The sequence below is a fragment of the Rathayibacter sp. Leaf299 genome (genome assembly GCF_001423055.1).
In the GTDB taxonomy this organism is placed as follows: Bacteria; Actinomycetota; Actinomycetes; order Actinomycetales; family Microbacteriaceae; genus Rathayibacter; species Rathayibacter caricis.
In genome coordinates this window covers 340,318-455,660 of record NZ_LMNT01000002.1, presented here as the reverse complement: position 1 = coordinate 455,660, position 115,343 = coordinate 340,318, and the positions used below count along the sequence as shown (strand labels likewise).

Here is a 115,343-nt window from a genome sequence, read left to right as displayed (position 1 = left end):
CGCAGTGGAACTTCGTCGAGAACCTGCAGGAGGTCGTCTCGGCGCGGAACTTCGTACTGCTGCGGGCGTTCGTGAACAGCGCGGTCCTGACGATCGTGTCGGTCGCGATCATGGTGGTCCTGGCCGCGATGGTCGGCTACGTCCTCCAGCGCCGCCGGTCGAGGTGGAACCCGCTCGTCAACGGGTTCGTGCTCGCCGGCCTGATCATCCCGCCGGCGGTCGTGCCGACGATCTGGGTGCTGCAGGGCCTCGAGCTCTTCAAGACACTGCCCGGCCTGATCGCCGTGCACGTGGCCTTCGGCCTCTCGTTCTGCATCCTCCTGTTCCGCGCCTTCGTCTCGACGATCCCGCGCGAGCTCGACGAGGCCGCGACGATCGACGGAGCCGGACCGTTCCGCCTGTTCTTCACGGTGGTGCTGCCGCTGCTGAAGCCCGTGATCGTGACGGTGATCGTGGTGCAGGCGGTGACCGTGTTCAACGACTTCACCTACGCCCTGTACTTCCTGCCGGGCGACGAGAACGCCACCGTGCAGCTGACGCTGTACAACTTCTCGTCGCAGTCGGTGTCGTCGTGGAACCTCCTCTTCATGGACGTGCTACTCATCACGATCCCGCCGCTGATGATGTACATCTTCTTCAACCGCCAGATCGTGGCCGGCATGACCTCCGGAGCCGTGAAGGGCTGATCCGAAACGGGCCCGCCCTCCTGCGCGCCCCGTCACGAGCGCGGCAGCCTGTTCGGGGAGACCGACTCGCGCGGGCCGGCCTGCGGGGTGACGCGCACGGTCGACACGACCTCGATCTCCGACTCCGGGAGGTCGAGGAGCAGGGCGGCCGCCGCGCGGGCCACGGTGTCCACCTCGCTGACGGTGGACACCCGCACCGCGGTGCCGAGCTCGGGGATGCTCACGAGCCACGTGCGCCGGTCGCGCTCCGCGACGGCGGCGAGGGTGCGGACCGTCAAGGTCCGATCCCCTCCGCCCGCTCCGTCCGGCGGCCGAGGGATCGAGGGGATCCCGGGTCCGGCAGGTCCGCGGGCCCGACGAGTCGGCGGAGCCACGCGGGTCGGCGCGAGCGGCGGAGCGCCCGCGCCCAGCGGACGTCGGTGCGCGCCTCCTGCCGCGGGTCGAGGCGGTGGAGCACACCGCCGCGCGACTCCTCGATCAGGACGAGGGAGGCGGGGACGAGGTGGAGCCGCCGGGGCGGCTCGCGGTCGGGGTGCGGGTGGCCGGCGCGGGTGCGCAGCAGCTGCTCCAGGCGCTCGGGGTCCGGAGCCGACCAGGTGCTGACACCGGTGAGTCCGCCGGGCAGGGCGAAGCGCTCCGTGACGTGGAGCGGGAGATCGGAGGGGGACGTCATGGACAGCGCCTTCTGGGTCGGGGCCCGCTGGAGACGGGGCGGTCTGAGAGGAAGAGGGTGCGGGTCCCCGCGCCGGTCGGCAGCGGGGACCCACGGTCGCATCACGCGCGGCCGGACCTCGGACGGAGGCGTCGGACCAGCAGCAGGCCGCCGCCGGCCAGCAGCAGCGTCCCCGCGCCGAGCACGCCCGCTCCACCGGCGACCCCGGTCGACGCGAGGGTCGCGGTGGTCGCGATCACCGTCGGGACCACTCCGACCGGCGGCACGACCACCTCTGCGCAGGACGCCGCGGTGTCATCGGCGCACGGGTTGCCCACGACGGTCGGCGCGAAGCCCTCGGGCAGGTCGTCGATCGAGGCGCGGTTCGGGATCGTCCACGCGTCGACGCCGTCCGCGACGGTGCCGGTGACGCGGAACACGGTCGACGCTCCCGGAGCGAGGTTCAGGCCCTCGACCGACAGGTCCCCCGACTCCGGGCCGCCGTCGCGCGAGATCGTCACGTCGGAGAGGTGCGCGAGCGTCGGCAGGTCGACGACCGTGAATCCTCCGGCCGGTCGATCGCCCGTGTTGCGGACCGCGATCTCGAAGCCGGCCCGACCACCGTGCGCGACCGTCCCGGTCAGGGCGGTCTTGACGATCTCGAGCCGGCCCTCGAGGGGCGGCACCGGGATCTCGGCGCAGGAGGCGGTGGGCTCGTCGGCGCAGGCGTTCTCGACGAGGGGAGGCTCGAAGCCGGTCGGCTGCTCGGTGATCGTCGCGCGGTTGCGCACCGTGAGCGCGTCGTAGCCGTCGGCCACCCGGCCGCTGACGTGCAGGGCGACCTGCCCGCCCGCCGGGATGCCGAGTCCCGTGACCGGCTCGGTCGCGGGCTGCACTCCTCCGGCGCCGTCCTCGATCGTCGCGTCCAGGAGGTGCTCGAGTGCAGGCACGTCGGTGACCGTCACTCCGGACGCGTCGACGGTGCCGGAGTTGCCCACGACGACGTCGAAGCCCGCCGCGCCGCCGTGCGCGGCCGACGGCTGCGAGGCCGTCTTGCGGAGCCACAGCCGCGCCTCGCCGACGGTGTGCGGCACCGTCGCGCAGGGGTTCGCATCGGTGCCGACGGTCGACTCGGAGGGCTGGAAGGGCGCCGACGCGAGGCAGGCCGTGTTGACCAGTGAGCGGTCCCCGTCGCCGCCCACATGCAGGACGACGTCGAAGAGGAGCTCCGCGACCGTGCCCACCGGCAGGGTCCCCGCCGCCCAGGTGATCCGCCCGGTCGCGGGATCGACCGCCGCCGAGCCGTGCGAGGTGCGGATCGAGGCCTCGTCCAGATCGGCGTCGTCGAACACCCCCTCGTCGAGGAAGTCCACGGCCGAGGCGTCCACCGCGTCGCCGGTGCCGTCGGAGGTCAGGGTCACCCGGTAGGGCACCCGGGCTCCGGGGGTCAGCGGCGCGTCCGAGGCGACCGACGAGGTCTTGCCGATCGTGACGTGCGGGGCCAGCGCCCCGAGGCCCGCCTCGGCGGACGCCCCGTCGGCTCCGTAGGCCCAGTCGTCGATGGCGCGCAGGTCGCCGTAGGAGCCGTGCACGGAGTCGTTCGCGTTGGGCGTCCGGTCCTGGTCGGTGTCGTCGCTGCGCCAGCGGTGCACCCCTGCGCTCGAGTCGACCCCCTCGGCACCGGAGGAGACACGCGAGGTGACGGAGTAGCGCTCGGAGTTCGACTCCTCGAGCAGCGAGTCGTCCCAGTGGATCGCCGCGGGATCGCCGCCGCCGCCGGTGGAGCGCACGATCGAGACGCCGCCGACCGAGGTCTCGGCGTCGACCCGGGTGAAGTGGAACTCGTTGGTACGGCCGATCGCGGCCCGGAACCGGACGTCGGGGTCGGTCGTGTCGACGGCGTCGCCGCGGCCGTCCAGGCCGTCCCATGCGACGGCGAAGGGCCCGGGCGCGGCGACGATCTCGGTCAGGCGGACGTCGCGCTCGCCGTCCCAGCGGCCGTCGCCGTCGGCGTCGATGTCGACTCCGACCGTGCCGGGCTGGGTGCCGAGCACTCCGGTCAGCGAGCCGGCGTTCGAACCCGAGCCGGAGCGCCGGTAGGCGAGGTCGGCGATGGTGGGCGCGGCGTAGGCGGGCGCGATCGAGGCGGGCAGATCGGCCGAGGGAGGATCGAGGAACAGCTTGTACGTCTGCAGTCCGTCGACTCCCGTGCGGCCCGACGGCTGGAGGAACTGCGCTCCGACGCCTCCCGCCTCGGTCGACTGCGGCATCGGCACCGAGAGGTAGGAGGGATCGGAGGAGCCGACCCGCACGTTGCCCTTGTTCGTCGCCTGGAGCGTGGACGCGACTCCGTCGTAGTCGCGCAGCGTCATGTCGTAGCGCGCCCCCGTCTCGGTGACGGCGTGCAGCGTGAAAGTGGAGCGCCGGTCCTCGGCGCGGGGATAGCTCTCGCGCGCTCCGGACTGGATCCCGTAGGACGTCGACCAGACCCGGCCCGCGATCGCCTCCCCCTCGGCCGACGAGACGCCGATGCTCCAGACGAGGTTGACCGGCGCGGCCACGTCGTCGTCGGTGACGCTCACCCGGAAGACGCCGGTCGCGTCGGCGACGAAGGATCCGCCCGCGGCGGTGCTCGGCGGCGCCCCGCGCGGGAACACCTGCGTGTCGAGCACGGTGCCGTCGGGCGCGGTGACCGCCGCGGTCCCTCCTCCACTCTCCCCTTCGCCCGACCCCGAGCCGCCCTTCAGCGGATGCAGGTCGACCTGCAGCACCTCGCCCGCGCGCAGCCAGGCCGAGACGGTCGTGACGCCCCCGTTGGTCGCTCCGCCGTGCAGCAGGGTGTTGTCGAGCGTGGTCCGCGGAGGGTCGCCCGCCGCCGCCGCGGGCAGCGCCAGGGCTCCCCCGCCGAGCAGCCCGCCGACGAGCGCGCAGCCCGTCGCCGCGGTGACCGCCGCCCGGAGGCCGCCCCTCCGACGATCAGCCGGCCCCGATCGTTCCGTTCGACTCATCCGTAGTCCTCTCCTCAGCCGCTCGTGCGCATCCGCGCCGGCGACGGTCCGCTTCAGCCCCGTGCGAGGAGAGTAGTGACCATCTGCATGTGGGCGGAGGGCAGGCGCGGAGCACTGTGGAGAACTCACCGGACGAGGTCGTGGGGAGGAGGGGTAGCGGTCGGAGGATCGTCCAGGTCACCGCGCCATTCCCCCGCGCACCCCTCCTCCCTACCCTCGGGGCATGGGATCCACCGCCGCCTCCTCTTCCCTCCTCGCCGCGCCCGCCGAGGCCGCCGCCGTGCTCGCCGAGGGCGGTGCCGCTGTCTGGGAGACCGCGCTGATCCTGCCCACCTACGCGCCGGAGGAGCCCAGCCGCCTGCCGATGTTCCTCGACCGCCGCGTCTACCAGGGCTCCAGCGGCCGGGTGTACCCGCTGCCGTTCATCGACCGGATCGCGCCCGAGCCGGTCGACCGCGAATGGCGGGCCGTCGTGCTCGAGAACGAGTTCGTGCAGGTCGTGGTCCTCCCGGATCTCGGCGGACGCATCCATTCGGGCCGCGACAAGACCATCGGCTACGACTTCTTCTACCGCAACTCCGTCATCAAGCCGGCCCTCGTGGGCCTCGCCGGACCCTGGGTCAGCGGCGGCGTCGAGTTCAACTGGCCGCAGCACCACCGCCCCGGCACCTTCCTGCCCACCGACCACGAGATCGGGCGCGACGAGGACGGCTCCGTGGTCGTCTGGTGCTGCGACCACGACCCACTCAGCCGCATGAAGGGGCTGCACGGCGTGCGCCTGCGACCCGGCTCGAGCCTCGTCGAGCTCGACGTGCGGCTGCACAACCGCACCCGCGAGCGCCGCACCTTCCTCTGGTGGGCGAACGTCGCCGCCCGGGTCCACGACGACTACCAGTCCTTCTTCCCGCGCGACGTGCAGCACGTCGCCGATCACGCGCGGCGCGCCATCACCGCGTTCCCCGCGGCCGACCGCCCGTACTACGGAGTCGACTACCCCGCCCGGGCCGAGCAGGATCCGGGCGCGGAACGCCTCGACTTCTACCGCAGCATCCCGGTCCCCACCTCCTACATGGTCGTCCGCACCGAGGACTCCTTCTTCGGCGGCTACGACCACCGCGCCGGCGCGGGCTTCGTGCACTGGGCCGACCGCCGCGTCGCGCCCGGCAAGAAGCAGTGGACCTGGGGGGACGCGCCGTTCGGGCACGCCTGGGACGCGCAGCTGACCAACTCCGACGGCCCCTACGTCGAACTCATGGCCGGAGTCTTCACCGACAACCAGCCCGACTTCTCGTGGCTGATGCCGGGCGAGACGAAGACGTTCACGCAGTACTGGTACCCGATCCGCGGCATCGGAGTCGCGCACCAGGCGACCCGCGAGACGGCGGTGCACCTCGACGTCGAGGGCGGCCGCATCCGGATCGGAGTCGCGACGACGCGTCGGCACCCGGCCGCGACCGTGCAGCTCCTCGACGACGGCGCCGTCCTGCGCGAGTGGACCGTCGACCTCGGACCGGGCGCTCCGCTGGTCGCGGACGTCCCCACCTCCCGGACCGATCCGGCGGGGCTGGCGGTCGTCGTCCGCTCCGGCGGAGCGACCCTGCTCGCCTACGAGGTGCCCGCGAGGGTGCAGCAGGAGGAGCCGGAGACGGCCACCGAGCCGCCGTCGCCGCGGGAGACCGCCTCCGTCGACGAGCTGTACCTCACCGGCGTGCACCTCGCGCAGTACCGGCACCCCACCCGCTCGCCGCTGCCCTACTGGCGCGAGGCCCTGCGGCGCGATCCCGGGGACGCGCGCGTCCACCTCGCGCTCGCCGAGCACGCGTACGGCCGCGGCGAGTACGACGAGGCGCTCGAGCACTGCGACGCGTCGCTCCGCCGCCTCACCGCGCACAACGCCAACCCCGCCGACACCGAGGCGCTGCACCTGCGCGGGCTGATCCTCGTGCGCCTGGGCCGCCGGCGCGAGGCCGCCGCCGCGTTCGGCAAGGCCGCGTGGGACGGCAAGTGGGCGCACGCCGCGCTCGTCGAGAGCGCGTGCCTCCTCGCGGCCGACGGCGACCACTCCGCAGCCCTCGACGACGTGCGGACCGCGCTGCGCCTGGACACCGACGACCTCCGCGCCCGCGCGCTCGCCGTCGTCTGCCTCCGCGCCCTCGGGCGTGCGGAGGAGGCGGCGCGGCTGCTCGGCGAGACCCTCGCGCTCGATCCGCTCGACCAGCTCGCCCGGACCCTGGACGGACGCGACCCCGCCGATCCGTTCGCGCGGATCGACGCGGCCCTCGACCTCGCCTCGTTCGGCGAGACGGCCGAGGCGGAGCGACTGCTCGCGTCGGTGCTGCACGGGGCGCCCGCTCCGGAGGGGGCCGGCAGCGCCGCCGCGCCCGCCGGCTACCTGCTCGCCCACCTCCTCGAGCGGCAGGGCCGACGCGATGACGCCGCCGCCGTCCGTCGCGACGCCGCCTCGGTCGACGCCGTCCGGGCGTTCCCCGCGGGCCTCGACGCGCACGACGCGCTCGTCGCGGCCGTCGCCGCCGATCCAGCCGACACCCGCGCGCACGCGCTCCTCGGGATGCTGCTCTACGACGCCGGACGCCGCGGGGAGGCCGCCGAGCACTGGCGACGCGCGATCGCCGGCGGCAGCACCGACGCGGTCACCCACCGCAACGCCGGCCTCGCCGCCTACAACGACTCCGGCGACGACGACGCGGCGTGGTCGGCCTACCTGCGCGCCCGCGAGCTCGCTCCCGACGACGCCCGGATCCTCTACGAGCTCGACCAGCTCGCCGCGCGCCTCGGCCACGACGACCGGCTCGCCCGCCTCGAGAGCGAGCTGCCGCTCGTGCTCTCGCGCGACGACCTCACCGTCGGGTACGCCGAGCTGCTCACCGCCGCGGGACGGGCCGCGGAGGCGCTCGACCTGCTCGAATCGCGCCCGTTCCAGCCCTGGGAGGGAGGCGAGGGACGCGCGCTCGCGGCCTGGGACGCGGCACGCGCGGCCCTCGGACTGCCGCTCGGCACCCCTCCCGCATCGCTCGGCGAGGCGCGCCCCGCCTTCACCGCACCGGCGGCCGTGCGCGAGGACGGATCGACCGACTACTTCGCGACAAGCCTGCCCGAGCTGCTGCTGTTCCACCGGGAGTGAGGGACGCCCGCTCCCGGTGCGAGCTCACTCCCCCGTGAAGAGCGCGTTGCACTCGAGCTGCAGCGCGACGTCGTCCCACATCGGGTGCTGCGGAGCCGCGTTCGAGCAGACGATCGAGCCCCAGGCGCCGACGCGCCGCGACTCCGTCATCGCGAGGCGGCAGTACTCGGCGCCGATCGCGCCCTCCTCGAAGCGGCCCTCGAGCGGCGTGTAGCCGACCCAGCCCTCGCCGAAGACGAGCGGGACGCCCCGCAGCGCCGCGTGATCGGCCGCGACGGCGATCCACTGCCGCAGCGTCGAGCGCATCTCGAGGTGGTGCCGGGCGTAGTGCTCCTCGAGCCAGCGGTCGATGGCGGAGGCGTCGCCCCAGTCGTGCGCGTAGATCTCGCCGCGGCCCACGATCGTGGCCGTCAGCTTCCACTGCGACTCGGGCGGCAGGGTCCACTCGGCGATCGGAGGGGCGCCCTCGAGCAGGAACGCCCGCTCGGCGCGCTCCTGCTCGAACCCCTCGAGGGGTCCGCGCAGGCCGAACTCGCTGATCATCTCGTTCAGCACGCCGTAGATGTAGGGATGGAGGGCCAGCACGTCCGAGTTCCACGGGATCCCGCGCATCCCGCCGACGGGCACGTGCGCGTAGTTCACGGCGCACGGCACCCCGGGCGAGAGCTCGTGGAACCGGTCGATCCCCCGGGTCAGGCGCGGAGTGAGGGCGACGGTCGCCGCGTCGATGTCCGTCAGGTCGACGTCCAGCCCGTCGGTGAGGTGCCCCGCCTGCACCTCGTTGTGCAGCTCGACGTAGGCGATCCGGTCGTCGAGACCGTGCTCGGCGACGAACGCCACCAGCGCGGCCTGCGCCTCGGCGAGCCGCTCGGCCCGCTCCTCCGGCGCCACGGCCGTCAGGGCGTCGAACCAGTCGCGCTCGAAGGCGAAGGACGAGGACTGCTGGTACTCCCACGACGAGACGATCACGAACACGCCGTGCCGTCGCGCGGCCTCGAACAGCGCGAGCAGGTGCGCGCGGCCGTCGATCACCGTCTCCTGCTTGACGTCGTACCAGCGCACGCGCTGCCCGTAGGCGCCGCCCAGCGGGCCGAGCCGGAGCTCGCGCGTGTCGAGTCCCGAGCCGAAGAGGAGGAACGGCATCGCGCAGATGCGGATCGTGTTGTACCCGCGCTCGACGGCGCCCGCGAAGGCCGCGTCGAGGTCCTCGAACGGCTCGCCGGGGCCGGTGCGGACGTACCAGGAGAAGTCCCAGAGGGTGATCGTCAGCGTCTCGGGCAGATGGGCGGGCAGCGGGACCGGGACGTAGCGGGAGTCGGGGTAGAGGGGTGCGCGGTTCCGGACTGCGGGGTTCTGGGCTGCGGAGTTCTGGGCCGTCATCGCGCCAGCCTAGGCAGCGCGCCGCGCCGTTCCCATGGCGGATCCGACGGACCGGCTGGACGATCCTCCGTTCCTCGTACACTCGACGACGTGGCGATGACGGACGGCTTCCTCGGGCAGAGACTGCGAGTGCTCCCGGCTCCGCTGGTGCAGCGGGCCCTCGCCGAGCCGATCACCGACCGGCTCCTCGTGACCGATGCTGGACACTTCCCGCATGCGGCGTCCCACAGCCGGAGTCGCCCCCACGGCGCGGACGAGGCGATCGTGATCCTGTGCACGGCCGGCCGTGGCGCGGTCCACGCGGGCGGAGCGACGACGGTGGTGTCGTCCGGGCAGGCCGTCGTGCTGCCCGCCGGCACCCCGCACCGCTACGGCGCCGACCCCGCCGAGCCGTGGTCGGTCTGGTGGCTGCACGTGCGCGGCGCCGACGTGCCCGCGCTGGTCTCGGCCGCTCTCGGCGACGCCACCGGCCCGGTCGTGCCGGTCGGCGACGCCTTCGCCGCCAAGGCCCTGATCGAGCAGGCCGTCCTCGCGCTCGAGCGCGACGAGACCGCCGCGAGCCTCTACTCGGCGAGCGGAGCGGCGTTCCACCTCCTCGCGCAGCTCGCCGCCGACCGCTCCCGCGGCCCCGTCGAGTCCGGCGACCGCATCCGCCTGGCGCAGGAGCACCTCCGCGAGCACTTCGCGTCGCCGACCAGCATCACCGAGCTCGCCGCCCTCGCCGGCCTCAGCCCCTCGCACTTCTCGGCCCTGTTCACCCGCGCGACGGGCCTCGGAGCCGTGGAGTACGTGAAGCGGCTGCGCAGCGCCCGCGCCCGCGAGCTGCTGATCACCACCGACGACACCGTCGCCGAGATCGCGCAGGCGGTCGGCTACTCCGACGCCTTCTACTTCTCGCGCCAGTTCCGCGCCGTGAACGGCACGAGCCCGTCGCAGTACCGGGCGGACCACCGCGCTCAGGCCTGAGCACTCCGCGGCGCGGCGGCCGACCCGTCACGAACGGCAGTCCCATGACCTGGACACCGGGCCGGGGTCGGCCTACTCTGCCCCCGTCGGCGAATCCCCGCCGTCGCGGTCGGAGAAGCGGACCGCATGATCCGCCTGTCGCTCCGCCCGCACCCCGAGTGCAAAGGAGCATCTCGTGAACAAACGCCTCCTCGTCGCAGCGACAGCAGCCGTCGCCGTCACCACCCTCGGCCTCGCGCCCACCGCGCAGGCCGCTCCCTCCCCCCTCTCCTTCGTCTCCGTCACCGACCGGGCCACCGGTCTGTTCTCTCCGCTGAGCTTCGCCGTCGACGCCCGCGGCACCGCCTTCGTCGCGCAGAACTTCGCCGGCCTCCTCACCCGCGTCGCCCCCGACGGCACCACCTCGGTCGCCGCGTCCGCCCCGGGCTCCGAGATCGGGGCCGTCTCGGTCAGGGGCTCCACCGTCTACTACACCGAGGGGATACAGGAGGAGGGGACGGCGCTCCTGCGCTCCGCGCCGACCGGAGGCGGCTCGCCGACGACCCTCGCCGACCTCGGCGAGTACGAGGCCACCGCGAATCCCGACGCCGGCAACACCTACGGTTTCGTGGACCTGCCGGCCGAGTGCGCCGCCCAGGTCGATCCGTCGGTCGCGGGCCCCGCCTCCTACTCCGGAGTCGTGGACGTGCATCCGTACGCCTCCACCGCGACGAGCGCGGGCGTGTACGTCGCCGACGCCGCCGGCAACGCGATCGTGAAGGTCGCGCCCGGAGGGGACGTCTCGACCGTGGCCGTCCTGCCTCCGACCGCACCGGTCACGATCACCGCCGAGACCGCCGCCGCCTTCGGCTTCCCCGCCTGCAGCGCCGGCTACGGCTACTCCTTCGAGCCCGTCCCGACCGACATCGAGGTCGGCCCCGGAGGCTGGCTGTACGTCACCTCGCTGCCCGGCGGCCCCGAGGACCCGAGCCTCGGCGCCCGCGGCTCGGTCCTGAAGATCCACCCCGGCACCGGTGAGGTCCGCACGGTGGCGAAGGGCCTGATCAGCGCGACCGGCCTGGCCGTCGACCGCTTCACGGGCACCATCGCGGTGACCGAGCTGTTCGGAGGACCGCAGGGCACCGGCCGCGTCGCCCTGATCCTGCCGCGCACGTCGACGCCGGTCACGGGACTCGCCGTGACGTCGCCGGCCGCGATCGAGCTGCGCGACGGCGCTCTGTACGTCGCCCGCAACGCCTTCGTGCTCTCGCCGGAGGGCGCTCCGCAGGCGGTCGGCACCCTGACCGTCGCGAGACTCAAGGGCCTGGGCGCGCGCATGACCGCGGTCGACTGAGCGCCGACCGGGCGGAGGAGCAGCACCCCCCTCCGCCCGGACGCCGATTCGCGGAGGGACCCGCCGGCGTGTATAGTCGTACCTCGTTGCGTGCGCCCCCCGGGGTCACGCGATGGACTGCGCCCGTAGCTCAACGGATAGAGCATCTGACTACGGATCAGAAGGTTGGGGGTTCGAATCCCTCCGGGCGCACTCGGAATCCAGACCACTCGGTGGTTCGGAGCCACCGAGTACTGGTTGAGACAGTGCCACTCGCGAGAGTGCTGGAAGGCCCGCTTCGGCGGGCCTTTCTTCGTTGCGGGCGTACATTTCGCGCCAATCGCAGAACGCCCGGTACTCCTCGGATGGGACGAAGACGCCGCCGGTCATGCGCTCCGGGTCGTCGGTCTCGCCGGTCAGGAACGCGATGGTCGTGTCGAGCGCGGCTGCGATTGCCTCCACATCCTTGAGGTACCACCGCGTCTTCCCGTGCATCTTCTGGCTCAGGTAGGTGCGCTGGATACCTGACGCCCGCGCGAGAGATGCCATCGTCATGCGTCGTCGGAACGCCAGGAGCGTGATGCGCTCCGGGGTCGCGGCGTGGTCACCGCCCGGGATGCTGAAAACGTTGCTCATGCGCCAACTCTCGCCGAGAAAGTGAGGATTGTCCACCTTGGCGCTACCGTCTGGCTCATGCGTAACGAATGCTTACACCTACGTCAGAAGCAGAACGGTCAGCAGCCATCCGCCGATCGACCCCGAGCTCACCATGGCCGCTGAGTCCGAGTTCGTCCGACCGGAGCTGACCTTCGAGCGCGAGTTCGGCCAGTACCGCAACTGGTGGACCCGCGACCGGCGAGTCGTCGGCAATGCCCTGAGCATCTATCTGTACCTCCTGAGCCACCGCCGCGACTACGCGATCACACAAGCTCGCGCGCAGCAGGACCTCGGGCTTGGCAAGGACGCGTTCCTGGCAGCGCGACGGCGGCTTGAGAGTGCTGGATACCTCCGCGCAGAGACCGTTCGCTGGCCGGCCGGGTCCGTCGATGAGGCCGGCAAGAAGATCGGCGGCCAGCCCCGGAAGCTCGTCTTCCACGTGCTGGACCCTGAACCAGCCGCCGACCACGACGCGGACCGAGCCAGGGAGGGAAACCCGTCAACGGGGCGGACTTCGATTCTCTCGGCGGACCAGCCGGACGAGTCGGGGTCGGTTGGGCCGAGCGCACGATCCACGGACGACGATCTTCCGAAAGCTGTTAGCCGAGGAGGAATACCCGCACCCGGATCGACCGAAGTCCGGTCACCCGCCGCGGTGCACCCGACAACGGGCTATCCCGCCCTTAAGAAAGACCATTCCCAAGAACACCCCTCGAGGAGAACATCATCACCTCGACAATCGAATGCGCCTGCGCCCACTTTGGAGTACACCGACGAGACGGCCGAACTGCTGCGTCAGTTGCATCCCAGGCTGAATCGATCGCGACTCGAGAAGAAACTGCTCGAGCTGCGTTCCGCTGGTCTCCTTCACAACAGCGTTCAAATGATTGATCTTCTTCAGGCTTCCAGCGCCATCCTCGGCAGAGCACGAGCGACCGTGGTCGACCCAGTCGCGTTCGTGGCTGCGGGAATCGAAGCAAGCCCGTACGAGTGGCTTCGAGCGACCGACGACCGCGAGCACTCGGCCCCTCGCGAGACGATGAACACGCTCTGTGGCACGACAGGACACCTCTGGGAAAGGCACGGCTGGTGCCGACGATGCAGCGCCCAGTCCCCCTGGTGCGGCGGATGCGACTCGACGACGCGACTAGTGCGTTCGGGTGACGTCTGGGTTTCCTGCCCTGCTTGCGAGAGCACCCTCCAAGGCCTTCAGGCGCAGGCCCACGCTGTCAACGACCGCTGACGAAGCGGGGGCCGCCCATAGGCGGCTCGAGGACCGGACCGAAGGCGGCATGCAGTAGCTACCGCACTACTTGATGAAGGACCTACTGAAGTGAGTACTTGCACATGAGCCACAAGACGCTGGCATTCGTCAACCTGAAAGGCGGAACGGGGAAGACGACGTCGACTGCTTTCGTCTCTCATCAACTCGCCAGCACCGATCGCGCCGTCCTGATGGTAGATGCGGACCCTCAGGGCTCTCTTCTTCGATGGAGCGAGAGTGCGGCATGGGCGATCCCGACGATTGCACTGCCGGTCCGGAACTTGGACTCTCGCCTCGGCGGCATCGTGCCGCCCGGTGTAGAGATAGTCGTCGTGGACACTCCACCGACCGATGACCAGCGAGGTATCACCGCGGCAGCGATCCGGAGTGCCGATGTCCTGGTCGTCCCCATGGCGCCCACGCTGCTCGATTTTGAAAGATTCAAAGACGTCTCAGCACTCATCGAACTCGAGCGTGCTGACCGACCTGCAGCCGCGAGGACAGTCGTGCTACTGAACCGAACAGTCACGAACGCTCGATCGACGCGGATGTACCGTGAAATCATCACCGAGCTCGGACATCAAGTTCTCGAGTCGGAAGTAGCTCGAAGAGAAGTGGTCGCACAATCCTTCGGGTCTCGAGTCGCATTCGGTTCTGTATTCGAGGCCGTTGCGCGCGAGGTCGCTGAACTACTGGAGTCGCCGTGAACTCGGCCGCGCAGCAACTGGCAGAGCGACTTCGCGACGCCGCTCGCACACCTTCCGCGACCGCCGAGCCGACGCGCGCACAACCAGCAGGGCCCCCGATCCGGACAAAACCGATCAGGGTGACGGCGGATCTGCCGCCGAGTACCTATCGAACCCTGAACGCGCTGACGCAAGACCTGGCGGCCGCGCTAGCACGACCCCGAGTGCATCAAGTAGAGGTCATCCGGGCTCTCATCGAGCTCGCCGGGGACGGATCACCATTAGCTCAGCAGATACGTGATGCAGTAGTGCAGCGAGTCCGTAGATGAACGACTGACACCATTTACCGTCCTCGTGGGCAGCGACGTCACGACTGCGGTGGCGCGGACCACTCCTGCAGGGCGAGCACCAGGACGTCGAGTCGAGCGCGATCCAGGACGTACTCCTGCCGGTGCCAATCACCCGTCGAGGCTTGAAGCGCGCGTACGCGAAGGATGCCGAGGCTTCTGAGCCCGGCCAGGTGGAACTGGAGGGTCTTCAAATTGACGCTGAGCGCGCTTGCGATCGCTCCCCTGGTCGACGGCCCGCTCTGCACCAGGAAGTCGATGATCGCCAACCGGACCCGGTTGCCGAACGCATCCGACGCCGCAAGGACGTCGTCGGGGAGTTCGAAGGAATCTCGGGTTGTCACACGCCAAGTTTCCCGGAACCGCTGCAGCCAGCGACGAGCGACTCTAGGATATTATTATGATCCTTAAATTCGGCACGCGGTTCGACCTGGACGCTCCCGCGTCAGACATCCTGATCCGGGCGGTGATCCTCGCACCTCCTCTTCGCCTCGAATCTGGAGACTGGGCCTTCCCTATCGCAGCCGGTCACTCTCGAGACGTCGTCCTTGGTGAGGTGCGAGTCGACGCACGTCTAATGAGTCCGAGCCAGTTCGCCGAGCACGGGGAGTGGTGAATCGAAGGTGTTGTCGAGTTCGTCCGCGACCGGAACTCGGCGGTCGACGAGGACATCGCGCCCGGCTTGCTCACGATCTTCGCCGTTGAGGCAGAACGCGTCGGGCTGGAGCCCGACCTGTCAGGCTGACATTGAATTCGACGGACTCGGCGATCTCGACACCTGGAGCTGGATGAACGCGATGAGGATGGAGCTGCCGCGGATCGCTCCGCGACCCTTGCCATGGATCCTTCTGCCGCAGCCGGATCCGTCGCGGCAGATCCTCCTGTAAAAAAACGAGGCGCCTTCCGCGGCGCCACCGAAGACACGCACGGTCACGGTCGCGCTAGTCCCCCCTCCGACGAAGCACTCAACCGCGACCCGTTCCGCACCACTGACCGGCTCGGAGCAGACGCCCGATACCGTCACAAAGAGCCGCAGCTGGTGCAGCCGCGGGCGGTCGGGACGAGCAGGAAGGACGGAACTCGGAGGACCGTGGCCGGTGACCGCGCGCCGATCTCGAAAGTTGGAGTGGGGCACGTGGACTCGAGCTGAACACACGGAACTCGAGGACGACCACGACGAATGAGGCTTCGCCCGAGCGGCCGGAGGTCAGTCGGAGCCGTCCTGGCTTCTCCAGGCGGCCGATTCGGGCATACGCCTCCTCATCGTCACCGAGTGTGCAGGAAACGGTTCTTACGAGCGAACGACACCGATCTTGATACCGATTTCAACAGAAAGCAAGCCCGAGAACTCAGACTTGTCCACACATTCCTCCGCGCCAGATGTCGGGTAACGCCGGACTCTGATAACGGTTTCTTGAAAACCTTCTCATCGCTCCGAATCGGCGTTACAGTCGCCCTGTTCGCCTGGCACCGTCCGCGACCTGCGCTGTCGAGCGCCGGTCGCAGGACCCGCCGACGACGAGACGCTCGTCCGGTCATCCCGGCACGAGGGCAGCCACTGTTCGATGAGGAGCAACCATGATCACAGTTTTCAGAGCGCGCGGGTCCCGAGAGGGGCAGCGAGAGCCAGGATCGGGGGCGGTGTCTCCACTGGCCGCGACTTCCCCAGGAGCATCGTTCCGCAGAGCCCTCGCCCGCCTGGTCACAGCCGCCCTCGTGGCGCCGATGCTCGTCACCCTGGGCGCCGGAGCCGCACAGGCAGCGGACGTGACCGTGCCCCAGCCCGCGGTCAAGTACGACTTCAACGACGTGAGCACTTCCGTGATCGCGAACAGCGGCACCGCGGGATCCGCGCTGAACGCGCGACTGAAGAACGCCACCACCCTGGCCCGCGGCACCGGCGCGACCCCGGCCAGCGGCGCCTCCGGAGTCCTGCCGGGAGCTCCGCAGGGGCAGACCACCGCCCCCTACCTCGAGGTGCCGAACGGCGTCTTCACCGGCGCGAACGCCCTGTCTGTCTCGACCTGGATCAAGTGGGACGGGCAGTACGCGAACCAGAACCCGTGGGCCTACATCATCGGCAGCGACGCACTGCCCGCCGACAACTGGGGCACCTACCTCACGCCGAGCGAGGACGGGAAGTCCCGTGCCACTGCGAACTCCGGCACCGAGGTCAAGGCCGACGACCAGGTCCCGCTCCCCGCGAACAAGTGGACCCTCATCACGACGACGCTCAACGGCACGAGCATGTCGTACTACCTCAACGGCGCACTCGTGCGCACCGAGGCCGTGAACATCGACTTCAGCCGCCTGACCAGCGGCGGCAGCACCCGATCGGGCCTGATCGGCAGGGTCCCGTGGTCGGGCCCGTTCGCCGCGACCTTCCCGGGCGCGTTCGACGACTTCTCGATCTACCGCGAGGCGCTGAGCGCCGACCAGGTCGGGCAGCTCTACCGCAGCTACACCGGAGACGTGACCTCGGTCTCCCAGTCGACCTGGGCCGTCACGACCCCGGTCGGAGTGCAGCCGGCCCTGCCCGCGAACCTGCAGGCCACGTACTCCTCGGGGATGACAGCGCAGCTGCCCATCACGTGGGACCCGATCCCCGCGGCGCAGTACCAGACAGCGGGAACGAGCTTCGACGTCAAGGGCGCCGTCCCCGGATGGACCGGCCCGCTCACGACACGGGTGACCGTGCAGGAGCGCCAGACCGAGTCGATCGTCGCCGACTTCGCCCAGCCCACCGGGCAGTTCCGCGGAGGCGCCTCCGGGACCCTCTACGGATTCGGTGACGAGCAGTCGCCCACCCAGGCACTCGTCAACGGCGCGGCGATCACCAACACGTCGCAGAAGCCGCCGCTGGGCACGCAGCACCCGGGCGGTGACGTCTTCGACATCGAGGACACCTTCTTCGCCAAGAACGGCAAGGAGCTGTACGTCTACACGCAGGACTACTACCCCGACTGGCCGTACTTCGGCGGACAGCGGCCCGGCGACGATCTGACCTTCACCCGCGGAGCCGACGGCGTGCTGACCGGCGCGAAGACGCAGGGCGGCAACGGCGTCTGGGACTACCTCGAGATCCTCGAGGTCGTCACCGAGCGCATCGCGGCGAACGCCGACGACCCCGACAAGTACGTCCTGATCCCTTTCAACGAGCCCGACTGGATCTGGTACTCCGGCGACAAGCGCAACAAGTACCTCATCGACGGCAAGCAGCCCGACAGCTTCACCCCGGGCGGCATCGGCGACTGGGAGGCGGCGCACGACGTCATCACCGCGGTCTACGCGAAGCACGGACTGCAGAAGCCCCGCATCGCGGGTCCCGGCGACTCGATCTGGATGGGCTCCGAGCGCAACCGGTACTTCTTGAAGGCCGCCGTCGCCCAAGGCACCGTTCCGGACGTCTTCGTCTGGCACGAACTCAACGGCTACGTCTGGCTCCCCCAGCGCGCGGCCGAGGCCCGTCAGGACTTCCTCGCCGCCGGCATCCCCGCCGAGAAGGCGCCGTCCATCAACATCACCGAGTACGGCGCCAGCACCGACATGAGCTCGCCGTACAACCTGCTGCGCTGGTTCTCGGGTTTCGAGGCCGCCAAGGTCGACGCCCAGACGGCGTACTGGACCGCCTCGGGCACCCTGTCCGACAACCAGGCGAAGGTCAACGACGCCAACGGAGGCTGGTGGCTGTTCAAGTGGTACGGCGACATGACCGGATCCACCACCGCCAAGGTCACCACCGGTGAGCAGAAGGTCATCGCGGCCTTCGACAAGGTCCAGAAGCGCGGACAGGTCCTCTTCGGCGGCACCACTGCAGGAAAGGACGCCTCCGTCACGATCAACGGCATCGACCCGGCCGTCTTCGGCACCTCGGTCGACGTTGAGGTCCGCGAGGCGAACGTGAACGGCGTCGACGGCGTCTCGGGCACTCCCCCGGTCGTCACAGCGATCGAGAACGCCGCCATCACCGACGGCACCCTCGCCGTCCGCGTCCCGTCCTCCGCCGCGAGCAGCGTCTACCAGCTGGTCTTCACTCCCAGCCAGGCGCGCGACGTGACCGCGCAGAAGTCGGCGCAGGCCGACCACTACGTCATGGAGGCCGAGAACTCGGCCCTCACCTCCGCCGAGATCCGCACGCCCTCGGGCTACCGCGCCTCGAACGAGAAGGACGTCCGCGGATTCGACAAGGTCGGCTCGAAGGCGGAGTGGACCGTCGCGGTCGCGAAGCCGGGTCTGTACCGGCTGCAGGTCCTCGGCGCCTCGCCCGGAGTCCCCGTGCAGCACGCCCTGTTCATCGACGGCGCCTTCAACCAGAAGGTCCAGTGGGGCGCCAGCGCCATGAAGCCGTTCAACGTCCAGTCCGTCGCCCGAGGCAGCGCGGAGGTGCTCGTGCAGCTCAGCGCCGGCACGCACGTCCTCGGACTGCGCACCAGCCAGGACGGCACGACCCTGCTGCCCAACGCGGGCTACAGCCGGGACAACGCGAGCGGGGTCACCCTCGACCGCTTCGACCTGACCCGCGTCGGCGACACGGTCAACACCGAGAGCCAGGACTACCCCGCCTCGAGCCTGCGCCTCTTCGGCGGCGCCGCCCTCGACTTCGCCGCCCCCGCCACCGCGGGCTGGGCGAAGATCGGCAGCACCGGTCGCGTCGACGCCTACCCGGCGGCGTACGAGTCCGGCTACTACGACGTCGCCGTCTCCTGGAAGGGCGCCGCAGCCGCGAAACTCGAGCTCACGGTGAACGGCCGCGTCGCCGCCTCCTTCACCGCGAAGGACGCGAACGCGACCACCTCGACCGTCCGGGTGCACCTGCCCGAGGGCATCTCCGAGCTCGAGCTGCGCAGCTCGACCGGGGCCCTGGTCGACAGCATCCGCACCACCCGCGCGGTCGATGGTGACGCGGCCATCACCCGCATCGAAGCCGAGAGCAGCACGATCACCCGGGGAGGCACGGCCGCCGTCAAGACATTCGGCACCGGCCCCACCGACGGACTCGCGACCAACGGGTCCGGCACCGGGTACGTCACCGGTCTGGGCATCACGGACGCCGTGAAGGCGAACCAGGGCACCCTGACCGTGCCGCGCTCCGGCAGCTTCGCGAAGGCGGGCGAGTACGACGTCACGGTGCACTACTCCAACGACGACATCGAGGGCACCCACTCCTACAACCCGCAGGTCGTCGATGCCGGCCTGCAGGCGACAGAGCAGGGCAGCAGCGCACTCGTCGGCCGTTCGACGTTCCGGTACACGTACCTGGCGACGAACTTCTGGGAGGCGCGCATGTCGATGGCACTCGGGACGGACTCGGCCCCGATCACCTTCGGCAACACTCGCGAGACGCTCTACATCGACGAGGGCCCCACCGGCAGCACCGACGACGACCGGGTCCTGCCCGGCTACGCCATCGCACCCGACGTGGACTGGATCGAGTTCGCTCCGTTCGTGATCGACGCCACCGCGCCGACGCCCACCGTCGAGACGGTCGCGACGACGTCCAGCCGATGCGTCTCGGCGAAGTCGGTCCTCACCGTGAAGGTGCAGAACGAGCACGCGGCTCCGATCACCGTGAAGGTCACCACCCCCTACGGAGTGAAGACCCACACCGATGTCGCCCCCGGCGCCTTCGGTACCACGGCCTACACCACGCGCCTGAAGTCGATGCCCGCGGGCACCGTGACGGTCGAGGCCACGGCCGTGATCGGCGGGAAGAACGTCACCACGACGACGACCACGCCGTACACAGCGCGAGTGTGCTGATCCCGGTGCGGGGCCGGTCACGGCCCCGCACCCACCGAAGCCTCAGCCGCGGTCGTCGATACAGCGACGGTCGACAGAACTCCCATCACGGGCGCGGCGCCCGCGCCGACCTCCGCACGGTCCTGCCTGACCAGGAACAGGGGGCGATCACGCGAAACTCCGCTCTGCTACCCCGGGCCGACGACCGGCCGACGCAGCAGCGCTCCCACCATCCGGCCGGTGACGACGCCGACCATGCAGACCGAAGGACGAATCATGAAGACGAACCACGTGCTCACCCGAACCGCCGCCGCCGCGATCGGTGCGCTCCTCCTGCTCGGCACGGCCGCCACCGCAGCAGCCGCCGAGACCGAGCTCGGCAACGACTCCGTCGACGTCTCGGTCGACATCGCCCCGCTCCCGACCCAGGGCGCACTCTCGATGACCGTCGGCGGATCCGGCACCGTCCTGACGGAGGACGGCTCGACCGCGTTGGTGAGGGAATTCACGGGCGAGCTCCCGACTGTCACCGTCACGGACACCCGTGCTCCCGAGGACGTCCCGGAAGGAGCCGGCTGGTACGTCGTCGGATCTGCGACCGCGTTCGTCGGCTCGGACGGCCAGCCCGAGATCGGAGCCGATCACCTCGGCTGGACTCCACGACTGCTCGACGGCGGCGAGAGCGGACTCGTGGCCGAGGGCGAGCAGGTGAACACCGTGCTCGACACCGGAGACGACTCGCTCGGACTCGTCGACCAGGAGTTCCTGGCGATCACGGACGACTCGGCCGCCGTGATCACCGAAGGGCAGTGGACGGCCACCGCGGACCTCGTCCTCAAGACCGAGCCCACCGTGGCCGCCGGCGACTACTCCGCGACGCTGACTCTCTCGCTCTTCGAATAGCTCAGAGCAGCCGGGAGGGGTGGGGCGGTCATCGGGTCGCCCCACCCCTCCCGTCGTCAGCGGAGCGCTGAGCGGGCACGAGTGATCGCGCGGACGGTGGAGGTGACGTGCTGCGATCGCGGGCACGAGCTCCCGGCGGTTGCGGACGTGGAGTCAGTCGGGCCGGCGCCATCTGCCACGACTCCCCCCGGCGGGAGGAAGCGGTTGTCCGTGTACTCACAGGGCATCCCGGGATCGACGGCGGCGACCCAGCGTGGACGTCATGGAGATAAGGCGGTTTCGGCCCGCCATCGGACGTGGATGCCGGAGCGGCAGATGCCGGCGTAGGTGATGTCGATCATGACGTCTGTGAGCCGACGTCGCGGCGCTCGATCATGGTCGTGATCAGCGGCTCGGTGGCCGACGGTGCCGCGTAGGCGGTGACAGTGCGCATGGTGTCCTTCGTGATGTGGTGGAAGGGTCGGTGAGGATCGGTCGGTGGGAACGGGGTCAGGTGTAGGCGAGGAAGCGCCCGGCGAAGACGACTCCAGTCCAGGCGGTCAACGAGACGATCGCGGCGAGGCGCGCCGCGAGCGGAGTCGCGGCGGCGTCCGCCCACTTCTCGACGTTCCGGTACACCCCGCGGTGGAACACGAGGATGTTCGCCGCGGCGACGAGAAGCAGTCCAAGCTTCCACGGCGCCGCGCCCGAGGAGACGACCACCGGAGCCTGCGCGGTCAGCAGCACGGCTCCGGTGGCGAGAGCGACGACCAGACCGACGTGGGAGATCGGCAGCAGGACGCGCGCGGCGGTGGTGACGGCGGCGATCCGGTGCCCGATCCCGAGTAGGCGGAGGTCGAAGGCGAAGGCGGGACCGATCAGGGCGGCGATCCCCAGGATGTGGACGCTCTCGAGGGTGGGGTACAGGAACGGGGTGCCCCGCACGGCCGCGCCCAGCGTTGAGTCCTGCAGCCAGCTCGAGACCAGGAGGATCCACTCGGGCATCGGGGCTCAGCTCCGCCGGGTCGCGCGTCGCAGGTAGAGGAAGCCCCCAGCCAGAGCGGCGAGCACGACGAACCCGAACACCGTCCAGACGCCCGCGGTGCTGCCCGGGTCGCCCTCGGCACCGGCCGTCGGGGAGGTGCTCTCGCCCGTCGTCGGAGAAGGGGTCTCCAGGGGATCCGCTGCGGTCTCGGCAGGCGTCTGCTCCGCGCTGCTCCCGGCGGAGGGAGCGGCGGCGGCGGGCAGCGGGGCGCGGACGGGCAGGGTGCTTCCGAGCACCTGGTTGACGGGCACGTCGTCGTCGCCGTACCAGAACACCACCGGGCGGAAGAGGCCGTCATCGTCCCGATTGATGTACCCCACTCCTTGGAAGCGCTCTCCGACCTCGAGCGCCCGGCCCAGACCCCACCTCCCGGACCAAGCCGGAGGAGCGATGATCACCTCGAGTTCCTCGTGAGGACCGCTGTACGCGAGCGCTGCCTCGACCCGGGTGCTGTCCTCCGGATCCTGCAGGTCCTCCGGGATTTCGAGCTCGGGGGTGTCAGCGGGAAGAGTGCGGTCGAGCGTCGTCTCGAAGAGGGAGTGCGGCTCGCCCCACGTGCCCTCGGTGGAGACGGTGCCCGCGAGGTAGACGAGCCGGTCGGTCTCGAAACCGTCCCAGCCGTGGTGAGCGGATGCCGGCGCCGCCGGGAGCACGATCAGAAGCGTCGTCGCCGCAGCAGCCAACGCGGAGATCGGTCCGCGTCGGGACCGGTGCGGCGATGTCGTCGGGGTGGTCGTCATGGTCGTGAGCCTCTCGAGTGTTCCGGTGCAGCGCGGTCAACGCTAAATCGGCGGTTCCCGCGTCTGAGAGGGTCTGCTCGAACCCCCCTTGCCGCCTCGTCGTCGCGAGCAGGGCCGCTGCGAGCAGCGGTCCCGCTCACCACGTCGTCCTCCGACGACTCAGCCGGCGGAGGCGACGTCGAAGCCGATGATGCGGTCGTCGTCGTCTCCGGGGTCGCCGCGGCCGTCGGTGTTGCTCGTAGCGACCCACAGGCTCCCGTCGGGCGCCTCGGCCGCATCGCGCAGGCGGCCGAACTCTCCCACCGCGTGGTCCGTCCACGTGGTCGGGTCGGCGACGGGCACGGCGCGCAGCACCTGACCTCGGAGATTCGCGAGGAACAGCGTTCCGTCGACCTCCGCCATGCCGCTCGGGCTCGCCTCGTCCGGGGTCCACTGCTGCACCGGGTCGACGAAGCGGTCGTCGCCGGCGGCGCCCTCGACCGTGGGCCAGCCGTAGTCCTCGCCGGGCCGGATGATGTTCAGCTCGTCCCAGGTGTCCTGACCGAACTCGGTCGCGAAGAGGGTGCCGTCCTCGGCCCAGGCGAGGCCCTGCGGATTGCGGTGGCCCGAGCTGTAGACGAGGGAGCCGGGGTACGGGTTGTCCTCCGGGACAGCGCCGTCGGGCGTCATGCGGAGGATCTTGCCGCCGAGGGAGTCGAGGTCCTGCGCCCGCTCGGTGCGGCCCGCGTCGCCGACGGTCGCGTAGAGCATCCCGTCCGGGCCGAACGCGATCCGCCCGCCGTCGTGGTAGCTCGCGGAGGGGAGGCCGTCGAGGATCGTCTCGGATCCGCCGAGCGCGAGCGCACCCGGCTCCCCCGTCACGTCGAAGCGCTGGATGCGGTTGCCGTCCGACCCGGTCGAGTAGGCGTACAGGCGTCCCTCGTCGTCGACCGCGAGACCGAGCAGTCCGCTCTCGCCGCGGGACACGACTCCGTCGACGGTGCCGATCGGACGGGTCGATCCGTCGGAGGCGAGCTCGAGGATCCGTCCGCTGTCGCGCTCGCTCACGAGCGGAGTGCCGCCCCGGAACACGATCGACCAGGGAGCCTCGAGGCCCGCGGTGACGACGGAGCTCCCGTCGAGCACCGCGGTGGCGGCACCGGTGCCGGCAGGAGTCGTCGGCGAGGACAGGACGCTCTCGCGCGGCTCGGCCGCCGGTGCCGTGCACGACGAGAGGACGGCCGCAAGAGCGAGGGAGGTGAGGACGACGGCGGAACGGGTGATCGGAGGAGTCATGGAACTGCTCGATTCTGCTGAGGAGGGGAAGAGGGAGAGGGAGGCGCGGTTCACCGCGCGTCTCACTCCCTCCGGACCGTCACCGGCCCCTCCGCCGCGTCTCGCAGCGCCTCGACATCGCCGAACGTGCCCAGCGGCACGATCCCCGGATACGAGCCGACATCGTCGTAGTAGAGGACGAGGCCCTGATCGGGCGCGTAGTAGCCGAGCGTTCCCGCCGGTGCGGCGGCTCTCTCCGGAGCGCCGTCGAGGTCGAGCGGAGCGGGGAGCGTCGCGATCTTCTCCTGCCCGCCGTACTCGCGGAAGTCGAGTTCGATCGGGAGCTGGGCGAGGAGCGAGCGGCCCGCGGCCGTGTCCTCCACGGTCCCGGTGATGACGACATCGCCGAACTGCAGCGCGATCGACGCAGGGCCTGCATGGTCCTCCGCCGCCGGAGAGGACCTCTCGGGAGTGACGGGTGCTGTCGTCTCGGGAGTCGCGGGTGCTGTCGCCGCGGGAGCCGCCTCCGTCGGCGACAGGGTGCTCGTGCGGGAGGGCGACTCGGCGCCCTGCCCCGCGACGCTGCACCCGGAGACAGACAGCAGCAGAGAAGCAGCGCAGGCGAGGACGGCTGAGCCTCGTCCGGGGCCGGAGGCGGAGACGCTCATCAGCCGACCGTCTGCCCGCCGTCGACCACGAGGACGTGGCCCACCGTGAAGGCGGCCTCGGGCGACAGCAGCCACAGCACCGCGGAGGCGATCTCCTCGACCGTGCCCAGACGCCCGATCGGCTCCTGCGAGATCATCGCGTCGTAGCCCTCCTCGGTGCCGCCGGTGGCACGCTCGATCATCTTCGTGTCGATCACCCCGGGAGCCACCGCGTTGATGCGGATCCGGTCGCCGATGGCCTCGAGGGCGGCCGACTTGGTGAGTCCGATGACCGCGTGCTTCGCCGCGGCGTACCCGGCCTGCCCGGCGATGCCGATGACTCCGGCACCCGAGGACGTGTTGACGATCGCGCCTCCGCCCGACGCTGTCATGAGGCGGATCTCCTGCGTCATGCAGTGGTACACCCCGTGCAGATCGGTGTCGACGATGCGGGTCCACTCGTCGTCGTCCAGGTCGACAAGGGTCGTCTGGGACTGCTCGACGCCCGCGTTGTTGAACGCGACGTCGACGCGACCGTAGGCCTCGACTGCGAGATCGAAGGCGCGGGCGACCTCGGCCCTGCTGCGCACGTCGCAGTCGACGGCGATCGCCTCCCCGCCCGCCTCGGTGATGGCCCGGACGGTCTCGGCCTGACCCGCGCCGGGCAGGTCGACGACGACGACTCGGGCGCCTTCTGCGGCGAGAGCGGTCGCCACGGCCTTGCCGATGCCGGTACCGGCTCCGGTGACGAATGCGGACGAGTGTTCGAAACGGCTGACGTCTGTCATGGTCTTCTTCTCCTTCGGATGGGCGAGCGGCGATGGCGTTCCCGCGGTCGCGGGAGCGGGATCGACACCCGCGAGCTGGATCCGCAACGACGATCGTGTCGTCCCTGCGGCCCGGGCATCCGGTTCACCCTCCCCGCTCGAGGCGGTGCGAGTGCCCCGGAGGTGCTGCCCGTGTCGCGCTCCTTCCAGGCAAGAGCATCCGACGCGGGTGAGCCAGGGGTCTGGCGTGACGGGTTCCAGCAGGACCCCCTGGATGCGCGTCAGTCCGAGGCGGGTGCCGCCGCATTGACCTGCGCGAGCGCGTTCAAGGTCCGGGGGTAGCCGATGAGGGCGACCAGCACCGTGAGGACGGCGAGGAGGTCGGCCCGAGTGTTCCCGACGGCGAGATTGGCGGTGACATGGCTCTTGACCTGGAGGTCGGCGCCCCCGAGGGCGGCGAGCAGGGCGAACGTGATGAGCTCGCGCTGCCTGAGGTCGAGACCGGAGCGGGTGTAGTAGTCGCCGAAGCAGTTGCCGGCGAGGAACTCCGAGAACTGACGCGCATCGGCCGGGCCCGAGAAGAGCCCGTCGACCACCCCTGCCCCGAAGATCTCCGTCTGCACGGCGAGGCCGGTGTCGCGCCGCGTCTCGGGAGTCGTGGTCGACTGCCCCTCGAGGGGCAGGGCGATCCCGTGAGCGGTGAAGACCTCGTTGCTCAGGACGATGAACTCGATCGCCCGCGCACTGCCGACGTAGGCGACGGCCTGGTAGGTCACCTCCTTCACCTCGATCGGGCGGACGCCGACCTCGAGTGCGGCGCCCAGCAGCGCGCGGAACTCGCTCGCCGCCCCGACGGCGATGCTGGCCGCGAGCTGATAGAGCAACCGCTCGCGACGATCGAGGTCGACGTGCCCGAGCGTCTCTCCGAACGCGAAGTCCCGGTAGAGCGCGAGGAAATCCGGGTCGGTCGCGCCGAGCGACATGCCGTCCGGGTCGGGTCGTGCGGGGAACAAGGTCGCGAATTCGGCGAGAGCGTCCTCGTGGGTGGTCATGACGGTGTCCTTCCGGTGAGCGGGTCCACGACGCTCACGCATCGGTGCCAGAGCACTCGGCATCGGTCACGTGCTCGAGCCACGTCGTGGTCGTGGCGGGATCGTCCCCGTTCTCGGTCATGGCGACGTGCTCCATGAAGCGGTCGGCGGGCGCTGCGTGCCAGTGCTCCTGGCCCGGAGGCGTGTAGACCGTCTGACCGGGAAGGGCCTCGATCACGACACCGTCGCGGGTGCCGAAGCGGCCGACGCCCTCCGTCACGCGGAGGTACTGCCCGCGGGCGTGCGAGTGCCAGGCGGTCCGGGCGCCGGGGGCGAAGCGGACGGTGGCGACGGTCATGTGCTGGCCGTCCTCGTGCGGGACGGCGATCATGTCGAGCCAGACGTCGCCGGCGAACTGCTCGGGAGGGTTCTTCGTCGTGGGCCGGGAGGGCTCGATGTTCACGGTGTGCTCCTTCTTCCTCGGGTTCTTCCTCAGGTTTTTCCTCAGGGAATGCGCCGCGGGATCCGGTCCGCGCGGTGCGGCGTGGCGGGGCGGATCAGAAGGTGATCATCGCCTTGAGCACCTGACGGTCGTCCATCGCGCGGTAGGCCTCGGGGACGTCGTCGAGCGCCACGGTCCGATCGAACACCTTGCCGGGGTCGATGCTCCCGTCGAGGATCGCCGGCATGAGCTGCTCGATGTAGCCGCGAACGGGCGCGGGCCCGCCGGTCAGGGTGATGTTGCCTCCGAAAAGGCTGCCGAAGCCGACGGGAGCGTCCTCGTACTGCGGGACGCCGACGCGGCTGATGACGCCGCCGGGGCGGACGATCCGGTACGCCTGCTCGTAGGCGGGCATGTGGCCGACTGCTTCGAGCACCTTCCGCACTCCGACGCCGCCGGTGAGTTCCTTCACCTTCGCGATGCCCTCCTCACCGCGCTCGGCGACGACATCGGTGGCTCCGAACTCGATGCCGAGGTCGGTGCGAGCCGTGTGGCGGCCCATCAGGATGATGCGCTCGGCGCCCTTCTGCTTGGCCGAGAGCACGGCCATAAGCCCGACGGCACCGTCGCCGATCACTGCGACGGAGTCGCCCGGCGAGACGTGCGCGCTGGTGGCGGCGTGCCATCCCGTGCCGTACACGTCCGACAGGGTCAGAAGCGAGGTGAGTAGCGGCGACGACTCGTCGACGCCGGGGATCTTCACCAGGGTGCCGTCGGCGAGAGGCACTCGGATGGCCTCTGCCTGACCGCCTCCCATGCCGGGCATGTCCCAGAACCCGCCGTGCACGCAGGAGGTGTAGAGCCCCTCCTGGCAGAACTCGCAGGTGCCGTCCGAGAAGGAGAACGGCGAGACGACGAGGTCGCCGACCGCGAGGGTGCGGACGTCGGCTCCGATGTCCTCGACGACGCCGATGAACTCGTGGCCCATCGAGACTCCGTCGGAGCTCTTCTCCATGCCGTGGTATGGGTGCAGGTCGGACCCGCAGACGCAGGCGCGGACGATGCGCACGACCGCATCGGCCGCCTCCTGCAGGACGGGATCGGGGACGTCGATGATGCGGACATCGCCGGCGCCGAACATGTATGCAGCCTTCATGAGGATTTCCTGTTCTGTGCGGGTGACGGGCGGACGGGGTCAGTCCGCGCGTCGGAGGGTGACGGGGATGCCGTCGGCGAGGTCTTCGACCGGGCCGACGTCGTCGAAGGAACCGAGAGGGACGATCCCCGAGAACGTGCCCACGTACTCGTAATAGAGCACGAGGTTGCGGGTGGGGCCGTAGTAGCCGATCGTCCGCGGCTGCGCATCGCTGCGCGTGGGCGCTCCGGTGAGGTCCAGCGCCTCGCCGAGATCCGCCAGCTTCTCCTGCCCGCCCATGTCGCGGAACGGAAGGGTCAGCGGCAGGCGGGCGAGGAGGGATGCGCTCGTCGCACCGCCCTCGAGCCGGCCCGGGATCTCGACGCCGTCGATCTCGAGGACGATCGCGGTCGGCGGTTCTGAGGTGGCGGTCATCCGGAACTCCTGTGGTCGGGCGCTCAGTGCGCGTCGAGGTGGTCGACGGTGTAGGCCGTGCGGCGGCCGTAGAAGGTGATCACGAGGGCGATCGCGCCGAGCACCGCCATGAGGCCGGCGAGAACGAGGGTGTCGAACCTCTCGAGCAGCACCGCGCCCAGGACGCCCGCCGAGAAGATCGCGAGGTTGAACGCGACGGGGAGGAAGGAGTTGGCCACGTCGGAGTTCTCGCGACCCGATCTGCTGAGCGCCGACTGGAGCTGAGGCGCGGCGCCACCGAAGGTGATGCCCCACAGGATGCTCGCCACCACCACGGCCGCGGGAGCACCGCGACCCACCATCAGGATCAGGCCGGCGAGGACGAACACCGCGAGACTCAGGTGCAGCAGAGCACGGGGGTAGCGGTCGATGACGGCCGCGGTGATCGCGACGCCGACGATCGAGGACACGCCGTAGACGAGCAGCACGAGGTCGGGGCCGAGGCCTGAGCCTCCCTCGCGGAGGAACGGAGCGATGTAGGTGTAGATCGTGTTGTGCGCGAGCATCCAGACGAAGATCGTCAGGCACACGATCGCGACGCCCGGCATCGCGAAGACCTTGATCAGCGGCAGGCTCCCCTTCGCCGACGCCGACTGGCCGGGAGCGTCCGGGACGAAGAGGGCGATCAGCACCAGGGTGAGGAGCGCGATCAGGCTCAGCCCGCCGAACGACCAGCGCCAGTCGAAGGTGGTTCCGAGCCACGCCCCCAGCGGAGTGCCGAGCGCGAAGCCGACCGGGGCGCCGACCGACACGATCGACAGTGCCAGACCGGCGCGGCGGCGAGGGCTGATCCGGCGTCCGTAGGCGGCGAGCATGCCCCAGATGACACCGGTGAACGCTCCCGCGAAGAAGCGCGAGACGAGCGACACGACGACATCGCTCGACAGCGCGGTGACGGTGTTCGCGACGACCAGGAGTGCGATCGTGACCAGGATCAGCGGCTTTCGGCGGAAGCCCCGGGTCAGGCTGATCGCCGGGATCGTCACGATGACGGTTCCGAGCGCCCAGACGCTGATGAACTGGCCGACAGTCCCCTCGGTGGTCCCCATCCCTTCGGCGATCACCGGCAGCAGACCCGCCGGCATCGTCTCGGCGGCGACGAGGATGAACCCCATCGTGGCGAGCAGGGCGAGGGCCAGCCACGGCATCCGCCGCGGCTCGGCTCGATCGCTCGCGTCGGGGAGGAACACGGGCATGGTGGAGGTCATGGCATCCTTCGAGGCTCAGGGCGGCGCCGCGGGATGCAGGAGCCGCGCCGTCATCGGCCGTAGTAGAGGGGAGGAGGGGTCAGCTCGCGGAGCTGGTGGTGGTGAGGCGCGCGATCTCCTCGGTCGCGGCCCAGGTGGCGAGTTGGCGGAGCTTCTCGTCCGTCGGGCTGCCGGGCACCGCCGGGTAGACGGTCATCGAGTACCCCGGGTCGTCCTGCAGGTCGATCGCTTGGAAGGTCAGCTCCATCAGGCCGACGGCCGGGTGGTTGAACTGCTTCAGACCCGTGTAGTGGCGCCGCACGTTGTGCTCGGCCCACCGGGTCCGGAAGTCGTCACTACGCATCGACAGCTCTCCGATGAGCTCGGCGAGCTGCTTGTCGTGGGGGTTCCGGCCCGCGTCGCGGCGGAGGATCGCGACGTTGACGTCGGCGGCTCGCTCCCAGTCGGGGTAGAAGACGTACGCGCGCGGGTCGAAGAAGATGAAGCGGGAGTGGTTGGCCGGTCTCGCCGGGCTCTTGTACATCTCGGAGTAGAGCGCGAATCCGAGGGTGTTCGCGGCGACGATGTCCATCCGGGTGTTCGACACGAAAGCCGGAGCCTCCGTGATCGCGTCGAGGAGGAACTGCAGCTCGGGTCGGATCGTCTTCGCGACCCTGGGTCGCGGGCGCGAGCGCACGCCCGCTTCGTTCGCCGTGCGGGCGAGGTCGTACAGGTGGTCGTGCTCGGCACGGTCGAGGGCGAGGGCCCGAGCGATCGCGTCCAGAACCGAGTCGGACACCCCGGCGAGGTTGCCCCGCTCGAGACGGGTGTAGTAGTCGATGCTCACCCCGGCGAGACGAGCCGCCTCATCGCGGCGGAGGCCCGTGACCCGGCGACGTCCACCGCCCGGCTCGATGCCGGCCTGCTCCGGAGTCCTGCGTCCACGGCGTGACGCCAGGAACTCGCGTACCTCTGCTCGGTGATCCATGTCGGCAACGGTATGGCGAGGCGACAAGCACGTGAAGGGTTCTGCTGGAACCTGTTTAGGCAAGGCACCGCTCGACCGGACCGGCGGGAATCACGTCAGGCGACGAGTCCCCTCGGGCAGCACTCCCCCTCGGTAGAGGACGGCGGCGGTGTCCTGGAGAGCCGTCAGAGCGACGCGCTGCGTCCACGGCCCGTACGAGATCCGCGCGACGCCGAGCTCCTCGAAGCGGGTCGCCGACTGCGTTCCGATCAGTCCGATCACGCTGATCCGCTGCCGGCCGAGTCCCTGGACCAGGCGGACGACCGTGTCGTCCGAGAGGCGTCCGGCGACGAAGACCGAGGTGGCTCCGGCCTCGAGGTACGCCCGACCGCGCTCGATCGCGTCGGCGACGACCTCGTCGCCCAGGTCGTCGCCGGCGTGCGCGATCACATCGGTGCGGGCGTTGAGCGCGAACGGGACACCCTCCGCCTCGGCGGCGCGCACGGCGGCCTCGACCGCTCGGAGGGAGTCCGCGAGCGGCTTCGCCTGATCCTCGAGGTTGGCGCCCACCACCCCGACGCCGATCGCCTTCCGCACGGTCTCGCCCGCCGCGCCGTAGCCCGCCTCTAGATCGGCCGACACGGGGAGGTCGACGGCCGCGCAGATCCGGCCGATCATGTCGAGGTGCAGGTCGAGCGGGATCCGCTCGCCGTCCTCGTAGCCGAAGGTCGCCGCGATCGAGTGGCTCGCGGTCGCCAGCGCCCTCGTCTCGGGCAGGGCGGCGACGGTGGTCGCCGAGATCACGTCCCAGACGTTCACGACGCTGAGGATCTCGGGGGCGCGGTGCAGGGCAATGAGCTCGCGGCCGCGACTCTCAACGGCGGTCGTCACGACTGTGCTCCGTGCGCGGTCAATGGAAGGTCCGGCCGCCGTCGGCCGCGAGCGTCGAGGCGGTGATGTACGAGGAGTCCCAGCTCGAGAGGAAGAGAAGGGAGTGGGCGATCTCGACCGGGTCCGCCAGCCGCCCGAGAGCGTAGTTCACGGCGTTCTCGCGGAACCCATCGGCCATGGCCGTGTCGACCATGCCGGGGCAGACGGTGTTCACCCGCACGGTCGGCGCGAGCTCGGCGGCGAACGCCTTCGACAGGGCGATGACTCCGCCCTTGGACGCCGCGTAGGCGGTGTAGCCGGGGCTGTTGGGCAGCAGGCCCGCCGCTGAGGCGATCGTGACGACCGTCGCCGCCGGCTCACGGGTCAGGAACGGCACGCACGCTCGGATCACCGTGTAGGTCCCCGTGAGATTCACGTCGATCACGCGCTGCCAGTCCCGCGGCGCGACATCGACGGCCCGACCGCGGAACATGATCCCGGCGGCGTGGACGACACCGTCGATCCCGCCGAGCGCTTCCGCGGCCTCGGCGACCGAGAGGACGACCGCGGCGTCGTCGGTGACGTCCACTGCGAACGCCCGGCCGCCGATCTCCTCGGCGGCACGGAGGACGAGGTCGCGGTCACGGTCCAGGAGTGCGACCGAGGCCCCTTCCCGAGCGAAGAGCGCCGCCGTGCTCCGTCCGATCCCGGAGGCGGCGCCCGTGATGATGATCCGGCGCCCGGCGAGTCGTCCGGTGGGCGCCGGTGCGTGGTCGTTCGTGGTCATGTCGTCGTCTTTCTGCTCGAGTGCGCTGGTGCTGTCGTCGCGCTAGGAGGCGGAGGCGGGGCGCGGCCGGGTCCGCGGCGGGCCGGAGGAGACCGGTCAGGAGTACGGGAGCTCGCGCTCGGTCGTGAGATCCCAGACGACGGCCTTGCGCCGGGTGTACATGGCGACGGAGTCGAAGCCGTTCTCCTTGCCGAACCCGCTCTGCTTCATCCCGCCGAACGGGACCGTCGGGTGGAAGGAGCGGTACGTGTTCACCCAGACGGTGCCGGCGATCAGATTCTTGGCGAGGAACTGGAGGGTCCGCGCGTCGTTGCCCCAGATCTGGGCGCTGAGGCCGAACTCCGACGAGTTCGCCCGCGCGAGCACCTCGTCGACGTCGGAGTAGGACAGCACGCTCGCCATCGGTCCGAACGCCTCGGTGAGGGCGGCGGGGTTGTCGTCGGTAACGCCGCCGAGAACCGTCGGCCGGTAGAAGGCGCCGTCGGCGAGCACGCCGTCCTCGGCGGGGGCGCCACCGGCCAGCACCTCTGCGCCGGCGGCGACCGCGCGCTGCACGAGGGCGTCGACCTTGGAGCGGTGTCGCTGCGTGATCAGGGAGCCCATCTGCGAGGACTCCTCGGTCGGGAGACCGACGCGGACGGTCCGGGCCTTCTGCCCGAGCCGTTCGCTGATCTCGGCGTACATCGAGTCGGGCGCGAAGATCCGCGAGCCCGTCACGCAGCTCTGCCCGCTCTTGGCGAAGTTGGAGTGCAGGAGCGACGGGAGCGCGATGTCGAGGTCCGCGTCCGGGAGGACGATCGCCGGGCTCTTCCCCCCGAGCTCGAGGAAGGTGGGCACGATGTTGGCCGCCGACTGGCGGATGATGGCGCGCCCCGAGTCCGGTCCGCCGGTGAAGGCGATCATGCCGATGTCGGGGTGCTCGGTGAGCAGCGGTCCGACGGTCTCGCCGCGGCCGGTCACGACGCTGACGACACCCGCCGGCAGCCCCGCCTCGAGGGCGAGTTCGACGAGCCGGTAGTTGAGCAGCGGCGCGACCTCGGGCGCCTTGATGACGATGCAGTTGCCGGCGACGAGCGCCGGTCCCGCCTTGAGCGCGAGGAAGTTGGCATTGCCGTTGTAGGGGCTGACGCCCGCGACGACACCGAACGGCTCGTCGAGCCCGTACGACAGGCGATCGGGGAGCTGGGCGAAGGTGCGGCCCTCGAGCTTGTCGGCGAGACCGGAGTAGTAGCGCAGGATGCGCACACACGAGTCGAGGTCTGCGGTCACTTCGCGCCGCAGATGCCCGACGTCGGCGACCTCGATGTCGGCGAGCTCTTCGCGGTGGTCGGCGATGGCCGAGGCCCACGCCGCGAGCATGCGGCCGCGCACGTCGGGCGCCGTACGACGCCAGATCGTCTCGTACGCCTCCTTCGCTCCCGCCACGACCGCGTCGACCTCCGAGGCATCTGCCTCGTGGAGGGTGCCGATCACCGAGCCTGTGGCGGGGTTGAGGATCTCCATCGTGAAACCCCCGTCGGGCACGCTCACGCCGCGGGCGGAGATGATCCCGATCCGGGTGGGCGCCTCGTTCGTCATCGTGTTCGACATCGTCGTCTCCATCGTCAAGTGCCCGAGGGCACGCGGTCGCCGCAGTCGGGCCCGGTACCGCGGGTGCTCCCACGGACGCCACCGGGTCGACGGACGTCGTCGTCTCTGCATCCGGACTCGGACGCCTCGCCTCCAGCAGCGCCGGGGACGGCGATCCCGGAGGTCCGCCAGGGCGCCGCAGCGAAGGTGCCGATATCAAGAACAACGTTGAGTCTATCCGACATTGTGGGACTTCACTAATATCTCGGAGAGTGGATCGGATGGCGTCGGCATCAGTCGGCCAGCAGGTCCACGACCTCGCGCACGTCCGACACCGTCTCGAGGCGGCGGATCAGCCCCGCCGCGCGACTGACGCGCATCGGATCGAGCGGCGCCGCCGCGGCCCCGGCGCACTCGACGAACTTCGCCGTGAGCTGATCCCACGTGAGCGGGTTCCCGCCGTTCCCGGGGACGCCCGTGCCGACCCGGGTCGCCGTGCGCCCGTCGCGCGTGCGGATCTCGACCCGCCCGGGCGGCAGCACGTCCGTCCAGTCGAGCCCGGCATTCGGGATCGACTGCACCCGTTGCGCCAGCGCGAGGACCGCTGCGTCGTCGAGGCCCGCCGGGGTGAAATCGTGGAGACCGACTCCGCCCCTGACCGCCGCCAGGGCGACCAGGAACGGCAGGCTGAACTTCGCGTCGGCGCCCGATGCCGGAGTCCTCCTGTCGGCGAGCGGCCGGCACATGACGGCGTGGTAGTCGCCCACATGCACTCGCAGCGACTCGATGTCGTCGGCCGCGATGCCGAGCTCCTCCATCAGCTTCAGCGTCGCATGGATGTGGCTGTGCGAGGTCCCCACCGACGGCCAGAGCTTGTACAGCGTCCCGGCTCCGCGGAAATCGGAGCCGAGGTCGTGGAGGATCGCGTGGCGGTCGTACTCCCCGTGGAAGTACGTGGCCAGAACCCCGGTCTCGCCCTCGAACAATTCCGGGACACCGGAGAGACCCCGCTCGGCCAGCAGGGCGGACGTGACCGCGCCACGGGCCGAGAACGCTGCGTACATGCCGCGCAGATCGCTCCCCGTGCCGGCGACCATGTTCATCACCCCGCTCGAGTGCATGCTCGCGATGCCCAGCGCGCTCTCGATGCGGTCGGCCGGGAGCCCCAGTACCCGGCCCGCGGCGACCGTCCCCGCATAGACGCCGAGCACCGACGAGAGGTTCCAGTCCTTCCGCCAGCCCACGTGCCTGCGCAGACGGGCGAAAAGATCCTGGCCGACCGCGACTGCCGCGATCAGCGTGCCGCCGGACACGCCGCCGACCCGCTCCGCGAGAGCGAGCGCGGCGGGCACGATCGAGCTCGCCGCGTGCTGGCCCCACGGCGTCTGGTCGTCGAAGTCGAGCGCGTGGGCGAGCGCCCCGTTGACGAAGGCGGCATCGGCCGCCGAAGCCCGCCCACCGTAGCCGAGCACCGTCGCCTCAGACGAGGAGCCCTCGCGGACGAGCGAGAGCACGCTCCGCGCGGCGGGCTCGAGACCGGAGGCGGCGAGGCTCACTCCGAGCGTGTCGAGGATGCTCTTCTTCGCCGCCTCGGAAGCCTCCTCCGGCAGGGTGGCCGGATCGACGTGGGCGGCGAGATGGGCGAAATGCTGCGCGAGATCGCCCTCCAGCGCCGGAGTCATCCGGCGGAGCCCCGGAGCGGGAGGCCGATGGACTTGATCTCGGTGTAGGCGTCCAGACCCTCCCTTCCGTTCTCCCGCCCGATCCCGCTCGCCTTGAAGCCGCCGCTGGGCGACACCACGCCGACCGGGTTGCCGTCGACCTCGACGGTGCCGGTCCGCAGGCGCCGGGCCACGGCGACGCCGCGCTCGACGTCGTCCGTGTAGACGGCGCCGTTCAGCCCGTATACGGAGTCGTTGGCGATAGCGACGGCCTGCTCCTCATCGGCGTAGGGGATGACGGCGAGGACCGGGCCGAAGATCTCCTCCCGCGCGATCCGCAGACCGGGATCGACACCGGTGAAGACCGTCGGCTGGACGTACCACCCGTGATCGAGACCGGCCGGCCGCCCTCCGCCGAGAGCGAGCTTCGCACCTTGCTCGCGCCCGCTCTCAATGTAGGACTCGACGATGTCCCGCTGCCGACGGCTGACCAGGGGCCCGATCTGAGTGGTGGGATCGAGGGGGTCGCCGACGGGCATCGACTCGATCATCGAGACCAGCCGCTCGGTGAACTCAGGGAGGCGCCGCTCCGACACCAGGAGGCGGGTCTTGAGGCTGCAGACCTGGCCGCTGTTGCGGAACGATCCGAGACGGAGCTTCTCGACGGTGCGGTCGAGATCGGCGTCGTCGAGGACTATCCCCGCCGACTTGCCACCGAGCTCGAGCGTCACCCGGCGCAGCGCCCGACCGCACAGCGACGCGATGCGCCGACCGGCGGCGGTGGACCCGGTGAAGGCGACCTTGTCGACACCGGGGTGGGTGACGAGGTACTCGCTGATCTCGCGCTCGGCGACGCACACGTTGAAGGCTCCGGCCGGCAGCCCCGCGTCGCTCAGCAGCTCGGCGAGCAGGTACGCGTCGAGCGGGGTCTCGGGTGAGGGTTTGAGGATCACCGCGCACCCGGCCAGCAGCGCGGGAACGACCTTCTGGATCGCGGCGACCAAGGGCATGTTCCACGGAACGACGGCCGCGACGACTCCGACCGGCTCCCGCGTCACCAGCGCTCGCGTGCGACTGGTCGTCCGCTCGACCTCGAAGGGGTAGGTGTCCGCCAGGTCGAGGAAGGCGGCGATCACCGCACTCGCGTTGCCGACCTGGATCGCACGCGATTGCGTGATGGGCGATCCCATCTCGTCGGTGATCAGCCGGGCCAGTTCCTCGCCCCGTCGACGCAGCCCCTCCTCGAGCCGACGGAGGACCGCTACGCGGTCCGCGAGGGCGAGTCGCGGCCACGGGCCCGCGTCGAACGCGGCGCGTGCCGCTCCGACAGCCCGATCGATCGCCTCGGCGTCCGCCGCCGGCACGGAGGCGATCTCCTGCTCGGTCACCGGGGAGATGACACGGACGATCGCAGGGGAGGATGGCGCCCACCACTGCCCCCCGATGAACATCCGGTCGCAATTCTGCTGCCAGGCCATGTGGTCCTCCCGCTCGCGGATCGTCAACGACCCGTATCGAGATAATCCCATACTTTGAGATATCGGCATCTTGAGGGCGAATCGGACAGTGCGGAAGCGGCCTTGTGAACGGCGGATCCCGCCCCGCCATCGGACATCGTCATCCGACCAGCGGTCATCGCATCCGATACTGTGAGACTTCTCGTCGATCGCAGTATCGCCCTATCCTGGCAGGAAGAGAGACCGGTATGACTCAGGCATCTCCGCCGACCGGTGTCGCTCCCGACGCTTCCGATGGCGCGGGGAGCCTGGCCAGAATGCTGGCGATCCTCGAGCTCTACACCGAGGAGCAGTCGGTGTGGTCGACCGCGGACCTGATCACCGCGCTCGACACGTCGCGCTCGACCGGGTACCGCTACATCAAGACTCTGCACGACGCCGGCCTTCTGACAGCCGTGAAGAACGGCTACTACCGTCTGGGGCCGCGGATCATCGAGCTGGATCTGCAGATCCGCCAGACCGATCCGCTTCTGCTGGCCAGTCACGGCGTCCTCGAGGAGTTGGTCGAGAAGATCGGCCACTCGGCCCTTCTCTGCACCGCCTTCCGGGACGCCGTCCTGTGCGTGGGCGAGTTCCGAGCTCCCCTGAGTCCTGCGAACCGCTTCAGCCGCGGACAGCGGCGTCCGCTGTTCCAGGGCGCCGTGTCCAAGGTGATCATGGCCCACTTCCCACACCATCGCCTCAAGGCGATCTACCCGCGCCAGAGCGAGCAGATCCAGGCGGCGGGCCTCGGGAGCGACTGGAGCGAGTTCCGAGCCGCACTCGGCCAGATCAAGAAGGACGGCTACCTCGTGACGCGGGGTGAGTTCAACCCGGGGGTGTGGGGCTGCGCTGCCCCCATCCTGACGGATCGGAAGACCGTCGTCGGCAGCGTCGGCGTGGCGTGGGACGAGAACGAGCGACGCGACGTCGAGGTCGAGCAGGCGATCGTCGCAGTCCGGGAGGCGGCGGCGGTCATCTCGTCGCGGCTGCCCGATGCGGAGACGCTGCTCTGACACGGCTCCGCGCTGTCGTCCCCTGATCGTTCGGTCCGGCGCGCACGTCGATGCCGCGGGCTCGTGAGAACCCGCGGCATCGGCCGTCTGCTGATCAGAAGCGGTGCAGCACCGTTCGCAGGAAGGTGGTCGGCTCGACGGCCTCGAGGGGGACGGGGCCCTCGTTGGCCAGGAACTCGTATCCGGTCTCGGGGCCGTAGGTCTCACCCTTGGCGGTCACCTTGCCGTCGATCTGGAACAGGATCTCGATCGAGTCGAACTGACCGGCCTCGTAGACCGCGCCCGCCTCGAGGCGGATGAACCCGATGCGGAGGTCGCGCTCGGTGAAGCGGCCGAGCCACTTCTCCTCGACGCCCTCGGTGCCCTGAGGAGTCCAGGCGTAGGCCTCGGGGTCCATCGCGATGACGTCGGTGTAGCGCGGGGATGCGAACTCGAGCGGGTGGCCCATCGCGTGCTCGAAGATGGCCTGCGAGCCGTCCATGCTCTGCTCCACACCGTTCTCGTCGGTGTAGTAGTACAGGCCCTTCTTGAACTCGCCCTTCTCGTTGAGCTCGGCGTTGGTGGCTTCGCGCTGAGCGACGCTGAGGTAGCCGCCGCCGCTGGCGCCGCCGCTCTGCAGCACCATCGTGCGCAGGCCCTCGGCGCGCTCCTGAGGTCCGTAGTGGACGCTCTCAGGGAAGTAGCCGACCCAGCCCTCCTCGAGGACCTCGGTCTCGGTGTAGGGGAGCTTCCCCTTGATCACGTAGCGGATCTGGTCGAAGGTGTGGCGGTGCCGCGGGGTGCGCCATCCGCCGCCGCCCGTCTGACCCATGTTGAGGTCGTAGTTGTTGGGCGAGCCGTCCTCGCCGAACAGCAGGTGCTTCTGCTCCAGTACTCCTTCGCGCATGGTCCCGACCTTCTCGACGTCGGTGTCCGCTGCTTTGCTCACGCGCATGTCTGCTCCTTCACGAATCGATGCACCCCCCGGCGAGAGCCGACGGTCTGCAGTGTGCGGCCCTCGTACTCCTGGAGTGCGACGAGCCGTTGATTGACAGTATCCCAGATAACGGGATATGTTCAATGCCAGAAGCGAGGTCGCTTCCGAACCGTTTCCCTCTCGGAGGCGCGGCGCGGAGCGGGACGGCGCTCAGGACCTCTCCTATCCGCACACCAGCCCTCCGAGGATTGACGATGACGACGATTCCGCTCACTCACGCCCCTCAGGACTCAGGCGTCCCCGCCTCCGCCCGCGACTTCAGCGTGGAGGGCCGCATCGTGATCATCACCGGCGCCGCCCAGGGCATCGGCCGGGAGCTCGCTCGCCAGTTCGCCGCGGCCGGCGCGTTCAGCGTCGTGGCGGATCTCGACCTCGCGAAGGCGGAGTCGGTCGTCGCCGAGATCGAGGGCGCCGGTGGCAGCGGCCTCGCGGTCCGCGTCGACGTCTCGGACGAGCCCTCCGTGACCGCGATGGTCGCCTCGGTCCTCGAGAAGTGGGGGCGGGTCGACGTGCTCATCAACAACGCCTCGATCTTCGCGACCATCGAGAAGGGCCCGTTCGATCGGATCCCCCTCCCGAAGTGGGACCAGGTGCTCGACGTCAACATCACCGGTACGTACCTCTGCGCCCGCGCCGTGGCCGCGCCGATGCGCGAGGCGGGGTTCGGACGCATCATCAACGTCTCCTCGGACGCCGTCACCAACGGCACCGTCGACTACCTGCACTACGTCACCTCGAAGTCGGCCGTGATCGGGATGACCAACTCCCTGGCACGCGAGCTCGGACCCTCGGGCGTCACGGTCAACTGCATCCGTCCGGGGAGCGTCGCCACTGAGGTGGAGCGCACCGTCAACCCGACCGTCGCCGTGCGCGAGCGCGCCGCCTCTCGGCAGTGCATCCCCCGCGGCATGGTGCCCACCGACCTCGTCGGCATCATGATCTTCCTCTCCACCCCGGCGTCGGCCTTCATCACGGGGCAGACAATCGCCTGCGACGGCGGCTACACCCACAGCAGCTGACCGCCCGCTGCCGAAGACCCCGACCTGTCCCGCCCGGCCCGAGGAGGACCCCGCTCATGAAGCACTACCCGCATCTCTACATAGACGGCCGCTGGGTCGAGCCGATCACTCCGCGCACCACCGACCTCATCGACCCCACGCTCGAGGAGCCCTTCGCACGGGTCGCCCTCGGCGGATCCGCCGACGCCGAGCTCGCGATCGCCGCGGCCCGGCGCGCGTTCGAGACCTACTCGCTCACCACGGTCGAGGAGCGCATCGCCCTCATCGACCGCATCATCGACGTGTACGAGGCGTACGCCGACGAGTTCTCCCAGCTCATCGCCCGCGAGGTCGGGATCCCCGTCGGCAACCGAGCCCAGGTGGCCGGCCCCGCCGAGCACATGCGGGTGGCGCGCGACATCCTCCGCGACTACCCCTTCGAGTCCCGCGTCGGGCGCGCCATCGTGCGCCGCGAGCCCGTCGGCGTCTGCGCGCTGATCTCACCGTGGAACTGGCCGGTGCAGACCGGCGTGATCAAGACGATCTACGGCCTGGCCGCCGGCTGTACCATCGTCGCCAAGCCCAGCGTCGTCTCCGCCGCCAGCGGAGCCCTCCTCGCCCGGGTGATGCACGAGGCCGGCGTGCCCGCGGGCGTCTTCAACCTCGTCAACGGCCCGGGCCGCGAGGTCGGCGACACGCTCTCGCGCCACCCCGACGTCGACATGATCTCGTTCACCGGATCCACGGCCGCCGGTGCGCAGGTCGGTGCCGCCGCCTCCGCGACGGTGAAGCGCGTGTGCCTCGAACTCGGCGGCAAGTCGGCCAACATCGTGCTGCCCGACGCCGATCTCGAGAAGGCCGCGCGCTGGAACATCCAGCGCGGCTTCTTCAACGCCGGCCAGTCCTGCCACGCCCCGACGCGGATGCTCGTGCACGAGAGCCAGATCGACGAGGTCGTCCCGTTCCTCGTCGACGAGGCCCGCCGCTTCACCCTCGGCGACCCGCTCGACGAGTCGACCACGATGGGTCCGATGGTCAGCGCGGCGCAGCGCGACTCCGTCCGCGCTCACATCCAGAGCGGCCTCGACGAGGGCGCCCGGCTCGTCACGGGCGGCCTCGACCGCCCCGAGGGCCTGGAGAGCGGCTACTTCGTGCAGCCCACGGTGTTCGTCGACGTCACGCCCGAGATGACGATCGCCCGCGAAGAGATCTTCGGCCCGGTGCTGGCCGTCATCCCCTACCGGGACGAGGAGGAGGCGGTACGCATCGCCAACGACTCCCCCTACGGACTCGCCGGCTTCGTCTTCGCCGGTGAAGCGGAGGACGCCCGCCGGATCGCGAACGGCTTCCGCGCCGGCCGCATCAGCTACAACGGCGCGGCGACCGACTCGTACGCGCCCATGGGCGGGTACAAGCAGTCGGGGATCGGCCGCTCGATGGGCCGCTTCGGGTTCGAGGAGTACCTCGAGGTCAAGTCCGAGTACGGATTCGACGACGAAGCGCAGACCCTGCCGACACCCTTCGGCTGAACGACAGACCCCACCAGGAGAGCAGCCATCATGAACGACGCCATCCCCCGCATCCTCGTCAACCGCGCGAAAGACAAGCTCGCCAGGGGCGAGACGGTCTACTCGATGACCGTCCGGCTCGTCCGGACCGTCGACATCGCCTCGATCGCCTCGACCGCCGGCTTCGACTCGATCTACATCGACCTGGAGCACAGCAGCGTCTCGCTCGAGGACGCCGGTCAGATCTGCATGGCTTGCAACGCCCTCGGAGTCACTCCGCTGGTGCGCGTCCCCGGCCTCGACGCCCCCCTCATCGCCCGGGTCATGGACTCGGGCGCGATGGGCATCATCCTGCCCGGCGTGCAGTCGGCCGACGAGGCGCGCGCGCTGGTGCGCGCCGTGAAGCACGTGCCGGTCGGCGAGCGCTCGCTGGCCGGTGCCGCTCCGCAGCTGAACTACCGGGCCTTCCCGCCCGAGCAGGTCATCCGCGAGCTCGACAGCGCCTCCCTCGTGGTCGCGATGATCGAGTCGCGCGCGGGCCTGGAGGCGGTGGAGGAGATCGCGGCCGTGGACGGCGTCGACATGCTGCTGGTCGGTGCGAACGACCTCAGCGTCGAGCTCGGCGTCGCCGGGCAGATGGACCACCCGTCGGTGCACGAGGCCTACCTCCGGGTGATCGCCGCCTGCACGGCGTCCGGCACCGCGATCGGCATCGGCGGACTGGGCGGATGGCCGGACCTCATCGAGAAGTACCTCGGTCTCGGTGCGAGCTACGTCTCGACCGGCAACGACATCTCGTTCCTCCTCGGCGCGGCGACCGCAAAGCGCCGGCAGTTCGAGGACCGGGCATGACCGGCGGAGCGCGCGCATGAAGATCTGCGTCTACGGCGCGGGAGCGGTCGGCGGCCACATCGCCGGTCGGCTCGCCTCGAGCTCGGCCGTGGTCTCGCTGATCGCGCGGGGCGAGAGCCTCGCCGCGATCCGCGAGAACGGACTGCGGGTCGAGACGCGCGACGGCACTCTGCTGTCGCATCCGCTCGCCACCGACCGGCCCGAGCAGCTGGAGCCGCAGGACGTCGTCGTCGTCGCCGTGAAGGCCCCGGCGCTGCCGAGCATCGCCGAGAAGCTCGCGCCCCTGCTCGCGAGCGACGGCCTCGTGCTGTTCGTGACGAACGGGGTGCCGTGGTGGTACTTCCGCTCGCACGGCGGCCCCCTCGACGGGACGCCGCTCCCCCGTCTCGATCCGGACGGCGTTCTCGGCACGCGCCTCGCCGCCGAGCAGGTCGCCGGAGCGGTCGCGTACACCGCCTGCACGACTGTCGCTCCGGGCGTCATCCGCGCCGAGAACCCGCGCAACCGCCTCCTGATCGGCCGCCCCGACGGCCAGGACGATCCACGTCTGACCGCACTCGCCTCGGCCTTCGACGGCAGCGGTCTCGACGTGTCGACCACACCGGTGATCCGCGACGCGGTCTGGGGCAAGCTGGTGATGAACATGATCGGAGGGTCACTGGGCGTGCTCACCGCCTCCGCCATGCAGGACGCCCTCGCCGCCCCCGCCGTCGCCGCTCTCGCCGAGACGATGGCCGCGGAGGCGCGCGCCCTCGCGCGCGCACTCGGCTGCGATGCGGGCGACACCGACGAGGGACTCGCCCGGCTGAAGACCTCGCACCACGTGCAGAGCGTCGTGCAGGATCTGCTGTCCGATCGCGCGATGGAGGTGGACGCCCTCTTCCGCGTCCCCCTCGAGCTCGCCGATCTCGCGGGGGTCGAGACCCCCGCCCTCTCGCTCGTCGTCGAGCTCGCGACCCAGCGGGCCCGCGCGGCCGGCCTCTACCGCGACGCCGTCCCGGCGTGACCGCTTCCCGTCCGATCGAAGGAGATCACATGATGACCGAGAAGATCTGCGCATGAAGGCCGTCGTGTTCCTCGGCGAGGGCGAGCTGGAGCTGCGCGAGTACCCCGATCCGGTCCCCGGGCCGGACGAGGTCGTCCTCCGCATCAAGGCGTCGGGGATGTGCGGGAGTGACCTGCACCACCTCCGCGGCCCGCGCCGCTCCCCCGCCGAGCAGGTCATCGAGGGCCACGAGCCGTGCGGGGTCGTCGAGCTCGTCGGCGACGCAGTGCGGCCGAGCGAGGCCCGAGTGGGCGACCGCGTCATGGTGCACCACTACGACGGCTGCCGCACCTGCCGGTTCTGCCGCTCGGGCTGGACCCAGTACTGCACCAACGGACGCACCGTGTTCGGCGGTCTCGACGGCGACGGCGCGCACGCGGACCTCATGAAGGTGCCCGCGCACACGCTCATCCGCCTTCCCGACTCGCTCTCCTTCACCACCGGGGCCGCGATCTCGTGCGGCACCGGAACCGCCTGGGGCGCCCTGAAACGCGTTGAGCTGAGCGCCGACGAGACGGTGGTGGTCTTCGGGCAGGGCCCCGTCGGGCTCAGCTGCACGATGCTGGCGAAGGCGCTCGGCGCTCGGGTGATCGCGGTCGACGTCGACGCCTCCCGCCTGGCGATGGCCGCGTCGTTCGGCGCGGACCACCTGGTCGACTCGAGCGCGACCGACGCCGTGGCCGCGATCCGCGAGCTCACGCGCGACGGCGCGGGCGCGGACAAGGCGATCGAGTGCAGCGCCGTCTCGGCCGTGCGCCGTCAGGCGATCCAGTCGGTGCGCCCCTGGGGCACCGCCTGCATGGTCGGCGTCTTCGGCTCGTTCGAGTTGGACAGCGACGAGCTGATCCACCGGCACAAGACGGTCCTCGGCTCTCTCACCTTCAGCAAGAACCAGCAGGAGGAGTGCGCGCTCTTCGTCGCCGAGCGCGGCCTGGACGTCGAATCGCTCTTCACCGACGATTTCCGGTTGGCGGACGCCGAGCGCGCCTACGACCTCTTCGACCGCCGCCAGATCGGCAAAGGCGTCTTCCTCTTCGATTGAACGAGGTTCCCGATCACTGCGAAAGGACTGTCATGACCACCACCCACGGCGACTTCCCCCTCGGCGACGAGGCTCGCCGCTTCCTCGAGCGTCCCGAGCACTTCCTCGTCATCGACGGCCGACTGGTCCCCGCGGCGTCGGGGCAGACTCTGTCCACCGTCTCCCCCTCGAGCGGAGAGGTGCTCGCGCGCTTCTCGTCGGGGGACGCCTCCGACATCGATCGCGCGGTCGCGGCCGCACGCTCCGCGTTCGAGGGCGAGTGGAGCACCTGGACCCCCTACCAGCGCCAGGAGCTCCTCCACCGAGTCGCCGCCACACTGGAGGAGCGGTTCGAGGAGCTGGCTCAGATCGAGTCGCTCGACATGGGCTCGCCGATCGCGCGGGTGCGGGCCTCGAAGGCGACCATGAAGAAGATGCTCGCCTTCTTCGCTGCCCAGGCGTTGACGATCTCGGGCGAGACGCTGATGAACGGTCTACCGGGCGACGTCGCCACGATGACCTTCAAGGCGCCGGTCGGCGTGATCGGCGGGATCATTCCGTGGAACGGACCGTTGAACAGCCAGCTCTGGATCATCGGCGCGGTCCTCGCCACCGGCTGCACCGCCGTGCTGAAGCCCGCGCAGTACGCGTCGCTGTCGGTGCTGCGGGTGGCCGAGATCCTCCTCGAGGCCGGCGTCCCCGCCGGCGTCGTGAACGTCGTCACCGGCCGAGGCAGCGAGGCGGGCACCGCGCTCGCGGCGCACCTGGACGTCGACCGGGTGGCCTTCACCGGCTCGACCGAGACGGGGCGGCGGATCATCGAGGCGTCCACCTCGAACATCAAGAAGCTCCAACTCGAACTGGGCGGCAAGTCGGCCGACATCGTCTGCGCCGATGCCGACCTCGACACCGCCGTGCCGGCCGTGGCCATGGGCGTCTTCGCGAACTCCGGGCAGATCTGCTACGCCGGCACCCGCGTGCTCGTCCAGCGCTCGATCGTGGACGAGTTCACGAAGCGGCTGCTGGCCTACGTCAAGGGCCTCCGCGTCGGGCACAGCCTCGACGACTCCGCCGCCCTCGGGCCGGTCATCTCGGAGTCGCAGCTGGACACCGTGCTGTCCTACGTCGAGATCGGCGTCGCGGAGGGAGCCGAGCTCCTCTCCGGAGGCAACCGCCTGACGGAAGGACTGGGGAACGGCTACTTCATGGAGCCGACGGTGTTCGGCGGAGTATCCAACAGCATGCGAATCGCGCAGGAGGAGATCTTCGGCCCGGTGCTGTCCATCCTGCCTTTCGACGACGTCGACGACGCCGTCGCCATCGCCAACGACAGCGAGTACGGCCTCGGCGGAGCGGTGTGGTCCCAGAGCATCTCCACCGCGCTGCGCGTCGTCCGCGGAGTGCACACCGGAACCATGTGGGTGAACTGCTATGGACTCGTCGACCCCATGGTGGGGTTCAGCGGCACGAAGACCAGCGGGTACGGAGCGAAGGGGACCGCTGCGCACCTCGACACCTACCTCTACACGAAGAGCGTCTACATCCAGCTCTGACCCGCCTCGCGAGGGCCGGCACGTCCGCCGTCAGTCGGATCGGTCTGAGCGCTCACGGAATTGTAAAATCCAATACTGCGGGATATTCTCATCCCGTCGTGAATCAAAGGAGATCACCGTGGCCAAGAAGATCGCAATCCTGCACACGAGTTTCGTGTTCGTCTCCGTGGAGCCGGTGATCAACGACCTGATCGCCGAGCTGATCCCGGACGCCGAGGTGATGCACTTCGTCGACTCCGACGTCCTCGCCACAGTCGTCCGCGAGCAGGGCATCTCCCCCAAGAGCGAGGCCCGCATGGTGCACCTGGCTCAGGCCGCCGAAGAGGCGGGCGCCGACATCATCTTCTCGGCGTGCTCCTCCCTCGGCCCGGCGCTCGACATCGCCGCGCAGAACGTGCACACGCCCGTCGTCAAGATCGACGAGGCGATGGCGTTGCGAGCCGCCCGCGAGGGCACCAGCATCGGCGTTCTCGCCACGGTGCCGACCACACTGGGGCCGACCTCCGACCTCATCCAGGCGGCGGCCGACGGCATCGAGCGGAGCATCACCATCGAGCAGCGCCTCTGCGACGGCGCCTTCGCGATCCTGATGTCGGGCGACCGCGACGCGCACGACGCCCTGATCATCGAGCAGGCCGTCGACCTCGCGAAGTCGGTCGACCTGATCGTCCTGGCGCAGGCGTCGATGTCGCGCCTCGCGGGCGTACTCGAGGAGAGGACCGGCCTGACGGTGCTCTCGAGCCCGCGCATGGGCGTCGACTACCTCGCGCAGCGCGTCTCCGAACTCGCCGTCTGATCCGACGTCGCCTCGACCTCCCGGCGCCGCGCACAGCCGCGCGAGTGCTTCCCGTTCCAAGAAGGGCACACCCATGACCACGTCAGAGCAGTTCAGCGGCACCGTCGCGTTCATCACGGGCGGAGGGTCGGGCATCGGCCGGGCGACGGCTCTCGCCTTCGCAGAGGCGGGCGCCGACGTCGCCATCGCCGACCGGAGCGAGCAGTCGCTGCGGGAGACGGCCACCCTGATCGAGGCCACCGGCCGCCGCGCGCACACCGCACTCTGCGACGTGTCCGACAGCGCCTCCGTCGAGAGCGCGGTGAACTCGACCGTCGCCGCACTGGGACGCCTCGACTACGGCATCAACAACGCGGGTGTCGAGCAGGCGCCCTCCTCGCTCACCGAGACCAGCGACGAGGAGTGGGACCGCCTCATGAGCATCAACCTCCGCGGCGTCTTCGTCTCGATGAAGCACGAGGTCATCGCGATGGGCGAGAGCGGCGGAGCAATCGTCAACATCTCGTCCGGCGCCGGAGTCGTGGGCATCAGCGGTCAGGCCGCGTACTGCGCGACCAAGTGGGGGCTCATCGGCCTGACCAAGGCGGCCTCGCTCGACTACGCGGCACGCGGCATCCGGATCAACGCGATCTGCCCCGGCATCATCGAGACCCCGATGATGGACCGCTTCTCCGGTGGCACGCCCGAGGGTCGGGCCCGCGTGATAGCGCAGGAGCCGATCGGCCGGATGGGGCGACCCGAGGAGATCGCCTCGGCGATCCTCTGGCTGTGCTCGGATCTCGGAGGCTTCACGCTCGGGCACGCGCTCGTCGTCGACGGCGGCCAGACGGTGGGCATCTGATGGCGGACCGGAGCTCGTCGCCGAACCGCCGGGTGATCGTCGGACTCGACGCGAGCGGCCGGTCGACCGTGGTCGCCGATGCCTCCGATCTGCCGATCGTCCGCCCGTCCTCGACGGTCGAGCTCCAGGAGGTGTGGCGGCAGGACTCCGTTCCCGCGCGCCTCGACGACGGTACCGACCCGAGGCGCGAGGGCGCACTCCCGGCACCGCCGCACGGAGCCGTGGTGCGGATCCTGACGATCGAGCCCTTCAGCGGACCGTCGACGGAGTGGGTCGCCGACCTGCACTACGACGACTCCCTCCACATCATCACGATGACGTCGGGCCTGCTCGACATCGTGCTGGAGGACGGCGATGTCTCGCTGGCCCCCGGCGACAGCATCGTGCTGCCGGCGAGCATGCACGACCTGCGCAACACCTCCGGCGAGGCGGCGACCTTCGTGTACACGTCCTTCCCCCTCGAGCGCCAGCTCTCCCACTCCTGAAAGGCAGGGTCACCGTGCGCGCGCGTCCGGAAACGACGAAATTGCTGACCGAGTACTACGCGGCGATGGAGGCGAACGATCCCGAGCGGTTCGGCTCCTACTACGCCGACGACATGACGCTGACCTTCAACAGCGACCCCGAGATCCGAGGACGGGAGCGCATCATGTCGGCCTTCAGCGCCATGCTCGACCGGGTGGTCTCGCTGGGCCACGATCTCGTGAACGCCTGGGAGGAGGACGACGGCGTCGTCTTCTTCGAGTCAATGGGACGATGGACGCTGCACAACGGCGTGATCCTCGAGGTCAAGGCCGCGTCGCGGATCACGATCGTCGACGGGCGGTTCACCGACCAGCGGATCTTCGTCGATAACGCACGGGTCGACGAAGCGCTCCTCCAGGAGCTCCGGGCCTCTCGGGCCGCGACCCTCGACGCGGGCTCGCACCGCTCACTCCGCTCCCGCTTGATCGTCACCGGCGTGGACGACGACGGCCGGTCGGTGTTCCTCAGCGATGAGCCGACCAGCGACCGCCTGGTCGGCGACGGCTACACCCGCAACCAGCTGTGGCAGGGGCTCGAGGTCCCGACACCGGTCACAGCACCCAACGGTCCCGGCGACGCCTCGGTGATCCCCCCGCCCCCGAACGGCTACGGCTACGACATCACCGCGTTCGCCCCCGACAGCGAGTGGGACTACGAGGCCGGATACGCGCGGCTCCTCGCGCAGTCCGGAGTGACGCCGGAGCCGGGCGATGCGCCGGGCATGCACACCACCGAGACGATCGACATCGTCTCGGTGATCTCCGGAGAGGTGCACCTGCTCGTCGACGAGGGCGAGAAGCTCCTGCAGGCGGGCGATACCACGGTCATCCGCGGCGTCAAGCACGCGTGGAGCAACCGGAGCGACCAGCCGTGCGTCATCTCGGCGGTCCACATCAGCGCAGTGCGCTGATCCAGCCTCTCAGCAGTCCTCAGTTCGAAGGAATGACCATGATCACCGAATCGGCAGCGCTCGCCGGCTACCCCGCGAACTCGCCCGTGGACGCGGAGGAGGTGAGGAGCGCGGTCGAGGCGTCTGGCCGTGTGCTTGTCGTCCTCGATGACGACCCGACCGGAACCCAGTCGGTCGCCGACCTGCCCGTCCTCATGCAGTGGGAGACGAGCGACTTCCATTGGGCTCTGGGCCTGGGACGTCCCGCCGTGTACGTGTTGACGAACACGCGGAGCCTCGACGCCGCCACCACCGCTCGCCGCACTCGCGAGATCGTGCGCAATGCGAGCCTCGCCGCCTCAGAGCTCGGACTCCGGCTCGCCTTCGTGAGCCGGGGCGACTCCACCCTCCGAGGTCACTTCCCGCTCGAGACGGACGTGATCGCGGACAGCCTTCGAGAGCTCACGGGCACGGAGATCGACGCGATCATCCTGGTCCCCGCCTTCCCCGATGCGGGGCGGATCACGATCGGCGGCATGCACTACATGCGCAGCGCCGAGGGCCTCCTTCCGATCGCCGAGACCGAGTTCGCCCGCGATGCGACGTTCGGGTACCGCAGCTCCGATCTCCGCGACTACGTCGCCGAGAAGACCGAGGGCCGCACGGCTGCCGAGGACGTCGTCCTGCTCGATCTCACGACGGTGAGGTCGGGACCCGAGGCTGTCGCCGCAGGACTGGCGGGGCTGACCGGGAGGACTCACGTCGTCGTCGACATCGTGACCGAGGACGATCTCCGCTCACTCGCGCTGGGACTCGAACGCGCCGAGCAGAGGGGGCTCGACCTGCTGTACCGAGTCGGCCCTCCGTTCGTGCGCGCCCGGGTGGGTCAGGAGGTCCATGCGCCTCTGACATCGGACGATGTCTACGGTTCCGCGGGAAGCGACGCCGTCGGAGGGCTGATCGTGGTCGGCTCCCACGTCGGACTGACCTCGCGGCAACTCGCCGCTCTGGGGCGCAGCGAGCACATCGAGGCGACGCTCGAGGTGGACATCGCGGCAGTGCTCGACCCCGACCGGGTCGACGATCACGTCGACGCGATCGTGAGCAGTGCGAGCGACGCCCTCGGTCGGGGAGACGTCGTCGTCCACACGAGTCGCACCCTCGTCCGGACGGACGACCCGGAGGAGAGCCTGGACATCTCCCGCCGGGTCTCCGCTGCGGTGGTCCTGGTCGTGCAGCGGGTCCTCGAGGCCCGCGCGCCGCGCTTCGTGATCGCGAAGGGCGGCATCACATCGAGCGACGTGGCCGCCTTCGGTCTCTCGATCCGCCATGCGATCGTCCGCGGCCCCATGCTTCCTGGTCTGGTGTCGCTCTGGGAGCCGGCCGACGGACCAGCCACAGGAATCCCCTATGTCGTGTTCGCGGGCAATGTCGGCGACGACGGATCCCTCGCAACGGTCGTCAGCACTCTGACGCATCGTCCCGGCGCAAGATGACCGTCGCTCCCCGCGGGGGAGGTGAGGCCGAAGGGCCGCCCTGCTGCGGGGAGCGCTGCCGAGCGCCGACCCTCGATCGACCCAGCGCGTCCTCCCAGGAATCTCCTCTCACCCTCCGAACCAAGGACGTTGACAAGTCCCACAGTGCGGGATATCTTCACTCTCAAGCAGTGGAGCTTCGCGGTGACCGGGAGACCGGACGCAGCCGATCATGCTGCGCAGAGACCTCACCCCGCGCCCTCGTCCGAGGGGGCGGATCCCCTCAGACCGCTGGAGGCACCGGTGCCACTCGCCGAGAACGATCGCAGCTTCGACATCGAGCTGGCTACGGTACCGACCGTCCACCGGACGAACCAGCGCTGGCTGACCGACCTGAAGTACCGCCTCCCGACGCGCTACCTCGCCGCCTGGGCCGCCCTGGCGCTCCTGGTCGTCGTCGCCGCGGCCTTCGCACCGTCGAGCATGCGCGGACCGTCCATCTCGGTGGTCACGGCGCTCGCGGGAATCCTCACCCTGGCCGCACTCGGCCAGATGCTGATCCTCATGATCGGCGGGCTCGACCTCTCTGTGCCGGCCATGGTCGCCATCTCGGCCGGCATCATCGTGCGCTACGGAGTCCCCGGCGCGAACCTGCCCGTCGTGATCGTCCTCGCCCTGGCCGTCGCTGTCGCCTTCAGCCTGGTCAACGGCGTGCTGATCTCCCTGCTCCGGCTGAACTCGCTGATCGTGACGCTCGGCACCCTGGGCATCGCGTCAGGTGGGATCGGGCTGTGGACGGGCGTCTCCTTCTCGATCACCGGCGCCGCACCGGCCGCGCTGACCGACTTCGCCCGCACCTCCTTCTTCACCGTCAACGTCTGCTTCCTCGTCGCGATCGTGGTCGCGGTGCTGCTCGGACTCGGCCTCTCCCGCACTCGAGCAGGACGCATGGTGGGCGCCGTCGGCGCCAACCGGCGCGCCGCGCGCACACTCGGCGTGCACGTCCTCGCGATCGAGCTCGGCGTCTTCGCACTCGCCGGACTGCTCTACGGGTCGGCCGGCGTCCTCGTCGCCTCGTTCATCGGCACCCCTGACACCTCGATCGGAACCCCCTACCAGCTGGCGACCGTCACGGTCGCCGCGATCGCCGGAGTCGCTATGAACGGAGGCCCCGGCAGCGTCGCCCCGGTCATCGCCGCGAGCGTCTTCCTCCAGCTCCTCGACCAGGTCATCGCGATCGCCGGGCTCCCCACCGGAGTCGGGACGATCTTCCAGGGCGTATCCCTGGTCGTGGCCGTCGCAGCGATCGCGATCTGGCGGGCGCTGGACACGGGAGCACGCCGACTCGGGCGCCTGCGCCGCACGACTTCCTGAGGTCCGCACCTCGCGGGACATCACCCTCGCCTCCTGCACCACGACACCCCCTCCCCTCTAGAGAAGAGACCCGACAATGAAGTTCACCTCTCTCGGGCAGGTACGACGCAGCCGTCGCCTCGCCCTGAGCACCCTCGCCCTCGGCGGAGCGCTCGCCCTGATCCTGACCGGCTGCTCGACCACCACGAGCAGCGGCGGCGGCGGCGGATCCGCCGAGCTGTCCGACGAGACCACGACGATCACCCCCGAGAACGTCGACCAGGAGCAGTTCGCGGCCACCATCCGCAAAGCGTTCCTCACCGATGTCCCCGTCTCCGATCTCGACCCGATCGTGGCCGATGCCCTCGCCGTCGCCTCCGAGCCGCTGAGCGACGAGAACCAGGCCCTCTTCGAGGAGTGCCTGCGTCAGCCGGTCTGTGAGACCGGTCACGGATCGCTCAAGGTCGGCATTCCGATCTTCGTGACCGCGAACGCCTACACGAACGTCAACCGTGCGGAGACCACCGCGCAGCTGCTCGCCTACCCCGAGGTCAGCGAGATCCACTACTCCATCTCCAACGGAGACATCGCCGCGTCGATCTCGAACGTGCAGAGCCTGATCACCCAGGGCGTGGACGTGATCATCGTCGACCTCGCGCTCGGTGGAGCCATGAACTCGGCGCTGCAGGAGGCCGCAGACGCGGGCATCACCATCGTCAACGTCAACACGCCGGTGTCCGAGGACACGTCGACACTACTGACGACCGACTTCCCCACCGGCCTCTGCCAGACCTACACCAACGGCGTCGAGGCGCTCACGAGCTCGATCACCGAGCCGTCGACGTACATGCTCTTCACCGGCATCGCCGGCAACGACAACGCCGGCGCCTGGCAGCCATGCGCGCGCGAGGCCTTCAACGCGGCCGGCTGGACAGAGCTCCCCGGCGGATTCACCAACTGGAACTCGCAGGGCGAGGCCCAGGCCGCGAACGCCCTCCGCGCCTCCGGCCAGGTCCCCGGTGCGATCGTGTACGACTTCTCCGCCGACCGTCTCGTCCAGCCGTTCATCGACGCCGGGGAGACCCCGCCGGCCGTCATCTCGGGCGTCTCGACCTACGCCTGGCTCACCACCGTCCAGAACGCCCAGGACGCGGGCGTGCAGCTCGACTCCTGGGTCTCGAACGGACACGTCTGGTTCGGCCGCCTCGCGGTGACCGCCGCGATGCAGCTCGCGCACGGCGAGGACGTCCCCGCGGAGGTGACCATCGACCTTCCGATGGCGCCCACGAGCGACATCCTCGAGACGGACTGGCAGGACATCCCCGCCGACGCCATCATCTCGAGCCTGCTCACCAACGACCAGATCTCGCAGGCGCTCGCCGCCAACTGACCGGGCGTCACCTGCACTCCCCTGGTGCGGGGTCCTGAATCCCCGGGCCCCGCACCACCCCACTCCGGTCCTCGACCACCACGTCCTCCTGAAAGGTCCCGCCCATGGCCGACACCCTGTCGACACCGCTGCAGGCAACGCCGAACCTCACGGTCCCGGCGCTCTCCCTCCGCGGGGTCACGAAGACCTACCCGGGCGTGAAGGCCCTCGACCAGGTCGACTTCGAGTGCCGTCCCGGCGAGGTCCACGCTCTGGTGGGCGAGAACGGGTCGGGCAAGTCGACCCTGATCAAGGTCGCGTCCGGCGTGCTCACCCCCGATTCGGGAGAGGTGCGCATCGGCGGGGAGGTCTCGACCGGGAGCGGCGTGAAGCGCGCCCGGATCCTCGGACTCGGTACCGCCTACCAGGACACCTCGCTCGTGCACGAGCTCTCGGTCGCCGACAACATCGCCCTGTCGTACAACGCTATCGGGAAGCCCTGCCCCGATGATCTCGTGTCGATCCTCGGGACGTACGCGGCACCCTTCGCGCCGTCCGACATCGTCGACGACCTCGGCCCCGGCTCCCGGCAGCTGCTCGAGGTGATCCGGGCCATGATCCAGAAGCCGCACGTGCTGATCCTCGACGAGCCCACCGCCGCGCTCGACATGAACCTCGCCGCGCACCTCGAGCACCTCATCCAGCTCTGCCGCAAGGAGGGCATGGCGATCATCTACGTCAGCCACCGGCTGGCCGAGGTCCGTCGTCTCGCGGACCGCCTGACCGTCATCCGCTCCGGCGTCATCCAGGGCACCTACGACGCCGACGACTGGGACGTCGACACGATCGTCGAGCTGATGGTGGGCGTTCCCGCCGACCTGAAGTTCCCCGACCGTCTGGCGGTCCCGAGTGAGAAGAACCGCCTCGAGGCACGCGAGCTCACGGGCCCGGGATACGGCCCCGTGTCGTTCACGGTGCGCGGGGGCGAGATCGTCGGTTTCGCCGGCGCCGAGGGCAACGGGCAGCGCGCCCTGCTCCGCGGGGTCATCGGCCTCGAGTACGACAGCGGCGAGATCCTCGTGGACGACTCGGAGCTGTCCTCTCCCAGCCCCTCCTCCGCCCTCAAGGCCGGGATCAGCTTCCAGAGCGGCGATCGGGCGATCGAGTCCGTCTTCGCCCCGCTCTCGGTCATGGACAACGTCACCACTCAGCTCGGCTCCGACGCCGGCCCGGTCGGCACCGCGCCTGGAGGCCGCCTCCGCACGGCGTTCGCGGCAGCGTCGAAGCAGTTGAACATCGTCGCCGCCTCCCCCTACCAGCCGATCGGCGCACTCTCCGGCGGAAACCAGCAGAAAGCGGTCCTCGCCCGTCCGGCACTGAAGAAGCCGAAGGTCCTCATCGTCGACGAGCCCACGCAGGGCGTCGACGCCCTGGCCCGGATGGACATCTACCGCATGCTCGTCAGCGCCGCCGAGGAGGGCGTCGCCGTCGTCGTCAACTCCTCCGATGCCGGCGAACTCGCGGGACTCTGCGACCGTGTCTACGTGATGTCGCGCGGGCAGATCGTCGAAGAGATCGTCGACCCGCCGTCCGAGGCCGCGATCGTGCGCAGCTTCGTCAACACCACCGACACCGCGGCCACCCGGACGATCAGGAAGCCGACCTTCTTCGAGAAGTGGAAGGCCCGGCTGCCCATCAACGTGCCCGTGCTGATACTCGTGGCCCTCCTAGCCGTGGTCGCGATCTACACCGGCGCCAACTCAGACGTCTTCTGGAGCTCCCGCAATCTCGCGAACCTCCTTCTCGCGACCCTCCCCCTCGCGATCGTCGCCCTCGGTCAGCAGCTCGCTCTCCTCTCCGGCGGATTCGACATCTCCATCGGATCGACGATGAGTCTCACCGTCGTGGCGATGTCCTTCACACTGCCGAGCCTCGAGGGCGGTCCGATCCTCGTCACGGTGCTCGTCCTCCTCGCGATCGCGCTGGCCATCGGCGGGCTCAACGCCGTCATGGTGATCGGCCTGAAGGTCAACTCGGTCGTCGCGACGATCGGGACGCTGGGCATCGTCGCGGGAACCGCCATCGTGCTGCGTCCCCAGTCGGGCGGGATCATCGCCCCCGACCTCGGATCGCTCGTGAGCCTCGGAGTCGCCTTCGTCCCCGCCCCGTTCGCGGTCCTGGTCGCCGTGGCGATCGGCCTCGAGATCTGGCTCACCCGGAGCACCTCGGGACTCGCCCTGCGCGCCGTCGGCTTCAACGACGAGGCCAGCAGCCGGATCGGCTGGAACGTCAACGCGATCCGCTCGCGTGCCCTCATCCTCTGCGCCCTCGGCGCCGTCGTGGCCGGCGTCTTCCTCGCCTCGCAAACCGGAGTCGGGTCCAACGCCGTCGGCAGCAGCTACTCGCTCGCCTGCTTCACCGCGGTGTTCCTCGGTGGCGCGGTGATGACCGGCGGGCGCGGCTCCTTCATCGGAGCTCTGCTCGGCTCGATCTTCATCTCCCTCCTCAACAACGCGATGCCGTTCCTGAACGTGCCGCCGGCGGTCTCCCAGATGGTGAACGGAGCGATCCTGGTCGTCGCGATCTCCCTGTACGCGGTCCTCGCTCGCGCACGGGCACGCAGATGAGCACGGGCGCCCCGGCTGTGCCGACTGCTGTGGCGCCGGCTCGACTCGCGCCGGCACCGCCGATCCGGCCGACGCCCATCGGACGCGCTGCCGATCGGCCGTCGGCACAGGCGCCGTGCGCACCGGACTGCGACTACTGCCGCGGACCCGAGACCGACTGAGCACTCCGTTCTCCTCGCGAGACGGCTCTCCCGACCATCGAAGGCCGACCGGCGGGATCGGAGCGACGGCCCTCCCCCGCCGTGCGACCCGCGCCGCCGATCCGGCCCGGCGGCACGCACGCCTCCGATCACGGCCTCCTCACCACCGCCTCCGACTCCGGCCTCTGCGCCCGGGCGACGGGGCGGCGGGGCGGCGGGGCGGCGATGCCGTCGTCTCGTGGCGACGGCCGAGTGTCCCGCGTCCGTCGCCACCCTCCGCCGGACCATCGACCCGCCGGCAGCAGCGAGCGGACCGGCTGGCCGCGCCCCGGGCCGGACGTCGCGCAGCGGGCACAGGGAGATCCTCCCGTCTGCGAGTGGGCGCCTAGCGGTATCTGCACCAGCTGAGCACCCGGTCGCGTCCACTCGCTACTGCCGACGGCGACAAGGCGACGCGAGCAGGACTCCCGAGAGCGGGCGGGGCCTGTTCCGCGTCCACTCGACGCGGGCACCGCACGGGATCCGAGGCGACGTCGCCTCCTCGGGCTCCGCTCCCACGGCACACAGAACGGCCGCCCCTCGCGAGGAGGAGCGGCCGTTCGTGAGGAGACGCGGATCGCTATCCCCGACCGGGCACCGTGATCCCGTGCAGCACGCCCATGCGCTCGAAGTGGTCGTAGATGCGCTCGACGTAGGTGGCGAAGTCGGGCGATTCGACCAGCGCGAGCGGGCGCGGTCGCGGCAGGTCGACGATGATCTCATCCACAATCCGTCCCGGGCTCGGGCTCATGACCAGGATCCGGTCGGACAGACCGACCGCCTCCTCCACGCTGTGCGTGATGAAGAGGACAGTGGGCCGGTTGCGCAGCCACAGCTCCTCGAGGTCGGCGCGGACCTGCAGGCGGGTGAGAGCGTCCAGTGCCCCGAACGGCTCGTCGAGGAGCAGGACCGCCGGGTCGTGCACGATCGTTCGGATCAGCGAGACGCGCTGGCGCATGCCTCCGGAGAGCTGCTTGGGGTACTTCCCCATCGCCTTCTCGATGTGCAGCTGCTTGAACAGCTCGGTGGCCTTCTCACGCTGCGCGGCCTTGTCGAGGTGCCGCACGTCGGCCTGGATCAGCACGTTGTCCATCGCCGTGCGGAAGTCGAGGAGCAGGTGGTCCTGGAAGGCGATCCCGACGTCGGTGAACGGCTTCGTGATCGATGCGCCACCGATCGTGATCTCGCCGTTCGAGCGCGAGAGCAACCCGGCGACCATCAGCATCAGCGTGCTCTTGCCGCAGCCGGACGGCCCGACGATGGAGACGAACTCCCCGGACTCGATATCGACGGAGACGGTGTCGAGGGCTTGGAACGGCTTCGCCGAATCGAGGCCGAAGGTCTTCGAGACGCCCTCGATCGATATCGGGAGACCGACGGTCGTCGAGGTGCTGGAGGGTGAGGTCACGAGCTGAGCCTTTCTGCTTGCAGGAGCGGGGAAGTCGGGGGCCGGGCCGGTGGCCGCGAGAGCTGCGCACATCGGCGCTCGGCGTCTCGCAGCCACCGTCGAGTGCTCTACTCGCAGCTGCGGAGGTCGCCCTCTGCCGGCAGGTAGTCGTAGCTCGTGTAGGTGGCGGGATCGAGCGGGGTGTCGAGCAGACCCGCACGGACCATCAGGTCGTTGCTGGTCGTCCAGCGCTCCGGAGAGGCCTCACCGATGTGCGTCGCCTCTGCCGCGCAGAGCAGGGGCAGGAGGAATTCGAGCTCGGCCTGCGCGTTCTCCTCGACACTGTCCGGCTGGAGCTGCTGGATCGCGTCGAGAGCGCGCTGCGGGTCGTCGAGCGCCTCGCCCCATCCGTCGAGACTCGCGGCCACGACGGCACGCACGGTGTCGGGCTGCTCGTCGAGGAAGCTCTGCGTCGTGAAGATCGAGTGCGCCACGAGTGTGACGCCGTAGTCGCCGAACAGGAACTCGTCGAAGTCGGCGTCGAGGTTCGTGAGCGAGACGTTCGAGTCCTGCCCGCCGACGATGGCGTCCACGTTGCCCTGGAGCAGCGACGGGACCATCGACTCGAAGGGCACGTTCGCGATCGTCACGTCGTCCTCGGACAGACCGTTCTGCTCGAGGAACAGTGGGAAGAGGAACGAGAACGCACCGCCCTGCGGGACGGCGACCGTCTTGCCCCGGAGGTCTTCGACGGACTCGATGCCCTCGTCGGTCAGAGCCTGCAGTGCGGTGTTGGTCACCTGGTTGATCGTGGACACCACGACTAGCGGGGCGCCCTGGGCGACGGCCTGGGCGATCGCTGTCGCGTCGGCCACACCGACGTCGGCCTGGCCGCTGGACACCAGCTGCACTGCGGTACCCGAGCCGGTGCCCTGCTCGACCTGCAGGTCGAGTCCGGCGTCCTCGTACAGCCCGTCCGTCTCGGCGAGGGCGAACCCCGCCGTGGAGGCGGACCACGCCCAGTGGAGCTGCAGGCTGGCCGACATGGTCGGCTCCGGCGCGTCACCGTCCGATCCGGAGTCGTCGGCGGGCGTGCTCGCGCTGCAGCCGGCGAGCAGGAGCGCCGCCGCTGCTGCCGCGGCCAGGCTGGGAATGCTTCGTCGCATTGAGAGACCTTTCATCGTCGGCATCCGAGGTGGACGGGACCCGCCCACCTCGTTCGGTGCCTGAGCTGCTGGGGAGATGCGACCGGAACGGCTCCGATCGCAGCGGATCACTTCTCGAGGCTTCCGCGCTGCCAGGGCGTCAGCAGCCACTCGATGAACTCGAGGAGGTAGTTGATGACGATGCCGATCACGGTGAGGATCACGAGAGTTGCGAACATGTACTCGGTGTCCAGGGCGCTGCTGGCTCGCAGCAGGGCGTAGCCGAGTCCGCTGTTCGACCCGAGGAACTCGGCGACCAGAGCTCCCGTGATGGCGAGCGTCGCCGACGTCTTGATCCCCGAGAAGATCACGGGGAGGGCGGCGGGGAACCGCAGCGACCAGAAGGTCTGCCAGCGGCTAGCTCCCATGGACTTCGTCAGGTAGAGCAGGCGCTCGTCCAGGATCGAGAATCCACTGACACTGGCCAGCAGCACGGGGAAGAACGTGATGAGGACGACCAGCATGATCTTCGTCTCGGGCCCGAATCCGAGCCAGACCAGCAACAGCGGTGCGATCGCGATCTTCGGGATCAGCTGCAGGACCATCACCGGCGGGTAGAGCGTCTGCTTCGCAGCGCGGGAGAGAGCGATGACGAGACCGAGGGGTATGCCGATCGCGATGCTCAGAACGAAGCCGATGACGATCGCCGTAAGGGTCGCCTGAGTGTGCCGCCAGAGGCTGTCCGCGTCCTCGAACAGTCTGGTGAAGACATCGACGGGTCCGGGGAGCAGGTACGTCGGGATCGCGAAGATCTCGACGACCGCCGCCCATGCGACCAGGATCGCGAGGAACACCAGCGGAGGCACCATGGCCCAGGCCACCGATCGAGTGCGACGCCGAGTGCGGGCGCTCGATCGCCGGCTCGCCTCGATCCGGTCCTCTCGGGTCTGCGTGGCGACCATCCCGGTCGCGGCGGTGCCGGGGCGATCGTCTGCGGCGCGATGCGTGATCGGCATGGGCTCTCTCCTCATCGATTCGAGCGTCGTCCTCGTCGATGAGTCCGGCCCCGCGATTCACCGGCCGTCTCCGGATCAGCGTCAGCGGCTCCCGGAGAAGGGAACGACGTCGTCGATCGCTCGGCACGTCGACCGCGCAGCGGACGTCGTGATCGAGGAGAGGAGTCGGGTGGTGGAGCGCAAGGGGGACGCGTCGACGCCAGGAGAGCGTCGTTGCTTCGGTCCTGCGGTACTACGCACAATATCCGACATTGTGGGACTTAGTCAATACCTGACCAGCTTTCCGCGAACCTCGAACGCCGGACGGTTGGATCGACCGCCTCGGGCACGCACGAGAGCGGGGTGCGCCACCAGCCGCGGTGGCTCACCCCGTTCCCGTCATCCCGACGGAAGAGAACTCAGAGGTTCTGCGTGAAGAACTCCGTGAGCTTGTCCCACGGGATCAGATCGACGCGGTCGTAGAGGTCCACGTGGCCTGCTCCCGGCACGATGTGGAGCTCCTTCGGCTCTGCAGCACGCTGATACGCGTCCTCGCTGAAGTAGCGCGAGTTGGCGATCTCCCCGTGCACGAGGAGGATCGGCCGGGGCGAGATCCACTCGATGCTCTGGAACGGGTGGAAGCGCATCAGCGCCCCATTGCTGGTGAGCGACATCTCGGTCGTCGACCGTGGGTGCTGCCCGCGCGGTGTGCGGTAGTAGTCGTAGAACTCCCGAGCGACCGCGGGCGAGTCGGCGGTGATCGTCTCCGGAGTGCCGACCACGTACTCCGACTCCCCTCCACGCGCCTCGGCCCACCGCTGGCGGCTCATGACGTCGACCTGCTGGCGACGCTCCTCTTCCGTCATCGTGTCGCCGAGGCTCTGGCGCCGGTCGCGCCCCATGTCGTACATGCTGACCGTCGCGACGGCCTTCATCCGGGTGTCGGTCTGGGCGGCGGCGATCGAGAAACCCCCGCTTCCGCAGACGCCGAGAACACCGAGGCGATCCGCGTCGACGAGGGGGTGCAGTCCGAGGTAGTCCACTGCGGCGCTGAAGTCCTCCACGAAGGCTTCGGGAGACGCGATGAAGTGGGGCTCTCCTCCGCTCTCGCCGTTGTACGAGGCATCGAAGGCGAGGGTGACGAATCCCCGAGCCGCCAGCGTCTGGGCGTAGAGGCCCGAGGTCTGCTCCTTCACGCCACCGAACGGGTGACCCACGATCAGGGCGCGGGACGGGAGGGAGCGCCTCGCCCCCGAGGGCGAGTAGAGATCGCCGACGAGGGTCAGACCGAGCCGGTTCGTGAACGTGACCTTCTCGTGGTTGACGGCCGGATCGCGGGGGAAGGTCTTGTCCCATTCGGTGGTGGCGATGCGCTCTTCCGCCTCGCCGGCGTCCTCACTGAACAGATTGCCGAGCGCGACGGCACCGACAGCGGCGGCACCGCCTGCGCCGGCCAGGGCGAGCAGGTGCCGCCGCCTCAGTCCCCGCGTCTCCTCGCGCTCGGGATCGGGGGAAGTGCCGGTGGTCGTGGTGTCGGTCATGGTGTCTCCTCAGAGATCGTCGGAACGGGCGGCGGGGGAAGGATCGGAGGTCCCGGTCGTGCCGGGTGGCCGAGAGGATCGGCTGCACGGAGCCCACCGAAGCCGCAGAGCCGGACGCCAGCGAGGGGTCCGCCCAAACGGGTTCCGGCAGGGCCCCTCTCGCGGTCAGCTCTCCGATCGCTGCACCGGCGGCGTTGTGGGCGGCACGGAGGGAGCCCGCTCCGCCTCGATCACTGGCGCGCATTCCCAGGGCGCGTTCAGCCCTGCCCTCGTACTACCTCCGATGCACCTCGCTCGGGGGGCCCGGACAGGACCTCCTTGCTCGTGCCGATGCGGACATACGCTCCGAGCTCCCCCAATCGCCCGCCCCTACCGCTAGGTGAACCATGACGATCAAGACCTCCAGCAGTGCCGTCGCTCTCGGCGCAGGCCTGCTGCTCGCACTCTCCGCATGCTCGGCACAACCGGCCGGTGATGCATCCGCCCCCCTCGACGGCCAGTGGCGCATGACGTCGCTCGAAGCGGGAGGGGAAGGGAACTATCTCGAGGTCCCGTACTCCGGGCAGGTGATCTTCGACGGCGACCTCTTCTCGGTGCAGGCATCGAACCCGGACGTGGCGGCGCCGGACACTGCGTACACGGTCAGCGGCTACGAGGCCTACTACGGCCTCGTCGACGTCGACGAGGACGAGGGGAGCTTCACCGTCGAGGTCGAGAACGCCCTCGCTCGCGACCTCGTCGGGCAGACCCTCGAGCGCAGGTTCGAGGTCGAGGGGGACACGCTGGTCCTGACTCCTGCGGACCCGTCCGAGGGCTGGCGCGTGACGTACGAGCGGTTGAACGCCGAGTAGGTCCCTGCCGGCCATGTGAGGTCGGGTGGACCGCCCTGCGAGCGGCGGTCCGCCCGACCGCGTCGACATCAGCGCTCGGCCGGCACCGACCCCAGCCGAGGAATCAGCGTCCTCTCCGCCTCGACGACGGACGACGACCGAGGAGGTGCTGTCAGAGCCCTTCACGCCGTGCCCGAAGCGGAATAGCGTCCATCGAGCCCCCCGAACCCACGAGAAGAGGAACCATGTCCCACCACTCGGACGGCTACATCTCCGCGCTCGCGCCGGACGTGTCGCGCACTCCTGTCCGCTACCGGAACCGGTACGGCATCGAGATCGCCGCAGACCTCTACGTCTCCACCGACCTCGACGCAACCGTTCACCGGGCCGGCGTCGTCATCGGCCCTCCGCACGGCGGAGTGAAGGAGCAGGGTCCGAGCGTCTACGCGCAGGAGCTCGCGCGGCGCGGTCTCGTCGCCCTCGCCTTCGATCCCTCGTACAACGGCGAGAGCGGCGGCGAGCCCCGGCACATCACCTCTCCGGAGCTGTTCGCCGAGGACTTCAGCGCCGGCGTCGATCACCTCGGAGCACTCACCTTCGTCGACCGCGACCGGATCGGGGTCCTCGGCATGTGCGGGAGCGGCGGATTCGCCCTCAGCGCCGCCCAGGTCGACACCCGCATCAAGGCCGTCGTGACGTCGGCGATGTACGACATCAGCGGGATCTCACGCGACGGCTGGCAGAGCTCGTCCACCGACGACGATCGGCGCGCAGCCCTCGAGTCGCTCGCGGAGCAGCGCTGGCGCGACGTCGACAGCGGTTCGGCCGCACTCTCCCCTGCTTTCCCCGACGTCTACGAACCGGACGCACTCGATCCGATCACGGCGGAGTTCCAGGAGTTCTACGTCACCGATCGAGGGCACCACGAGAGATCGATCGGCGCGTTCACGATCACCAGCAGCGTCGCGCACGTGAACTTCGGTGCGCTGCGGCATCTCGCGGACATCGCACCACGCCCGATCCTGTTCATCACGGGAGACCGGGCGCACTCCCGATACTTCACGGACGACGCCCTGGCGCAGGCGACCGGGCCGACGTCGCTGGTCGTGGTCCCCGGGGCCCGTCACATCGACCTCTACGACCGGACCGATCTGATCCCGTTCGACACGATCGGCCGATTCTTCGACAAGGCACTGGACTAGCCTTCTTCAGCAACGGGCACGCCGGATGCCCGGACGCTCGACGCCGGACCGCGGGCCTCCTTCCTCCCCCGGCATGGCAGGCTCGCGATCGACGTCAGGAGGTGGGGAGTGGAAGCTCCAGTGCGCCGGGTCCGCCTGCAGGACGTGGCCGCGGCGGCGGGATGCTCGACGTCGACGGTCTCCCGCGTCCTCAGCGGCCGCGGGCAGGTGGGGGCCGAACTCGCTGCGACGATCCGCGAGGCCGCCGCCGCGCTCGGCTACGATCCGTCCGTCGAGACGCGCGGTCGGCGACTGCAGCCCGCCCTCCAGGTCCTCGACCTCGTCCTGCCGCAGTGGGACGATCCCTGGGCGAGCAGGGTCATCGCCGGGGCGCAGGCGTCGGCGCTGTCGCGGGGCTTCGACCTGGTGCTGTCGGCCGAGCGCGACGATCCGCACGACGACTGGCCGGCACGCGCCGTCCGTCGAGGGAGCGCCGGTGTCGTCGCCGCGATGATCAGGCCCACGTCACGCCAGATGGCGCTGCTCGCAGCGGCCGGGATCCCCCTGGTCCTGATCGACCCTCCGACCGATCCGGATGCCGCTGTTCCCATCGTGGCGACAGCCGACTGGGAGGGCGGATTCGCAGCGGGTCAGCATCTCGGCTCTCTGCAGAGGACGCGAGCGATCGCGCTGACGGGCGTGCCCCGATTCCGGTGGGGGCGAGCACGATTGGACGGAGTGCGCGAAGGAATCGCGTCGGTCAACGCGCGGTCCACCTTCGAGGTCGAGGAGATCCGTTGGGGCGCACCCCATGACGTCGCCGAGGCCCTGCTCCCCGTCCTGGAGTCCGTCCAGGAGCCCGCGGTGCTCTTCACCAACCTCGATCACTGGGCCTATCCCGCTTACCAGGCGGCACGAAGGCTGCAGCTCTCCATCCCTCGCGACCTGGCCGTGATGGGCTTCGACGACGAACCGGCGGCCCGGTACATGCGCCCGCCCTTGACGACGATGCATCAGCCGCTGAGGGAGATCGCCGCCGCAGCGATCGGACTCGTGGTCGACCGATCGCGTGGACTCGTGCGCGACGATCACCGGCTCCGCCTGCCTTCCGTGCTCGTGACCCGCGGATCGACCTCCGGCTGAGGTTTTTTTGCGCACATGAATTGGCGCTCTCGAGGGCCGGGCCGATGATGGCTCCACTCGAGCGGACGGCTCTCCGCCGCTCGCATCACCGAGACGGTTCAGGTCATTCCTGCTCAATGAGGAGTCAGCACATGCGTACTGCACGACGATCCCTGGCGGCCGCGGCGGTCATCACCGCCACAGCACTGACGCTCACCGGCTGCGGCAGGTCGAGCGATCCGGACGCGGGCGGGACGGCGTCCGCTGCCGTCGCCGATGGGCCGGCGACCGGGACCATCACCCTCTGGGCGATGGGCAACGAAGGCGACCGGCTCACGCAGATCCTCGAGGGATTCGAGGAGGCGAACCCTGATTCCGACATCGAGATCGTGTCCGTGCCCTGGGGCAGCGCGTACGACAAGGTGTCGGCCGCGATCGCCGCCGACTCGCTTCCGGACCTCGTCCAGGTCGGAACGACTTGGATGGGCGGTTGGGCCGCCGCAGGCGCCTTCGATCCGCTCCCGGAAGGTCTCGTCGAGCCCGAGGACTTCTTCGAAGGGCCCTGGGGCACGACGGAGATCGACGGCGTCTCCTACGGCGTCCCCTGGAACACCGACCCCCGCGCGTTCATCTACCGCAAGGACTTCGCCGACTCGCTCGGCCTGGAGGCACCGACGACTTGGGACGAGCTCACCGCTTTCACCACGGCACTGCAGGAGTCCGGACAGGCGCGGTACGGCATCTACCTCCCGCCCAGCGGCACCGACTTCTGGCAGAACGTCGCGCCCTTCGCGCTGCAGGCCGACGCCGAGTTCCTGACCGAGGACGAGGAGTCCTTCGATTTCGATTCCGAGGGCTGGCGCGAAGGCCTCGCCTACTACCAGTCCTTCTTCACGGACGGCGTCGCCGAGACTCGCCAGCTCGTCGCGGGGCAGGAGAACGTCACCGCGTTCGTGGACGGCGATATCGGCTCGTTCATCGACGCGCCCTACGTCCTGCGGGCGGCCATCGATCAGGGGGGTCCCTCCTTCGCCGACAAGGTCGGGATAGCGGAGCTCCCTGCGAAGGACGCGTCCAGCGAGTCCACGTCGCTCGTGGGCGGCTCGGACTGGGCTGTCTCAGCGAACTCGGACAACCGCGACGGCGCCTGGAAGCTCGCGCAGTACTTCGGCACCCCCGAGGTCCAGACGCAGTGGTACGCCGTCGACGGCTCCACTCCGGCCAACGAGGCCGCCTGGACAGACGAGATCACTGCGGACCCGATCACCGCGGTCTACGGAGCAGGCCTGGAGAACGCCCGGTCGGCGCCGACCGTCGCCACCTGGCCGCAGGTGGCGGCCTCGCTCGACACGAACTTCGAGCGCGTCGCGAAGGGCAGTGCGACTCCGGAGGAGGCGTTGGAGGCGATTCAGAACGAGGCCGACGCCATCGGGCTCGGACGGTGACGATCTCCGCACGACGGGGCGGTGGTTCGGGACGCGACCGACCCGCCGCCCCGTCAGCGCCCCGCACCAGGGGTTCTGCAGTCGAAGCGCGGGCGCGACGCGACAACCGGACCGGGCTCCTCTTCTCGGCGCCGTTCCTCGTGCTGTTCGTCGCTTTCAGTGCCCTGCCAGTCGTCGCGTCTCTCGCCCTGAGCTTCACCGACTTCACCAGCCGGGACCTCCGTGACGTGCTCGGGGTGGACTTCGTCGGACTGGAGCAGTACGCCCAGCTCTTCGGCAGCACCCGCTATCTGCGGTCCCTGCTCAACACGCTTGTGTTCGTGGTCGTGGGCGTGCCCCTGACCATCGGAGTCGGCCTGATCCTCGCCGTTCTGCTCAACAACGGCATCAAGCGGTTCCGAACCGTCTTCCGCGTGGGCTTCTACGCGCCGGTCGTCACCTCGATCGTCGCCGTCGCCGTCGTCTGGCGTCTCATCCTCCAGCCCGACGGTCTCCTCAACAGCGTCCTCGGCTGGGTCGGCATCAGCGGACCCGACTGGCTGCAGAGCACGACGTGGGCTCTGCCATCACTCGTCGCGATGGCTGTGTGGCGGAATTTCGGAACACTCATGGTGATCTTCCTCGCAGGTCTGCAGGACGTTCCCGAGGACGTGATCGAAGCGGCCACCATGGACGGCGCCGGCGCCTGGCGCCGCTTCCACTCCATCGTCCTCCCCCTTCTGCGTCCCGCGATCCTCTTCGGAGCCGTGGTGACGGGAGCCGGGTTCCTCCAGTTCTTCGAGGAGCCGTTCGTGATGACCCAGGGAGGCCCCCTCGACGCCACGTACTCCGCCGCGTACTTCGCCTACGACCAGTTCGGCTTCGGCAACTACGGCTACGCGTCCGCCGCCAGCTACGTCCTGTTCGCGGCCGTCGTCGTGATCACCCTGATCCAGTTCCGTCTCCTGGGAAGCAAGGACCGACCGTGACCGCGCCCACCTCCTCGCCCCTCGCATCTCCCCTTTCGCCACGTCGAAGCGCCACCTCTCGCTGGTGGCTGTACCCGATTCTCACCGTCGCAGTCCTCCTCACCGTCCTCCCCTTCGCGTGGATGCTGCTGTACTCCTTCCTGCCGGAGGAGGTCATCCGCGGCGGCCTGGACGGTCTGCTGCCCCTCACTCTCACCGGTGAGAACTTCGCCCGGCTGCTCGATCTCGGCTTCCCCCGCTACTTCCTCAACTCGGCCCTGGTCGCCGTCGTCGTGACCCTCGGCAACATCGTCTTCGCATCGATGGTGGGATACGCGCTGGCGAAGCTGACCTTCCGGGGTCGCGACCTCGTCTTCGGACTGGTGCTGGGCATGCTGATGATCCCGACGATCGTCACGTTCATCCCGCTCTTCGTCCTCACGAGCCGCCTGGGACTGGTCAACTCCTACCCCGGGCTGATCCTGCCGTACCTGGTCACCCCGATCGGGATCTTCCTGATGCGCCAGTTCATCGACGGGATCCCCGACGAACTGCTGCAGGCGGCACGGATCGACGGTGCAGGAGAGATGCGCATCTTCTTCGGCGTCGTCCTGCCCCTGTCGACTCCCGCTCTCGCGACGCTCAGCATCCTGACGTTCCTCTCCTCGTGGAACAACTTCCTCTGGCCGCTCGTGGTCGCTCAGTCCGACGACTACTACACGCTGCCCGTCGCTCTCGCCCTCTACTCGACCGGGACCCAGGGGACGAACTACGGACTCCTGATGGCGGGCGCCGTCGCCGTCATCGTGCCGATCCTGATCCTCTTCGTCGTCCTGCAGCGCCACTTCACCCAGGGAGTCGCGACCACCGGCTTGAAATAGGCACCCGCCCCGATCGATCTCCAGCGGCACTCCGCACTGCTCACGCACGTCCACTGCTCACGAAAGCAAGAAATCCTGTGAAGAACACCTCCGTCCAGCTCTACAGCGTCCGCGCCGCGATCGAACGCGATATTGAAGCGGCACTCGATCGCCTCGCCGCGATCGGTTTCACCCAGGTCGAGCCCTACGCGTTCGACGAGCGCGTCGGCGACCTGCGGAAGGCGCTCGCAGCATCCGGACTGGCCGCTCCCTCCGGACACTGCCTCGTGATGGACCGGGAGGATCCGCAGGCGGTGTTCGACTCAGCCGCCGAACTCGGGATCGAGACCGTGATCGACCCGTTCCTCCCCAGCGACCGATGGCAGACGCGCGACGACGCTCTGCGGATCGCGGAGCGGGCGAACGAGCTCGCCGATCTGGCAGCGGAGCGGGGTCTCGCCTTCGGGTACCACAACCATCACTGGGAGTTCGCGAACCAGGTGGACGGCCGTGCCGTGTACTGGGCCTTCGCCGATCAGCTTTCCGAGAAGGTCGTACTCGAGATCGACACCTTCTGGTCGACTGTGGCGGGCGTCGATACTCCCGCCGTCCTGACGACCCTCGGCGATCGGGTGCGGTTCCTGCACATCAAGGACGGCACGACCTCCGGCGACACCGCCACGTCCCTCCCGAGTGCCGAGAGCGCCCTGGTCGTCCCGGACTCGCTCGCCGAGGCGTTCAAGGAGCAGGTGCCCGCCGGAAGCGGGGACGTCGACGTCGTCGCGATCCTCCGGGCCGCACCCCTCGCCGTGCGGGTCGTGGAGTTCGACGACTACTCCGGTGACGTCTTCGAGGGCATCGCCGGGTCCTTCGCCTGGCTCTCGGAGAACGACCGATGACGGCCGCTCAGGGATCCGGGCCCGTCGGCGTCGGCATCATCGGGGCCGGGGTCATCTCGGATGCGTACCTGGAGAACCTCGGCCGCTTCGCCGATGTCCGCGTCGTCTTCATCGCCGATCTGGAGAAGGATCGTGCCCGCGCGCAGGCGGAGAAGCACGGGATCGCCGGTCACGGATCGGTCGAGCAGCTCCTCGGGATCGATGAGATCGAGATCGTCGTCAATCTGACGGTGCCGGCCGTTCACGCGGGAGTCGGTCTTCGGTGCGTCGCCGCGGGCAAGCACGTGTGGAGCGAGAAGCCCCTCGCGCTCGACCACGACTCCGGGACGCGCCTCCTCGCCGACGCGGACGCCGCAGGAGTCCAGGTGGCCTGCGCGCCGGACACCGTTCTCGGTGCCGGTCTCCAGACCGCCCTGCGCGCGATCGCCCGAGGCGACATCGGGGAGCCTCTGACGGCGACGACCCTGTTCCATGTCCCCGGGCCCGAATCCTGGCATCCGAGCCCCGAGTTCCTCTTCGCCGAGGGTGCAGGTCCGTTGTTCGACATGGGTCCCTACTACCTGACAACGCTCGTCCACGTGTTCGGAGCGGCACATCAGGTCAGCGCGGTCGCGTCGAGATCCTCAGCGAGCCGCACCATCGGCAGCGGACCGCGCGCCGGTCAGATGTTCCCGGTCGTCGTCCCCACTCACCACGCCGCACTCATCTCCTTCGAGTCCGGGCACTCCGCCCAGTCGGTGTTCTCGTTCCAGAACGCTCTGCCTCGGATGGGCTTCGTGGAGATCAGCGGCTCGGAGGGGACGCTCGTGCTTCCCGACCCGAACACGTTCGACGGCGATTCGACGCTGTGGCGATTCGGCAGCCAGGAGCCGACGGTTCTGCCGGCGGTTGGGCCGGCGTTCGGTCGAGGTGCGGGAGTCGTCGACCTGGCGCGGGTCGTCCGGCGGGGTGGTGTCCCGCGCGCGAACGGGGCCATAGCCAACCACGTCCTCGACATCATGCTCGGGATCTCCCGTGCCGCAGAGGAGCAGCAGGTCGTCGAGATCACGTCCTCGGTCGCCCGGCCGCACCCCTTGCCCGAGGACTGGGATCCGGCGGCCGCGACCCTGTAGGGAATCGTCCGCCGCGGCGGGGGGCGCAGCCACGAGCTCGGACCGGGTCGACGTCAGCCTCGGACGGGGTCCGACGTCGCCCGGAGTTCCGGCGCGAGCTCGAGCTGCGCCAGGAACGGGCTGCGCTCGGCCTGCGCCGGGTACCCGGCGACGTCGCGCACGCACTCCGGGCACCAGTGTCCCGCTCGGAGGATCAGGCGCGGGCTGCCTGCGAACCGGTGCCCGAACGCGCACTCCCATGAGAGCGCGGTCGTGACGTCCCCGGCGACGACGACGTCGGTGAGCAGTCGTCCTCCGCGGTGGCGGGCGACCTCGCCGAGCAGCGGTCCGTCCCACTCCGCGGTCGGGAGCGACTCGTCGTAGCCGTGGTCGAGGAGCGTCGGGACGCGGCCCGGGCGCGGCGGCCAGAACGTGTCCCAGCCTCCGATCGCCTCGCGATCAGCGGGCGAGCCGAAGTAGGCCGCCACCGCCTCGAGGTCGCCGCGCCGGACGTAGTCCATCGTTCCGCGGTGCCGCAGGGTGAGCGGCTTCATCACGAGATTCTTGACGAGGCCCGCCGGCAGCCGGCCGGCTACCCGCAGGGCCGGATTCGCCGCGACTGCGCGCCGCAGGGCGTCCTCCGGCGTGTCCTGCCGGAACGGCACGAGCTCGTGCAGGCGGTCGGAGTCGGTGTACCAGTGCCCGTGGAAGTTGCGGGTCGCGAACCAGTCGCGCTCGTACCAACCGCGCACATCGCGGACCCCGAGGGCACGCGAGATGCGCAGCTGCATGTCCCAGTTGGTCAGGCGCCAGGCGTCCCCTCCCCCGATGTTGTGGATCCCGCCCCACAGCTCGTCCGGAACGTCGCGCTCGGAGACCGCGATCGCGAGTCGCGCGGCGTCCTCGGCCGAGACCCACTCCATGACCCCGCCGAGCGTGGAGTGGGTCATGATCGGGTCCCGGATCTCGAGCATGCCGGGGTGGAGGATGCCTGTCTGGCGCAGCTGCACCCACTTCGGGAGCCCGGAGTCGACGAGCTCCTTCTCGGCGATCACCTTGCTCTGCCCGTACTCGTCGTAGCGCGAGACCCGCAGCGGATCCCCGACCCGGCCCCAGTGGTGCGGGGGCGTGCGGTCGCCCGTCTGCGCGACCGTGCCGACTCCGACGACGGCGATACTCGAGGGGTCGGGCTGAGCCCGGACCGCGCGGATGATCGTGCGGATGCTGCCGACGTTGATCCGGTGCGCCAGCTCGGGGTGGTCATCGGCGAAAGGCGAGACGACTGCGCCGATGTGCAGCACGACGTCCGCTCCGCGAACGCAGCGCTCGACGGCGGGGTAGTCGGTCATGTCGCCGAAGACGACCTCGAGGTTCTCCATGTCCTCGTACCTCCGGATCACAGCGAGGTCCTTCGGCGTCGGGAGGACGAGCGCGACGACCTCGAAGTCGGCCGCCCGCTCGCGGAAGGCGTCGAGGACGCGGCGCCCCCAGTTGCCCGCGGCTCCGGTCAGGAACACACGTCGGCGGGCGGCAGTCCTGCGGGTCATCGAGTGTCCGATCCTGAGCGAGGGACGGCCGCTCGGTCGAGCGCACCGAGGAGCAGGTCGACGCCGGCCGCGAAGAAGGGGGTATCAGGCCGATCGAGGAACCCGTGCGGTGCCTCCGGCACGACGGAGTAGTCGACGGTCACTCCCGTGTCGCGGAGTCCGCGGGCGAACGCGGCGCCCGAGGCGCGGAGCGTGTCGCGGTCGGCGTCGATCATCGTCGTCGGCGGCAGACCGGCCAGGCGGCCGTCGCCGGGGAAGACCGGGCGCGGTGCGTCACCGGCGTAGTTCGCGTTCATGCGCCTGACCAGCCTCGGACTGAACTGGGTGAAGGAGTGGCGTCCCCGGGTGCGGGAGCGCAGGGCGGCGTCGATCGGGGGCAGCTCGGCGTGGAAGGTGCCGTAGGCGAGCACCAGCCGGGCGGGCGGCGGGGCGTCCTCGTCCCGGAGCCGCATCGCGGCGGCCGCGGCGAGGCAGGCGCCCGCGCTCGCACCGCCGAGGACCACGGGCTGCGCGGCCGAGGCGGCGATGCTCGAGAAGGAGTCGACGAGGTCCTCCATCGGCACCGGAGCGCGGTGCCCGCGGGCCGATGCGCGGCGGGACGGCGGGAGGAACCATGAGAAACGAGGCGCCAGGCGATAGTCAACCGAGACCACCTCATGACCCGCCGCCGCCGTGCTTGCCGCGACGGCGTGGGCCTCCAGCTGGTCGAGACCGCCCCAGGCGAACGCTCCGCCGTGCGCCCAGACGAGCAGAGCGGAGTCGCCCCGCGCCTCGCGCCCGCGGTAGCGCCGCACGGGGATGCTCCCGTGCCGGCCGATGACCTCGTCCTCCGTCACCTCGACGGAGGCGGGCACCTCGAACGCGGCGCTCACGCAGGCACCGGGTCCGCCGTGCTCAGCGCCATGAGCTGCTCGAGCGCCTCGGGCGGGAACGCGCCGCCCGTGAACGCGACGAACTGCTGCATCGGCATCGACTCGACCATCTTCAGGCCGTCCTCGTTCGCCTCCGCCTCGCGGGCCTGCTCCTCGCTCATTCCCGCCGCCAGGCCCTGCCGCAGGGCGGGTCCGACGACCGGGTGCGCGAACCACTCTCCGACCGTCGAGTCGAGGGTCAGCGGACGCACCAGCACGTCTCCGGCGAGCACGATCGCCTTCTCAGCCACGATCCGCGAGGCGTTCTCGCCGATCTGGACCGCGTACTCGCCTCCGGGCACGATCCAGTCCGACTGCTCGATGTCCCAGTACGCGAACGCGCGCCGGTCGAGCTCCAGCGACACCGTCCGGGACTCGCCCGGCCGGAGGCCGATCTTCGCGAAGGCGCGCAGCTCCCGTCTCGGTCGGCGCACTGGTCCGGCGTCGGTGGAGACGTAGACCTGCACGACGTGCCGGCCGGCGACGGCTCCGGTGTTGGTGACGACGAGCTCGACCCGGGCGGAGTCGTCTCCCGTCTTCTCGACCAGGAGGTCAGACGTGGCGAAGGCCGTGTAGCCGAGGCCGTGGCCGAACGGGTAGCGGACGGGAGCGGCGGCCGTCTCGTAGTGGCGGTAGCCGACCATCACGCCCTCGCCGTAGCGGACGTGGCCCTGCTCCCCGGGGAAGGTGTGCACGCTAGGGGTGTCCTGCAGCCTCAGCGGGATCGTCTCGGCGAGGCGCCCGGACGGGTTCACCACTCCGAAGAGGAGATCGGCGATCGCGGATCCGCCGGCCTGGCCGAGCAGCCAGCCCTCGAGGATCGCGTCGACGTCGTCGTGCCAGCCCTCGAGCGACACGACTCCGCCGTTCGAGAGCACGACGACGGTGCGAGGGGCCGCCGCGGCGACCACGCCCAGCAGCTCGACCTGCGCAGCCGGGAGCTCGAGGGAGCTGCGGTCGAAGCCCTCGGACTCCTCCCTGTCGCCGAGTCCCGCGAACACGATCGCGATGTCGGCGCGAGCGGCGACATCGACCGCGCGCGCGCGACGCTCGGCCTCGTCCGGATCATCGGCCCCGACGAGGAAGCCGTCGGCGTACTCGACGGTGGTGCCGCGCTCATGGGCCAGTTCGCGGATCGCGTCGAGCGCCGTGTCGACCCGGGTCGGGGTCAGATGCGAGCTCCCCCCACCCTGGAAGCGCGGCTCGGCGGCGAAGGCGCCGATGACCGCCAGGCGGGGAGCGGAGTGCAGCGGCAGGACACCGGCGTCGTTCTTGAGCAGCACAGCCGAGTCCGCGGCCAGACGGCGCGCGAGTGCGTGATGGCCGTCGACGTCCACGGCTCCGCTGGGCTCGTGGGGCAGCTCGGTGAGTGCGAGCACGCGGCGCACCGCGGTGTCGACGGCCTCCTCCGACAGCCGCCCGGAGCGGACGGCGTCGACGATCCTCTGATCGGTGGCCCCGCCGCTCGCCGGCATCTCGAGATCCATGCCCGACTCGACGCCGGCGACGCGGTCGCTGACCGCGCCCCAGTCTGAGACGACCGCGCCCTCGAAGCCCCATTCGGTGCGCAGCACGTCCGTGAGCAGCCAGCGGTTCTGGGAGGCGTAGGTGCCGTTGACCTTGTTGTACGAGGCCATCACGGTGGCCGGCGCGGCCTCCTTCACCACCCGCTCGAAGGCGGGGAGGTAGATCTCGCGCAGCGTGCGCTCGTCGACGTCGGCGCTGATGCGCATCCGCTCTGTCTCCTGGTTGTTGGCCGCGAAGTGCTTCACGGACGCTCCGGGGCCGACCTCCTGCATCGCCGAGACGTGCGCGGCACCGAGCACTCCCGACAGGAGCGGATCCTCGGAGTAGTACTCGAAGTTGCGGCCGCAGAGCGGGGAGCGCTTGATGTTGACGCCCGGGCCGAGCACGACGGCCACGCCTGCAGCGAGAGCCTCCCGACCCACCGCGGCGCCGACCTGCGCTGCGATCTCGGGATCCCAGCTCGAGCCGACGGCGACCGCGGGCGGGAAGCACGTGGACGGGAGCGCGTCGTTGATGCCGAGGTGATCGGCGGGGCCGTCCTGCCGGCGGATGCCGTGGGGGCCGTCGGTGAGGAGGATCGAGGGGATCCCAACCTCGTCGAGGGCCTTCGTCGTCCAGAAGCCACCGCCCGACAGCAGGGACGCCTTCTGCTCGAGAGTCAGGGTGCTGATGTCGTGGCTCATGCGGAGGCTCCGTCGGTGTCGGCGGTGAGGGCGTCGGCGAGCTCGACGCGGAACTCGGCGGAGGCACCGGGGATGTAGTCGAGCAGGGTGGTGATGGGCATCGCGGCCGCTTCGGGCGAGGCGCCGTCGAGCGGGACCCCGGGGTAGTGGCGGCCGAAGACGTCCAGGAAGCGGCGCCAGGCCGAGGGGTCGGCGGCGACCTCGCCCAGTGTCGAGCTCAGGTCGAACGACGTCGGGGCGGCGGGACGCTCGACGGCGTAGGTCCAGCGGTGCTCCCCCGACTCGACGTGCAGCGCGGCGTATTCGGGATGCATCGGGAGAACGACCTCGGCCGAGGTTCCGCCCGGCACCCGCACGGTGACGTCCATCTCGTCGTCCGCGAGGCTCCAGGCGACGAGGACCTCCCCGTGCACGGTCGTGTGACGCAGGGTCGCCGAGGTCAGACCCCCTCCCGGCTGCGGCGCGATGCACATCCTCCGGTACCCGGGCTCGATCGCGCTGAGTCCGCCGATGGTGCGGTGCATCCAGTCGACGACGGCGCCGAGGGCGTAGTGGTTGAGCGAGGTCATCCCGGAGGGATTGAGCGTGCCGTCGGGTCGGACCGAGTCCCAGCGTTCCCAGATCGTGGTGGCGCCCTGCGTGACGGGGTAGAGGAAGGACGGGCAGCCCTTCTCGAGCAGCATCAGGTACGCCTCGGCGAGGTGTCCCGTGGACGACAGAGCGTCGGTGACGAGCGGAGTCCCGGCGAACCCGGTCGAGATGCGGTACCCGGATCGCGCGACGATCGCCGCGAGCCGGTCGCCCGCGTGCTGCCGCTGGTCGTCGTCGAGGATCCCGAACGTGATCGCAAGCGCGTACGCGGTCGCGGTCTCGTTCACGACCCGGCCACGCTGGGAGACGTACTCGTCGAGGAACGCCGTGCGCACCCGCTCGGCCAGGCGCGAGAACTCCTCCGCGTCCTCCGTGCGCCCGAGGATCCGCGCGGTGTCGGCGGTCTCGCGGGTGGTGCGGCAGAGGTAGGCGGCGGCCACCAGGTGCCGGTCGGTCTTGCCGCCGGCGGGGTTGTCGTCGGGGGCGTCGGGATCGAGCCAGTCGCCGTACTGGAATCCGCTGCTCCAGAGCCCGTTGTCGTCGAGCAGGTCGGCGACCTGGCGGAGGAAGGCGGTCATCGAGTCGTACGCCTCGGCGAGGATCCGCTCGTCTCCGTACTCGCGGTAGAGGGCCCAGGGCAGGCTCACGGCGACGTCGCTCCAGAGCGCCGTCGGCGAGGACGGCGTCGAGAGCACGTCCGGGACGACCCACGGCACGTACCCCTTCTCCTGCTGCTCCACCGCGAGGTCGCGCAGCCACGATCCGAGGACGCCGCGCACGTCGTAGAGGAACGCGGCCGTCGGCGCGAAGGCGTTGATGTCGCCGGTCCAGCCGAGCCGCTCGTCGCGCTGCGGGCAGTCGGTGGGCACGCCCACGAAGTTGTCCCGCATCGACCAGACGGCGTTCGAGTGCAGCCGGTTCAGGAGCGGGTCCGACGTCTCGAGCCAGCCGGTGCGGATCATGTCGGAGTGGACCACGACGGCGCGGAGGGACTCGGCGGTCAGCTCGCCGGGCCAGCCGTCGACCTCGACGTACCGGAACCCGTGGAACGTGAAGCGCGGCTCCCACGTCTCGACCTCCCCGCCGCGGAGGGTGTACCGATCGGTCGCCGCCGCGGTGCGGGTCGTCTCGAAGTCGGCCTCTCCGTCGATCACAACCTCGGAGTGGCGCAGTACGACGGTCGTGCCTGCCGGCCCGGAGACACTCACGCGCACCCAGCCGGAGATGTTCTGACCGAAGTCGACGACCGTGCGCCCCGCCGGAGTCGTCAGGACCTCGACCGGAGCCAGCTCCTCGATCCGCCGGATCGGGGGTGCGATCGGGTCGACCAGCGACTCGGAGGGCCAGTCCAGGACCTCGACCGCGCTCCACGAGGAGTCGTCGAAGCCGGGGCCGTCCCAGCCGACCGGTTCGAGCCGGGCGTCGAACTCCTCGCCGTCGTAGATGCTGTTCGCCCGCACCCCGCCCTGGGCGGCGCGGAAGCCGGTCCCGCTCGCAATCGTCTCGAGGCGGCCGTCGGCATACTCGAGCTCGAGCTCGAGCCACGCGGCGGGCCGGTCGGAGTAGTGCCGACGCTTCTCCTCCCAGCCCAGGCGCCCCACCGCCCATCCCTCTCCGAGGACCGCGCCGAGAGCGTTGGCGCCGACCTCGATCCGGTCCGTGACGTCGTGGCTGCTCACCACGAGGCGGTGGCGGTACGAGGTCCAGCCCGGCGCCAGCACTTCGTCACCGACCACCGCGCCGTTGAGGTGCGGCTCGACGAGTCCCACCGCGGTAGAGCGGAGCGTCGCGCGAACGGGCCGCTCGGCGACGTCGAACGAGCGGCGGAGGTAGGCGGCTGGCTCGCCGGCGTCCCCGGTCGAGGCGACGGGGGTGATGAGGACTGCGGTCACGGAGGACTCCTGTGAAGTGAGGAACGGGATCAGCGGACGGAGCGGACGCGCATCACGACGAGCCCGCCGAGGACGGTGAAGGCGGCGGCGATGATGTACAGGAGCGTGTAGTTCTTCTCGTCATCCCCTGCGGCCCCGATCGCCAGGAAGAGCGGCGCGACGAAGGGAGCGACGGCCTGCGGGATCGAGACGGCGAAGCCGATGATCCCCATGAACCGGCCGGCGGCGGTCGCCTTCTCGGGGAGCACGTCGAGGATCAGCGCCTGGTCGACCGCGGCGAACATGCCGATCCCGACCGAGGTGATGAGCGATCCGGCGATGAGGACCGGAACGTCCGACGCGAGAGCCATCACGACGGCGCCGATCGCGAAGAGGACCGCGCCACCGAGGACGAAGGTGCGTCGGCGCCGGAGGCGGTCCGAGAGGAACCCGCCGCCGATGGCGCCGAGCATGGTGGCGAGGATGCCGAACAGTCCCAGCGTCGCGATGATCGGCGCGACCTCGGTCACGTCGACGCCGAGCCGCGAGGCGAAGAAGAACGCCGTGAAAGTGGTGTTGAGCGTGAGGCCGAAGTAGAAGAGGAAGCGCCCGAGCCACACCCACGAGAAGTCGGGGTGGCTGCGCGGGTCGTAAAGGTACTTGCTGAACAGGGTGCCCAGCGAGAGTCGCTCGTCGAACCGCACGCCGCGGGTGTCCGCCTCTCTCGTGAAGAGCACGAAGAGCGTCACGAAGACGACGCCGACCACTCCGGGGAGCAGGAAGAGCAGGAGCGGGTCGCTCGCGACGCTGCCCGCGATCACGACTCCGAAGACGGGGGCGACCTGGGTCGCAAAGCCGGTCAGACCGGCGACCTTTCCGCGCTGCGTCTCGGATAGCTTGTCGGCCATCGACGTCTGCAGGTTCTGCAGCACCTGGCCCCAGCCGACCTGAGCGAGGATCCAGCCGAGGCCGAGCAGGAGCACGGTGGGCGCCGTGGCCATGACGAGCAGCGAGACGACGCCGACGAGCATGCCGACGATCATGATCGGGCGGCGGCGCCCGATCCTCGTCCGCATGCGATCGCTCAGCACGCCGAAGAGCGGAGCCGTCAGCATCACCACGAGCGCTCCCGAGCCGGTGATGTACCCGAGGTACTCCTCGCGGCCGGGGGCGAGCGTCGACAGGCGGATCGAGAGCGAGATCGCCAGAGGGGTGATGAAGGCGACGAAGACGCCGAACTGGCCGAGCACCTGGAACCAGATGTAAGAGGTGCTGGCCTTCCCCTCGACCGGAGCCTCGGTGCGCAGCACCTCGTCCGAGGCCGCCGGAACCGGAGGGATCGGCTGCGGGGCCGGGGGCGGGGCGGCGGGAAGATCGCCGGGATGTGTGGCCATGAAGGACTCCATTGTCGAGAGATGCCGCGAAGGTAGAACTAGCGCGAGCTAGCTGACGAGAGAGTAGCTGAACGCAGCTAGCGCGCGCAAGCAACGCACGAACACTCACTGGACGAGGGCTAGCACGCACAAGCGATACTCTCGTCAGCGAGACGGAGGCGGAGCGCAGTATGACGAGCACGGCACCCTCACGGCGCGTGACCGCGGTCGACATCGCCCGCGAGGTCGGCGTCTCGCGCGCCACCGTCGGCTTCGTGCTGAACGAGACCGCCGGGCAGACGATCTCGGAGGCGACCCGCGCGAAGGTCCTCGAGGCCGCCCGGCGTCTGGGCTATCGCCCCCACCTCGCCGCCCAGGCTCTCGCGAGCGGACGCAGCAGGATCGTCCTCCTGGTCCTCCCCGACTGGCCGATGGAGTACAGCATGCGCCGGCACGTCGACGAGGCGTCAACCGCGCTCGACGAGGCCGGCTACTCCCTTGTCACGATGACCCCCCACGCGGGCGGACGCGCACGTCCGCTCTGGGAGACGCTGCAGCCGGACGTCGTGATGGGCATGACACCGTTCTCCCGGGAGCGCTACGACGAGATCCGCGCCGCCGGTGTCCCCGCCGTCATCCCTTCCCCCGACGACACGCCCCGGAACGAGGACCTCTCGTTCAGCGACGGACCTCGGCTCCAGGTCGAGCACCTGGTCGCCCAGGGGCACCGACGCCTCGTCTTCGCGTCCTCCCCCGACCCGCGTCTCGTCGACCTGGTGTCCTCGCGGTACGCGGTGGCCGCTCGAGCCGCCCGCGAGCACGACCTCGACCTCCTCGACCAAGCAGAGGTGGAGTCCACCCGGGTCGCCGAGCTCGTGGCGGCGTGGCATCGAGCGGGAGTGACGGGCGTCATCGCGTACAACGACGACATTGCGGCTCTGGTCGCCGGTGCGGCGATCAGGAGCGGGTTCACCCTTCCCGACAACCTCGCCGTCATCGGACACGACGACTCCCCCCTCGCGCAGATGTTCGTTCCCTCGCTGACGTCGGTCCACGTCGACGACGCGGGCCTGGGCCGGTACTTCGCGGAACTCGCCCTCAGCGCGGCGGCCGGAACACCTCCGCCTTCCCGCAGGTCGGGGCCGCAGATCTCGCTCGTGCTCCGGGAATCGGCGTAGCCGCGTTCCGGCCTCGTGAAGGAGCCCGACCCCTCGCATTCCAGCGCACGGATTCGGCGGAAGCGCTCGGGCGAAGCGGGCGACGACGCTCCGATGGGATCCGACTCGTTTCCGTACTGCGGTCTTCTACACGGACCGAGCTTGATTGCCGTCACTCGCTGCGCGCGAAGCAGATGGCCTGCGACACGCGGAACACGGTCGCGGCCGAAGGGGTCCTCAGTCCATCGAATCAAGCCGCTGCGCCAGCCACGCGCCGTTCCGTCCGGCCCTCGACGTGCGGATCAGACCGATACGTCGAGTCCCCAATATCTGCCGTGCAACGTGACGACGATGCGGGAGTCGGGGAGCCAGGTCGCTCGCTCGAATCCGCCGCTGTCCCTCAGCACTACTGAGAACCCAGCCGCCACGGCTCGTGCTCTCACCGCCACAAAATCGAGGACCGCGACCTGGTGGTTCTCTGTCCGCACCGCCAATCGCTTCTCACCGAGTTGCACGGGTACCCCCTTGGGGAGCGCCCAGCTGAGCAGGACCCCTTCGCCCTCGAGCCGGAGGTCCCAGTGGAGCGTTCGAGCGTGATGCTCGATGAGGATGAAGCGGAAATCGCTGATGGCGGCCCCCGTCGTGTCGACCGCCGCAGCTGCGTTCAGCTAGCTCGGGAGAGTGAGTGTAACGCTTCCGTCCGCAACGGATGCGAATCAGTCCCACCGGTTGGGCTCCCGAGCCCAGACGGGTCGCGGCGCCAGTGACCTCGTGCGCCCGAGGCTTCCGGCTATCCGCCTGTTCTCACCAAGGCGAACGAGGAGCGACGCGCTTTCGCGACGCCGTCCCTGCTCAGGGAACAACGAGGCCAGAGGAACCGGTAACGACCGTTTCCGGGACGCTAGAGGCAGAGGCGGCAGGTGAACCGGACACGCCGTTCGCTTGCGTCCCGAAACCAGATCGTGCCAGAACGCTTTCACACCCGTTTTCGGGATACGCTGGCCACGGCGGGAAGGGATCATGTTGAGCAGCATCGTGGGCTACGCCCGTGTCTCCCGCCGCGACCAGAACCCGGCAGCTCAGGAAGCTGAACTCCACGCCGCAGGTGCGGTCCGGGTCTTCGTCGATCACGGGGAGTCGAGCCGGATTGCTGATCGGCCGCAGTGGCTCGCGTGCCTTGACTTCCTGCGCGAAGGAGACACTCTGCTCCTTCGCCGTCTCGATCGACTCGGCGGAACCGAGCGGATCGTGATCGAGACGATCAACGACCTCGAACGCCGGGGCGTGAACATACGGAGCCTCACCGAGCCGCTGATCGACACGACGACGCCGATGGGACGGGCACTGTTCGGGATCGTTGCCGTCTTCGCGCAACTGCGAGTGGACACGATCCGACAGAACACTCGGCTCGGTCTAGATCATGCACGCTCCCAGGGCCGCGTCGGTGGCCGCCCGTCGGTGATGACCTCCGCTCGTCTTCGCGAAGCGCGACGGATGCGCGAGGCCGGCCGCAGCTACGCCCAGATCGCCGAGGTCCTCGGAGTCGGCAAGTCCTCCGTCGCCCGCGCGCTCGGCAAGGAGACGCCGCAGACGACCGCGCCCGAGCGGCGGGTCTTCTTCCGCGACGTCAAGCCGTACGAGGTCCCCAGCACACTGGATGAGCTGACCGGCCCATCGACAGGGCTCCTCGAACTGCCCCACCACATCTACTGGGGACCTGACCCGACCGTCGATCTCGACACAACGGGCGGCGTGACGAAGGCCTACCAGGCGCTACTCAACGAGGGCACCGCGACGGACCAGACTGCACTGCTGAATCGCGAGATCCTCCTCGCCGTCTGGCCCGTTCTGACTCTCCCCGACCGAGTTCGGCTCCTGTGGGAAGACCGATTCCCCGAGCTCCTCGGCGAAAGCCGGGAGCGCAGCATGCTTCCGATCGGGGCCGGACCGGTGAGCGGCGCCGAGTGAGCTTCTCCTCGCTCGGCGCGCGGGCGCTAGAAGCCGATTCTGCGACAGCGTCGACCGCGTCCCCCCACATCGGTGAAGATCGAACCTGACATGGGCAGCCGGAACGAAGACCTTCAGCGCGAGATCACCCGCGTGGCGCTCGACGCACTCGAGGGCACCGCCTTCGCTCTCGCCGGCTCCGGCGCCATCAGAGAGCACGGCGTCATCGACCGACTGACCGAGGACGTCGACCTGTTCACCTCGAACACCGGATGCCCCGTCCGGCGCCGCATCATGCCTTTGTCCTCCATGCGGCGAGCCAGGTCGGCCATCGTGGAGCGACCGACGGCGATCCTTTCAGCCGGGGTGATCTGGTCTGCGCCCGGCGCGTCCCAGACCGCGGACAGTAGCGCGAACTGCGGCCCGGTGATCTCCGGCCCCACTGACTCGCGCCACAGGACTGCGTAAGCGGACTGCAGCCGTCGCACCGGGTATCCCGGCATGCTGTCGACACTTGAACTCGTCACAGCCTCAAGCCTGCCCTGTCGCCATCGGCTCCGTGCCACTGATCTCGGACGCGCCCTGCTCGACTTCTCTCGCTCGCTATCGGCGTCAATGCGCCGCCACTCACGCTTCGGGAACATGAGCCGGCGCCAGGTCTCTACGCGGTGTGGGTATGGGTCAGTGGGCGGGCGCGCCGAGTTGAGGGCGCTCGAGGACGTGTTCTCGGCGCGGAGCGGCTCGTCGCTGACGTAGGTGCTTGTGCTACGCGCTGCGGCGGGAGATGAGCGAGTGCTCCACGATGATCTCGCTCGGGTGCACCGGTGGGCCGTTCCGGATCCGCTGGGCGAGGAGGTCGATGGCCGTCTTGGCGATCTGGCGGCTGCCGGGATCGATCGTGGTGAGGGCGGGTATCGCGTAGGCGGCGGCGGTGACGTTGTCGAAGCCGACGACGGCGATGTCCTCCGGCACGCGGATGCCGCGGACGTGCAGTGCGTGCAGCGCTCCGAAGGCAAGTGTGTCGTTGAAGCAGAAGACGGCGTCCAGAGGGACGCGGGAGTCGAGCAGCTGGGTCATCGCGACGGCGCCGTCGGCCTGGTGCCACTCGGTGGCGACCGCGACGAGGGCGGGGTTGAACGGGATCGCGTTCGCCTCCAGGGCACCGCGGTACCCGTCCAGGCGGAGTGCTGCGGCGCTGACGGATCCGCCGGCCGGGTTGCTGCCGATCGCGGCGATGTGTCGATATTGGCGGTCGATCAGGTACTGCGTGGCGGTGGCCGCGGCAGCGGTATTCGCCATGGTCACGTGATCGACCGGGCCGTCGAAGATCCTGTCGCCCAGGAGAACGAGTGGTCGGTCGCCGACGAGTACTTTCTCGTCTCCGGGGCCGAGGGCGTGGGGCTGGAAGATCAGTCCGTCGGACAGCTGACGGCTGGAGCCGGAGAGGACGGCGATCTCGGCGTCCCGTCGCGCTCCAGTCTGCTGGATGATCACGGTCCAGCCGTGCCGCTCGGCCTCCGACATGATGACCGTCGCGAGCTGGCCGAAGTACTCGATCGCGAGGTCCGGGATCGCGAGGGTGATGAGCCCGGTCTGGCCGGTCCGCAGTCCGCGCGCGGAGACATTGAGCTGGTATCCGAGGTCGCGGACCGCCTTGAGGACGAGATCGCGTGTCTCAGGCCTGACGTTGGCGTTGCCGCTGAGCACATTGGAGACCGTGCGCGCGGTGACGCCGGCGGCAGCGCCGACATCGGCCATGGTCACCGGGCGCGTGCGCGATCGCGGCATCGGCATCACCCCTCCCATGAGCGTTCCCCGATCATCCCAGATCGACAGTCGGCGAGAGGCGCACGGTCACCCAAGCGATGGCGGGGATCCAGAGTGAGAAGACGCCGTCGGACAGCGCAACGGAAAGGGCCCGCGGAATGACCGTATCGGGGAGCTCCGCCGAGTTCGCCGCAAACGGGTCCTCGTGTCGGAGGATCAGCGCCTCCGTGACGGTGAGGGCGGGGAACGCGGTGAGGTCGATCGTGGTCTCCGTGACGCCGTCGGTCGCGCGGTTGACGATCATCAGGTCGAGGGAACCGTCGGCATGCGCCGCTGCGGCGAAAGCGAGGACGGGAACGGAGTCCTCGCCCTCTCCCGCGCCGTCCGCCTCGACGACGGTCCGGAGCGCGGTGGCGCCGGCGGAGCGCCGAGCCTGGGCGAACGGCCAAAAAGTGCTCTGCCGCCAGGCGGGGCCGTCCGGCTCGGTCATGATCGGACCGATGACGTTCACCAGCTGAGCCATGCTCGCCGCACGGACGATGTCGGCTCTGTTGATCATGCTGATGAGCATGTCGCCCACGACGACGGCGTCCGCTGCGGTGTAGCGGTCCTCGAGGAGCCGGGGCGCCTCCTCCCATTCGAGCCCCCTGGCGACGCGCTCGTCGTGTGCGACGAAGTCCCACACGTTCCACTCGTCGAAGGAGATGGCGATCGGACGCTCTGATCGCGTCTGTGCCCGCACCTGTCCGATCGTGTCGGCGATGGCGGTGATGAAGCGGTCCATCGCGACGCCGGAGGCGAGGAACGCGGGAAGATCGCCGTCGTAGCGGAAGTACTGGTGGCACGACACGAAGTCGACGTGCTCGATCGTGTGCAGCAGCACCTCCTGCTCCCAGGCTCCGAAGGTGGCCATCCGATCGTTCGAGCTGCCGCAGACGATCAGTTCGAGGTCGGGGTCGAGCGCGCGCATGGCGGCGGCGGTGCGGGCCGCGAGACGCCCGTATTCCCCGGCGCTCAGGTGGCCGATCTGCCACGGCCCGTCCATCTCGTTGCCGATGCACCACAGCCGGATGCCGTGCGCCTCGTCGGCGCCGTTCGCGCGCCGCTCGTCCGAGAGAGTGGTGCCGCCGGGGTGGTTCGCGTACTCCAGCAGGTGCAGGGCCGAGCGGATTCCGTCGGTCCCGAGGTTCAGCGCCATCATCGGCTCGACGCCCGCCGCCCGGCACCAGCGGACGAACTCGTCGATCCCAAAGCGGTTCGGCTCGACGGTGTGCCAGGCCGGATCGAGCCGGACGGGACGGTCCTCAACCGGACCGATGCCGTCGCGCCAGTCGTAGGCCGAGACGAAGTTGCCACCCGGGTAGCGGACCGTCGTGACCCCGAGCTCCTCGACGAGCGCGAGGACATCGGTGCGGAATCCGTTGGCGTCGGCACTCTCGTGCGAAGGGTCGAGCAGGCCGCCGTACACGCCTCGGCCCAGGTGCTCCACGAACGATCCGAAGAGGCGCGGATCGATCGTCCCGACCGTAAAGGCGGGGTGCACGACGCCGTGCGCTCGGTGGACGGGGTGCGAGGTCATGGCCATTCCGTTTCATCGATGAACTGGTGCGGACAGTATGCACGCCTCGGCCACCTCACCGCGATCCAACCCGGCTTGTCTTGAATGTTGACGGGGTTGACCCGGCGGCTCTACTATCACCGACAGCGGTCCTCGATTTCATCGATGAAATGCCTGCACCAGGTGGCCGAGTCAATGAAGACAGTGAAAGCGAGGCACGTCGTGAGGCGTCACAGCACCCGGATCAGCATCGTGGCAGCGGTCACAGCCGCCACTGCGGCCCTTCTCCTCAGCGGCTGCACGCCGTCATCCGCAGGAGGCGCCTCGGCGGGGAACGGCGGCGACACCCTGACCGTCTGGCACTACTACTCCGTCGACGGCCAGACCGCCGGCCTCGAGGAGCTCGCGTCGGACTTCGAGTCCACGCACGAGGGGGTCGCGGTCGAGAACGTCTACGTGCCGTTCGACCAGCTGACGAACAAGCTCGTGCAGGCCGCGGGGACGGGCACCGGACCCGACGTGGTCGTGTACAACGCTGCCGACACATTCACTCTCACCGAGGCGAAGGCGATCGAGCCGATGAACGAGTGGTGGGACCAGTACGCCGACGCAGGGCAGTTCCCTGACGCCGTCGTGCAGAAAGTCGGCGACGACGTCATGGGCGTGCAGGGCTTCGTGAACCTGATCGGCCTCTGGTACAACCAGGACATCCTCACCGAGCTGGGCATCGAGGCTCCCACCACCTTCGAGGAGCTCGAAGCGGATCTCGAGCTGGCTAAGGCCGCCGGGAAGGATGGCATCACGCTGACCGGCAAGGCGAACTCCGAGGGTGAGTGGCAGGCGTTCCCGTGGCTCTCGCGTGCCGGCTGGGACTACGCCGCACCCGAGCAGCAGCCTCTGCAGGACGCGTTCGCAATGGTGCAGGACTGGACCGCCAAGGGCTACCTGACCAAGGAGGCGGCGACGTGGGACCAAACGGTGCCCTTCCAGCAGTTCGCCGCGGGGAACACGGCCTTCGCCGTCAACGGCAACTGGCAGATCACCTCGGCCGAGAAGGACGCCGCTTTTGAGTACGGGGTCGTACCGATCCCCGTCGGTGACGGCGGCTCGGTCTACCTCGGCGGTGAGGTGCAGAACGTCGGCGCCTTCTCCGAGAACAAGGAGCTCGCACAGGAGTACCTCGAGCAGGAGTTCTTCTCGAAGCAGGGGCAGCTGACGCTGCTCGACGCGTTCGGTTCGATTCCCGCCCGCGCCGACGCGGCTGCGGATGACAAGGTCGGCAGCGACCCGATTCTGTCGCAGTTCGCGGCGATCCTTCAGGACGACGGGCACACCTCGCCTGACCCGGCAATCCCGTCCGAGAACGTCGCGAAGGTCCTCCAGACCGTCGGAGAGTCCTGGAGCGCGGCGGTTGCAGGCAACGGGACGCCCGAGCAGCTTTCGAGCGATCTGATGACGACGCTGACGCCGCTGCTCCAGCAGTAGCCGACCCCGACAAGACGAATGGAGCGACCGTGAGCAGCACCTCGACCACGACCCGGAGACGATCCGGCGTCGGCGGCGGCCGACTGGGCTTCGCCGCCCCGGGAGGAGTGCTGCTCGCGGCGCTGTCGCTCTACCCCATCTACCTGCTGATGAGGATGAGCGTCAGCGAGGTCAGCTCCGGAACCCTCAACGGCGACTGGCCCTTCGTCGGCGCCCAGAACTTCCTCGCGCTACTCCAAGGCTCGGACCTCGGGGGTGCCACTCTGCGCACTGGTGCGTTCGTGCTCCTGGTCACGGCCGTTGGGGTGGTCGGCGGACTCGGAGCGGCGATCGCTTTGCGCTCCTCGCGGCTGGGCAGCGCCTTCCTTCTGGGAATGATGGTGTTCATCTGGGCCATGCCTCCGGTGGTGAACGGCAGCATATGGAAGTTCCTTCTTGCGGACCAAGGCCTGGTCAACACGCTAGTCCGAGCGACAGGGCTGACGGCCGAGGGTGTCCCGTTCCTCTACGACTCGAGGTTCGCGCTACTTTCGGTCGCGATCGTGAACGCGTGGGCAGTTATTCCGTTCAACGCGCTCGTGTTCCGTTCGGCCCTACTGGGTATCGATCCTGAGATCCTCGAAGCGGCCTCCGTCGATGGAGCGAGCCGCTGGCAAGAAATCCGCAGCATTCTCATCCCGGCTGCGCGGCCGACCGCCGTGATCCTGGCCATCCTCACCGTGGTCTACGCGTTCCGCAGCTTCGACTTCATCTACGTGATGACCGCCGGCGGCCCGGGGGACGCGACGTCGACGCTGCCCTACCTCAGCTACTCCCAGGCTTTCGTCCAGCACGACTACGGACTGGGTTCCGCGACGGGCATCATCGCCCTCGTCATCGTGGCGGTCCTCGCCGTCGTCTACGTCCGATCCACCCGGAGCGAGTCCTGATGAGCACCCTCACAGCCCCCCTTCTAACCCGCCTGCGCGGCGGAGCCGCGACCCGCGTCGCGCGCCCGTCCCGGACCCGGGAACCGGTCGCCTTCGCCGTCCGCGTGGTGCTCTACGTCCTGTATGGGCTGCCCCTGATCTGGATCGTGCTCACCTCCCTCAAGCGCCAAGGCGATGTGGTCGGCGGGGCGATCTTCTCCGCTCCGTCCTTCGACGCCTACGCCGAGGCCCTCGCCAACCCCGCCCTGACGACCGCACTCGCCCAGTCGGCGCAGATCGCCCTCGGAACCACCGCACTCGTGCTCGCGCTCGGCGTCCCCTTCGCGTACGCGCTGCGCCGCGTCGACGGCGCTGTCGCCGGCCTCGTCCTCGGACTGCTGATCTTCCTGCAGATGGTTCCGCAGACCGCGAACATCATCCCCCTGTTCGCGATCTTCAGCAGGCTCGGTCTACTGGACACCACCGCCGGCCTCGTCCTCGCGAACACGGCGATGCTGCTGCCGTGGGCCGTGCTGCTGCTGCGACCGTTCTTCGCTGCCGTTCCCGATGCCATTGAGGAGGCCGCCTCCATCGACGGCGCCGGACGCCTGCGCACCTTCTTCTCCGTTGTCATCCCGATCGTGCGCAACGGGATGGCGACGGTCGGCTCGCTGATTTTCCTCGTCGCGTGGGGTGAGTTCCTGTACGCGATCAACCTCTTCGTCTCGCCGGTCAACTATCCGATCAGCGCTCTCATCGCACAGCAGACGTCCGGGTACGGGATCGACTGGCCCGGACTGATGTCCCTCGCTGTCATCTCCTCGCTGCCGCTGCTGGTCGTCTACGTGCTGTCGTTCCGGCTGCTGCGCGAGGGCCTCGCCGTTGGCAGCGTCAAATGAGGACTCTTCCTTTCTCTTCTCCTGCTCCGCTCTCGAAGGACCTCGTCATGCCCTCCTCCCGCGCCCTGCCCGTCGACCCGATCGCCGGCACCCTGACACCCCTCGCCGTCGATCAAGTTCGACTGGAGCCGGAGGGGTTCTGGGGGCGCCGGGTCGCCGTCAACGCGACCGCCACCTTCGAGCACAACCTTGGCTGGCTCGAGCGCGCGGGCTGGCTGCACAACTTCGATCTCGCCGTCGAGGGCGGGCTGCACGAAGGGCGCCGAGGCCGGGAGTTCTCAGACTCCGAGGTCTACAAGACCCTCGAGGGGCTCTGCTGGCACACCGCCGGCCGAGACGATCCCGAGACGGAGACGATTATCCGCGCTCTCACCGCCCGCATCGTGAGCGCTCAGGAGGCTGATGGCTACCTCGGCACCCGCTTCGGCCGCCACGGCCAGGCCGAGCGCTATAGCGACCTCGAGTGGGGCCACGAGCTCTACAACGCCGGACACCTCCTCCAGGCCGCAGTCGCACGACTGCGCACCCACGGGGAGGATGAGTTCACTGAGGCTGCCCGACGTCTTGCCGACCACATCTGCTTGGAGTTCGGGGCGAACGGGCGCCAGGCCGTCTGCGGACACCCGGAGATCGAGGTCGGTCTCACCGAGTTCGCCCGCGCCACGCGGGAGGAGCGCTACCTCGAGCAGGCCGGCCTGTTCCTGGACCGACGCGGCCACCAGAGTCTCGAGGACATCGAGTTCGGGCGCGCCTACTTCCAGGACGACGTCCCGATCCGCGAGGCCGAGGTCCTGCGCGGACACGCGGTGCGCGCCTTGTACCTCACGTCCGCCGTCGTCGACGTCGCCGTGGACACGGGCGATGCCGAGCTGCTCGCGATCGTCGAGCGGCAGTGGGAGGCCACCATCGCACGCCGCACCTACATCACCGGTGGGATGGGCTCGCACCACCAGGACGAGGCGTTCGGCGCCGACTTCGAGCTGCCCAACGACCGCGCCTACTGCGAGACCTGCGCCGGTGTCGGCTCGATCATGCTCTCGTGGCGCCTGCTCCTCGCCACCGGTCGCCCGCGCTACGCGGACCTGATCGAGCGCACTCTGCACAACATCATCGCCACCGCGGTGTCCGAGGACGGTCAGTTCTTCTTCTACGCGAACACCCTCCACCGGCGCGAGCCCGGAGTCGCATCCTCCCCGGACGAGCAGTCCAGACGTGCCGACTCCAGCCAGCGCGCCGCCTGGTTCGACGTCGCCTGCTGCCCCAACAACCTTGCCCGCACCTTCGCCTCCCTCTCCGGCTACCTCGCCACCTCCGACGCGACAGGTGTACAGCTACACCAGTACGCCTCCGCGACGATCTCCGTATCCCTACTCCAAGGGGACGTCTCCCTCGAAGTCGCCAGTGAACTGCCGCAGCAGGGGAGGGTCGTCGTCACTATCACCAGCACTCCCGCCGCGCCGTGGGCTCTGACGCTGCGCATCCCGACCTGGGCGACCTCCGCGAAGGTCGTCATCACCTCCACAGACGGGAGCGCTACGGAAGCGCCGACCGGACCTTTGCGTGGCACGCTCCGCGTCGAGCGGATGTTTCGCGTCGGCGACCGCATCGAACTCGACCTCCCCTTCGAACCTGTCCTGGTGCAGCCCGACGAGCGGATCGACGCGACCCGCGGCACCATCGCGGTGCAGTACGGCCCAGATGTCTTCTGCCTCGAATCCGTCGACCTCCCGGACGGTACCCATGTTGACGATGCCCGCGTCGTTGCCTCCGCAGCGCCGACGGTGAAGGAGGGTCGGGTCGTTCTGGAGGGAAAGCTCGTCCACTTCGAGGACGTCCAGTGGCCTTTCTCGACCGTTCCGGTGGAATCCCGGAGCGAGGCCTTCGAACTCACCCTGAGTCCGTATCACGCATGGGGGAGCCGCGGGCCTGCATCGATGCGGGTCTGGCTTCCCCTCGACATCCCCAGCCAGTCCTGACCAACCCTCGTTCCTCGACCATCGAACAGAAGGACATCCTCATGCACATCAGGCAACGACGCCGCTGGTGTCTCCGAGCGCTCGCAACCGCGACGGCGGCCGCCCTCGCGGTCGTCACCCTTCAAGCGCAGCCCGCGACGGCTGCGACGGCCTACGCACACACACTGAATTCCGACAAGCTCAACGTCGGCTTCGGTACCGACGGCAGCATCCAGTCCCTGAAGATCAACGGTGATCTCTACGACACCCAGTACGTCATGAACCCGGAGGTCGCGCCAGATCAGGGTGGCGAATCGAACGCGAAGTACAAGCAGTGGCTGGGGAATGTGATGTTCTCGTACGCCAACGGCTCTGGAGCAGTCACCGAGAACGGTGTCGGTACAACGCCGTGGAAAAAGGCCTGGACGACGCAGTCCGCCGACGCGCGCACCGTCACCTCCGACGGGAACTCTGTCACCGTCACCTACCGCAACAGCGGCAACGCCGAGGGCATCCAGGGTTTTGATTTCCAGCAGAAGTACTCGATCGCCCCCGACGGATCCCTCACCTGGACGCAGACCGCTACCAACACCGCGTCCAGCACCCTCACGATCGGCGACTGGGGCGTACCTGTCCCCGCCAACGAGCTGTGGCGCCAGGGCGACCAGATCTACGAAACCCGAGTCCTCACCCACTCCGCCGTTTCCGACGACTCCTCTTACCTGACAATGCAGCGTCCCAGCGGCCAGGGGCCGTTCCTGATGCTCAGCACCGACTCCCAGACCGGCTCCGGCTTCGAGTACCAGGACCGGTGGCGCACCCAGGAGGTCGGCGACACGCCGTGGGCGTGGAACAGTGCCAACGAGGGCTCAAACATTAAGGGCCTGAATACCTACTATGTGCATTCCGAAGCCATTCAGAAGACGAACCGCGGCTACCTCGAGAGGACTAACCTGCAGCTCGCTCCGGGCGACAGCCGTAGCTACACCTTCCACATCGCCAAGGTCGATGACGACCAGTCGGTGAAGGACACTCTCTACGCTCAGGGCTCGCTCGACACCACGGTCGTCCCCGGCATGGTCGTCCCCTACGACCAGAAGGCGCAGATCGCCCTCCGCGTCAAGGGCATCATCGACCGCGTCGTCGGAGTGAACAACAACGATCTCGGTGGTCCGGCTCCCACGAACCCCGCTCTGCGCAAGGCGCGGACCAACGGGCAGTACGAGATCTGGGAGGCGTCCTTCGACAAGACGCAGCTCGGCACCAACGACATCACCGTTCACTACACGAGCCAGGACGGGCGGAAGCATCAGAGCGTTCTCCAGTTCGCGGTCATCGACAAGGTCGCCGATCTGCTCGACACGCACGCCCAGTTCATGGTCGACCACACGCAGTGGACGGGAGCTGACGGCATCGACTCGAGCGACATGCGTTTCGGAACTTTCGACGACTGGATGATGAACGCCGCCGACGGCAGCCTTCCTAGCGCGAGCGAGGCCCCGCAGGGCCGCCGTGACTCCTACGCCGGCTATTGGGGTCTCGGAGATGACTGGGGCCTCCCGCACGGCGAGTTCCTTGCCGAGAAGCTGGTCTCGCTCCCGGAGCGGGAGCAGGTTCAGGCACTCGACACCTACCTGGAGAAGGCGGTCTGGGAGAACCTGATGGGCAACACGGACGACTCCGCCGTTCCGTCCTACCTCGTGTACGACTTCTGGGAGCAGGGCAAGCCCGGTAAGCAAAACACCACACCGAGCTACCGCGGTTACGCCTACGCGCACGTCTACAACACGTTCTTCAGCATGTACAAGGTCGCGAAACAGAATCCCGAGCTCATCGACTACTCGCGCTCCGACACCTGGTACCTGGAGACCGCCTACCGCATCTTCAAAGAGATGTACGACGGACCTGTCACGTACAACTGGGACACCGGTGTCATGGGTGAACTGACCACTCCCGACATCATCGCCGCGCTGCGCGCCGAAGGGATGAACGCCGAAGCGAACGACGTCGAGGCGAAGATGGCACGCAAATTCGCGAACTTCTCGGCGAACAAGTACCCCTACGGCTCCGAGTACAGCTACGACAACACCGGTGAAGAGGCCGTCTACACCCTCGCGAAGGTCAACATCGACGAGGACCGCGCCAACTCCCTGCGGATGATGCGCGACATCGTCGAGAAGACGACCGCATCGCGAGGACAGATGCCGACCTGGTACTACTACGCCAACCCCGTCACCATCACCGGCGAGAACTGGTGGAACTTCCAGTACTCCATCGCCCTGGCCGGCTACACCATGGACGACTACATCAACCACACTGCCGCGCTCGAAACCGGCAACAACGCGGTCACGCCCGCGGAACGCGCCCAGCTCCAGCGTCTGAACTACGGAGCGAAGCTCGGAGGTCTGTCCGTCATCAACTCCGGCCAGATCAGCAACGACCCGCGCAACATCGGTGCGTCCGCATGGAGCTACCAGGCGGAGAAGGGCAATCTCGGCACTCTCGGCGTCGGCGGCGGAGAGAACGTCGAACTGCTCAACGGGTGGCGCGGCATGACCGGCGAGAGCGATCTTGGGCTGTGGGGTGCACTGCAGACCCTCAGCGCAGACGTCGTCACCGACGACCCGATCTTCGGCACCGTCGGCTACGGCGCCACTGTGGCCGACTCGGGAGCATCGACGGTGGTCACTCCGACCGACGGGCTTCAGCGCACGCTCAACCTGGTCACTCAGCAGCTGAGTGTGTCCCTCGAGTCGGACCAGTACACGAAGGCCACCGTTGCGAAGAACAACTCCTCCGTAAGCCTCCAAATGCGCAACGTCACCGGCCTCGCTCACACCGGTTCGCTAGATGTCACCGGTCTCGTGGACGGCAGCTACTCCGTCGCCGTGAACGGCGTCAAGCAGGGCACCATCAACAAGTACACGCCCGCCAGTGCGGCCGGCGATCTCCAGGACCCCACCTCCGTCAATTTCTCAGCGCCAGCCGGAACCTCCTACACGATCGCTCTGACCCCCACGACCGCGCCGACGAACAGCGCGCCGAAGGTGAACGCGGGAACGGACGTGACAGGCATCGCTCTGGGGCTGGACACCGTCACTCTCAGCGGAACTGTCACGGACGACAACCTCGGGTCCCCGAACGGCACCCTGACCGCGGCCTGGAGCACGACTACGGCCCCGACCGGCGCGAAAGTCGCCTTCAGCGATGCAACGAGTGTGCGACCGACTGTCTCGATGGACAAGGCGGGAACGTACGTCTTCACCCTCACCGGCTCGGACGGTGCGCTCAGCGCCACCGACACCGTCTCGGTGACCGTCGATCCGCTCGCCCCGCTCCCGAGGAACTGGGTCAATTACGACTTCGACGCAACCTCTGGAGCAACCGTCCCAGACACGACCGGCAACGGGAACGCGCTCGCGCTGAAAGGCGATGCGGCGGTCCGAGCTGAGGGCTCCTCCTCAGTCCTGCGCCTTGACGGCAGCGATGCTTACGCGCAGCTGCCCGTCGATATCCTGTCGCGGTCTCAGGACGTGACGATCTCGACCTGGGTCAAGCTCGACACAATCGCCAACTATGGCCGGATCTGGGACTTCGGGAGTTCGACGCAGAAGTACATGTTCCTCAGCCCATCGATGGGCGACGGGCGACTCGGTTTCGCGATCTCGACCGCGGGCAACGGCCAGGAGACGCAGATCCGCACTGGTTATACGGTGGCGCCCGGGACCTGGACCCATATCCGCGTCACTCTGCAGAAGAACGCAAGCGGTGACAGGACCACGGGCTCGATCTACGTCAACGGGTCTCGGGTCGGTCAGAACACCGACATGGCCCTCACCGCAAAGGATCTCGGACGCACCAGCAGCAACTACCTCGGCAAGTCGCAGTTCGCTGACCCGCTGTTGGCCGGCTCGTTTGACGACTTCCGAATCGACGGCGCGGTGACCGACACTGCCCCCACGGCGACCGGAGTGCGCATCACCGGCACCCCGGCCGTCGGATCGGTGCTGACCGCGACAGCGGCTGCCGCTCCCGCCGACTCCACGCTCAGCTATCAGTGGAGGCGCGGAGCAACGGCCATCGCCGGGGCGACGAAGGCCTCCTACACGGCGACCGCAGCCGATGCCGGAGCCGCACTGACCGTCATGGTGACTGCCACGAAGTTCGGTTACGCGGGCCCTGCCACCCCGTCAAGCGCCGTCACCGTGACGGCGGCCGCTCCGGTGACGACCACGACAACGGCAAGCAGCCGCTGCATCTCCGGCAAGGTCGTCCTGACGAGCACGGTGAAGAACACGAGCACCGTGCCGGTCACGGTGGCGATCCGCTCGCCCTACGGCGAGAAGAGCGTCGCCGACCTCGGCCCCGGCAAGACCACGACGGCGGCCTTCACCACGCGCTTGAAGACGATGCCGGCCGGTCAGGTTGTAGTGACCGCCACCGCGAACGGCAGCACCGCTTCCGGGCAGAGCACCGCGAGCTATGCCACCCGTAGTTGCTGATTCGACGGGAGGGGATGCACCGCATCCCCTCCCGTCCCCATCCTGCAGGCGACTCACCGCACCGAAACCGTGTCCGTAGCCGGAAGGGTCGGATGACCCCTCGTGAACATGCTCGCTGCGCACGTCATTTGTGGCTGCGCCCACTCCCTCAGGACCGGGCGCAGCCACCTTGAATCGGTCCGGCATCGCCGCCGAACCGGAGAACGGAACTGTTCCTCTCATGACCTTTCGCTCCTCGCTCCTCCGCTGTTCGATCGGCCTCACCGGAACCGCCCTCCTCCTCGGTCTCGGCGGAACAGCCGTCGCCGCCGAGATTGCCGATGACCAGGTCGACATCAACGTCACCATCGAGCCGCTCGCAACCGACGGAACTCTCTCCATGACAGTCGCCGCATCGTCCATCGCACTGACCGAGAACGGCACAACGCCCGACGTTCGCCAATTCACCGGCACCCTGCCCACCGTGACCGTCACCGATACCCGCAACCTGGAAGACATCCCCGCCGGCGCCGGCTGGTACGTACTAGGCAGCGCGAGTGCGTTCACCAGCACTGACGGTGACATCATCGGCGCCGAAAACCTCGGCTGGGCGCCCAACCTCATTGACGGCGGCGATTCCGGCCTCGTCGCCGAAGGCGCCGTGGTCGATCCCGCCCTCGACGGCGGACCCAACGGGATAGGCCTCGTCGATCAGGAACTCCTCGCCATCACCGACGACTCCGCAACAGTGGCCGAAGAAGGCGCATGGACAGCCGACGCTGCGCTGACGCTGAAGACCGCCTCATCGGTTGCACCCGGAGAGTACAGCTCGACGCTCACTCTCTCGCTCTTCGAATGAGATAACGGCACGGCTTACCACCCTCCAACGCTTAGGACTGTCGTGGTCTCCGCGTGTCCTCCCGGACTCCGCGCTCGCCCTCGTGCTCGACGATTCCAAACGTCACGTTCCACTCTCGGTTGGACCCTCACTCCTCCGCGGCGGCCGCCGGTTGCCGTTTCCGCACTTCGACGAAGAAGGCAGAATATGTTCCTCACCTCACGCACAGCCTCCCGGCTGCTCGCGGCACTCACCATCGGCGTCCTCGCCGCAACAGGATCGGTGGTGGTCGGTCAAACCGCCGACGCCGCCACCAGCTACCCCTACACCCTCGCCTCCGACAAGATCCGCGCGAGCTTCGCCGCGGACGGTTCGATGCAGTCGCTCAAGATCGTCGGCGACCTGCACGACACCGAGTACCTGATGAACCCGGACAGCGCCCCCGAGCAGGCCGCCGAGACGAACAACAAGTATCGCCAGTGGTTCGGCAACCTGATGTTCTCCTACGCCAACGGCACAGGAGCAGTGACACCCACCGGTGTCGGGTCGAACCCGTGGAAGACCGCGTGGACCTCCCAGTCGGCCGACGGCCGCACCGTCTCGGCGACGTCGAGCAGCGTGACCGTCACCCACCAGAACTCCACCAACGCGGAAGGCGTGAAGGGCTTCACCGTCACCGAGACGTACTCCCTCGCCGCCGACGGCTCCCTGGTGTGGAAGCAGGACGTCAAGAACACCGCCGCCACCCAGCTCGTCATCGGCGACTGGGGCGTCCCCATCCCCGGCAATGAACTGTGGAGGCAGGGCGACTCGATCTACGAGACCCGCGTCCTCACGCACTCCTACGTCGGCAAGAACGGCTCCTACGTCACCCTCGAGCGTCCCAGCGGCCAGGGGCCGTTCATCGCCCTGACCGCCGACACCGCCTCCGGCTCCGGATTCGAGTACCAGGACCGCTGGCGCACCGAGGAAGTCGGCAACACCTCCTGGGCCTGGAACTCGGCGAACGAGAGCTCGAACATCAAGGGCCTGAACGTCTACTACCCGCACTCCGCCGCGATCCAGAAGACCAACCGCGGCTACCTCGGCTCCACCAGCGTCGCCATCGCGCCCGGCGCGACGAAGAGCTACACCTACCGCATCGGCAAGGTCGAGGACGACGCGGCACTCAAGCAGACGATGTTCGACCGAGGGCTGCTCGACACCACGGTGGTCCCCGGACTCATCGTGCCCATCGACCGGCGCGCCGAGATGGCATTCCGGATCAAGGGCACCATCACGTCGGTCACCGCGCGCAATCGCAACGACCTCAAGGGGGCAGCGCCCACGAACCCCGTCGTGACGTTCTCCCGGAGCAACGGCGACTACCGGATCTACGGGATGACCTTCGACCGCACTCAGCTGGGCGCCAACGACGTCACCGTCTCGTACACCGACCAGACCGGCGCCGCCCGGCAGTCCGTCCTCCAGTTCTCCGTGATCGACAGTGTCGCGGGGCTCCTCGACACCCACGCGAAGTTCATGGTCGAGAAGACCCAGTGGAAGCCGTCCGACGGACTCTCCGCCACCGACATCCGCAACTACACCTTCGACGACTGGATGATGAACGCCCCCGACGGCAGCCTCGCCACCGCGACGAACGCCCCGCAGGGCCGCCGCAACGAGTACGCCGGCTACTACGGGCTCGGCGACGACTGGGGACTCCCGCACGGCCAGTTCCTCGCGGAGAAGCTCGTCGCCCTTCCCGACGCCACCCAGATCAAGGCACTCGACGACTACCTGCAGAAGGCCGTCTGGGAGAACCTGATGGGCAACACCTCGCCCACTGCCACACCGAAGTACACCGTCTACGACTTCTGGGAGCAGGGGAAGCCCGGGAGTTTGAACACCACACCCGGCTACCGCGGCTACGCCTACCCGCACGTCTACAACACGTTCTTCAGCATGTACAACATCGCCAAGCAGAATCCCTCCGCCATCACCTACGCCCACCCCGCGCAGTGGTACTTGACGACCGCGTACGGAATTTTCAAGGAGCTCTACGAGGGACCCGTGGCCTACAACTGGGAAACCGGTCTCATGGGCGAGCTCTCGACCCCGGACCTCATCGCCGCGCTGCGCGCTGAGGGACTGGACACGCAGGCCAACGACATCGAAGCGAAGATGGCGATCAAGTATGCGAACTTCTCCTCCAACGCCTACCCCTACGGGTCCGAGTACAGCTACGACAACACGGGGGAGGAGGCGGTCTACACCCTCGCCAAGCTCAACGTGAACGACGACAAGGCGAATGCGCTGCGCGTCATGCGCGACATCGTCGCCAAGACGGAGGCCGCCCGCGGACGCATGCCCGTCTGGTACTGGTACTCCGACCCCACCACCATCACGGGTGAGAACTGGTGGCAGTTCCAGTACAGCGCCTCCCTCGCCGGCTACACGATGGACGACTACATCAACCACACCGCAGCTCTCGAGACCGGAACCACGGCCATCACCTCCGCCCGCCGCGCCGAGCTGCAGCGCCTGAACTACGCCGGCAAGGTCGCAGGGCTCGCGACCATCAACTCCGGCCAGATCAGCAACGCGCCCGCCAACATCGGAGCCGCATCGTGGTCCTACCAGGCCGAGCGCGGCAACCTCGGCACCCTCGGGGTCGGCGGAGGCGCGAACGTCAAGCTGAACAACGGCTGGCGCGGCATGACCGGTGAGAGCGACCTCGGGCTGTGGGGCACACTGCAGACCCTGAGCGCCGATGTCGTCACCGATGACCCGATCTTCGGAGTCGTCGGGTACGGAGCGGATGTTTCGCGCGACGCCTACTCCACCACCGTCATCCCGAAGGACGGCCTGCAGCGCCGCCTCAACCTGGTCACCCAGCAGCTGTCGGTGGACCTCGAGAACGACGCCTACTCGCAGGCGATCGTCGGTTCGAACAGCGCCGACCTGCGTCTGGACATGCTCAACCGCACCGGCACCGCCCATTCCGGCATCGCCGAGGTCAGCGGTCTCGCTCAGGGCAGCTACGCGGTCATCGTGAACGGCGTGCGCCAGCGCACCGTCAACGTCTACCGCCCCGCCTCGCTCGCAGGAACGCTTCCCGCACCGGTCCGCGTTCCGTTCGACGCGCCCGCCGGAAGCACTTACATCGTCCACCTGGTCTCGACCGCCCCGGGGGCGAACACCGCGCCGACCGTCAACGCTGGTCCCGACCAGACCGGGCTGTCCCTCGGACTCGATCCGATCCAGCTCAGCGGATCCGCCTTCGACGACGGACTCGGGTCGCCGAACGGAACCCTGACGACGCAGTGGAGCGTGCAGTCTGCTCCTGCCGGTGCCACCGCGACCTTCGCATCGCCGACAGCTCGCCGGACGTCCGCGTCGGTGAGTGCCGCCGGCACCTACGTGTTCGCACTCCGGGCCAGCGACGGCGCGCTCGCGAGCACCGACACGGTGTCCGTGACCGTTCAAGCTCTGCAGCCACTCCCGGCCGACTGGGTGACGTACACCTTCGACTCGTCGACGAACGGCACCGTGCCGGACACCTCCGGCAACGGCAACACGCTCACACTCAAGGGGGCGGCGGCGACCGTCACCGACGGCACAGCGAGCGTGCTACGGCTGAACGGAAGCAACGGGACTTACGCCCAGCTGCCGGCAGACATCCTGTCGCGCTCAAAGGACGTGACCCTCTCGATGCGAGTGAAGGTCGATGCGATCTCCACCTTCGGCAGACTGTTCGACTTCGGCAGCAACACCCAGAAGTACATGTTCCTCACCCCGAGGGCCGCTGACGGGAAGCTCGGGCTCGCCCTGACGACCTCCGGTAACGGAGCGGAGACGCGGATTCCGACGAACTTCACGATGACCGCCGGGCAGTGGACCGACATCAAGGTGACGTTCAAGGCGAATGCGAACGGCACCACGACGGGGACGATCTTCGCTAACGGAGTTCAGGTGGGGCAGAACGCCGCCATGCCGATCGCTCCGAAGGACCTCGGCCGCACCAGCGGCAATTACCTCGGCAAGTCGCAGTTCCCCGACCCGTACCTCGCGGGCAGCTTCGACAGCTTCGAGATCGACGGAGTCGTGCGCTAGCCACGCCCCGGAGACCAGCACGGAGCCGGTCGTCGCCCCATCCTCACAGGGCGACGACCGGCTCAGTGTTTGTTCCTGCGAACAGCTCCTGCGAAGCGCCCAGCACCGCTGGCAGCACCGATCCGAGGCGAGAATCCGACGCCGCCGAACGCGGGGTGCAGGATCCGAGCTTCCCGCTCTCCTCCGCCGTGATGTGCTCGATCTGGCCGTGGTCTCCGTTTGGCCCCCCGAGCTAACTGCGTGGGCGTCATCGCTCGCAGGCGCCGGTAGGAACCCGGGCGACGGGTGTGGCTTCAACAGAGACGCCGCAGAGGACCGAGCCCGAGCGGCGGGTCTTCTTCCGCGACGTCAAGCCGTACGAGATCCCGGCACGCTGGATGAGCTGGCCGGTCCATCCGTCGCCGCTGCGCGAGCGCGAGCTCGCGCCCCCGGAGGGGGACACCGGGGACGCGAGCGCGAGCTCGCACTCCCCGCAGGGGGACACCGGGGAGTGCGAGGGGGTCGCCCCTCGCGGCCGGCCCGAAGGCCGGTCCCGCCCCGCTGGGTCAGAGCCAGCTCTCCGACCAGCCCTCGGGCGGGACGACAGCGTGCGCCTCGCCCGTCCAGTGGACGTAGTAGAGCGTGCTGCTGTAGTCGTGATCCCCCGCGGTCACGTCCATCTGGCGGTTCTCGACGTCCGGCTCCGCACTGCTCCACCGGGTCGAGACATCCACGGCGCGAAGCTCTCCCCCGTCGTTGACGAGCCGGGCGCACACGGGGCACCGGAGTGCTTGGTAGGTCTCGCCGTCATCGGTCACGGTCTCGACCGTGAGGACCGGGGCCGCGGTCCACACCTGCTGGTGCAGGCTCTCGATCGTGGCAAGCATCGCGTCCGCGTTCGCGGCGGGACTGAGGAACGCGATCAGCGCGGCCGCGTAGTCGGTGCCGTCATCTATGACGGGGAACCCGCCCGGCGTGCCCTGCCCGGGCAGGGTGAGGGTGTTGCGGACGTTCGCGAGGATCTCGGCGTCCGTGGCGGCGGCGTCCTCGTCGGACTCGTCGCGGCGCGTAGTGAGGATGACGTCGAGCTGGGCCGGGGTGGCGCGGCCGGTGTCGGTGCGGGTCATGGTCTGCTCCTCTCAGCGGGTGATGGTCTGGGCGTGGCGGCGGATCGCGGCGCGGCGGGCGTACATGACGCACATGCGGAACGAGCCGCTGGTGAAGCCGTGCAACTCGTCGGAGTGCCACGCCTCCCACGTCCCCGACGGGCGGCGGGTGACGAGCACGGACAGCGTGGTCTTCGGGTCGGTGCCCTCGACGCGGACGCTGACAGCGCGAGTGTTCGCGAGGGTGAGATAGGTCTTCGCCGTGGTCTGCGGAACGGTGCTGGTCTGCATGGTCTGGGTGCTCCCTCTGGCTGATCGTTTTTCTTTGCCTCTCCGGCGGGGAAAACCGTTTGAGTGGAGGCGGCGCAGTGACGCCGATCACGGGCGAAATAAGCCCGCAGGGCGCGTCCGGGATCGGTGGCACGCAGCCGGTGGAGCGAAATAGGTTGAAACCGCGGAGAGGTGAAGAAAACGCAGGGACCGCGCCGCGGAGCGGCTCCTGTTGGCGGCGCTCTGTCGCCGCTGCGCGAGTGCAGCTCGCGCCCCGGAACGGGATGCCGGGGAGCGTAAGGGGTCAGCCCCTCTCGCCCCCCCCCCCCCCCCACTCGATCGGCCCGTGTCAGCGACGGATGGGACGATGAAAGAAGGTGGGCGCTGGCACACCTAATGTGCGCGGAATCGGCATCAACGGTGATGCGCAGCACGGCGGGCACGAACGCCGATGACATCGCGAAAGCGGGCAGATCAACCTTAAACACTTAGATCTGACTCGATCCCCCGCTTCGCTCAAGCGCGGCCCTGCTTCGACCCATCAAAGTTCACGACGATCGCGCCGCCATCGTGCGCCGTGCGGAGCTTCTCGTACAACGGCTGCCCACACACCCGTGACCCGATCAGTGCAAGATGCGATCGCTGGACCCGAGCCCTCCCCGGTTGAGCTTCGAGCAACGAAGGTTGTGTCGCCGGAGCAAGCTAGGGTCTAGCCATGTTGCGCCGAATCGACCTCAAGGCACCCTGGCGATCACTCGACAGCGACTTCTGGCCTGAAGATCTCCCGCTCGGTAGTCACACCGTGGTGTACGGCCACAATGGCAGTGGTAAGTCGACGGTGTCGGAGCTGTTGCTGAGTCTTGCGGAAGGCGCGTCCGCGGCAGAAGTCGTGTGGGAGCACGACGACGTGCAACGCACAACGGTGAGTGCCGGTGGCGCGAGCCCATCGCTCTCGATGGCGGTCTTCACACGCAAATGGGTAGACGCGAATCTGTCCGCCTTCCTCGACGGAGCCAGCGCTTCGGCCATCGTGACGCTTGGCCGAGAAGCTATCGATGCCAAGGAAGAGGAAGAACGACTGGTCAAGGAAATCGGGGCGCTTCGAGGCGAAATTGGCGACGCGGAAAAGCAGTACAAGCTTGCTGATGGCAAGGTGGACAAGCTGGCTCGTGAAGTTCAGGATCGGATCGTCTCCCAGCTTAAGGCTTTCGATTACGACCACTTCACTAAGAGCCGATACTCGGTCCCCCGGGTGAAGGACGACCTTCGCAAGTACGTGGGCCAGTTCCCCGGCGCCGAAGCTCACGCCGAGTCTTTGCAGCGACTAAGCGAGGGCGCCCCTGCGCCCGTCGTCGCGGTATCGGCGCCTCCAGTCGGAGTCGTTGGCAAGCTCGCCGAGCTGCCTGATCTGCTGACAGAGACACCGACGCAGATCGCAATTGAGGCACTGGAAGGCAAGCCCACAGCTCAGGTGTGGGTTGAACGGGGACGCGAACTGCATGAAGGGTCCGACCAATGCCTGTTCTGCGCTGGCGAGATAACTGAGGAACGTCGAGCGCAGTTGGCCCGGCATTTCGACGAAAGCTGGCTTCAGATCCGCAGCAGGGCCAAGTCGCTACTTGCTGCCGTTACGGGCGAGAAGCAGAACCTCGAGGCTTGGTATTCAAACCTGCCAGCCGCCACGGCTCTCGCTGGCGACCTTCAACCGGTCTACTTAGAGGCCGTCAACAAGACGAAGAAGGATGTCGACGAGCGGGTCGTCATCTTAGAGGCGGTCGCGGCGGCGTGCGATGCAAAGGTCTTTGACCCCAGCTTCACTCCCGAAGGACCCGATTGGGCGTTGCTGACGGCTACGCCATCGACGACGGTGCTTGTTGAGGTGGTCCAAGAGCACAACGACCGGGTTCGTCGCCACGCCGAGGTCACGGCTGATCGTCACAGGACCGTTCTGGACCACCTGGTCGGCTCGCAGAGCGATGCGCTCCGCGCACTGGAGCAACAGGTCACGGATCTGGCGAACGCACGGGATGCGAAGAAAAAGGCGATCAAACTGTCGGAAAATCGACTGGATAAGGTGCGTCAGGAGCAGTTCACGACAAAAGACATGGCCGACACGCTGACGCGCGACCTTGCACGTGTCTACGGCAAGGACCATCTCAGTGTCGTGGTTACCGATGACGGCAAGTCGTATGCCTGCCGCCGGGGAGACAAGCCCGGAACGGATCTCAGCCACGGAGAGCGGACGACCCTATCCCTGCTCTACTTTCTTCGGAAGCTTGAAGACGAGCAGGTGCCTGGTAGCAACCCGTCGCAGCGAATCGTGGTCATCGACGATCCGTCGAGCTCACTCGACCGGGAGGCGCTCTTCGCCACGCACCAGTGGCTGATCGATACCCTAAAGGGTTTCGGCCAGTACGTCGTCCTGACGCACGATTTCAGCCTGCTCCGGTTGTTCATCAAGTCCCACAAATCTGCTTGGGGTAAGTCGACCAAGCAAATTGCTGGCGGCGACGTAAATGAGGCTCGGTTCCCGAGAGTTGCCTTTCTGGAGATGTACGCCTCAACGACCGGCGGAAAGCGTCAATCGAAGGTGGGAAAGTTACCCCGCCTTCTACTCAACAATACGTCGGAGTACGCCTACCTTTTCGCAATGGTTATGGCGGGGATCGCCGACTCTCAGGAGCATGAACGCCTGTTTCTTCTTCCGAATGCAGCGCGGCGCGTGCTCGAGGTATTCGCAAGTTACAAAGCCCCACATAAGACCGACTTTTTGCAGGCACTGGAAACCCTGGTTTACGCGCAGGAGGGAGAGCCCTACCGCGACGTCTATGACTTTTGCAACCGCTTTTCGCATGGCGAGGGGAGCGAGAGTATTGATGTGCTCGACGCAAGAGCGGTCCACGGCCAGATCCGTCGCTGCATGGAATTCCTTCGCGCAGTGGATGGCGAACACTTTGAGCGGATGTGTGCCGCGACTGGAATTGACCCGCACTCGTTGTCGTAAACGGCCTGTATGTTCAGGGGCACGACCCTGAGTACCGAAACGGAGGTCCACACGTGACCATTCAGCCCATATTTCACGTCCCATCGGACATCGCCGCGGGGCTCCTCAACGGTGACTTCATTCGTCACGGCGGCGTCGTACGAGATGCCGCTGGTCGGGTCGTGACCCACCTCAAGGAGATCCCCTCGTCCAGTGAAGCGGTGGAGGAGCTGGCGAAGCACGCCGCGCTCAACCTCAGGAACCCGTGGGTCGTTGCGGTAGGTGTAGGCGCGCTGGCGCTCGTCGCCGTGGGCGGTGGCGTGGTCCTTGCCCTGAAGAAATGGAAGAAGGACGCCGAGCCGAACGTGCCCGAGTGCGTGCAGAGCTACAACCTCTCGCTCCGGGCATACTTCGAAGCGATCCAGAGCGGCAGTCTTGACGCGAGCATCATCGAACGTCTGATCGCCGATCTAGATGCCGTCCTCGCTTATGGCGAGAATGGAGTAACCACTGTGGCATTTTCACCCGAGCAGCTTGCGACTCTGACAAGGGTCGTTCTCGAGTACACGAGCGAACTGGCCAAGGCGAACGGCACCGAGCTCAATCAGGCCGAAGCCACGAGCGAGGGCGGCGTTGTCGTAGACCTGCGCCGGTACCTCGCAGCCCAAAAGCGGATCTTCGACGAGGCCGCCTGACGTCGGCGGCGAGGGCGACCCGGCGGACTCTCAGACGACCTCAATGCTCGTTGAGTCGAGGACGTTGCACCGCCGTCGTGAGGACGGCGGTCGCGCGGGTGAGGTTGGGGGCCGATCGCGTCGGCCTCGATCACGCGTCCCGTGCGGCGATTCTCTCCCTCACCCCAGGCGACAGTGTGCTCGTATCCGACGACGATCACGGCGTCGCCCTTGTGGAGGGAGGCGAGCACGTGCTCGCCCAGCTCGAACTTCGCTTCCACGAAGTGCGTCGTGGGGGCCTCGTGCAGGGTCCACTCCCCCGCCCGGTATTCGCCGGTGTTCTCGATCACGCGCAGCTTCACGATCTGCACGCGTCCTGCCTGCACGGCCTCGGGGTCGGTGGAGAGGTTCCCGGTGATCGTCCTAGTGCTCATCTGTCGTCTCCGTAAGTTTGGTGGTGGCCCGAGGGGGCCGGATGTGGCTTATCTGTCGTCGCCGTTCGTGTGGCTCAGCAGGAGTGGCCGTCCGGTCCCCTGGGGTGCCCCTGGCCGCTAATTGAGATGTGCGTTGCAGTCGCTGTTTACGGAGATGACGGTCGGGTGCTCCTCGGGCCTTCACGAGGTAGATCAGGACTGAGGAGGACGGGTTGAACGATCAACGAGCTCACGTCTGGGTGGGCATCGATGCAGGAAAAGCGCATCACTGGGTGACAGCGATCGATGACCAGGGCGCGATGCTCTGGACGAGAAAGGTGAGCAACGACGAAGGCGCGATCCTCGATTCGCTCGCCGAAGTGCTCGCCCTCGGCGCGGACTTCACTTGGGCAGTCGACATCGTGGGCACGACATCTGCGCTGCTCCTCGCTCTGCTCGCGGGCCACGGCCAGTCCGCGCTGTACGTTCCAGGACGAGTCGTGAACCGGATGGCGGACGCGTATCGGGGCGAAGCGAAGACGGACGCTCGCGACGCCTACGTGATCGCCGAAACGGCACGGCACCGGCACGACCTGATCCCGATCAGGCTGCCGGTCGAGATCATCGCCGACCTCAAGCTCCTGATCGCACACCGTAGCGATTTCGTCGCCGATCGCGTCCGCATGCTCAACCGGCTTCGCGATGTGCTGACCGGCATCTTCCCGCGCCTCGACCGAGCGATCGATTATGCCAAACACAAGGGTGCGCTCATCCTCCTTACCGGCTATCAAACTCCATCCGCGTTGCGTCGCATGGGCCAGGCGCGCCTGACGAAGTGGCTAATTCGTCGGGGAGTGCAGGGCGCTGCAGCGGTCGCGGAAACTGCTCTCGAGGCCGCAAGCGGACAGCAGACGCAGATCGGGCATGAGACGATCGCGGCGCAGATCATCGCCGACCTCGCAGCGCAGATCCTCGCCCTCGACCAGCGTCTTCGAACGCTGGAGAGCCAGATCACCTCAATCTTCCGCGCACACCCGCAGGCCGAGATTATCGAGTCGATGCCCGGGATGGGCCCGATTCTCGGAGCGGAGTTCCTCGCAGCAGCCGGGCCACTCGACAACTACGCCGACGACGGCCATCTGGCTGCGGCAGCCGGGGTGATACCCGTCCCGCGCGACTCCGGACGTCGAACGGGGAACATGCACCGACCGAAACGGTACAACCGCCATCTGCGCCGTTCGCTCTACCTCTCAGCGCAGACCGCGGTCGTCCGAGAGGGACCGAACCGTGACTTCTATCTCAAGAAACGCAGCGAAGGGTATAAGCACACGCAGGCGCTCCTCGCCCTCTCCCGACGACGTGTCAGCGTGCTTTGGGCGCTACTCCGCGACAATCGCACGTTCACCGAGACACCGCCAGCTCAGAACCTGCTAGGACAGACCGATGGACTGACCAAGTCAGCTCGACATCGCTCCTGCCTGACGGTAGGCGTCGGGTGTTGTCCCGTACTGGCGTTTGAACGCCCGCCTGAAGGTCGCCACATCATTAAAGCCAACGTTTGTCGCGATCTCCGTGATCGTCGAACGCCGATCTCGACCCAGTCGCGCTGACGCGTCCAGAAGACGCAGGTGCCTGATCAGCTGGGCTGGGGTAGCTGCGTGAGGCAGGAACGCGTCGTAGACCGCCCTGACCGAGACATGGTGCGCGGACGCAAGTGACTCCACTGTCAACGAGGGCAAAGCTAGGTTGTCGCGGATGTGGCGGACGAGTCGCTCGTACAGCCGACGGGAGTCCCGAGGACACTCATCGGCGACGATCGAACGCAGCATGCCGGCCAGAAGTTCGACCGAGATGTCCCCCATCGCAGCGCGTTCAGCACTCGTGAGATCGCTCGACGTCTTCCAGAGCGTCGTCGTGTAGGCGCGCAGCACTCGCAGCCGAGGATCCTTCCCCGGAATCAATACACCGGCAGCGGCGGACACTTCGCGATCGTTGAGGTCAAGCCGTGCTCGATCAACTCGGAGTGTCAACTGCTTCTGGTGCGGCTCGCGGTGGTCGAACTCGTAAGCGCTGCGCGGGTCGAAGAGCGCGGCGCTCCCGGGAGTCATGCGCGCGGTCCGGCTGTTCTGGATCAGGGTGCCGGTCGATCGACGCTGGATGGCGAAGAGGACATCGCTCGTCGTGCCGGCTCGCGCCTGTGCGGTGGTGCGCTCGACGACGACGCCGTCCGTCGCGAGAGAAAAAAGCGAGACGTCGTGCGACGTCGAGACTGACTGAAAGCGACCTCGAAACCCAGGAGCGACGTGGTGGAAATGCAGGGGCACGATGCGGTCCCGGGTGATATCGCGCCATTCGGCGATGCTCTCGGCGATCGCACGGGTCATACGACAATCGTCACCGCTGCATGTTTCGGAGACGTTGCGGTGACGTAAGCGATCACCACACCCGCTGCAGGTTTCACCTGTGCAGAGATCGTCCTAGGCGGCGCACGATTCGTCCTCGCCTGTGCGCGAAGGCCTACCTAGCGTTGTCCGCGCATCAGTCACCCGACCACTTCTCGACAAGGACATCGAATGACCACGCCCTCCCACCACTTCTCCCGCCGGGGCTTTCTCGGCACGACGACCGCCACTGTCGCTGCCGCTGGCCTCGCGACCTTCGCGACAGCTCCCGCCGCTCACGCAGCCGTAGCCGTCTCCTCGACCGCCGCGACTCCTACCGGCGCGACCCCGGACGCGGGCAAGTCGAGCTACAAGGTCGCTGCCGTGCAGGCCGAACCGGTCTGGTTCGACATGAACAAGACGGTCGCGAAGACGATCGTGCTCATGGCTCAGGCCGTCAAGAACGGCGCGGACATCGTCGCGTTCCCTGAGACGTGGCTGCCCGGCTACCCGAGCTTCATGTGGTTCGGGGACGAGGCCTACCAGGCGCCGTTCCGCGCCAAGTACCTCGCCAACTCCCCCGTCGTCGGAGGTCCCCAGCACAAAGCACTCGAGCTCGCGGCGAAAAAGCTCAACATCCACGTCGTCCTGGGCCTCAGCGAACGCGACGGCGACAAGATGTACATGGGGATGTGGGTGATTGACAACAAGGGCAACACGATCCTAAAGCGCCGCAAGGCGAAGCCCTCCGGTAAGGAATGGGACATCTTCCACTCCGGCAAGGCCGACGACTTCGTCGTCGTTCAGAGCGCGATCGGAAAGATCGGCGCTCTCAGCTGCAACGAGAACCGTCGACCGCTCGTCCGGGACGCGCTCTACAAGCAGAACGAACAGATCCACGTCGCGGCCTGGCCGCACTTCGGCCTGTACCCGGGCTTCCGTCCGATGTCGGCGGAGACGAGCATGGAATCCAGCGCCCAGTACGCGGGCGAGGGCGGCGTGCTCACGCTCGCTCCCTCTATCATCGCGACCGCGCCGTACATCGCCTCCCTGAAGCTGTCCGTCGCAGATCAGGCCCGCATCGCCACAGGCGGCGGATCGGCTCGAATCTTCCTCCCCACCGCGGACGCCGTCTCTGACGGGCCCGACCTCGCCCACGATGTCGAAGGGATCGTCTACGCGACGGTCGATAGGTCCGTCGTCATCCACGAGCAGACCGGTTACGACGCGGACCCCTTCACCGTGCCCGCAAACGGGCTCCGTCCGTAGACGGACACCTTGACGCACTCATTGAGACTCCTGCTCGTGCGGTTCGTTCGTCCCGTCGATGTCGGCGAGATCTCGTTCGCGGCGTCGGCCGCGAGAGTGTCGGTGGGGGGGCGTCTCGATGCCCCAGGACGCGAGAGCGTCGCGACGGGTGGCCTCAACGGGCGGCGCGGACAGCGCCCGGCGCTGTTCGAGCTCGGCGCTCGTCACGGCGACGCTCGGGAGGCGCCGCTCGTCGCCGTAGGCGAGGCGGTAGTACCGATCGGCCTCGTTCTCCAACCAGTCGACCTCGCCCTGCCGGTCCGCTCGCCGGGCGAGATACCCGGCCCGGTACTCGTCGCTCGAGGCGTCCGGGCCGCTCACGCTGCGTGCTTCTCGATCAGGTCGGGGCGAAACCCCGACCAGTGGTTCTGATCGCTCGCGACGACCACCGGAGCGGCGGAGTAGCCCAGCTCCTCCGTGATGTACGCGAGGGCCGCGGGGTTGGTCGTGATGTCGACGGTCGTGTACTCGATGCCCTTCTTCTCGAGCACCCGGTAGGTCGTAGTGCACTGCACGCACGACGGCTTCGAGTAGACGGTCAGAGCCACGGGTCCGCCTCCTTCCAGTAGTCGACGTGGTCGTCGAACTCGTCGATGTTCCCCTGGTTAGAGTGCATGAAGAGCCACCAGCCGGCCGCCTCGTGGTGACCTGCCTTCTTGAGCAGATGCGCGATCCCGGTCACCTCTTCGCAGTCGAGGGTAGGCGTGACCGCCTTGGCGATGTCGACGCGCGTGAGGGGCGTGAGGTAGGCGGTGACGGCGGCCCCGTAGGTGGCGACGGCTTCGGTCTGCTGCTGCTCGGTCATCGCTTCGTTCCTTCCGGGGTGTGGGCGTCCCCCTCGTCGTCGTCGGTGGCGTGCTCCGCGATCCACAGTTCCGCGGCCTCGTCTCGTCCGAATGCTCGCAGGAGTCCGGCCAGCGCGTCGACCTCCGCACAGTTCAGACGCGGGCCCATGTCGACGGCGGTGTCTCCGCTGAACACGGAAGCGAACTCGGCCAGAGCGTCGAGGAGGGTCGCATCCTCCGGTGCGGTAGCGGTGGTGGTGTCGATCATTGTGGGTCCTCTCGTCAGTGCAGTCGGGTCCGTATCGGTGGTCCTTCCCTGCCCCTCCCCCTCGTTTTCTTACCGAGATTCTCAATCAGATTTGTCAAGCTAGCGGGGGTGGTCCGGCTCGATCGTTCTTCCTTCTCTCCCAGCGTTTCTTGCTTGGAAGGCACGTAGTGCCGAGCAGGGTCGGAGGCGGGAGCGCAACCCGGAGGGCGGCGGAGGAGAGGTTGTCGGCGCGATGTGAGGGAGCGCAGCGACCGCGTGCCGAGAACGTCGGAGGAGCCAGCCGCGCAGCGGCTTGCGTGGACGCCGGATGCCCGTACGCTGCCGAAGGCTTCCAGGCAAAAATGCGCGCAGCGCACAACACCGCGCCGATCGGAGGGTCGGCGTCCGCTCGTTTGCGAGAGGGGTGTTCGAGCTACAGCACTCGGGGTGATCTGGTGATCGGGTAGCACAGCGCCGAATGGATCGAGGACGCCGCTCCCGACCTACTACTCGTCAGGGGAGTTCCTCGGGCTCCTGTTGCGTCCGTATCAACCGTCCGTCGACCTTCGCGACGACGTGGCATCGACCCTGACGAGCATGGCGAGATGGGCGGCCGGCTACGACGAGGGTCTCAAGTGGAACGAAAAGGACAAGCTCAAGACCGACATGATGAATTGGCGCGCGCGGTGGGCAGCCGCGGCGGTTGCGCAGGTCCGGGCGAAGTGCAGCGAGCTCGGAATGCAGCTCAGGACATCGGCACCATCGCGGATTTCGTTCAGCGCCGGAAGGACGGTCGCCGGTTCAACGTCCGAAGCTCGTAGTGAGATCTTCACTTCGGCGACTGAGGGTGAGGTAAGGGACTTCGGGTGCATCGAACGCAACGACTGAGCAGGTCCGCCAACGGATGAGCACGCGCAAAACGGGCACTTGACGATCCTTATCGGGACGGGCCGGCGAATGAGCGGCTGAATCCTTGACCGGACGTGACGAGGCTTCGGGCTTCGCGTAGCCTCTGTCCCTCGTAGTCGAGCAGGGCCGCCGGTATCTCAGTCTCGGCGGTTACGGCCGAAGCCAGTGCTTCGGCGTCGTATAGGGATTCGCTGAAGCCGCTACCGGTCATCGGGGTGGGGACGTGGGCGGCGTCGCCGACGAGTGCGAGGCGGCCGGTGACGAGTCGGTACGGGACGTATCCGGCGATCGGGGTGCCGATCACGGAGCGGCGGGCGATGCTGTCGCGTATGGCGTCAGTCCACGGTTTCGAGAAGCGGGACGCGGCGACGCGGTCGAGTTCGTCGTAGGTGGCGGCCGGGATGCTGTCAGGCATGAGCGAGTGGTGGACCACGGATCCGTTGACGCTTCCTGCTCGTCGTAGGAGTTCGTTGCGGGTGGAGTCGTAGAGCGCCCATCCGAGGCGACGGTGCCCGGGTAGCGTGGATCCGTCCTTCCCGGGGAGCGGGGCTCCGAGGAGGATGTACTTGTCTCTGCTTTCGTAGGCGAGACCTGTCGGCCAGCGGCGGGCGGGGATCGCGGATTCGTCGGCGATGCCGATCCAGATGAGGTAGCCGGCAAAGGTCGCGTCGGGCTTGTTCGGAGCGACGTGGCGGCGGACGATGCTGCGGTGTCCGTCGGCGCCGATGACCATGTCGGCGCGGGCATGCTCGTGGTCAGCGGTTACCGCCCAGGCGGTGTGCGGGTCCTGGTCGACTCGGGTGACGCAGGTGTTCTGGCGGAGGGTGATGAGCGGGTCGGCGTCGATGCTGGCGCGCAGCACCGCGTGGGCGGCGAACCAGGTCTGCACGCCGGGGCGAGCGGTTGCGGGATCTGGTCGCTGCTGAGGCCGGTGACCCGCTCCAGGAGTCCGTTCTCGATGCCGATCGATGCGCCGGTGCGGCCGCTGTCGTCGGAGCGTTCGAGCAGGGTAACGCGCACGCCGGCCCGGGCGAGGGTGAGAGCGGTCATGAGTCCTGAGAGCGAGGCTTTGACGATGACGGCTGTTCGGCGCGGTTCTCGTTGTGCGGAGGACGTGGGTTGCATGTGTGTGCTTCCGTGCTGTGTCTGCCGTGGTGAGACTGCGGGTGATCGGAGCGCGGGCGAGGGCGATCGGCGCCTAGATCGTCGTCCGCTGCGGTGAGCGTGCGATCGCCCTGGGGCCGAGGTCCCAGGGCGATCCGCTTGTCAGGCCTCGGGGACCTCGATGCCGAAGGATTCCACGTCCATTTCGTCGGGGATCATGGTCGTCCCCTGCTCGAGCGTGTCGATGCGGGTGATCTCGTCGGTAGTGAGCGCGAAGTCGAAGACGTCGAAGTTCTCGGCGATGCGCGCCGGGTTGACTGACTTGGGGATGACCTGGCGTCCTTCCTGAATGGACCAGCGCAGCATCACCTGAGCGGGCGTCTTCCCGTGCGCCTCGCCGATCGCGGTGATCGTCGGGTCGGTGAGCGGCGTCTCGCCGTCGCTGTAGGTGCGCAGCCCGCCGATGGGAGACCACGCCTGCGTGAGGATGCCGTGCGCCCGGTTGAACTCCTGCAGCTCGCGCTGCTGCGTGTACGGGTGGAGCTCGATCTGGTTGACGGCCGGGACGACGTCGGTCTCGTTCAGCAGGCGCTCAAGCCGCACGGGAAGGAAATTACTCACGCCGATCGCGCGCACTCGGCCATCGGCGAGAAGGGTCTCCAGAGCCTTGTAGGCCTGGATCGTCTTCTCGAACTCCTTGGGGTAGGCCTGGTGCAGGATCAGAAGGTCGATCTGGTCAACGCCGAGCTTCTTGGAGGCCTTCTCGAACGCGTGCAGCGTCTCGTCGTAGCCGTAGTCGACGATCCAGACCTTGGTCTCGAGGAACACGTCCTCGCGGGCAAGGCCCGAACGTCGCAGGCCCTCGCCGACACCGCGCTCATTGCCGTACACGGCGGCGGTGTCGATGTGGCGGTAGCCCACCTCGAGCGCCGTCTGAACCGCCTGCGCGGTCTCCTTCGGCGGCGTCTGGTAGACGCCGAAGCCGATGGACGGCAGGGTCGTGCCGTTGTTCAGAGTCAGGTCAGTGACCATGGGATCTCCCTTTCGTGAGGGCGCCACGATCGGACGCCGGAGCGGGGTGGACTGATGAAGTTTCAAGCGGAGTTAGTGACTCCACTTATCTCACTGTACACCTAAGCGGATACAAAGCATCCACTTTGCTAGGGTGGGCTCATGACCGATCGAATCCTGCGACGAGACGCTGAGCTGAACCGCGAGAAGTTGGTTGCGTCAGGCCGGACGCTGCTCGCCGAGCGGGGTGCGGATGCGACGTTGAACGAGATCGCGGCCCATGCCGGAGTCGGTGTGGGTACGGCGTACCGTCGTTTTCCCCACAAGCAAGCGCTGTTCGACGCTATCTTCGAGCAGCAGGTCGGCGAGCTCGAGCAGGTGCTGCGGGATGCGCTGGACAACCCCGACCCCTGGGCGGGGATCGTCGACTACCTCGAACGATCACTGGCGTTGCAAGCGAGCGACCGCGGGATGGCGCAGGTCCTCACCGGGCGACGAGTGCGGCCCGAGCAGCACGACTGGGAGCGGGACCGAATCGCGCCGATGGTCAATGAGCTGACTGAGCGAGCCAAGGCTCAGGGTGTCGTGAGGACGGATGTGACCGGCACTGATCTGGTGTTCATCCAGATCGGTCTCATCGGCATCGCCGAGACGACGCATCGGGAGCCGGACGTGCGGATCCGTGAGGATGTCGAAGAACTGCACCGCCGGTACCTGTGGCTGATGCTCGACGGCATCCGCACTCACCCGCACGTGGCGTCGCAGCTCCCGATACCGCCGCTGACCACAGAGCAGACGCACCAGCTGCTCACCCAGCCACCGCGGCCCTAGCGAGCGATGAGGGAGGCCCCTTCCAAGAGCAGTCCAGGTGGACAGCTGACTGACCACAGTGACTATCGCCACCACTTTCATCGGCGGATCTCTCGGCTGATCCCTCGCAGCGGTCGTCTGGCCGCTCGGTGGCTGGAGCGCCTGAGACACTCACCGGCGCGGTCCTCGCCGGGATCGGTTGGACCATCCAGGTCGCCCACCGCGCCCGCACTCTCTTCTCCTGACTCCCCTCCCCCACCCTCGGAAAGGACTCCTATGACTTCGTGAACCGCCCCACTTCACGGCGCGGGTTCGGTCGTGCACGTCGACCCCGAGCGATCGATTCGCCGTTGCGCTGGTCCGCCGACCCGGCGACGGCCGGTTCTCCGACGTCGACGGCCCGCGACTCCTGTGACGCGGAGTCGCGGGCCGTTCGTGTCGAGAGTGTGTCAGACCGTCTGCGCGAACGGGTCGAACTCGACCGGCACCGCCGGCACCGGGGCCGACAGGGTGCTGTCGACCGCGACGAATCCGCCGTTCTCGGCCGACTCCTGCGCCGAGAGCATGACGTCGAGCACATGGAAGCCGAGCTCGCCGGTGGCCACGTGCGGGCGGTCCTCGGCGATGGCGCGGACCATGTCGAGCAGCCCGAGGCCGCGGCCGACGACCGTGCCCTTCTGCTCGATCTCGGTCCACTCCTGCTCGCCCCACGCGCCGTCGGCGATCGAGGTCGGAGCCTTCACGAACGCCGTGCGGCCCTCGAACTGGTTCGGGTCCGGGATCACGAGCGATCCCTCCGTGCCGTGGATCTCGAAGACGCCGTGGCGCTCGAGAGCGGAGTCGAAGCTCAGGAGGCTCGACGCCTGCTGGCCCGCGGCGAACGAGGTCAGCACCTGCAGCGAGGTGGGGACCTCGACCGGGAACGTCGTGCCGGCGTCGGGCCCGGAGCGGATGACCCGCTCCTCGAGCTTCTTGCGCCCGAGGGCCGCCACCCGCTCGACCGGGCCGAAGAGGCTGACCAGGCCGGTGAAGTAGTACGGGCCCATGTCGAGCAGCGGGCCGGCGCCCTGGGCGAAGAGGAACGCCGGGCTCGGGTGCCAGAGGTCCGGTCCGACGGTCTGGAACGTGGTGGAGGCGAACATCGGCTCGCCGATGACGCCCTCCGCGATCGCGCGCTTCGCGGTCTGGAAGCCCGGGCCGAGGACGGTGTCCGGCGCGGAGCCGATCCGGAGGCCCTTCGCGGCGGCGTCCTGCAGCAGCTGCGCCGCCGCGGCGCGGTCGAGACCGAGCGGCTTCTCGCTCCAGACGTGCTTGCCGGCGGCGATCGCGGCGGCCGAGACCTCGATGTGCGCGGCGGGGATCGTCAGATTGACGACGACCTGCACGTCGGGGTGCGCGAGGACGTCCTCGGCCGAGCCCCAGGCGGGGATGCCGTGCTTCTCGGCCTGGCTCTTCGCCCGGTCGAGGATCAGGTCGCCGACGACGAGCACCTCGACGTCCGGGAAGGAGGCCAGGTTCTCGAGGTACGTGTCGCTGATGACTCCGACGCCGATGACGCCGATTCCGATGGGGCCGCTCATGCCGCGTACCCGCCCTTCACGAGGAAGTCGTAGCTCGCCTGGATGTCGGCGAAGACGTCGCCGGGGGCGTTGTCGTACTCGATCACGGCGTACTCGATCGCACCTTCGCCGGCCTTGAGCGCCTCGACGAGAGGAACGTCTCCCTCGCCGGGTCGGCGCTGGTCGAGGGTGTCGGAGCCGAACGCGGCGGCCCCGGGGGCGAACGGGTTCTCGGCCGGAGCGATCCCGTCCTTGACGTGCACGGCGACCAGGCGCGAGCCCAGCTTGGAGACGAGCGCGGCGACGTCCTGGCCGCCGGTCAGCGCCCAGAACAGGTCGAGCTCGATCTCGACGCGCTCGTCGGTGCTCGCGATGAAGCGCTCGTAGGCGGTCTGCCCGTCGAAGGAGGCGATGAACTCCTGCGCGTGGTTGTGGTAGCCGACCGTGAGGCCGAAGGTCGCGGCGATCTCGGCGGCCTTGTTCAGGCGGTCGGCGATGTCGGCGACGCCGTCCTCGGTCAGCCAGCGCTCGACCGGGACGAAGGGATCGATGACGGTCCGGATGCCGATCTGCGCGGCCGCCTCGAAGACGACCTCGGGCGCGGGCGTCGGGATCGAGCCGTCCGGGGTCCACAGCTCGTCCGAGAGCAGCGGGGCGTGCCCGGTCGGAGCGGCGAGGCCGCTCGCGTCGAGGGCGCCGCGGATCTCGGCGGGGCGGCCCACGAAGTCGAACGCCTCGACGTTCTTCAGGCCGATGGCGGCGAGCTTGTCGAGCGATCCGTTCGGGTCGTCGGAGAACTGCTTGGCCAGCGTGTACAGCTGGACGGAGGCGAGGGGCAAGGTCATGGTCGGTACCGCTTTCGTTCGGAGGGAGGGACAGCTGGTGGAGGAGTGCCGGCGCGGCGGCCGTCGCGGGCCGCATCCGGATCGAGGTCGGAGGGTTCCGGTCTCTC

Annotated in this window: 93 protein-coding genes, 1 tRNA gene and 1 pseudogene (1 of these 95 running past the window's edge); 47 read left to right on the top strand and 48 right to left on the bottom strand. The window is 68.7% G+C overall.

Annotation, left to right across the window (positions count from 1 at the left end):
* Positions 1-686, top strand: the 3' portion of a protein-coding gene (locus ASF48_RS09345; RefSeq protein ID WP_235577239.1) for a carbohydrate ABC transporter permease. 112 nt of this gene lie to the left of the window's left edge; only the last 686 of its 798 coding nucleotides appear in the window; its start codon lies beyond the left edge, outside the window; the stop codon is at positions 684-686.
* 32 nt (positions 687-718) lie between these two features.
* Here ASF48_RS09345 and ASF48_RS09340 read toward each other — a convergent pair whose 3' ends face one another.
* The 3 genes from ASF48_RS09340 to ASF48_RS09330 form a co-directional block, all read right to left on the bottom strand.
* Complete coding sequence (locus ASF48_RS09340) at positions 719-964, bottom strand: hypothetical protein (protein WP_055790172.1); 246 nt, start codon at positions 962-964, stop codon at positions 719-721.
* A complete protein-coding gene (locus tag ASF48_RS09335; protein ID WP_055790168.1) occupies positions 961-1,359 on the bottom strand; it encodes a hypothetical protein in 399 nt (132 codons plus the stop codon). Before ASF48_RS09335 ends, ASF48_RS09340 begins: the two co-directional genes overlap by 4 nt.
* A 101-nt stretch (positions 1,360-1,460) precedes the next feature.
* Positions 1,461-4,346, bottom strand: coding sequence for a DUF7927 domain-containing protein (locus ASF48_RS09330; protein WP_055790165.1), 2,886 nt, complete (start codon positions 4,344-4,346; stop codon positions 1,461-1,463).
* 223 nt (positions 4,347-4,569) lie between these two features.
* Between ASF48_RS09330 and ASF48_RS09325 the strand changes: the two genes are divergently transcribed.
* Positions 4,570-7,488 carry a DUF5107 domain-containing protein gene (locus tag ASF48_RS09325; protein ID WP_055790162.1) on the top strand — a complete coding sequence of 973 codons (2,919 nt, stop codon included), beginning with the start codon at positions 4,570-4,572 and terminating at the stop codon, positions 7,486-7,488.
* Positions 7,489-7,512: 24 nt separating this feature from the next.
* On the opposite strand, the gene ASF48_RS09320 is transcribed toward ASF48_RS09325, so the two are convergent.
* Positions 7,513-8,868: a cellulase-like family protein gene (locus tag ASF48_RS09320; RefSeq protein ID WP_082481183.1), complete on the bottom strand. Its 1,356-nt coding sequence runs from the start codon at positions 8,866-8,868 to the stop codon at positions 7,513-7,515.
* Between the two features lie 96 nt (positions 8,869-8,964).
* On the opposite strand from ASF48_RS09320, the gene ASF48_RS09315 reads away from it, so the two are divergent.
* The 3 genes from ASF48_RS09315 to ASF48_RS09305 all read left to right on the top strand — a co-directional run bounded on the left by ASF48_RS09315 (position 8,965) and on the right by ASF48_RS09305 (position 11,359).
* A complete protein-coding gene (locus ASF48_RS09315; protein ID WP_055790160.1) occupies positions 8,965-9,834 on the top strand; it encodes an AraC family transcriptional regulator in 870 nt (289 codons plus the stop codon).
* A 175-nt stretch (positions 9,835-10,009) separates the two neighbouring features.
* Positions 10,010-11,167: a ScyD/ScyE family protein gene (locus tag ASF48_RS09310; protein ID WP_055790157.1), complete on the top strand. Its 1,158-nt coding sequence runs from the start codon at positions 10,010-10,012 to the stop codon at positions 11,165-11,167.
* A gap of 119 nt (positions 11,168-11,286) precedes the next feature.
* Positions 11,287-11,359 (top strand) — tRNA-Arg (locus tag ASF48_RS09305).
* On the opposite strand, the gene ASF48_RS20120 is transcribed toward ASF48_RS09305, so the two are convergent.
* Positions 11,318-11,701 carry a helix-turn-helix domain-containing protein gene (locus ASF48_RS20120; protein WP_442965574.1) on the bottom strand — a complete coding sequence of 128 codons (384 nt, stop codon included), beginning with the start codon at positions 11,699-11,701 and terminating at the stop codon, positions 11,318-11,320. The two genes, ASF48_RS09305 and ASF48_RS20120, sit on opposite strands and share 42 nt — an antisense overlap.
* 214 nt (positions 11,702-11,915) lie before the next feature.
* Between ASF48_RS20120 and ASF48_RS19410 the strand changes: the two genes are divergently transcribed.
* Positions 11,916-13,046 (top strand): hypothetical protein, encoded by a 1,131-nt coding sequence (locus tag ASF48_RS19410; RefSeq protein WP_157603123.1) that lies wholly within the window; start codon positions 11,916-11,918, stop codon positions 13,044-13,046.
* A gap of 104 nt (positions 13,047-13,150) precedes the next feature.
* Positions 13,151-13,774: a ParA family protein gene (locus tag ASF48_RS19000; RefSeq protein ID WP_082481182.1), complete on the top strand. Its 624-nt coding sequence runs from the start codon at positions 13,151-13,153 to the stop codon at positions 13,772-13,774.
* A gap of 346 nt (positions 13,775-14,120) precedes the next feature.
* Here the strand turns inward: ASF48_RS19000 and ASF48_RS09300 are convergent, their stop codons facing one another.
* A complete protein-coding gene (locus ASF48_RS09300; RefSeq protein WP_055790154.1) occupies positions 14,121-14,444 on the bottom strand; it encodes a winged helix-turn-helix domain-containing protein in 324 nt (107 codons plus the stop codon).
* 1,423 nt (positions 14,445-15,867) lie between these two features.
* Between ASF48_RS09300 and ASF48_RS09285 the strand changes: the two genes are divergently transcribed.
* A complete protein-coding gene (locus ASF48_RS09285; RefSeq protein ID WP_235577224.1) occupies positions 15,868-19,860 on the top strand; it encodes a LamG-like jellyroll fold domain-containing protein in 3,993 nt (1,330 codons plus the stop codon).
* 255 nt (positions 19,861-20,115) lie between these two features.
* Positions 20,116-20,742, top strand: a complete 627-nt coding sequence (locus ASF48_RS09280; protein ID WP_055790141.1) for a hypothetical protein — start codon at positions 20,116-20,118, stop codon at positions 20,740-20,742.
* Between the two features lie 489 nt (positions 20,743-21,231).
* Here the strand turns inward: ASF48_RS09280 and ASF48_RS09275 are convergent, their stop codons facing one another.
* From ASF48_RS09275 to ASF48_RS09200, 16 genes are all read right to left on the bottom strand, one after another.
* Positions 21,232-21,726, bottom strand: coding sequence for a hypothetical protein (locus ASF48_RS09275; RefSeq protein ID WP_055790138.1), 495 nt, complete (start codon positions 21,724-21,726; stop codon positions 21,232-21,234).
* Positions 21,727-21,732: 6 nt separating this feature from the next.
* Positions 21,733-22,506, bottom strand: coding sequence for a hypothetical protein (locus ASF48_RS09270; RefSeq protein ID WP_200931003.1), 774 nt, complete (start codon positions 22,504-22,506; stop codon positions 21,733-21,735).
* 159 nt (positions 22,507-22,665) lie between these two features.
* Positions 22,666-23,781, bottom strand: a complete 1,116-nt coding sequence (locus ASF48_RS09265) for a PQQ-dependent sugar dehydrogenase (RefSeq protein ID WP_055790135.1) — start codon at positions 23,779-23,781, stop codon at positions 22,666-22,668.
* A 62-nt stretch (positions 23,782-23,843) separates the two neighbouring features.
* Positions 23,844-24,428 (bottom strand): cyclophilin-like fold protein, encoded by a 585-nt coding sequence (locus ASF48_RS09260; RefSeq protein ID WP_055790132.1) that lies wholly within the window; start codon positions 24,426-24,428, stop codon positions 23,844-23,846.
* Positions 24,428-25,195 carry a glucose 1-dehydrogenase gene (locus tag ASF48_RS09255; RefSeq protein ID WP_055791466.1) on the bottom strand — a complete coding sequence of 256 codons (768 nt, stop codon included), beginning with the start codon at positions 25,193-25,195 and terminating at the stop codon, positions 24,428-24,430. Before ASF48_RS09255 ends, ASF48_RS09260 begins: the two co-directional genes overlap by 1 nt.
* Before the next feature lie 260 nt (positions 25,196-25,455).
* A complete protein-coding gene (locus ASF48_RS09250; protein ID WP_230673272.1) occupies positions 25,456-26,226 on the bottom strand; it encodes a carboxymuconolactone decarboxylase family protein in 771 nt (256 codons plus the stop codon).
* Positions 26,227-26,260: 34 nt separating this feature from the next.
* On the bottom strand, positions 26,261-26,668 hold the full coding sequence (locus ASF48_RS09245) for a (R)-mandelonitrile lyase (protein ID WP_055790129.1): 408 nt from the start codon (positions 26,666-26,668) through the stop codon (positions 26,261-26,263).
* Positions 26,669-26,762: 94 nt separating this feature from the next.
* Positions 26,763-27,803 (bottom strand): zinc-binding dehydrogenase, encoded by a 1,041-nt coding sequence (locus ASF48_RS09240; protein WP_055790126.1) that lies wholly within the window; start codon positions 27,801-27,803, stop codon positions 26,763-26,765.
* 39 nt (positions 27,804-27,842) lie between these two features.
* A complete protein-coding gene (locus ASF48_RS09235; protein WP_055790122.1) occupies positions 27,843-28,217 on the bottom strand; it encodes a cyclophilin-like fold protein in 375 nt (124 codons plus the stop codon).
* A 23-nt stretch (positions 28,218-28,240) separates the two neighbouring features.
* On the bottom strand, positions 28,241-29,464 hold the full coding sequence (locus ASF48_RS09230) for an MFS transporter (RefSeq protein ID WP_082481178.1): 1,224 nt from the start codon (positions 29,462-29,464) through the stop codon (positions 28,241-28,243).
* Positions 29,465-29,543: 79 nt separating this feature from the next.
* Positions 29,544-30,431: a helix-turn-helix transcriptional regulator gene (locus tag ASF48_RS09225; RefSeq protein ID WP_055790118.1), complete on the bottom strand. Its 888-nt coding sequence runs from the start codon at positions 30,429-30,431 to the stop codon at positions 29,544-29,546.
* A gap of 90 nt (positions 30,432-30,521) precedes the next feature.
* Positions 30,522-31,301, bottom strand: coding sequence for an isocitrate lyase/PEP mutase family protein (locus tag ASF48_RS09220; RefSeq protein WP_055790114.1), 780 nt, complete (start codon positions 31,299-31,301; stop codon positions 30,522-30,524).
* A gap of 19 nt (positions 31,302-31,320) precedes the next feature.
* Complete coding sequence (locus tag ASF48_RS09215; RefSeq protein ID WP_055790112.1) at positions 31,321-32,067, bottom strand: SDR family NAD(P)-dependent oxidoreductase; 747 nt, start codon at positions 32,065-32,067, stop codon at positions 31,321-31,323.
* Positions 32,068-32,163: 96 nt separating this feature from the next.
* A complete protein-coding gene (locus ASF48_RS09210) occupies positions 32,164-33,657 on the bottom strand; it encodes an aldehyde dehydrogenase family protein (RefSeq protein ID WP_055790108.1) in 1,494 nt (497 codons plus the stop codon).
* Positions 33,658-33,929: 272 nt separating this feature from the next.
* Entirely contained in the window at positions 33,930-35,318 is a 1,389-nt protein-coding gene (locus ASF48_RS09205; protein ID WP_055790104.1) for an MmgE/PrpD family protein, read from the bottom strand.
* Positions 35,315-36,748, bottom strand: a complete 1,434-nt coding sequence (locus ASF48_RS09200; protein ID WP_268788511.1) for an aldehyde dehydrogenase — start codon at positions 36,746-36,748, stop codon at positions 35,315-35,317. Before ASF48_RS09200 ends, ASF48_RS09205 begins: the two co-directional genes overlap by 4 nt.
* A 323-nt stretch (positions 36,749-37,071) precedes the next feature.
* Between ASF48_RS09200 and ASF48_RS09195 the strand changes: the two genes are divergently transcribed.
* The gene (locus ASF48_RS09195) at positions 37,072-37,809 is read left to right on the top strand and encodes an IclR family transcriptional regulator (RefSeq protein WP_055790099.1); all 738 of its coding nucleotides are present in this window, start codon (positions 37,072-37,074) and stop codon (positions 37,807-37,809) included.
* Between the two features lie 94 nt (positions 37,810-37,903).
* Here ASF48_RS09195 and ASF48_RS09190 read toward each other — a convergent pair whose 3' ends face one another.
* The gene (locus ASF48_RS09190) at positions 37,904-38,743 is read right to left on the bottom strand and encodes a hypothetical protein (protein ID WP_055790096.1); all 840 of its coding nucleotides are present in this window, start codon (positions 38,741-38,743) and stop codon (positions 37,904-37,906) included.
* Between the two features lie 236 nt (positions 38,744-38,979).
* Here ASF48_RS09190 and ASF48_RS09185 point away from each other — a divergent pair, with 236 nt between their 5' ends.
* The 14 genes from ASF48_RS09185 to ASF48_RS09120 all read left to right on the top strand — a co-directional run bounded on the left by ASF48_RS09185 (position 38,980) and on the right by ASF48_RS09120 (position 55,637).
* Positions 38,980-39,804 (top strand): SDR family NAD(P)-dependent oxidoreductase, encoded by an 825-nt coding sequence (locus tag ASF48_RS09185; protein ID WP_055790092.1) that lies wholly within the window; start codon positions 38,980-38,982, stop codon positions 39,802-39,804.
* Between the two features lie 56 nt (positions 39,805-39,860).
* Positions 39,861-41,312 (top strand): aldehyde dehydrogenase family protein, encoded by a 1,452-nt coding sequence (locus ASF48_RS09180; protein ID WP_055790089.1) that lies wholly within the window; start codon positions 39,861-39,863, stop codon positions 41,310-41,312.
* 30 nt (positions 41,313-41,342) lie between these two features.
* The gene (locus ASF48_RS09175) at positions 41,343-42,143 is read left to right on the top strand and encodes an HpcH/HpaI aldolase family protein (protein ID WP_055790086.1); all 801 of its coding nucleotides are present in this window, start codon (positions 41,343-41,345) and stop codon (positions 42,141-42,143) included.
* A 16-nt stretch (positions 42,144-42,159) separates the two neighbouring features.
* Positions 42,160-43,149 carry a ketopantoate reductase family protein gene (locus ASF48_RS09170; protein WP_055790083.1) on the top strand — a complete coding sequence of 330 codons (990 nt, stop codon included), beginning with the start codon at positions 42,160-42,162 and terminating at the stop codon, positions 43,147-43,149.
* A 52-nt stretch (positions 43,150-43,201) separates the two neighbouring features.
* The gene (locus tag ASF48_RS09165; RefSeq protein WP_055790080.1) at positions 43,202-44,230 is read left to right on the top strand and encodes a zinc-dependent alcohol dehydrogenase family protein; all 1,029 of its coding nucleotides are present in this window, start codon (positions 43,202-43,204) and stop codon (positions 44,228-44,230) included.
* Between the two features lie 32 nt (positions 44,231-44,262).
* A complete protein-coding gene (locus ASF48_RS09160; protein WP_082481176.1) occupies positions 44,263-45,762 on the top strand; it encodes an aldehyde dehydrogenase family protein in 1,500 nt (499 codons plus the stop codon).
* 118 nt (positions 45,763-45,880) lie between these two features.
* Positions 45,881-46,558 carry an aspartate/glutamate racemase family protein gene (locus ASF48_RS09155; RefSeq protein WP_055790076.1) on the top strand — a complete coding sequence of 226 codons (678 nt, stop codon included), beginning with the start codon at positions 45,881-45,883 and terminating at the stop codon, positions 46,556-46,558.
* Positions 46,559-46,631: 73 nt separating this feature from the next.
* The gene (locus tag ASF48_RS09150) at positions 46,632-47,399 is read left to right on the top strand and encodes a glucose 1-dehydrogenase (protein ID WP_055790073.1); all 768 of its coding nucleotides are present in this window, start codon (positions 46,632-46,634) and stop codon (positions 47,397-47,399) included.
* Positions 47,399-47,884, top strand: a complete 486-nt coding sequence (locus tag ASF48_RS09145; protein ID WP_055790070.1) for a cupin domain-containing protein — start codon at positions 47,399-47,401, stop codon at positions 47,882-47,884. Before ASF48_RS09150 ends, ASF48_RS09145 begins: the two co-directional genes overlap by 1 nt.
* A 14-nt stretch (positions 47,885-47,898) precedes the next feature.
* Positions 47,899-48,834, top strand: a complete 936-nt coding sequence (locus ASF48_RS09140) for a nuclear transport factor 2 family protein (protein WP_157603122.1) — start codon at positions 47,899-47,901, stop codon at positions 48,832-48,834.
* 38 nt (positions 48,835-48,872) lie between these two features.
* Positions 48,873-50,309 (top strand): four-carbon acid sugar kinase family protein, encoded by a 1,437-nt coding sequence (locus tag ASF48_RS09135; protein ID WP_055790065.1) that lies wholly within the window; start codon positions 48,873-48,875, stop codon positions 50,307-50,309.
* Between the two features lie 282 nt (positions 50,310-50,591).
* A complete protein-coding gene (locus ASF48_RS09130; RefSeq protein ID WP_055790061.1) occupies positions 50,592-51,662 on the top strand; it encodes an ABC transporter permease in 1,071 nt (356 codons plus the stop codon).
* Between the two features lie 76 nt (positions 51,663-51,738).
* Positions 51,739-53,031, top strand: coding sequence for a substrate-binding domain-containing protein (locus tag ASF48_RS09125; RefSeq protein ID WP_055790058.1), 1,293 nt, complete (start codon positions 51,739-51,741; stop codon positions 53,029-53,031).
* Between the two features lie 104 nt (positions 53,032-53,135).
* Positions 53,136-55,637: an ATP-binding cassette domain-containing protein gene (locus tag ASF48_RS09120; RefSeq protein ID WP_055790055.1), complete on the top strand. Its 2,502-nt coding sequence runs from the start codon at positions 53,136-53,138 to the stop codon at positions 55,635-55,637.
* Positions 55,638-56,396: 759 nt separating this feature from the next.
* Here ASF48_RS09120 and ASF48_RS09115 read toward each other — a convergent pair.
* The 4 genes from ASF48_RS09115 to ASF48_RS09100 all read right to left on the bottom strand — a co-directional run bounded on the left by ASF48_RS09115 (position 56,397) and on the right by ASF48_RS09100 (position 60,884).
* Positions 56,397-57,224, bottom strand: a complete 828-nt coding sequence (locus ASF48_RS09115; protein WP_055790052.1) for an ABC transporter ATP-binding protein — start codon at positions 57,222-57,224, stop codon at positions 56,397-56,399.
* Between the two features lie 107 nt (positions 57,225-57,331).
* Complete coding sequence (locus ASF48_RS09110) at positions 57,332-58,369, bottom strand: ABC transporter substrate-binding protein (RefSeq protein WP_055790049.1); 1,038 nt, start codon at positions 58,367-58,369, stop codon at positions 57,332-57,334.
* A 107-nt stretch (positions 58,370-58,476) separates the two neighbouring features.
* Positions 58,477-59,364: an ABC transporter permease gene (locus tag ASF48_RS09105; RefSeq protein WP_235577222.1), complete on the bottom strand. Its 888-nt coding sequence runs from the start codon at positions 59,362-59,364 to the stop codon at positions 58,477-58,479.
* Positions 59,365-59,762: 398 nt separating this feature from the next.
* The gene (locus ASF48_RS09100) at positions 59,763-60,884 is read right to left on the bottom strand and encodes an alpha/beta hydrolase (RefSeq protein WP_055790046.1); all 1,122 of its coding nucleotides are present in this window, start codon (positions 60,882-60,884) and stop codon (positions 59,763-59,765) included.
* 386 nt (positions 60,885-61,270) lie between these two features.
* Here ASF48_RS09100 and ASF48_RS09095 point away from each other — a divergent pair, with 386 nt between their 5' ends.
* The 8 genes from ASF48_RS09095 (at position 61,271) to ASF48_RS09060 (ending at position 69,280) form a co-directional block, all read left to right on the top strand.
* The gene (locus ASF48_RS09095) at positions 61,271-61,735 is read left to right on the top strand and encodes a lipocalin-like domain-containing protein (protein ID WP_055790043.1); all 465 of its coding nucleotides are present in this window, start codon (positions 61,271-61,273) and stop codon (positions 61,733-61,735) included.
* A gap of 224 nt (positions 61,736-61,959) precedes the next feature.
* Entirely contained in the window at positions 61,960-62,916 is a 957-nt protein-coding gene (locus tag ASF48_RS09090; protein ID WP_055790040.1) for an alpha/beta hydrolase, read from the top strand.
* Positions 62,917-63,024: 108 nt separating this feature from the next.
* On the top strand, positions 63,025-64,038 hold the full coding sequence (locus ASF48_RS09085) for a substrate-binding domain-containing protein (protein ID WP_082481173.1): 1,014 nt from the start codon (positions 63,025-63,027) through the stop codon (positions 64,036-64,038).
* A 131-nt stretch (positions 64,039-64,169) separates the two neighbouring features.
* On the top strand, positions 64,170-65,462 hold the full coding sequence (locus tag ASF48_RS09080; RefSeq protein WP_055790034.1) for an extracellular solute-binding protein: 1,293 nt from the start codon (positions 64,170-64,172) through the stop codon (positions 65,460-65,462).
* Positions 65,463-65,602: 140 nt separating this feature from the next.
* Positions 65,603-66,430, top strand: coding sequence for a carbohydrate ABC transporter permease (locus ASF48_RS09075; RefSeq protein WP_442965564.1), 828 nt, complete (start codon positions 65,603-65,605; stop codon positions 66,428-66,430).
* Positions 66,427-67,290 carry a carbohydrate ABC transporter permease gene (locus ASF48_RS09070; RefSeq protein ID WP_055790031.1) on the top strand — a complete coding sequence of 288 codons (864 nt, stop codon included), beginning with the start codon at positions 66,427-66,429 and terminating at the stop codon, positions 67,288-67,290. Before ASF48_RS09075 ends, ASF48_RS09070 begins: the two co-directional genes overlap by 4 nt.
* Before the next feature lie 77 nt (positions 67,291-67,367).
* A complete protein-coding gene (locus ASF48_RS09065; RefSeq protein ID WP_055790029.1) occupies positions 67,368-68,168 on the top strand; it encodes a sugar phosphate isomerase/epimerase family protein in 801 nt (266 codons plus the stop codon).
* Positions 68,165-69,280 carry a Gfo/Idh/MocA family protein gene (locus ASF48_RS09060; RefSeq protein WP_055790025.1) on the top strand — a complete coding sequence of 372 codons (1,116 nt, stop codon included), beginning with the start codon at positions 68,165-68,167 and terminating at the stop codon, positions 69,278-69,280. Before ASF48_RS09065 ends, ASF48_RS09060 begins: the two co-directional genes overlap by 4 nt.
* A 53-nt stretch (positions 69,281-69,333) precedes the next feature.
* Here ASF48_RS09060 and ASF48_RS09055 read toward each other — a convergent pair whose 3' ends face one another.
* From ASF48_RS09055 to ASF48_RS09035, 5 genes are read right to left on the bottom strand one after another with little or no spacing between them, the layout of a single operon-like run.
* On the bottom strand, positions 69,334-70,806 hold the full coding sequence (locus ASF48_RS09055) for an NAD-dependent epimerase/dehydratase family protein (protein ID WP_055790022.1): 1,473 nt from the start codon (positions 70,804-70,806) through the stop codon (positions 69,334-69,336).
* Positions 70,803-71,678 (bottom strand): alpha/beta hydrolase fold domain-containing protein, encoded by an 876-nt coding sequence (locus ASF48_RS09050; RefSeq protein WP_235577221.1) that lies wholly within the window; start codon positions 71,676-71,678, stop codon positions 70,803-70,805. Before ASF48_RS09050 ends, ASF48_RS09055 begins: the two co-directional genes overlap by 4 nt.
* The gene (locus tag ASF48_RS09045) at positions 71,675-73,927 is read right to left on the bottom strand and encodes a glycoside hydrolase family 3 C-terminal domain-containing protein (RefSeq protein ID WP_055790019.1); all 2,253 of its coding nucleotides are present in this window, start codon (positions 73,925-73,927) and stop codon (positions 71,675-71,677) included. Before ASF48_RS09045 ends, ASF48_RS09050 begins: the two co-directional genes overlap by 4 nt.
* Entirely contained in the window at positions 73,924-76,410 is a 2,487-nt protein-coding gene (locus tag ASF48_RS09040) for an alpha-L-rhamnosidase (RefSeq protein ID WP_055790015.1), read from the bottom strand. The genes ASF48_RS09045 and ASF48_RS09040 overlap by 4 nt, the downstream gene beginning before the upstream one ends.
* A gap of 29 nt (positions 76,411-76,439) precedes the next feature.
* Positions 76,440-77,783: an MFS transporter gene (locus ASF48_RS09035; protein ID WP_082481167.1), complete on the bottom strand. Its 1,344-nt coding sequence runs from the start codon at positions 77,781-77,783 to the stop codon at positions 76,440-76,442.
* 197 nt (positions 77,784-77,980) lie between these two features.
* Here ASF48_RS09035 and ASF48_RS09030 point away from each other — a divergent pair, with 197 nt between their 5' ends.
* Positions 77,981-78,940 carry a LacI family DNA-binding transcriptional regulator gene (locus ASF48_RS09030; RefSeq protein WP_055791440.1) on the top strand — a complete coding sequence of 320 codons (960 nt, stop codon included), beginning with the start codon at positions 77,981-77,983 and terminating at the stop codon, positions 78,938-78,940.
* Between the two features lie 281 nt (positions 78,941-79,221).
* Here ASF48_RS09030 and ASF48_RS18995 read toward each other — a convergent pair whose 3' ends face one another.
* Positions 79,222-79,524 (bottom strand): DNA polymerase ligase N-terminal domain-containing protein, encoded by a 303-nt coding sequence (locus tag ASF48_RS18995; protein WP_268788510.1) that lies wholly within the window; start codon positions 79,522-79,524, stop codon positions 79,222-79,224.
* Between the two features lie 415 nt (positions 79,525-79,939).
* Here ASF48_RS18995 and ASF48_RS19910 point away from each other — a divergent pair, with 415 nt between their 5' ends.
* Positions 79,940-80,887 carry a recombinase family protein gene (locus ASF48_RS19910; protein ID WP_235577220.1) on the top strand — a complete coding sequence of 316 codons (948 nt, stop codon included), beginning with the start codon at positions 79,940-79,942 and terminating at the stop codon, positions 80,885-80,887.
* Positions 80,888-81,000: 113 nt separating this feature from the next.
* Here the strand turns inward: ASF48_RS19910 and ASF48_RS20115 are convergent, their stop codons facing one another.
* From ASF48_RS20115 to arfA, 3 genes are all read right to left on the bottom strand, one after another.
* Complete coding sequence (locus ASF48_RS20115) at positions 81,001-81,369, bottom strand: MarR family transcriptional regulator (RefSeq protein WP_200931002.1); 369 nt, start codon at positions 81,367-81,369, stop codon at positions 81,001-81,003.
* A gap of 262 nt (positions 81,370-81,631) precedes the next feature.
* Positions 81,632-82,654: a LacI family DNA-binding transcriptional regulator gene (locus ASF48_RS09015; protein WP_055791436.1), complete on the bottom strand. Its 1,023-nt coding sequence runs from the start codon at positions 82,652-82,654 to the stop codon at positions 81,632-81,634.
* Between the two features lie 31 nt (positions 82,655-82,685).
* Complete coding sequence (gene arfA, locus ASF48_RS09010) at positions 82,686-84,212, bottom strand: arabinosylfuranosidase ArfA (protein ID WP_055791433.1); 1,527 nt, start codon at positions 84,210-84,212, stop codon at positions 82,686-82,688.
* A 231-nt stretch (positions 84,213-84,443) separates the two neighbouring features.
* Between arfA and ASF48_RS09005 the strand changes: the two genes are divergently transcribed.
* The 7 genes from ASF48_RS09005 to ASF48_RS08975 all read left to right on the top strand — a co-directional run bounded on the left by ASF48_RS09005 (position 84,444) and on the right by ASF48_RS08975 (position 98,852).
* On the top strand, positions 84,444-85,676 hold the full coding sequence (locus ASF48_RS09005) for a sugar ABC transporter substrate-binding protein (protein ID WP_055790008.1): 1,233 nt from the start codon (positions 84,444-84,446) through the stop codon (positions 85,674-85,676).
* A 29-nt stretch (positions 85,677-85,705) separates the two neighbouring features.
* Complete coding sequence (locus ASF48_RS09000; protein ID WP_157603120.1) at positions 85,706-86,605, top strand: carbohydrate ABC transporter permease; 900 nt, start codon at positions 85,706-85,708, stop codon at positions 86,603-86,605.
* Complete coding sequence (locus tag ASF48_RS08995; RefSeq protein WP_055790002.1) at positions 86,605-87,483, top strand: carbohydrate ABC transporter permease; 879 nt, start codon at positions 86,605-86,607, stop codon at positions 87,481-87,483. The genes ASF48_RS09000 and ASF48_RS08995 overlap by 1 nt, the downstream gene beginning before the upstream one ends.
* Before the next feature lie 47 nt (positions 87,484-87,530).
* Entirely contained in the window at positions 87,531-89,459 is a 1,929-nt protein-coding gene (locus ASF48_RS08990) for a glycoside hydrolase family 127 protein (protein WP_055789999.1), read from the top strand.
* Positions 89,460-89,500: 41 nt separating this feature from the next.
* A complete protein-coding gene (locus ASF48_RS08985) occupies positions 89,501-93,940 on the top strand; it encodes a DUF5695 domain-containing protein (protein ID WP_055789996.1) in 4,440 nt (1,479 codons plus the stop codon).
* Positions 93,941-94,160: 220 nt separating this feature from the next.
* The gene (locus tag ASF48_RS08980) at positions 94,161-94,778 is read left to right on the top strand and encodes a hypothetical protein (RefSeq protein WP_055789993.1); all 618 of its coding nucleotides are present in this window, start codon (positions 94,161-94,163) and stop codon (positions 94,776-94,778) included.
* 186 nt (positions 94,779-94,964) lie between these two features.
* A complete protein-coding gene (locus tag ASF48_RS08975) occupies positions 94,965-98,852 on the top strand; it encodes a DUF5695 domain-containing protein (RefSeq protein WP_055789990.1) in 3,888 nt (1,295 codons plus the stop codon).
* Between the two features lie 545 nt (positions 98,853-99,397).
* Here the strand turns inward: ASF48_RS08975 and ASF48_RS08970 are convergent.
* A complete protein-coding gene (locus ASF48_RS08970; RefSeq protein ID WP_055789986.1) occupies positions 99,398-99,958 on the bottom strand; it encodes a hypothetical protein in 561 nt (186 codons plus the stop codon).
* Between the two features lie 12 nt (positions 99,959-99,970).
* A complete protein-coding gene (locus ASF48_RS08965) occupies positions 99,971-100,228 on the bottom strand; it encodes a hypothetical protein (protein WP_055789982.1) in 258 nt (85 codons plus the stop codon).
* 694 nt (positions 100,229-100,922) lie between these two features.
* Between ASF48_RS08965 and ASF48_RS08960 the strand changes: the two genes are divergently transcribed.
* The 3 genes and pseudogenes from ASF48_RS08960 to ASF48_RS08950 all read left to right on the top strand — a co-directional run.
* The gene (locus ASF48_RS08960; protein ID WP_055789979.1) at positions 100,923-103,211 is read left to right on the top strand and encodes an AAA family ATPase; all 2,289 of its coding nucleotides are present in this window, start codon (positions 100,923-100,925) and stop codon (positions 103,209-103,211) included.
* Between the two features lie 53 nt (positions 103,212-103,264).
* The gene (locus ASF48_RS08955) at positions 103,265-103,885 is read left to right on the top strand and encodes a hypothetical protein (RefSeq protein ID WP_055789977.1); all 621 of its coding nucleotides are present in this window, start codon (positions 103,265-103,267) and stop codon (positions 103,883-103,885) included.
* Between the two features lie 625 nt (positions 103,886-104,510).
* Positions 104,511-105,695, top strand: a pseudogene (locus ASF48_RS08950) (IS110 family transposase); the annotation flags it as partial.
* Between the two features lie 39 nt (positions 105,696-105,734).
* On the opposite strand, the gene ASF48_RS18985 reads toward ASF48_RS08950, so the two are convergent.
* Positions 105,735-106,661, bottom strand: coding sequence for an AraC family transcriptional regulator (locus ASF48_RS18985; RefSeq protein WP_082481163.1), 927 nt, complete (start codon positions 106,659-106,661; stop codon positions 105,735-105,737).
* Between the two features lie 189 nt (positions 106,662-106,850).
* Between ASF48_RS18985 and ASF48_RS08945 the strand changes: the two genes are divergently transcribed.
* Positions 106,851-107,927 (top strand): nitrilase-related carbon-nitrogen hydrolase, encoded by a 1,077-nt coding sequence (locus tag ASF48_RS08945; RefSeq protein ID WP_055789975.1) that lies wholly within the window; start codon positions 106,851-106,853, stop codon positions 107,925-107,927.
* An 18-nt stretch (positions 107,928-107,945) separates the two neighbouring features.
* On the opposite strand, the gene ASF48_RS08940 is transcribed toward ASF48_RS08945, so the two are convergent.
* From ASF48_RS08940 to ASF48_RS08925, 4 genes are read right to left on the bottom strand one after another with little or no spacing between them, the layout of a single operon-like run.
* On the bottom strand, positions 107,946-108,287 hold the full coding sequence (locus ASF48_RS08940; protein WP_055789973.1) for a hypothetical protein: 342 nt from the start codon (positions 108,285-108,287) through the stop codon (positions 107,946-107,948).
* Entirely contained in the window at positions 108,284-108,514 is a 231-nt protein-coding gene (nrdH, locus tag ASF48_RS08935; protein ID WP_055789971.1) for a glutaredoxin-like protein NrdH, read from the bottom strand. The genes ASF48_RS08940 and nrdH overlap by 4 nt, the downstream gene beginning before the upstream one ends.
* Positions 108,505-108,771 carry a hypothetical protein gene (locus tag ASF48_RS08930; protein WP_055789968.1) on the bottom strand — a complete coding sequence of 89 codons (267 nt, stop codon included), beginning with the start codon at positions 108,769-108,771 and terminating at the stop codon, positions 108,505-108,507. Before ASF48_RS08930 ends, nrdH begins: the two co-directional genes overlap by 10 nt.
* Entirely contained in the window at positions 108,768-109,019 is a 252-nt protein-coding gene (locus tag ASF48_RS08925; protein ID WP_055789965.1) for a hypothetical protein, read from the bottom strand. The genes ASF48_RS08930 and ASF48_RS08925 overlap by 4 nt, the downstream gene beginning before the upstream one ends.
* 555 nt (positions 109,020-109,574) lie before the next feature.
* On the opposite strand from ASF48_RS08925, the gene ASF48_RS08920 reads away from it, so the two are divergent.
* Positions 109,575-109,886 carry a hypothetical protein gene (locus ASF48_RS08920; protein ID WP_157603117.1) on the top strand — a complete coding sequence of 104 codons (312 nt, stop codon included), beginning with the start codon at positions 109,575-109,577 and terminating at the stop codon, positions 109,884-109,886.
* Positions 109,887-109,935: 49 nt separating this feature from the next.
* Here the strand turns inward: ASF48_RS08920 and ASF48_RS19390 are convergent, their stop codons facing one another.
* From ASF48_RS19390 to ASF48_RS08910, 3 genes are all read right to left on the bottom strand, one after another.
* Positions 109,936-110,769, bottom strand: a complete 834-nt coding sequence (locus tag ASF48_RS19390) for an FAD-dependent monooxygenase (protein ID WP_235577218.1) — start codon at positions 110,767-110,769, stop codon at positions 109,936-109,938.
* Entirely contained in the window at positions 110,670-111,032 is a 363-nt protein-coding gene (locus tag ASF48_RS20110; protein WP_157603115.1) for an FAD-dependent monooxygenase, read from the bottom strand. Before ASF48_RS20110 ends, ASF48_RS19390 begins: the two co-directional genes overlap by 100 nt.
* 141 nt (positions 111,033-111,173) lie before the next feature.
* Entirely contained in the window at positions 111,174-112,043 is an 870-nt protein-coding gene (locus ASF48_RS08910; protein WP_055789959.1) for an aldo/keto reductase, read from the bottom strand.
* A gap of 141 nt (positions 112,044-112,184) precedes the next feature.
* Between ASF48_RS08910 and ASF48_RS08905 the strand changes: the two genes are divergently transcribed.
* Complete coding sequence (locus tag ASF48_RS08905; RefSeq protein WP_055789956.1) at positions 112,185-112,853, top strand: TetR/AcrR family transcriptional regulator; 669 nt, start codon at positions 112,185-112,187, stop codon at positions 112,851-112,853.
* A 428-nt stretch (positions 112,854-113,281) separates the two neighbouring features.
* Here ASF48_RS08905 and ASF48_RS08900 read toward each other — a convergent pair whose 3' ends face one another.
* Together ASF48_RS08900 and ASF48_RS08895 are read right to left on the bottom strand one after the other, a co-directional pair.
* On the bottom strand, positions 113,282-114,412 hold the full coding sequence (locus tag ASF48_RS08900) for a Gfo/Idh/MocA family protein (protein ID WP_055789953.1): 1,131 nt from the start codon (positions 114,410-114,412) through the stop codon (positions 113,282-113,284).
* On the bottom strand, positions 114,409-115,236 hold the full coding sequence (locus tag ASF48_RS08895; protein ID WP_055789950.1) for a sugar phosphate isomerase/epimerase family protein: 828 nt from the start codon (positions 115,234-115,236) through the stop codon (positions 114,409-114,411). The genes ASF48_RS08900 and ASF48_RS08895 overlap by 4 nt, the downstream gene beginning before the upstream one ends.
* Positions 115,237-115,343 lie beyond the last annotated feature (107 nt).

What these genes read in the sequence shown, in the direction of transcription:
- ASF48_RS09135 (WP_055790065.1), top strand. Translation starts at nt 48,873, where the DNA reads ATGATCACCGAATCGGCAGCGCTCGCCGGCTACCCCGCGAACTCGCCC.
- ASF48_RS09100 (WP_055790046.1), bottom strand. Translation starts at nt 60,884, where the DNA reads ATGACCGACACCACGACCACCGGCACTTCCCCCGATCCCGAGCGCGAG.
- ASF48_RS08910 (WP_055789959.1), bottom strand. Translation starts at nt 112,043, where the DNA reads ATGGTCACTGACCTGACTCTGAACAACGGCACGACCCTGCCGTCCATC.
- ASF48_RS09165 (WP_055790080.1), top strand. Translation starts at nt 43,202, where the DNA reads ATGAAGGCCGTCGTGTTCCTCGGCGAGGGCGAGCTGGAGCTGCGCGAG.
- ASF48_RS09125 (WP_055790058.1), top strand. Translation starts at nt 51,739, where the DNA reads ATGAAGTTCACCTCTCTCGGGCAGGTACGACGCAGCCGTCGCCTCGCC.
- ASF48_RS09060 (WP_055790025.1), top strand. Translation starts at nt 68,165, where the DNA reads ATGACGGCCGCTCAGGGATCCGGGCCCGTCGGCGTCGGCATCATCGGG.
- ASF48_RS08970 (WP_055789986.1), bottom strand. Translation starts at nt 99,958, where the DNA reads ATGACCCGCACCGACACCGGCCGCGCCACCCCGGCCCAGCTCGACGTC.
- ASF48_RS09175 (WP_055790086.1), top strand. Translation starts at nt 41,343, where the DNA reads ATGAACGACGCCATCCCCCGCATCCTCGTCAACCGCGCGAAAGACAAG.
- ASF48_RS09280 (WP_055790141.1), top strand. Translation starts at nt 20,116, where the DNA reads ATGAAGACGAACCACGTGCTCACCCGAACCGCCGCCGCCGCGATCGGT.
- ASF48_RS08985 (WP_055789996.1), top strand. Translation starts at nt 89,501, where the DNA reads ATGCACATCAGGCAACGACGCCGCTGGTGTCTCCGAGCGCTCGCAACC.
- arfA (WP_055791433.1), bottom strand. Translation starts at nt 84,212, where the DNA reads ATGACCTCGCACCCCGTCCACCGAGCGCACGGCGTCGTGCACCCCGCC.
- ASF48_RS09185 (WP_055790092.1), top strand. Translation starts at nt 38,980, where the DNA reads ATGACGACGATTCCGCTCACTCACGCCCCTCAGGACTCAGGCGTCCCC.
- ASF48_RS09210 (WP_055790108.1), bottom strand. Translation starts at nt 33,657, where the DNA reads ATGTCGAACACGATGACGAACGAGGCGCCCACCCGGATCGGGATCATC.
- ASF48_RS09335 (WP_055790168.1), bottom strand. Translation starts at nt 1,359, where the DNA reads ATGACGTCCCCCTCCGATCTCCCGCTCCACGTCACGGAGCGCTTCGCC.
- ASF48_RS09200 (WP_268788511.1), bottom strand. Translation starts at nt 36,748, where the DNA reads ATGTTCATCGGGGGGCAGTGGTGGGCGCCATCCTCCCCTGCGATCGTC.
- ASF48_RS09215 (WP_055790112.1), bottom strand. Translation starts at nt 32,067, where the DNA reads ATGACCACGAACGACCACGCACCGGCGCCCACCGGACGACTCGCCGGG.
- ASF48_RS09265 (WP_055790135.1), bottom strand. Translation starts at nt 23,781, where the DNA reads ATGACTCCTCCGATCACCCGTTCCGCCGTCGTCCTCACCTCCCTCGCT.
- ASF48_RS09235 (WP_055790122.1), bottom strand. Translation starts at nt 28,217, where the DNA reads ATGACCGCCACCTCAGAACCGCCGACCGCGATCGTCCTCGAGATCGAC.
- ASF48_RS09225 (WP_055790118.1), bottom strand. Translation starts at nt 30,431, where the DNA reads ATGGATCACCGAGCAGAGGTACGCGAGTTCCTGGCGTCACGCCGTGGA.
- ASF48_RS09325 (WP_055790162.1), top strand. Translation starts at nt 4,570, where the DNA reads ATGGGATCCACCGCCGCCTCCTCTTCCCTCCTCGCCGCGCCCGCCGAG.
- ASF48_RS09035 (WP_082481167.1), bottom strand. Translation starts at nt 77,783, where the DNA reads ATGGCCACACATCCCGGCGATCTTCCCGCCGCCCCGCCCCCGGCCCCG.
- ASF48_RS08930 (WP_055789968.1), bottom strand. Translation starts at nt 108,771, where the DNA reads ATGACCGAGCAGCAGCAGACCGAAGCCGTCGCCACCTACGGGGCCGCC.
- ASF48_RS09095 (WP_055790043.1), top strand. Translation starts at nt 61,271, where the DNA reads ATGACGATCAAGACCTCCAGCAGTGCCGTCGCTCTCGGCGCAGGCCTG.
- ASF48_RS09110 (WP_055790049.1), bottom strand. Translation starts at nt 58,369, where the DNA reads ATGCGACGAAGCATTCCCAGCCTGGCCGCGGCAGCAGCGGCGGCGCTC.
- ASF48_RS09170 (WP_055790083.1), top strand. Translation starts at nt 42,160, where the DNA reads ATGAAGATCTGCGTCTACGGCGCGGGAGCGGTCGGCGGCCACATCGCC.
- ASF48_RS08990 (WP_055789999.1), top strand. Translation starts at nt 87,531, where the DNA reads ATGCCCTCCTCCCGCGCCCTGCCCGTCGACCCGATCGCCGGCACCCTG.
- ASF48_RS20115 (WP_200931002.1), bottom strand. Translation starts at nt 81,369, where the DNA reads ATGCCGGGATACCCGGTGCGACGGCTGCAGTCCGCTTACGCAGTCCTG.
- ASF48_RS08945 (WP_055789975.1), top strand. Translation starts at nt 106,851, where the DNA reads ATGACCACGCCCTCCCACCACTTCTCCCGCCGGGGCTTTCTCGGCACG.
- ASF48_RS09320 (WP_082481183.1), bottom strand. Translation starts at nt 8,868, where the DNA reads ATGACGGCCCAGAACTCCGCAGCCCAGAACCCCGCAGTCCGGAACCGC.
- ASF48_RS09230 (WP_082481178.1), bottom strand. Translation starts at nt 29,464, where the DNA reads ATGACCTCCACCATGCCCGTGTTCCTCCCCGACGCGAGCGATCGAGCC.
- ASF48_RS09275 (WP_055790138.1), bottom strand. Translation starts at nt 21,726, where the DNA reads ATGCCCGAGTGGATCCTCCTGGTCTCGAGCTGGCTGCAGGACTCAACG.
- ASF48_RS09190 (WP_055790096.1), bottom strand. Translation starts at nt 38,743, where the DNA reads ATGCGCGTGAGCAAAGCAGCGGACACCGACGTCGAGAAGGTCGGGACC.
- ASF48_RS08925 (WP_055789965.1), bottom strand. Translation starts at nt 109,019, where the DNA reads ATGATCGACACCACCACCGCTACCGCACCGGAGGATGCGACCCTCCTC.
- ASF48_RS09250 (WP_230673272.1), bottom strand. Translation starts at nt 26,226, where the DNA reads ATGACCACCCACGAGGACGCTCTCGCCGAATTCGCGACCTTGTTCCCC.
- ASF48_RS09195 (WP_055790099.1), top strand. Translation starts at nt 37,072, where the DNA reads ATGCTGGCGATCCTCGAGCTCTACACCGAGGAGCAGTCGGTGTGGTCG.
- ASF48_RS08895 (WP_055789950.1), bottom strand. Translation starts at nt 115,236, where the DNA reads ATGACCTTGCCCCTCGCCTCCGTCCAGCTGTACACGCTGGCCAAGCAG.
- ASF48_RS19910 (WP_235577220.1), top strand. Translation starts at nt 79,940, where the DNA reads ATGTTGAGCAGCATCGTGGGCTACGCCCGTGTCTCCCGCCGCGACCAG.
- ASF48_RS09240 (WP_055790126.1), bottom strand. Translation starts at nt 27,803, where the DNA reads ATGAAGGCTGCATACATGTTCGGCGCCGGCGATGTCCGCATCATCGAC.
- ASF48_RS08960 (WP_055789979.1), top strand. Translation starts at nt 100,923, where the DNA reads ATGTTGCGCCGAATCGACCTCAAGGCACCCTGGCGATCACTCGACAGC.
- ASF48_RS09105 (WP_235577222.1), bottom strand. Translation starts at nt 59,364, where the DNA reads ATGCCGATCACGCATCGCGCCGCAGACGATCGCCCCGGCACCGCCGCG.
- ASF48_RS09145 (WP_055790070.1), top strand. Translation starts at nt 47,399, where the DNA reads ATGGCGGACCGGAGCTCGTCGCCGAACCGCCGGGTGATCGTCGGACTC.
- ASF48_RS09315 (WP_055790160.1), top strand. Translation starts at nt 8,965, where the DNA reads ATGACGGACGGCTTCCTCGGGCAGAGACTGCGAGTGCTCCCGGCTCCG.
- ASF48_RS08905 (WP_055789956.1), top strand. Translation starts at nt 112,185, where the DNA reads ATGACCGATCGAATCCTGCGACGAGACGCTGAGCTGAACCGCGAGAAG.
- ASF48_RS09150 (WP_055790073.1), top strand. Translation starts at nt 46,632, where the DNA reads ATGACCACGTCAGAGCAGTTCAGCGGCACCGTCGCGTTCATCACGGGC.
- ASF48_RS09090 (WP_055790040.1), top strand. Translation starts at nt 61,960, where the DNA reads ATGTCCCACCACTCGGACGGCTACATCTCCGCGCTCGCGCCGGACGTG.
- ASF48_RS18985 (WP_082481163.1), bottom strand. Translation starts at nt 106,661, where the DNA reads ATGACCCGTGCGATCGCCGAGAGCATCGCCGAATGGCGCGATATCACC.
- ASF48_RS08995 (WP_055790002.1), top strand. Translation starts at nt 86,605, where the DNA reads ATGAGCACCCTCACAGCCCCCCTTCTAACCCGCCTGCGCGGCGGAGCC.
- ASF48_RS09205 (WP_055790104.1), bottom strand. Translation starts at nt 35,318, where the DNA reads ATGACTCCGGCGCTGGAGGGCGATCTCGCGCAGCATTTCGCCCATCTC.
- ASF48_RS19410 (WP_157603123.1), top strand. Translation starts at nt 11,916, where the DNA reads ATGGCCGCTGAGTCCGAGTTCGTCCGACCGGAGCTGACCTTCGAGCGC.
- ASF48_RS09180 (WP_055790089.1), top strand. Translation starts at nt 39,861, where the DNA reads ATGAAGCACTACCCGCATCTCTACATAGACGGCCGCTGGGTCGAGCCG.
- ASF48_RS09330 (WP_055790165.1), bottom strand. Translation starts at nt 4,346, where the DNA reads ATGAGTCGAACGGAACGATCGGGGCCGGCTGATCGTCGGAGGGGCGGC.
- ASF48_RS09255 (WP_055791466.1), bottom strand. Translation starts at nt 25,195, where the DNA reads ATGACAGACGTCAGCCGTTTCGAACACTCGTCCGCATTCGTCACCGGA.
- ASF48_RS19000 (WP_082481182.1), top strand. Translation starts at nt 13,151, where the DNA reads ATGAGCCACAAGACGCTGGCATTCGTCAACCTGAAAGGCGGAACGGGG.
- ASF48_RS20120 (WP_442965574.1), bottom strand. Translation starts at nt 11,701, where the DNA reads ATGACGATGGCATCTCTCGCGCGGGCGTCAGGTATCCAGCGCACCTAC.
- ASF48_RS09055 (WP_055790022.1), bottom strand. Translation starts at nt 70,806, where the DNA reads ATGACCCGCAGGACTGCCGCCCGCCGACGTGTGTTCCTGACCGGAGCC.
- ASF48_RS08975 (WP_055789990.1), top strand. Translation starts at nt 94,965, where the DNA reads ATGTTCCTCACCTCACGCACAGCCTCCCGGCTGCTCGCGGCACTCACC.
- ASF48_RS20110 (WP_157603115.1), bottom strand. Translation starts at nt 111,032, where the DNA reads ATGCAACCCACGTCCTCCGCACAACGAGAACCGCGCCGAACAGCCGTC.
- ASF48_RS09260 (WP_055790132.1), bottom strand. Translation starts at nt 24,428, where the DNA reads ATGAGCGTCTCCGCCTCCGGCCCCGGACGAGGCTCAGCCGTCCTCGCC.
- ASF48_RS09270 (WP_200931003.1), bottom strand. Translation starts at nt 22,506, where the DNA reads ATGACGACCACCCCGACGACATCGCCGCACCGGTCCCGACGCGGACCG.
- ASF48_RS08980 (WP_055789993.1), top strand. Translation starts at nt 94,161, where the DNA reads ATGACCTTTCGCTCCTCGCTCCTCCGCTGTTCGATCGGCCTCACCGGA.
- ASF48_RS08900 (WP_055789953.1), bottom strand. Translation starts at nt 114,412, where the DNA reads ATGAGCGGCCCCATCGGAATCGGCGTCATCGGCGTCGGAGTCATCAGC.
- ASF48_RS09160 (WP_082481176.1), top strand. Translation starts at nt 44,263, where the DNA reads ATGACCACCACCCACGGCGACTTCCCCCTCGGCGACGAGGCTCGCCGC.
- ASF48_RS09120 (WP_055790055.1), top strand. Translation starts at nt 53,136, where the DNA reads ATGGCCGACACCCTGTCGACACCGCTGCAGGCAACGCCGAACCTCACG.
- ASF48_RS08965 (WP_055789982.1), bottom strand. Translation starts at nt 100,228, where the DNA reads ATGCAGACCAGCACCGTTCCGCAGACCACGGCGAAGACCTATCTCACC.
- ASF48_RS09045 (WP_055790019.1), bottom strand. Translation starts at nt 73,927, where the DNA reads ATGAGCCACGACATCAGCACCCTGACTCTCGAGCAGAAGGCGTCCCTG.
- ASF48_RS09080 (WP_055790034.1), top strand. Translation starts at nt 64,170, where the DNA reads ATGCGTACTGCACGACGATCCCTGGCGGCCGCGGCGGTCATCACCGCC.
- ASF48_RS09015 (WP_055791436.1), bottom strand. Translation starts at nt 82,654, where the DNA reads ATGCCGCGATCGCGCACGCGCCCGGTGACCATGGCCGATGTCGGCGCT.